This window comes from Paenibacillus cookii (genome assembly GCF_018333375.1).
Taxonomy (GTDB): Bacteria; Bacillota; Bacilli; order Paenibacillales; family Paenibacillaceae; genus Paenibacillus_AQ; species Paenibacillus_AQ cookii.
Genome location: NZ_BORW01000007.1, coordinates 1 through 115,343, shown reverse-complemented (window position 1 = coordinate 115,343; position 115,343 = coordinate 1). Strand labels below are relative to the sequence as shown.

Sequence of the window (115,343 nt, the reverse complement as noted above, 5' to 3'; positions counted from 1 at the left end):
AGCCTTCCGCGGCGTCTATCCGGGACAGGAGCCGGAGATGCTGAAAAAGCACGGATCCCAGGTGCGGGAATGGCTGGACGAGGTGCCCGGGGAAGCCGATATCCGCTCGCTGCTGCAGCGTGCAGGCGGCCCTTCAAGCTTGCAGGAGCTTGGCATAGATGACGGCCTGTTTGCAGATAGCGTGCGCGAAGCCCATCGCCTGCGCGACCGCCATACGCTGCTGCGGGCGCTCAATGAAGCATAGTCCCGCCCGCCCGTTGACAGGGCGCATATCCAAAAGCAAAAGGGACCCGGAACAGGTGCATGTTCGAGGTCCCTTATGGATAGGCGCGATCGCCCGAAACGGCGCGGTTTAATCCGGCTTTACGTCATACAGCACGCGGGCCAGCAGGTCCTGGCTGTAGTTGCCGAAATTTTTGCCGAAAATGGTCAAGCCGCGTTTGTTTTCGGCCTGTTCCGTGACGGCGATCCGGAAGGTCAGCTCGCTTTTGTAGTCGAGGTTGATTTGGTTCAGCGTCACGTCCGATATCCGGCAGCCGTCGATAAAGCTGCCGTCCTGGTTGATGCGGATCAGCTTCAGCATGCCGTATTGGTTCAGATGCGGCGGCCACCAGTCGGGATTGAAGGTGCCGCGGGCATCGCCGAAATCGCCGGGACTGGTCCAACAGCCGATCTCGATGCCGTTGACGTAAAAATAAATGTCCGAAGGATAGTTGTCGCAAAACCCCGGGGCTTCCGAACCGAGCTCCATCGAAAACTGGATTTCCCGGAAGGTTTGGTTCGGCTTCAGGTAGTTCGGAATGCGGTACTCCAGGAAACCCTCGGCCAGCCAAATGATTTCCGCGTCGATCCGCTGCGGGTCGGCAAAATACCGGGGATCGTCGAAATCTCCGACGATGCTGTCTTTGGTTGCGAGTCCGCATGTCGGGGCCGCCTGATAGTTGCTGTAATGCCCGACCTGGATTTCGACCTCGTACAGATTATCCACGTCTTTGCTGCGCAAATCGACCATCAGCTTGTCCTTGTTCAGATAGCAGATTTTCTGGATGCCGTGTTTGCCGACGCTCGTATTGATTTCGATCAGTCCGCTTTCCTCCAGCTTTTTGACGTGCATCGTAATAGCCCCGTTGCTTAAGTTTAACTTCCCCGCCAGATCATTCAGGTTCAGGGCTTGGTTTTTGGCCAGCAGCTCGAGGATCTGGATCCTGATTTCCGAGCTTAACGCTTTGAAAATATCAATGCCGCTCATTAAATCCTTGATATAAATCATTTCATCGAACCCTTCTTCAGTAGGTAATGGATTAATCCCTAATTCTTTTATTTTAAATAATTATAAACTAATATAACGGCTAAAGATAGTGCGCCGTCTATTTTTTTATAAATTACAATCTTTCTAGGAAAAATGATAGATTTTAAGACGGTTCGTTTCATAAAAAGATAAAGTTATATAGGTGAAGTAAAAAGTGTAACAGGAGTATGTAACGTTTTTGTTAATTGGGTCGACATTTTGTTTTAATAAACAATAAAAAGTTTTACAGTTATTTATTTACAACCGAAATTCGATATGATATTTTATACATGTAAGCGAATTCATTATGTTATACATAAAATGATTCACTATAAAGTAAAATAAAGGATTGCGAAACGCCGATCTGCCAGCGCCTTAAAACAGGGTTCATTTGAAAGCGGTTCATGATGAAATGAAATGATGAAGTCAAACCTCGTTCCGAATGAGGCTGAAAGCGCGGGACCTTGCGCCTGCTTGGGCCTGATTCCGGAATGTTATAAGTTTGAACAAGGCTTAAAGCCTATCAATCATTCAGGAGGGTCAAGTATGAAGAGAACATGGCTGATTACGCTTCTGGTGCTTACGATGACAACGATTTTATGGGGCTGCGGCGGCGGCAAGCCGTCGGCTTCGGGAGGGAAAACCTCCGTGCTGGATGGCGGCGCCGGTCAAAGCGCGACGGAATTATCCTATTGGACGTTCGTGGAGCTTCATGGACAGCATTTCGAAAAAATGCTTGAAAAATGGAACAAGGAAAACCCGGAACGCCAGATCAAGCTGAACGTGACGGTCATGCCTTACGACGACATGCACAACAAGCTGTCCATCGCGGTGCAAACCGGCGTCGGGGCTCCCGATATCGCGGATATCGAGCTGGGCAAATTCCCGGACTTCCTGAAAGGCACCCCGCAGCTGGAGCCGCTGAACGACGTGATCGACCCTTACCGGGACACGGTCGTGAAGTCGAGAATCGACCTGTACAGCAAAGACGGCAAAAATTACGGCGTTCCGACCCACGTCGGCGCATCGGTTGCATTTTACAATACGGAAATTTTGAAGGAAGCCGGAGTCGACTACACGAAGATCGTCACCTGGGAAGATTTCAAACAGGCGGGCATCAAGGTGCATGAGAAGACGGGAAAATATATGGGAACGGCGGACACCAGCGCGCTCTGGCAGGTTTCCCAGCTGCTCGCCCAGCAGGGAACCGACCTGACGGACGACCAAGGCAATCCGGTGGTGAATTCGGAGGCGATGGTGAAAGCGCTGAAGCTGCTGAAAGATTTGCAGGACAACAACGTCATTGCGACCATTGCCGGCGGCCAGCCGGACACCGAGGAAGCTTACGGGGAATTCAATTCCGGGAATTACGCAACGGCCTTCATGCCGCTTTGGCAAATGTCGCGATACACGAACTACATGACCGATCTGGCTGGGAAAATCGCGATCGCGCCGATTCCGGTCATGGAAAAAGGAATGCCTCGTTCCGTCGGCGGCGGAGGCACGGGCACGGTCGTTACGAAAACGGCGAAGGACGTGAAGCTGGCCAAAGATTTTCTCGCATTCGCCAAATTGAGCCTGGACGCGAACAAGGAAATTTGGAACACGCTCGGGTTTGACCCGGTCAACATGGACGTTTGGAACATGAAAGACGTCACGCACAATCCGGAGAACAAGTTCGTCAAATATTTCGTCAACAACCCGTTTGACGTGCTGAACGAAATCAAGGACGAAATCCGGCTGATCAAATCGACGCCGGCAAGCCCGACGATCAATAACGTGCTTTGCACGGTGACGCTGAACGAAATCTTCGAGGACGGCAAGGACATCAAGCAGGCGCTTGACGATGCCCAAGCGCAAATCGAACAGGAATTGAAATAAAGCCGTCGTGATGGCAAATCAGGAAAGCTGCCCGGGGACCTGGGCAGCTTTCCTCCAAAAGGGGTCGGAGGCTATGGTAAAAAGATTTTTGTATTCGCAGAAAGTCGCTCCGTATGTCTTTGTTCTGCCGTTCGTTTTGGTTTTTCTCGTATTTTGGATTTACCCGCTTGCGAGTTCGGTAGGCATGAGCTTTCAGAAGGTGACGCTCGGGCAGGAGGCGCAGTGGATCGGTTTCGACAATTATGCGAAGCTGATGGGCGACAAGACGTTTTTTAAAGCGGTAACCAACAGCGCGGTCTACATGGTGCTGACGCTTGTCATTCTCATTCCTTTCCCGATGCTTTTTGCGGTGCTGATCAACAGCAGGCTGATGTGGGGGAGGGAATTTTTCAAATCGTCCTTTTTCTTCCCGGCGCTGACCTCGGTGGTCGTGGCCGGCACGATTTTCCGCCTGATGTTCGGCGAAATGGAAGGCTCCCTGATCAACAGCATCCTCGGCTGGTTCGGCCTGGACCCGGTCAAGTTTCTGAAAGGGCAGGCGACGGGGTATATCGCGTTGGTCGCGCTGGCCACGTGGCGATGGACCGGGGTTAATATCCTCTATTTTTTGTCGGGGCTGAAAAGCATTCCGGACGATTATTATGAGGCGGCTTCGATCGACGGCGCTTCCAGCTGGCAGAAATTCACCAGAATCACGATGCCCTTGCTGAAGCCGACGACGATCTACGTCGTTACGATCAGCATCTACGCGGGACTCGCCATGTTTATCGAAAGCATGATGCTGTGGAACGGCAACAATTCGCCCAAAAACATCGGCCTTACCATCGTCGGATACCTGTACCGCCAGGGCATCGAGAAAAACAACCTTGGTTATGCGGCGGCCGTCGGGGTCGTGCTGCTGGCCATCACCATGATCATCAACCTCGCCCAGCTGGCATTCTCCGGCATGTTCAAGAAGGAGGAGTAGTCCATGAAAAAAGAGCTGGCAGCCAAAATCGCCATTTTCGCGCTGTTTGCGGTCATCTGTCTCCTGATCCTCATTCCGTTTTACGCGGTGACGATCGCTTCCTTTAAACCCGGGGAGGACCTGATCCGGTACGGCCTGAACCTGCGGTTCGACGTATCCGCGATGAGCCTGGACAATTTCGCCTACCTGTTCACCGGCGATCATGCTTATTTCAAGTGGTTTTTCAATTCGCTCCTGCTGACCGTCGTCCAGGTGGCCCTGACGCTGATCGTCAGCGCGACGGTGGCTTACGGGTTCGCGGCGTACGATTTTAAAGGGAAAAACATGTTGTTCGTCTGCGTGCTGCTCATCATGATGGTGCCGTTTGAAATTTTGCTGCTTCCGCTGTACAGGCTGATTTACGACATGGGACTGATGAATTCCTATTCGGCCATCGTTTTGCCGGGCGTTGCGAGCGCGGCCACGATTTTCTTTTTCAGGCAGTACCTCAGCGGCGTTCCCAAGGAAATCATCGCGGCGGGACGGGTCGACGGCGCCACCGAATACGGCATTTACGCCCGCCTGATATTGCCCGTGATGAAGCCGTCCTTTGCGGCGATGGCCATTTTGAACGGAATGAACAGCTGGAACAATTTCCTGTGGCCGTTCATGGTTCTGAGCGATGACAACAAATATACGCTGCCGATCGGATTGAAAACGCTGCTGACGCCTTACGGCAACAACTACGACCTGCTGATCGTCGGCTCGTTTTTTTCGATCATTCCGATCTTTATCCTGTTTGTCGCTTTCCAAAAGTATTTCATCGACGGCATGACGGCCGGGGCGGTAAAAGGCTGATGCACCCGCTGCGGGAACGGCCGCACGCCATTCAAGCCCAAAAGGGGACACGGAGCAAAAATATTGCCCGGTCCCCTTTAGCGTTGTCTTCCGCGAACGCTTGAGCTTAATCCTGTTTTACGTCATACAGCACGCGGGCCAGCAAGTCCTGGCTGTAGTTGCCGAAATGTTTGCCGTAGATGGTCAGGCCCCGCTTGTTTTCGGCATGCTCCGTGACGGCGATCCGGAAGGTCAGCTCGCTTTTGTAGTCGAGGTTGATCTGATCCAGCGTCACGTCCGAAATCCGGCAGCCGTCGATATAACTGCCTTCATGGTTGATGCGGATCAGCTTCAGCATGCCGTATTGGTTCAAATGGGGCGGCCACCAGTCCGGGTTGAACGTGCCCCTTGCATTGCCGAAGTCGCCGGGACTGGTCCAGAAACCGATTTCAACGCCGTTCACGTAAAAATAAATGTCCGACGGGTAGTTGTCGCAAAAACCCGGGGCTTCGGAGCCGAGTTCCATCGAAAACTGAATTTCGCGGAAGGTCTGGTTCGGCTTTAGGTAGTTGGGAATGCGGTATTCGAGAAAGCCTTCGGTCAGCCAGATGATCTCCGCGTCGATCCGCTGCGGATCCGCAAAATACCGGGGATCGTCGAAGTCGCCGATAATGCTGTCTTTGGTGGCGAGGCCGCAGGTCGGCTCCGCCCGGTAGTTGCTGTAGTGCCCGACCTGGATCTCGACTTCGTACAGATTGTCGAAATCCTTGCTGCGCAGGTCGACCATCAGTTTGTCTTTATTAAGGTAACAAATTTTTTGGATGCCGTGTTTGCCTACGCTGGTGTTGATTTCGATGAGCCCGCTTTCTTCCAGCTTTTTGACGTGCATGGTGATGGCCCCGTTGCTCAAATTGAGCTTGCCGGCCAAATCATTGAGGTTAAGCGCCTGGTTTTGGGCGAGCAATTGCAGAATCTGAATTCTGATTTCCGAGCTTAATGCTTTGAAAATATCAATGCCGCTCATTAAATCCTTGATATAAATCATATCATCGAACCCTTCTTCCGGTAGATATGGAAAAAATAAATGATTCATTTCACATCATTATAAACGAACGGAACGGCTAATGATAGTCCGGCGGCCGAACGGCAGATGCGGGTTCCTAACGTTTGTTTTTCCCATTTGTTTTATATAAATATAAAAAATAAGCAAAAACCGGGTGGGATTTCCCTATGAAATCTACGTAATCAGCGCCATATCGCCAATTAATTTTAGTAAAACATAAAATGTTTTAGATTTTTATGTTTACATTTTGCTGATCATATGTTATTTTATATCTGTAAGCGGATTCAATCAAGTTTTCTAAATTAATTCATATATCGTTAAAACGGAAGGTGGTCGAAAGATGTCATCGACAGCACAAAAAGCCCGCATCGTCATAGATAAAGCTTTTAAAATCGCGGAAGTGGATAAACGGATATACGGCTCGTTCATCGAACATTTGGGACGCGCGGTATACGGCGGAATCTATGAGCCTTCGCATGAGACGGCCGACGCCTTCGGCTTCCGCGGCGACGTCAAAGAGCTCGTTCGGGAGCTGGGCGTTCCGATCATCCGGTACCCCGGAGGCAACTTCGTATCGGGATACAATTGGGAGGACGGCGTAGGGCCGGTCGAGTCCCGGCCGAAGCGTTTGGAACTCGCATGGAGAACGGTCGAACCGAATGAAGTGGGGACCAACGAATTCATGCGCTGGGCGAAGGAAGTCGGCTCGGAAGTGATGATGGCCGTCAACCTGGGAACCCGGGGCGTGGACGCGGCCCGCAACCTGTTGGAGTATTGCAACCATCCTTCCGGCAGCTATTACAGCGATCTGCGCCGCAGCCACGGCTTCGAACAGCCGCACAAGGTAAAAACGTGGTGCCTCGGCAACGAAATGGACGGCCCTTGGCAGATCGGGCAGAAGACGCCGGTCGAATACGGGCGGCTGGCCTATGAAACGGCCAAAGCGATGCGCCTCGTCGACCCGGACATCGAACTCGTGTCCTGCGGAAGTTCGAGCACCGCAATGCCGACCTTCCCCGAATGGGAAGCGGTCACGCTGGACCATACGTATGACGTCGTCGATTTCGTATCGCTGCACCAATATTACGGCAACCGGGATAACGACACCGCCAACTTCCTTGCCCGAACGATGGATCTGGAGCACTTCATCCACACCGTCATTTCGACATGCGACTACATAAAAGCGAAGAAGCGCAGCAAAAAGACGATGTATCTCAGCTTCGACGAATGGAACGTTTGGTATCATTCCAACCAGGCGGATACGAAAATCGAGCCTTGGTCGGTCGGACCTCCGCAGCTGGAAGATATCTATAACTTCGAAGACGCGCTTTTGGTCGGAGGTTTCCTGATCTCCTTCCTGCGACATGCCGACCGCGTGAAAATGGCTTGCTTGGCCCAACTGGTCAACGTCATCGCGCCGATCATGACCGAAAACGGCGGCCGTTCCTGGAAGCAGACGATCTTTTACCCGTACCTTCATGCTTCAGTGTATGGACGCGGCACCTCGCTGCTGCCGATCATCGATTCGCCGAAATACGACGCGCAGGACTACACGGACGTGCCGTACCTGGAAAGCGCGGTCGTACACAACGAAGAAGACGAAGAGCTGACCGTTTTTGCGCTGAACCGCCATCTGCAGGAAGCGCTCGACGTTGAAATCGACGTCAGAGGTTTCGAGGGGTACCGGGTCGCGGAACATATCGTTCTGGAGCATGACGACGTGAAAGCCGTCAATACGGCCGACGCCGAAAACGTCAAACCTCATTCACGCGGCAACGCGGAATGCAAGGACGGATTCGTGAACGCCCGTCTTGGCAAGGCTTCCTGGAACGTGATCCGTTTGAAAAAGGCATAATTCAAAGAGATATTTTGGATGGATCCGGGCGGCCTAGGGCTGAGGCGTTTATATGAAGTTTGGAGATTACCTCATATTTTCATAGATTGCAGGTGTGGATCTGCCGTTTCCTTTTTGTCCGTCGGCCAAAGAAACGATCGGGCCGAAAGGAACGGCGGATCTTCAGGATTTTGCCTTGGGGGGTGGGACGAACCGGGCGCCGGCAAGGGACCAGGAACATGAAATTCATGGGTTCGATGCACATCAACATGTACGTACAAGTTGAAGGCGGGTCTTATAAAAAACGCAATGCTTTACAAGTTTTCGAAATGCAGTGAAAGCAAGCTAAACAAAAAAAGAAAAAAATCTCGAAGGAAACGAGAGAATCCATCTTTAGGGGGCGGAAGTTTTGAAGAAAAAAGGCTTTGTGGCTACATTGTTGATGGTATTCGCGGCAAGCATGCTGCTGTCGGCATGCGGCGGGGGCAACGACAGCAAGACGATTACGTTCTGGACGCCGCTGACGGGCGACGACGGGGCTTATATGGATGAAATCGTGAAGCAATATAATGCGACAAATCCTGAAATCAAAGTGAAGCACGTCATCACATCCGATATGTACACGAAAATTTCGACCGTGCTGAACTCGGGCAAAGGCGTTCCGGATTTGGCCATCATCCATGCCGACCGCGTGCCGGGATTCGCGAAGCAGGGCGTGCTTGAGCCGATCGAAAGCGCCATTAAAGGGCAGCCGGAAATCAAGCAGGACAACTATTTGCCGCAAGCGTGGTCGACAGGGAACGTGGGGGGCACGCAGTATACGGTACCGCTCGATATTCACAGCAACGTGATGTACTACAACAAGGATTTGCTTAAAAAATACAATGCCGAGTCCATCCTCGACGACAACGTCGTCACGATCGACGAAATGCTTTCCCTGAAAGGGAAGCTGGCTCCGGACGAATACGTCGTCAACGACGCGCTGCTCGGTTGGGTCATTTTGGCGCAGGTTCAAGACCTGGGCGGAGATATCCAAGAAAACGGCAAACCTGCCGTCAATACGCCGGTGATGAAGCAAGCGTTCGAAAACGTGAAAAAGATTGCCGACGCCGGCCTGATGACGCCGTTCGGCGAAGACGGCTACCTGATGTTCCAATCCGGCAAAGTGCTCTTCTCGACGGACGGAACCTGGAGCTCTACGGCCCATGCCAAAGTCGAAGGCTTGAACTTCGGCGTGACGAACGTCTACTCGCCGACGGCCGACAAGTTTACGAACCGCGCATCCTCCCACTTGTTCGCGATGTTCAAAAACGACAAGCGTACGGATGAAAAAGAAGCAGGAATCGGCGCCTTCCTGGAGTTCGTTCGCGAACACTCCCTGGAATGGGCGAAAGCAGGACAAATCGTAGCAAGTAAGCAAGTCAATGAAAGCCCTGAATACAAGCAATTCATGCAGTCCTTCTTCACTTCGAATGATCAGGAAACGAAATCGCTCTACATCTACACTTACGAATATTACCCATACGTAGCCGAAGCGGTTGACACGTATTGCGCCGATATCGTTCGCGGCAACGTGGATCTGGATGAAACGCTTCAGAAAATGCAGAAATTCGTAGAGGATAAGATTGCGGAAAGCAGCAAACAAAGCACCAAGTAAGCCTTAGCAAAATAGAAAGATAGAAACAATGTGCCGGACAAGTCTGCCTGGCGCATTGTTTCTCCAAAAGGAGAAATTACAAGGCTATGAAAAAGAAATCATTTGCACCGTTTTTCTTTGTCGGCCCTCATCTGATTTTATTTCTGATTTTCATCCTGATCCCGACGATTTACGGGATTTATGCTTCGTTTACGCAGTGGAATCTCATGAACGATCCGGTTTGGATCGGCCTTGAAAACTATAAAACGATTTTGTTCGACACGAGTTCGACGTTTCACACCCAATTTTTCAACGGTTTGAAAAACACGTTGATTTTTGTCGTCATCAGCGTCCCGCTCCTGATCGTCATTCCGCTGATGGTTGCGGTCGCTTTGGAGCATAAGCAGGTGAAGCTGAAGGGCGTCATTCAATCGATCATCTATATTCCGGGTCTGATTTCGATATCCGCGGCCGCCTTGATTTGGCTGCTGATTTTCAATAAACAGCTGGGGATTACCGGCAACGTGCTGAATTCGACGGTTTCCTGGGCGGCAAACCAGCCTTACGCCTGGATCATCATTTTCGTCATTACGGTATGGGGCGGCGTCGGCGGCAACATGATCATTTACCGGGCTTCCATCGCCGGTGTTTCCAAAGAATTGTACGAAGCGGCAGAGATGGATGGAGCCGGATCGATACGGAGATTTTTCAGCATTACCTTGCCTTCCATCAATTTCCCGTTAATCTACACCTTTGTCATGACGACGGCGGGCGCCTTCAACGTGTTCGGACAACCGCTCATGATGACCAAAGGCGGACCTCAGCAAAGCACGCACGTGCTCATGATGTATATCCGCCAGCTTGCTTTCGGCAACGGGGAATCGATTGCCGGAATGGCCTCCGCCATGGCCGTTTTGCTCGGCGTGGTCATTTTGGTCATCTCAGCGCTGCAATATTACGTCATGAACCGGAACACGAAGTAGGTCGTTTAAGCAGATGCTGGATTTAGGAAACGAGAGGTAGGGTTAATCAAAATGTCGAAAAAAGTGAGCATCTCCAAGTATATCGCGTACCTATTCTTAATCGTTCTTTGTGTCATTTGGGTGGTCCCGGTATTGTTCGGGATATCGACATCTTTCCGTTCGCAAACCGAAGTGGTATCTTCGGGTTTCCGTCTTTTCCCGAAAGAATGGACGTTCGAAAACTACGTAGCCATTTTGGACAACACGTCCACGGCGCCGATCGTGCGCTGGCTGTTCAACTCCGTGTTTATCGCGGTGTCGCATACGCTACTTGTCGTCGTCATCATTTCCCTGACGGGTTACGGGTATGCCCGCATGAAATTTAAAGGCAGGGACACGCTGTTTTTCACGCTGCTGGGCATCTCGTTTTTCCCCGGCGTCGTCAACATCATCCCTTCTTATAAAATCATCGATGCCTTCGGCTGGGTAAACACGTCGCTTGCGATGATTATTCCCGGCCTGGCTGGAATGGGGAACATCTTCCTTGTCAGGCAGTTCCTGAAGGGGATCCCGGGCGAACTGGACGAATCCGCGCGCGTCGACGGCGCAGGCGATTTCAGGATTTATTTCTCCATCATCCTGCCGCTCATCAAGCCGGTGCTGATCGTTTGCGGCCTGTTTTCCTTCGTCGGATCGTGGAACGACTTCCTGTGGCCGGTCATCGTGTATACGGATGTCGACAAAATGCCGATTACGGCCGGTTTGCTGCTGCTTCAGGATATTTACGGCAACTACCGCATGATCGGGCAATTGATGGGTTCGGCGATGCTGGCCATCATTCCGACGCTGTTGCTGTTTGCGTTTGCCCAAAAGTACTTCATTCAATCGATCAATTTGAACTCGGGCATCAAAGGATAAAAATACAACATCTCATTGGAGGATTCAGAATATGCATAACGTTATCGTGAGCACGGACATTGCAAAAGGAAAAATCAGCAGACATATTTACGGCCATTTTGCCGAGCATCTCGGCCGATGCATCTACGAAGGCATTTGGGTCGGAGAGGATTCCCCGATTCCGAACACGAAAGGGATCCGCAATGACGTGCTGGAAGCGCTGAAACGCATCAAGGTGCCGGTTCTGCGCTGGCCGGGGGGCTGCTTTGCCGACGAATACCACTGGAAGGACGGCGTCGGCCCGAGAGAAAACCGCAAGCGCATGGTAAACACGCACTGGGGCGGCGTGGTCGAAAACAACCATTTCGGCACGCATGAATTCATGCTGTTGTGCGACCTGCTGGAATGCGAACCGTACATTTGCGGCAACGTCGGCAGCGGGACCGTTCAGGAGATGTCCGAGTGGGTCGAATACATGACGTCGGGCGGCGAATCCCCGATGGCCAACTGGCGCAAGGAAAACGGAAGAGAAGAGCCTTGGAAGCTGAAATATTTCGGCGTCGGCAACGAAAACTGGGGCTGCGGCGGCAACATGCGTCCGGAATATTACGCCGATCTGTACCGCCGTTACCAGACGTACGTCCGCAATTACGGCGACAACAAAATTTACAAAATCGCCGGCGGCGCCAACGTGGACGATTACAACTGGACCGAAGTGCTCATGAAAAACGCGGGCTGGCTCATGGACGGCTTGAGCTTACATTATTACACGATTCCGGGCGACTTCTGGCTCGGCAAAGGATCGGCGCTTGATTTCGAAGAAGGCGAATGGTTCATCACGATGAAAAAGGCCCTTCACATCGACGAACTCATTACGAAGCACAGCACGATCATGGACAAATACGATCCGGAGAAACGCGTGGGCATGATCATCGACGAATGGGGCACCTGGTTCGACGTTGAGCCTGGAACGAATCCGGGATTCCTGTATCAGCAAAACACGATCCGCGACGCGTTGGTGGCGGGCGTGCATTTCAACATTTTCCACAAACACGCCGACCGCGTGCATATGACGAATATTGCCCAGACGGTAAACGTGCTTCAGGCGATGATTTTGACCGAAGGCGAAAAAATGATCCTGACCCCGACGTATCATGTGTTCGATATGTTCAAGGTGCATCAGGACGCCGAGCTGCTGGCCGTGGACGGTTCGATCGGCACGTATGAAATGGGCGGGGAAACCTTGCCGCAGGTGACCGTGTCGGCTTCCAAGGATGCCGAGGGCAAAGTCCATGTCAGCCTGGTCAACATCGACCATCAAAACGAAGCCGTCGTCAGCCTGGAGCTCCGCGGGCTTCAATCTGGAACTCCGCAGGTATCGGGTACGATCCTGACGGCGGACCGCTTGAACGCGCACAACACGTTCGAGCAGCCGAACGTCGTTGCGCCGGCAGCATTCAACGGCGCGGCCGTGGAAGGCGGCAAGCTGAACGTGAAGCTTCCGGCGATGTCGGTGGTCACGCTGGCTATTCAATAATTATTGTTAGCGCCATAACCCTCAATGCCGACAGGCGGGGAAAAAGGAGGCTGAGCCGTCATGGAGCGTCAGGAAGGCTGCAAGGGATGCAGCGCGAGCGTCCAGGTTTCGCCGGAAAAGCTGGAGCGGCTCGTCGAGATTGCGACGCGCGGCAGAGAAACGGCTTCCGAGGAGGTGTACCGGCAGCGGATCGCCCAGTGCGAACGCTGCCCGGGGCTTCAATATGGCACGACATGCCAATATTGCGGGTGCCTCGTTGCCGTAAAAGCCCGGCTGCTGGATTCCTCTTGTCCGTACCCTTTTGCTCCGAAATGGAGCTAGAGGGGGCAAAGCAAGCGCAGAAAAAGGACCGGTCCCCGGTCCGGAAAATCGGTAATACGTTATAAAGGAGAACCTGATATGGAGAGAAACCGAACATACAACAACCCGATCGTTTTGCAGCGTGCCGATCCTTGGGTGTATAAGCATAGCGACGATTACTACTATTTTACGGCCTCCGTTCCGGAGTACGACCGCATCGAAGTCCGCAGATCCAAAACGCTGCAGGGGCTGGCGGAAGCTGAGCCGGTCGTGGCTTGGCGCAAATACGAAACCGGCCCGCTCAGCGCGAACATCTGGGCGCCGGAGATTCATTATATCGACGGAAAATGGTACATCTATTTTGCCGCCGCCCGGACCACCGAAACGAAGGAGGGGCTGTTCGACCACCGGATGTACGTTTTGGAGAACGGGTCGGAGAACCCGCTTGAAGGCGAGTGGGTCGAAAAAGGGCAAGTCCGTACCCAGTGGGAATCCTTCGCGCTGGATGCCACCACGTTCGAACACCGCGGGGTGCGCTATTACGTCTGGGCCCAAAAGGATCCGGAAATCGAAGGCAATTCGAATCTGTACATTTCGGAAATGAGCAACCCATGGACGCTGAAGGGCAAGCAGGTCATGATCTCGACGCCGGAGTATCCGTGGGAAGTGATCGGCTTTAAGGTGAACGAGGGAGCCGCCGTGCTGAAACGCAACGGACGCATCTACATCAGCTACTCCGCCAGCGCCACCGACCATAACTACTGCATGGGGCTTCTGTACGCCGACGAATCGGCGGATCTGCTGGATCCGGCCTCCTGGGTGAAGTCTCCGGAGCCCGTGTTCCAAACGTCGGAAGCGACCGGGCAATACGGGCCGGGGCACAACAGCTTCACCGTCTCCGAGGACGGGGAGGACGTCATCGTCTACCATGCCCGCAATTACAAAGAAATTACGGGAGATCCGCTGTACGATCCGAACCGGCATACGAGAGCCCAGGTATTTACCTGGAACGAGGACGGGACGCCGAATTTCGGCATTCCGGTGCCGGACGGCGCCGAACGCGAAAACGAGGTCAAAGCTTAATAGCAACGAAGTTGCGAGGGTCCGCTGCAATGGCAGCGGGCTCTTTTTGTTCATATCGGAAAGCATGGACGACAGAGCCGCTGCAACCTGATATCGGAAGAAAACTACCTTAATAAAGCCCCGAATTGCGGGGTTATTTTTCGTTAGCTTTCGAATAAACGCTCCTAAACCCGGCGGGCCTTTTGTATACTAGCAGTAGGAAGACTAATTACGTTTTTTCAAGAGAGGAGCCGAAGCGATGGAAACCAGCCGGAAGGCCATCATTTTGATCACGGGGATCATGGCCAGCGGAAAATCGACCGTCGCCCAGCTGTTGGCCGAACGATTGGACAGATCGGTGCACCTGCGCGGGGACGTGTTCCGAAAAATGATCGTAAACGATCGCAGGGAGGTGCGGCCGGATGCCGGCCAAACGGAGCTTGAGCAGCTTTCGCTGCGCTACCGGCTGACCGCGCAGGCCGCCGACGCCTATTTTGCCGCGGGATTCAACGTGGTCGTGCAGGACGTGGTGATCGGCAGGATGCTTCAGGATTTTGTCTCTTATGTACATAGCCGCCCTTTTTACGTCGTCGTGTTAAACCCCGATCCTTCCGTCGTGGCGCAAAGGGAAGCCGGACGGGCCAAAAAAGGCTACGGGGACTGGACGGTGGAGGGGCTGCATGAAGTGCTGCTCGGCGAAACCCCGCGGATCGGCATGTGGCTTGATTCTTCGTCGATGACGGCCGAACAGACGGCCGATGAAATCTTGAAATCCGTGTGGGAGCAAGGAGTTATTTCGTAGACAAAAGCGGAAAGCCCGTTTTTTGGGTATAACGTTATTGGAAGGAAATAGTTGGTCATACTAAGTCATGATGGAGTCGATTGCCATTGAAACATGCAGACATAAGCGACAAACAGGTCCAAATCGGCCTTGCGGGCTGGGGAGACCATGACGGCATTTACCCGCCCGGGACGAAAACGGGAGACAAGCTCAAGGAATACGGCCGCCGTTTTCCGATCGTGGAGCTCGACAGCTCTTTTTACGCGATTCCAACGCCGGAAAGAATGCAAAAATGGAGCGAACAGACGCCGGATTCCTTTGGATTTATCGTCAAAGCCTATCAGGGGATGACGGGACATACCCGCGGCAAAATCCCGTTCCCGGACGCCAGATCGATGTTTGAGGCGTTCCGGGAATCCGCGGAAGCGCTTCAAGCCGAGGGCAAGCTGAGGGCCGTGCTGTTCCAGTATCCGCCCTGGTTCGATTGCGACCGCAAAAACGTGGAAGTGCTGCGCAGAACCCGGCAGTGGATGGACGGGCTGCCGCTTGCGCTGGAGTTCCGCCATCAGAGCTGGTTTGCCGGGGAGATGCGGGAGAAGACGCTCGCCTTTATGCGCGAGGAAGGATGGATTCATTCAGTATGCGACGAACCTCAGGCGGGGGAGGGCTCCATCCCGACGGTCCTTGCGCCGACGCGGGAGGACTTCACGCTCGTCCGCCTGCACGGGAGGAACGCCGAAGGATGGCAATCCGGCGGCCAGCCGAACTGGAGAGAGGTTCGATACTTGTACCGCTATGACGAGCGGGAACTTTCGGAATGGAAAGCGAATATTATGGCGCTGCTCGAATCGACGCAGACGTGCTGGATCGTGTTCAACAACAACTCCGGCGGAGACGCGGCGGACAACGCGATGCAGCTGATGCGTTTATTCGGCTTGGACGTGCCCGCGCTGCCGCCGGATCAGCTTTCGCTTTTTGACGAGGCGTAGAGAACCGATCGTCCCGTACCCGGGCCCGTCAACGGCGCCCATTTTTCCATGGGCGTCATGCATCGATGCCGGTTTTGCATGGGTGCTGTCAATGTTGCCATATCGTTTGACGGGCAAACGGGCGTTTTTGTCCCGATTGATCTGTTTTTTAGATCATAACTATATTAAATGGTTATTTCAGGTATGGAGAGGATTTGTTTATAATAGAAATTGAGCCGCTTACATTTTGCTGAAACGGCTTACAAGAATCATTTTTTCAGATTTCCGTCCAACGTATAGATTGAATGATTCGAACGATTCTCATTCTATATGACTATTAAAAAATCAAGGCGGAGGTATTACTTTAGCGATGATAACCAATAAGAGCGACACACAAACGCAGGGTGCCTGGGAATCTTACTACGGTCCCAATCTGGGTTATGTTCAGGAGCAGTACGAACGTTACGTCAACGATCCCGAATCGGTAGACGAAACGTACCGCAAAGTGTTTGAAACATGGGGCGCGCCTCCGATGGCATCGGCACAGACGGCGCCTGTAAGCACAGTATCTGCCGGCGCGCCGTTTGACCCGAGCATGCTGAAAAAGGGCGTGGATGCCGGCAAGCTGGTATGGAACATCCGGGCATACGGCCACTTGGCGGCCGACATCGATCCGCTCGGCATCATTCCGAAGCCGGATACGCGCGTGCTTGAACCTGAACAATACGGTCTCAGCCAGGCCGATCTCGCGGCTTTTCCCGCATCCCTGATCTGGGACGGGGCGCCGGAGAACGTCAAAACGGGCTGGGAAGCGATCCAGAAACTGCGTCAAACATATACAGGAACGATTGCGTTCGAATTCAGCCACGTGCATGAAACCGAAGAACGCATATGGCTGAACCGCCACGTCGAAAGCGGCATCTTCCCGGCGCCGCTGAGCGAAACGGAGAAAGTGAACCTGCTGGAACGACTGATCGAAGTCGAGCAATTCGAAGAATTTTTGCACCGCACTTTCGTCGGGCAGAAACGTTTCTCGATCGAAGGGAACGACGTGCTGGTTCCGATGCTCGACGAGCTGGTGAAGAGCATGGCCGACGACGGAGCGGAGCATATCCTGATGGGGATGGCCCACCGCGGCCGCTTGAACGTGTTGGCGCACGTGCTCGGCAAGCCTTACGAAAAGATATTTTCCGAATTCCATCACTCGCCGAACAAAAAGCTGTTCCCTTCCGAAGGTTCGATGGGCATTAACTTCGGATGGACCGGCGACGTCAAGTACCACCTGGGAGCCAAACGCGTCCTGAAGGACGGCAGCGTCGTGCAAACCCGCATCACGCTTGCGAACAACCCGAGCCACCTGGAGTTCGTCAATCCGGTCGTCGAAGGTTTCGCGCGCGCGGCTCAAGAAGACCGTTCGAAGCCGGGTTACCCGCAGCAGGACGTCAACAAGGCGGCAACGGTGCTCATTCACGGGGATTCGGCTTTCCCTGGCGAAGGCATCGTGGCGGAAACGCTCAACTTCAACAAGCTTCCGGGCTTCCAGAACGGCGGCACCATCCATATCATTGCGAACAACAACATCGGATTTACGACCGAAAGCCGTGATTCGCGCTCGACCCATTATGCCAGCGACCTGGCCAAAGGGTACGAAATTCCGATCGTCCACGTCAACGCGGATGATCCGGAAGCATGCATCGCAGCGATCCGCCTGGCATGCGAATACCGCAACAAATTCAAGAAGGATTTCCTGATCGACCTGGTGGGCTACCGCCGTTACGGCCACAACGAAACGGACGATCCGGATACGACGCAGCCGCTCATTTACGATAAAGTGAAAAGCCATCCGCGCGTCGCCTCCATCTATGCGGGCTTGCTCGAGAAACAGGGCCTGGTCAGCAAGGAGCAAAACAGCCGCTTGATCCAGGGCGTGCAGAACCGCATGAAGGAAGCGTACGACAAAATCAAGGACCAGGAGCAGGAGCCGGCGACTTCGCATCAGCAGACGCCTGCGGAGGATCGCATCAAAGCGATCAAAACCGGGGTGCCGCTGAAAAAGCTGCGCGAGATCAACGCCGACCTGCTGAAGCGGCCTGAAGGCTTCAACGTTTATCCGAAGCTGCAGCGCATTTTGGAACGCCGCGAAACGGCGCTGAACGACGGGGAAAAGGTGGACTGGAGCTTGGCCGAAACGCTGGCGTTCGCCAGCATCATCGCCGACGGCAAACCGATCCGCATTACGGGACAGGACGCCGAACGCGCAACGTTTGCGCACCGGAATCTCGTGCTTCACGACGTGAAAAACGGATCGACCTACTGCCCGCTGCATGAGCTGCCGCAGGCGAAAGCATCCTTTGCGATTCATAACAGCCCGCTGTCCGAAGCCTCCGTGCTCGGATTCGAATACGGCTATAACGTATATTCCCCGGAAACGCTGGTGATCTGGGAAGCGCAATTCGGCGATTTCGCCAACTGCGCGCAGGTCATTACGGACCAGTTCATTTCGGCCGGACGTTCGAAGTGGGGGCAAAAATCGAGCCTGGTAATGCTTCTGCCTCACGGCTACGAAGGACAGGGGCCTGAGCACTCCAGCGCCCGCCTGGAACGTTTCCTTCAGCTTGGCGGAGAAGAGAATTTTACCGTCGTCAATCTGACGAGCGCGGCTCAATATTTCCACCTGCTCCGCCGTCAGGCGGCCTTGACCGAAAGCGAAGACGCGCGTCCGCTGATCGTGATGTCGCCGAAGAGCCTCATCCGCAACAACCGCGTCGCATCCAGCGGCAAGGAGCTGAGCGAAGGGCATTTCAAACGCGTGCTTGAGCAGGAAGGACTGGGCCAACATCCGGAACGCGTCGAGCGCCTCATTCTTTGCAGCGGCAAAATCGCCGTCGAACTCGAGGAAGCGCTCAGCAAGGAAGAGGGACCGCATGATTGGCTGCATATCGTGCGCGTGGAGCAGCTGTATCCGTTCCCTGAACAAGAAATCCGCGATATTTTCGCAAGATATACGAATGCCAAAGAAATTTTGTGGGTACAGGAAGAACCGGAAAACATGGGAGCATGGCGTTACATCGAACCTCATCTCCGCAAGCTGGCGCCTCAAGGCACGCCTGTGAACTACAACGGCCGTCCTGAACGTTCGAGCACGGCCAGCGGCTTCCAGCAGGTACACAGCTTTGAGCAGCAGCAGATCGTATCTACAGCTTTGAACCAAAAATCTATCAAGCATAACATCGCATTGGGGAGGTAGCAGGCCGTGAGCGAAATTACAGTACCGGCAATGGGTGAATCGATTACCGAGGGAACAATTTACAAGTGGCATGTTCAGGAAGGGGACGCCGTTAACCAGGGGGATGTGCTCCTTGAGCTGGAAACCGACAAGGTCAACCTGGAAATCAGCGCGGAGGAGTCCGGCGTCGTCGAAAAGATTTTGAGAAAAGACGGCGAAACCGTCCAAATCGGCGAAGTGATCGGAAGATTGGCGGCAGGCGGCGAAGCTTCCGCCGCGCCGGCCAAGGAAGAGCCGAAAGCGGAAGAAAAAGCCGCTCCGGCGGCTCCGGCGGCGCCAAGCGTACCGGCCGAGCCTGCGAAGGAAGGGGAAACGTACCTTGCGGCTTCTCCGGCGGCGCGCAAACTGGCCCGCGAGCAAGGCATCGATCTGGAACAGGTGAACCGCGATCCGAAAGGGCGCATCTACCAGGAGAACGTGAGAAACCACGCGGAAGCTCCGGCTCCTCGTCCGGCAGCCGCAGCGCCTGCAGCGCAAACGGCAGCGCCGGCCGTAACCGGCCAGCCCGGAAAACCTGCCGAACGTCAGCGCATGTCCCGCCGCCGGGCAACGATCGCCAAACGTCTGGTGGAAGCACAGCACACGGCCGCTATGCTGACCACCTTCAACGAAGTCGATATGACCGCGATTATGGACATCCGCAAACGCCGCAAAGATGCGTTTAAGGATAAACACGACATCGGACTCGGATTTATGTCCTTCTTCACGAAGGCGGTCGTCGGCGCGCTGAAGCAGTTCCCGCTTCTCAATGCCGAAATCGACGGCGAAGACATCATCGTGAAGAAATACTACGATATCGGCATCGCCGTCGCGGCGAAGGAAGGTCTCGTCGTACCGGTCGTCCGTGATGCGGACCGTCTCAGCTTCGCCGATATCGAGAAGGAAATCGCCTCGCTCGCTTCCAAAGCGCGCAGCAACACGCTGGCATTGTCCGAGCTTCAAGGCGGAACGTTCACGATTACGAACGGCGGCACATTCGGCTCGCTGATGTCCACGCCAATCCTGAACGCGCCGCAGGTAGGCATCCTCGGCATGCACAAAATCCAACTCCGTCCGGTTGCGATCGACGCGGAACGTTCGGAAAACCGCCCGATGATGTATATCGCGCTTTCCTACGACCATCGCATCGTAGACGGCAGCGACGCTGTCCGCTTCCTGGTAACGGTGAAAGAACTGTTGGAGGATCCGGAATCCCTGCTGCTCGAAGGTTAATGATATTCATCACGATTACTAGGAACTTAAAGCCGCCCGAAGGTTACGACCGGGGCGGCTTTTTTGCGCCTATATCCAAAACCAAAAGCCCGCCGTTCTTCCGGAGACCGGAAGGACAGGCGGGCTTTTGCTGACGTATGATGTTATGAGTTCCCGCTCGCTTTGGCTTTGTCATCATCCGAAGCAGGCTCGATCAGTTGATCTGCGGGCGTATTCGGATCATGCCAATTGGCGATCAGCTTGCGAATATATTCGATGTCTTTTTCGTCCGGATCGTAATACCAAAGGGAGTCGCGCATGGCTCCCTTGCCTTTGAGCATGTAATTGCTGATGGCCGGCATGCTGCCCCCTTCATAGAAGGTTTTGGCCAGATCGATCATAAAGGTGGAGGTCATGTTCGTTTTGAAATTGCTTCCCGCGACTTTCATCAAATCCGGCAGTTTCGTAATATTTTTGATTTCAAGCGCTCTTGCCAGAATCGCGTCGATCAGCACGCGGTGCCTCATCGTCCGGTTAAAGTCGGAGTCTTCGCGGTAGCGGGCGTAGCTGAGCGCGTCCTTGCCGTCGTAAATCGGTTTGTTCGGCTCGATCCGGAGCTTTTCGTGGTATTTCTGTTTGTTTTCGATCACTTTGGTGATCGGGAGACGCACGCCCCCAAGCTTGTCGACGACGTCTTTCAGGCCTTGAAAATTAATGGTGGCGTAAAAATCGACGTTGCTTCCCAGCAGGTTTTCCACCGTGTCGACGCTGCGTTTGATCCCGCCGCGGGCATACGCTGCGTTGATTTTGCTTTTTTTGTTTTCCTCGGCGATTTCGGTGTAGGTGTCCCGCGGGATGGAGATGAGCAGGACTTTGCCGTCCTTCGGACGCACGACGGAAAAGATGATCGTATCGGAACGTCCCGGTTCGTTTTTTCGTTCATCGGTGCCAAGGAGCAAAATCGAAAACGGGTTTTGAACCTTTTCCGGTTTTACCTCTTCGTCGATTTTTTCATAGGATTGGTCAAGCGTCTCGGCAACGGTATCTTTCATCAGCGTATCAAAAGCGAGCAGCGCGACTTGTTTCCGGAAGATATATCCGGCTCCTGCCGCGAGCAGCAGGCAGATCAGCGTAACGAGCAGCCACGTTTTTCCTTTTCGCTTTTTTTTCCTTTTCCTGGGGCGGGTAAGCCGCGTCGGCTCTTGATTTTCCATCGGTCACTCCTGTTTCGATTTACAAAATTTTCTTCCGCTTTCCATCATTTTATAGTATTCTCTTAACCAAAATCAACCGAGGGTTCGCGATCGTTCGTCACCAGCGGCGTTTTTTCGTTTTTTGGCAGCAAAAAAGACGGCCGTTGAAGGAGCCGCCGATCGGAAAGCGAATGTTATTTTCAACAAAAAAAATAATATCCGTTAGAATTGGAATTAAGTTATAGCGATGCTGCTATTCTATGAATTTAGGGCAAAATGTTTGTGTTGAAGACGCTCCAGCTTGCGGATGATCTCTTTTTGCCATCTGGCGTCGTCCAGCTGTCTGGCAAGATTCAGCAAATCCAAATAATCGTCAATACGCAGCTCGGCGCATTGGGCCGATGGGTTTACCATGCTCGTCGACTCCTTACCATTGGTGTTGATTGCGATTCTTACATCATTGTATCACACTTCATTCGGGTAGTGATAATCTTTCTCAATGAAAAATAAATTTTTTAATGCGAAGGAGCGTGTGCGCAGTATGGAGAAACCACTCAAATGGCTTGATTGGGCCAAGCAAATTCAGGGCATTGCCCAGACGGGACTCGCCTACGCCAAGGACGTATACGACAGGGAACGGTACGAGCAGCTGCGGGCGCTCAGCCTGGAGATCATGGCGGAATATACGGAAGTGGAAACCGGCAAGCTGGCCGAATTGTTTGCGGGCGAACACGGCTATGCCACCCCGAAGGTGGATATCCGGGGCGTCGTCATTCGAAATGGCGAAATTTTGCTGGTTCGCGAAAAGGAAGACGGGGAGTGGTCGCTGCCGGGCGGATGGGCCGACCTGCTGCTGTCCCCGACCGAAATTGCGGTCAAAGAGGTGCGTGAAGAATCGGGTTACGAGGTGAAGGCGCTGCGCCTGCTCGCCGTGATGGACAACCAGAAGCATAATCCGCCCGCTCCCTATCATGTCTATAAAATGTTTATTCAATGCGAGATTACGGGGGGCCGGGCGCAGGAAGGCGTGGAGACGAGCGGCGTAAGGTTTTTTGGCAGGGAGGAGCTTCCCGAGCTATCGCGCAGCCGCAATACGGAAGCGCAGATCCGCCTGATGTTTGAACTGCTGGAACATCCGGAACGCATCCCGGTGATCGATTAGAAGGGAAAGCAGCGCCTTCACCGTCAAGGGGGTCCTGACTTCCCTAAGCGGTACGAAAACGCGGCTGCGGGAAAAGGTGTATGTTCCATGAGCATGTCTGTTAGAATAAGAAGGAACGCAACAAGCGGCGGCAACGAGCTGAATTTAAGCTGAGAAAGGATGACATCATGCTGACGATTACCGAATATGAGGTGGAGCATATTAATGACCCGTTCCGCATTTTGGAGGGCAAACGTTACGAATACAAGCTGGATCTCGAGGTTCCGGAGGACGACGAGCTTTACTCCGAAAACGGGCTGTACGTCCGGGCCATCTATAACGAGCTGGAAGAGGGCGGAAATCTCGTCAAATACGATTTGTACGAAAAATCGACGGACCGTTATCTCGACTTCGATCTGGAAGAGGACGAGGTTCGGATGATCGAGGCGTTTTGCCGCGAGCATCTGGGGGATGCGGAAGTATGAGACGTACGCCCGTGACGGTCCCTTACGGCTATGAACCTCCCGCAGAGCAAAACAAGGGGACGCTGATTTTTTACGATGCCTTTGAGGACATCACCGTCCAAGGACTGCTTAAAGCGGAGAAAACGGCGGAAGAACGTGCGTTTTCGCGGTTGGTGCTGTATCCGCTGCATGAAGAAACGGCCAAACGCATGCTGAAGGCTGCCGTCAGTGCTTATTACAAACGCGAGCGGCAGCTGGAGAGCTGGAAGGAAGAACATCGTTCCTCCGCCGTGATCGAGGGATTTGAAGCCAAGCGGAAAAAATATACCCCGATGGACACGGCTTTGCGCCATTTGACGGAGAAATACCCGGCTCCGCATTTTTTGTACCTGACGCCGGACATGGCAAACCTGTTTGCGTCCTACGCTTCTTTTAAAGACTGGATCGTCCGGCTGCGGCTCATTTTGTCGGAGCGCCCGGAGCGGGTACACCCGCTGCTTGAAGAATACCAGAACCGCTGGGACGTATCGGGAGAACCCAGGGCAGGGGAATAAGCTATTCATGCAATGTAAACACAGCCGGCATTCGTGCCGGTTTTTTAAATGCAAAGGATGTTTATTGCACCGGGCTCCGAAAAAATACGAGAACGGGCTGAAATCGAGGCCCTGATACCGGGCTATCTTACTTTTTTTGTTGGGGCCGTGCCTCCTTCGGATGGTTGCTCATTCCCGGAAAGCCCGGTAAACTTAATAGTAACGGTTTTGAACTAGATTTCGTTAGGAGTTTTTAAATATATGAGTGTGGAAACGATGACGATGGAGAGGGCGCAGCAGCTGCTGCAAACCTATTACGGGTACCCGGATTTCCGGGAGGGCCAGAAAAAGATCGTCCTCAGTCTGCTGGAAGGAAACGATACGCTGGGCATCATGCCGACGGGCGGGGGCAAATCGATCTGTTACCAGATTCCGGCGCTGATGCTGCCGGGTCTGACGCTGGTCGTTTCGCCGCTGATTTCGCTGATGAAGGACCAGGTGGATGCGTTAACGGCGATGGGCATTCCGGCTGCGTACATCAACAGCACGCTGAGCGGCAAGGAAGTCAACGAGCGGATCCGCGCCGCCAAACGCGGCGATTTGAAACTGCTGTACGTGGCGCCGGAGCGGCTGGAGGTCGAATGGTTCCGCGACGAGATGAACCAGCTTTCCATCTCCTGCGTCGCGGTGGACGAGGCGCATTGCGTGTCCCAGTGGGGGCATGATTTCCGGACGAGCTACCTGGCGGTGGCGCCGTTCGTCGAGAGCCTTCGCGACCGGCCGATCGTCGCCGCCTTTACGGCCACGGCCACGCCGGAGGTCACGGACGATATGGTTCGGCTGCTCCGTTTGGAAAAGCCCGAAGTGTTCGTCACGGGGCTGAGCCGCGATAATTTGGCGATGTCGGTGCTGCGCGGGGAAAACAAGCGCGATTTTGTCATGAAATATGCCGAGGTTCATTCGCATCAGCCGGGAATCATCTATGCCGCCACCCGTAAAGACGTGGACGATTTGTACGAACGTTTGCGCAGCAACGGGCTGGCCGCGGGGAGATACCATGCCGGCATGAGCGACGAGGAGAGGGCGGCAAGCCAGGAGGCTTTCCTGTACGATGATATCCGGGTCATGGTGGCGACCAACGCATTCGGGATGGGGATCGACAAATCGAACGTACGGTACGTCATCCATTACAACATGCCCAAAAACATGGAGGCTTACATCCAGGAAGCGGGCCGCGCGGGCCGCGACGGCGAACCGAGCCAGTGCATTTTGCTGTTCGGCGCCCAGGACATCATCACGCAAAAGTTTCTGATCGAGCAAAATCCGCAGGACCCGGAGCGTAAAGCCAACGATTACCGCAAACTGCAGCAGATGGTAGATTACTGCTATACGACACGCTGCCTGCGCAGCGCCATGCTCGATTATTTCGGGGAAAAGCATGAGGACAAGCCTTGCGGGATCTGCAGCTCCTGTACGGACGAACGCGAGCTGGTCGACATGACGATCGATGCGCAAAAAATATTTTCCTGCATCCACCGCATGCGTGAACGGTTTGGCGTATCCATGGTGGCGGCCGTTTTGAAGGGCTCCCGCAACAAGAAGGTGCTTCAATACCGGTTCGATGAGCTGTCGACCTATGGCGCGATGTCGGACCGGACGGAAAAGGAAATTTCGGAGATCATCAACGTCATGGCCTCGGAAGGGTACTTATCCCTCTCGGAGGGACAATATCCGGTCTTGAAGCTTCAGCCGCTGGCTGCGGAGGTGCTGAAAGGGCAGCGGAAGGTGATGCAGCGCCTGCCGGCCAAGGCGGCTTCCGGAGACGGTACGGGCGGGCGCTCCGGCAGTTCGCGGAGAGACTATTCGCCGTCGGCCGTCAACGAGACGGTGTTCGAACAGCTGCGCCTGATCCGGCGCGAGCTTGCGGAGCGGGAGCGCGTGCCTTCCTATATCATCTTCAACGATGCGACGCTTCGCGAGATGAGCGTGGTATGCCCGCAGACCGAACAAGCCATGCTGAAAGTAAAAGGCGTGGGCGAAGTGAAATACCGCAAATACGGCAAGCCGTTCCTGGATTTTTTCCGGGAGATGGGCGACGACCGTTACGACGGCGATTATGAATAATAGAAGGAATGTGAACCCATGAAAGTCATTTTATCGACCTTAAACGCCAAGTTCATCCACACCTCGCTGGCGATCCGCCTCCTGAAGGCCTACAGCGAGCATGCTTTTGACATTGAGCTGGCGGAATATACGATCAAGGATCCGGTGATGAACATCGTCTCCGACTTGTTCCAGCGGCGCCCCGACGTGATCGGTTTTTCCTGTTACATCTGGAACATCGAAGAGACGCTCCGGGTGATCGACATCGTCAAAAAGGTCATGCCCGCAGTCAAAATCGTCCTCGGCGGTCCTGAAGTGTCTTATGACACGGGGTTTTGGATGGAGCGCGCGAAAGGCGTCGATTTTATCGTCATGGGCGAAGGCGAGGAGACGTTCCATCATCTGCTGCAGGTGATCGAAGGCGACCGGAAATACCATTTTGTGTACGGCATCGCCTACCGGAAAGGGGAAGAGGTGATCATCAATCCGCCCCGCCCGAAAAGCGATTTGAATTCGCTGCCGTCCCCGCACCGTTTTCAGGAGGACATTCCGAACCTCGGCAAACGGATCGTTTATTTCGAAACAAGCCGGGGCTGCCCGTTCCAATGCCAGTTTTGCCTGTCAAGCATCGAAAACGGGGTGCGTTATTACGACATTGAGCGGGTCAAAGCGGATATTACGTATTTGATCGACAAGGGCGCCAAAGTGATCAAGTTTTTGGACCGGACCTTCAACATCAACCACAGCTATGCGATGGAAATGTTCAAGTTCCTGATCGAAAATAACCGCGGCTGCATTTTCCAGTTCGAAATTACGGCCGACATCATGCGTCCCGAGGTGCTGCAATTTTTGGCGGACAACGCGCCGCCCGGCATTTTCCGCTTCGAGATCGGGGTGCAGTCCACCAACGACCCGACCAACGTGCTGGTCAAACGCCGGCAAAACTTCGAGAAGCTGTCCCGGACCGTCAATATCATCAAAAACAGCGGCCGGATCGCGCAGCATCTCGATTTGATCGCAGGCCTGCCGGAGGAAGATTACGACACGTTCCGAAAAACGTTCAACGACGTGTTTGCGCTCAGGCCGGAAGAGCTGCAGCTCGGCTTCCTGAAAATGCTGCGCGGGACCGGCCTCCGGCGCGACGCCGAAAAATACGAATATACTTACATGGATCAGGCGCCTTACGAAATTCTCGGCAGCCATAAGCTTCCGTTCGAAGACATCGTGCGGCTGAAAAGGCTCGAGGACGTGCTCGAGAAATATTGGAACGCGCACCGGATGGATCATACGCTGAACTATTTAATGAAGCATGAATTCGACTCGCCGTTCGATTTCTTTCAGGAATTCGGCGATTATTGGGAAGGGCAGGGATGGCAAAAAATCGGCCACCAGCTGGAGGATCTGTTCACGCGCCTGTCCGCTTTTCTCGCGCACCGGGGCATCCGGCGGATGGACGTGGCGCTGGGCCTGATGAAGCTGGATTATTTCCTGAACCACAAATACAAGCCGCGCAAAATTTGGTGGAGCGAGCCGATCGATAAACAGGAGTGGAGCACGCTGATGCGGCGGGTGCTGGACCATCCCGAAAACGTATCCGGCAGCTTCGCGGGGCTTGGAATCGGCGAAAGGGAGCTGCAAAAGCATGCCGTTCTGGAGGTGCTTCCTTTCAGGCTGGAAGACGTGCTGGCGGGAGGTACGGGCGAAACGCCGGAAGGAACGCCGCTGCGGCAGCTTCTGATGGTGCTGTACCAGCAGGATGACAGCGAGCAGCCGGTCTATTACACGATGGAGCTGGAACCGGCCGGCTCGGCGCAAAGCTGATTCCTTAACGAAAAAAAACGCTCTCGGCCATAAAGTCGAACTTTATGGAACCGAGAGCGTTTTTGCGTGGAAAGGGTTATGCTTCCTCTCCGGAACTCGTTTGCGAAGAAGACGGGGTATGGCGGTCGAGCCAGTCGATGACGTCCGCCGTAACCTCGTCCCGGTTGACTTCGTTCAGCATTTCATGCCGTCCTTCCGGATAGAGCCGGCATTCCACGTCGGCCAAGCCCAGGTTGCGGTAAACCGCTTCGAGGCGGCGGACCCCCCGGCCGTTCAGGCCGACCGGATCTTTTTCCCCGCTGAACAGGTAGACGGGCTTATGCTTCGGAATGCCTCGATACCCTTCCGGTTGCTGGATTTCCTGGAGCAAGCCGAAAAAATCCCGGAAAAATCTTGTCGTGCAAATCGCCCCGCAGTAGGGGTCTTCGATGTAACGGTCGACTTCGGCCGGGTCGCGCGACAACCAATCGAACCGGGTGCGGTTAGGGGCAAAGGCCTTATTGAATCCGCCGAACACGATGGCGTTCATCATCAGGCTGCGATGCGAATCTCCCTGCAGCGCCCGCTGCAGGGAGGCCAGCGTTTTGCCCGCGCGAAGCATGCCGCGCGGACCGTTGGTGCCGGATAAAATGAAACCGTCGTACCCGTCCGATCGCGACATGATGACCTTTTGCACGAGAAAGGATCCCATGCTGTGCCCCATCAGGAACAAGGGGACGCGGGGATGCTGAGCTCGCGCCAGCCGGCCCAGCTGGACGATATCCTGAACCATGAGCTGAAATCCGTTTTCTCCGACGTCTCCCAGCCGCTCGAGCGAACCGGCGGTCAAGCCGTGTCCGCGCTGGTCATGGGCGTATACCGCATATCCTTTGCCGGTCAGCGCCGAAGCGAAGCGGCCGTAACGTTCGGCGGTTTCGCACATGCCGTGGGCGATCTGGACGATGCCGGCGATTTCGGCCTCCGGATCGGGAAGCCACTGATAGACATGAAGCTTCGTTCCATGCGGATCTGTCATCGCAAAGGTCTGCTCAAGCATGCGCCATCCCTCCTCGTTATCCATTAGGAACCCTCAGGCCGGCCGCAGGATCGGCTGCCGAGGTTCGAAAATATATAAAAGCGAATAGATTATTCCGGCAAATAAGAACGAAGCACGGTTGCGTTGCCTTCCAAAGTGTATGCGCCGAGGTTGGCCGGAAGAAGGAAACATTGGCCCGCCTTGATGTCCAGGGAACCGCCGTTCCAGCCCAGCTTGCCGCTGCCGTCGCATACGACCAGGATCGTAAAGCTTTCCGGCGTCGTGTTCAAATTCCAGGAGCCGTCCACGATGCCTTTTTCCACGATAAAATAAGGCGATTTGGCGATTTGCAGCCATTCTCCGGCACCCAGGCCGCCCGTTTTCATCGTCGTTGCGCCGGAGCCTTCGAACGCGGTAACGTTCAGGGAATCCTCGATATGAAGCTCGCGCGGTTTGCCGTCCAGGCCCGGACGGTCATAATCGTAAATGCGGTAGGTCGTATCGGAGTTTTGCTGAATCTCCGCCACGACGACGCCCGCGCAAAGGGCGTGAACCGTACCCGCAGGGATGTAGAACGTGTCGCCGGCTTCGACGGATACTTCGCGCAGCGTATCCATGACGGTTCCGTTTTCCAGCGCCGCTTTCATGCTTTCGCGGGTGACGCCTTCCTTCAGGCCGTAAATGATTTTGGCCCCGGGTTTGGCGTCGAGGACGTACCACATTTCCGTTTTGCCGAGCTCGCCTTTCGGCAGGCCTTCATAGTCGTCCGTCGGGTGAACCTGCACGGACAGGTTGTCGTTGCAGTCGAGGAGCTTGATCAGGAGCGGAAAACGCCCGTTTTTCTCGGAAAAGCCTTTGCTGCCGAACCATTCCTTGCCGAGCTCTTCGCGGATTTGATCGAGTCCTTTTCCGGCCAGTTCGCCGTTGACGACGGTCGTGGTGCCGTTCGGATGATCGGCGATCATCCAGCCTTCGCCGATATGCCCTTCCGGAGGGGTGAGGCCGAAACGTTCAAGGGCGCGGCCGCCCCATACGCGTTCTTTGAATTCGGGTTGGAACAATAATGGATAAGGTTGTGTCATAGCTGCATCTTCCTTTCAAGTCATTAATCTGAACATGATTCGTTGAATCAAACTGCTTGCATTCGGATTCGTCAGATCCGAGATCTATATGTTTCAGGCGCACATGCTTGGATGTGCCACCCGCGGTTTACCGCTTTTTTTCGATCGCGACGACGTACGGCGCGTCGTTTCGCTGAAGCTGCCTGTACATCACCGTCTGGCACGTATCCTGGGGCAGGCTTGAGGCCCAGGCCGTCACCGCTTCCGCTTCGGCAGCCCCGCCGGCATGGCCGGGATACAGCACGGCCGTAATGATCCCTTTGGGGCGGAGCAGCGAAAGCGAGGCTTCCAGCGCTTCAAGCGTGCTTTCCGTTTTCGTTATGATATGTTTGTCGGCATCCGTCGCAGGCAGATAGCCCAGATTAAACATGACGGCGCCGACGCGGCCCCGGCACTCCGGGGGGATGTATGCCGTCATCCGCGCGTGGCTTGCAAGAAACAGGGAAACGGAAGCCATGCCGCCGGCAGGCTCCCGGGACAGCCGTTCCTCGGCAAGGCGAAGCGCCTGCTCTTGAATATCGAAGCCGTACACCCGGCCTTTAGGCCCTGCGGCCTTGGCGAGGAACGCCGTGTCGGCTCCCGTGCCGACCGTGGCGTCGACGGCGATGTCGCCGGGCGCCAGGCGTCCTTCGATTTGCTTATGCGCGAAGCTGAGTACGGATAAAAAACCCATTTACGCGTTCCTCCAATATTTCCCTTGCCATGTATCCCGCGCTTTCAGTTCGGCGTCGATGCCGTTGAGCACTTTCCATTTATTGAGGCTCCACATCGGTCCGATCAGCAGCTTGCGCGGCGCGTCGCCCGTCAGGCGATGGACGATCATGTCCGGCGGCAGCATCTCGAGCGTGTCGACGACAAGCTTGATGTATTCGTCCTCCTCCAGAAAGCGGAGCAAGCCGGCTTCATGCTGGCGTACCATCGGCGTGCCTTTCATGAGATGGAGCAGGTGGATCTTGATCCCCTGCACGCCCATTTTGGATACTTCGTATCCGGTTTCGAGCATCATTTCATGCGTTTCCTGCGGAAGTCCGTAAATGATGTGGGCACAGACCCGGATGCCATGCTTGCGGAGCTTGGCGACGGCATCCACGAAACATTTCGTATCATGGGCGCGGTTGATCAGCTCGGAAGTGGAATCGTGGACCGTTTGCAGCCCCATTTCGACCCAGAGGTAGGTCCGCCGGTTCAGCTCGGCCAAATATTCGACGACATCGTCCGGCAAGCAATCGGGCCTAGTCGCGATCGACAAGCCGACGACGCCGGGCTGCCGCAGGATCGTTTCGTAATATTCCCTCAGCACCTCTAACGGCGCATAGGTATTCGTGTAAGCCTGAAAATATCCGATGTACTTCGCGTTCGGCCATTTCAGGTGCTGTTTGTCCCGGATTTCATTGAATTGGGTGACGAGGTCGTCACGGCGTTTGCCGGCGAAGTCTCCCGATCCGCGCGCGCTGCAGAACGTGCAGCCGCCCCTGGCGATCGTGCCGTCGCGGTTCGGGCAGGTGAAGCCGGCATCGAGCATGACCTTGAACACCTTTTCGTCGAACTCGCGGCGCATTTCGTAATTCCAGGTATGGAACCTTTTATCTCCCCATAGAAGCGGAGGGCTTGCTGCTTTCGAATGCATGTGAAGGTGCTCCTTTTTGGCGTATCAGCAAAGGTTAAAACGTTATGGCTTACTGCTTGCTCTATTGTAGCAAAAAAAATCGGGGAAGGGTATGAGAGGGCGAAACCGAGTCATTTTTATCGGCGGCCGGGCATATGATTTATTGAAAAAACTTACATGAAATGTTATATTAAAAGTGAGAGTCGGCGCGCTCCTGTTTTCGCAAAACCGGCACCGATTCATAAAAGAAACGAATCTCGGCAACCATAATCCGTGAGGTGATCATGATGAGTTATTTAACCGCAGAAGCTTCAGGAAAAGGTAAAATTGCTGTGGAATTGACTCCGGAGGAGGCGCTTGCGTTGACGGGCGTCAAATTTAACGGAAATCCGGAGGTGAAAGCGGAGGCGCATCGAAAAATTCGCAAAGCCTTCGAAAAGACATTTGATTTTCAGTATCAAGATAGGTTAGACTAACAACAAAGAATTCGTTGGACCCCAATTCCAAATAGATTTGGAAAAGGAATTCTGCGCCCCTTGGCATCGATGCCGGGTGGCCGGAATTCTTTTTCTTTTTTTCCGGGGATGCTCTTTACATTTGAGTGTATCTTCGGCACAATATTGCAAGTAAGCTGTCCGCGAATACCTGCGCGGATATTAAAGCGATGAAAGTGGAGGTATGAAATGCGTTTACGCGGCAGAAAAGGAATCCGGGAGAATTTGGAGGCCCAGGCCGGCTTCGTTATTCTTGATCCCCGGTCCCATAAAGGAAAATGGCATACGTTATTCGGCAACGACCGTCCCATTTACGTGGAGCTCGGCATGGGCAAAGGCCAGTTTATCAGCCAGATGAGCTTCCGTTATCCGGACATTAATTTTATAGGCATCGATATGTATGACGAACTGATCCGCCGGGCGAGCGAAAAGGCCCGTTTGGCCTGGTCCGAGCGGAATGTCGAAACGCCCCCGAATTTGCGGCTTGCGCTTGCGAACGTGGAATTTTTGGAGGACGTGTTCGAAGAAGGGGAAATCGAGCGGATTTTTTTGAATTTCAGCGATCCTTGGCCTAAAGCGAGACATGCCCGCCGCCGTTTGACACATCCCCGTTTTTTGGAGAAATATCGCCGCTTGCTGAACGAAAACGGAGAAATTCATCTCAAGACCGACTCGCAGACGCTGTTCGAGTTTTCGTTGAACGCTTTTGCCGATTTCGGCCTGCAAATGACGAACATTTCGCTAAACCTTCACCGCGAAGGTCCCAACGAACAGCATGTCATGACCGAATACGAAACGAAATTCCACGGGCAAGGCGTGAACATCCACCGCTGCGAGGCCATCGTCGGGGAAAAAGCGCTGCAGCGTTACCAGGAACACCGGCTCGACAATTACCGCCTGCAGGACAAGCCTCAAGCGAACAAAAGCGGGCAGGAATAACGAGGGAACTTAGAGCTGCGATGCAGCCCGGTCTTTTATAAGGAAAATAAGCAGGACAAAAAACAATCCCTGCGAACGTGCGCCGGCCGGTTTGGCCGCGGGGCCCGTTTGCGGGGATTTTTTGTAAGCGCAAAAAAAACGGCGCCTTCCTTCTCAGGAGGACACCGTTTTCGAATCCAGCATTTCGATGATGCTATGCGCGCTTTCCATCGGGCGGTACCGGGCAATGCTCTGCAGCTGCTCTTCCCGCCGCCGCCGGATGCCGTCCAAATCGCCGACGAGCTTGTCCATCCATTTTACGATGACGTCCAGGGACGAAATCGGCTCGCCCAGCCCTTGCGCGGTGAAATAATGGCAGTTTTCTTCCTCCTGCCCGGGAAGGGGATGGTGGAACAGCATCGGGATGCCTTTCGCCAAACCTTCCGTGCAGGTCATCCCGCCCGGTTTCGTGACGAGGAGGTCCGACACTTCCATCAGCTTGTCCACTTCGAGCGTAAACCCGATCAAATGGATGTTGGGATGATTGTATTTGGGGTCCTGCTCCAGCTTTTTCAGCTCTTTTTCGTTATTGCCGAGACAGAACAGAATCTGGACCTTGTCCTTCCAGCGGGTCAAAAAATCGTTGATGACCTCGTCGTTCATGATGCCCCAGCCCCCGCCCATCACCATGACCGTAGGCATGTCCTTCAGCCCGAAGCGTTCGCGGATTTCTTCCTTCCCGGGATGCTCCCAGAAGCTGGGATGGACGGGGATGCCGGTGACCTTGATTCTGGAAGGGGGAACCCCTTGGTGGATCATTTTGGCCCGCACCTCCTGGGTGGAAACCAAATAACGGTCGACCTGCGGGGTGATCCATGTGCCGTGCGCGTCATAGTCCGTGATGACGGTACACAGCAATATTTGCTCTCCGAGCCGCTTCAGGCGCGAGATGACGGCGCTCGGGATGGGATGCGTGCAGACGACGATATCCGGCCGCAGCTGGTGGACGACGTTTTTCGTATGCGTGTAAAAAATGCGGTGCAGCGCAAGCGTCGTAAAACGGTTCAATGATTTGTTGTATTGATGGCGGTACATCATGCCGACCAGCTTGGGCTGCGAAAGCACGGTTTTTTTATATGCGGTGATGATCAAAGGCGCAACCTTCGGGTTCAAAAAACTTCCAAGTTCAAGGACTCTCGTCTGAACATTCGGTGAGAGTTTGCGTAGACTGCTTGAGAGTGCGTACGCAGCTCGAGTATGTCCAGCACCGAAGCCTTCAGATAATAACAATACCCTTTTTTTGCTCACTCTCAATTCACCTGTTCCTGCTTGTTTTGGTCTAATTACACCTTATCCGCTTTAGGGCCATAATGCAACCGTCCCCGCGGCAACGGCCGTCCCGATGGTCGCGCCTGCGAGGCAATCGGAGGGATAGTGCAGGCCTAAATACATGCGGGATACGGCGACGGACAGAGCGACCGGTACCAGAACCCAAGCCAAAACGGGGCATGCGGCCACAAAGGGCGTAACCAGCGAGAAAACGGCGGTCGTATGGCCCGACGGAAATGAGTGGTCCGTCAGCGGATTGCGAAACGTGTTCGTCCCCGGCAGCGTCAAATACGGCCGTTGCCTGGGCCATGTTTTTTTCGACACGGCTACGGGAATATGGCTTAGTGCAAGCGCCACGCCGGCCTGCAGTCCGTATGTGCTCCACGGTTTGGGCGCCAAAAGCCACATGGACAGGGAAAACAAGATCGTAAACCAAGCGCCGCCAATATGGGTAATATAATAAAGCCAGCGATTTACCATGCTCCGGTGCAAGCTGCTGTTCACCTTTGTAAATAACTGTTGGTCCAAACGTTTTAATTTCTGAATAAGACGGATCATGGGATACCTCCGGGCGTAGTTTAGCCATAGCGGGCGCTGGTTTGATATTTTTTTCATGAATTTATCATATTTTGAATCCGTCGGCTTTTCAAGAACGATCGCGAAAAGGGGTCATTTTCGGAACAATTAGTCCTGAAAACGACCCCTGAAACGTATATGGGGAGTATGCGGTTGGATCCGAGGGGAGGCCCGGCCCGTTTAACGAAAAGTTTGGATTGCCGAAGACTTAAGGAGGTTTTTGGCAACGGTGAAGTGCGGGAAGAAGCCTTTCGACAGCGGAATCGTCAGCTCGCCATCCAGGGTGATGTCGTAATGGTTCCATTCGTTCGGGGAAATCGCTTGGATATATTTAATGTTGACCAGGAAGCTTTTATGGCACTGAAAGAGACATGGCGTCGATTGGCTGGCGATGTCTTTTAAATTGGACGTGCTGTCGATCTTCTCGTTGTCGGACAAGGTCACCTGAATAACGTTTTTGCCCGTTTTCTCCACGCATTTGATGAGATTTTCGACCAGGATCAGCTTTTTGTTGTCATGCTTGAGCGTAATGTAGTTCAGGCGGTCTTCGTTTTCGGCAATTGCGGCCAATTTGCTTTCCAGAAGGCGGCTAAACGCCAATTTGATCGATGACAACAACGTATTATAGCCGGAAAAATGAAGCCGAAGCGGCTTTTCGTTGGCATAAGAAATCATTTTTTTCATGAATTCCCCGCAATCCTCATCGCCGCACAGGCACAGAATTTCGATGTTGTTTTCCTGTTCGCACAGTTTCGCTAACAAAATCCGCAGATGGCATAGCGTGGACTTGGATAATTCCCATATGAAGATAAAACCGTCGTTTTTACGGGCGAAATCCAGAAACTCCTTGGGATTCTTCAGGTTGTATACCCTATTGTTTTTGAGGTGAGCTGACAATTTGATTTTCAATGAATAGTTCGATGAATAGACGGCTACATCCGGAAAATAGGGCAGCAAATGATTAACCTCCTAATCGTAGTCGTGATCGCAAGGGAACGAAAAGAATATGTTTACCTGAATCACCTATATATGGAATCTATTAATTATTATACTAATTAATGATGAATAAATCAAAAATAGGAATATAAAAGGAAAATGCGACATTGAACTACATGAATTGAGGAGTTTCGTCAGACGATGTACCACATATCCTCAGATATTAGTGTTTTACCCAAAAACTGTTAACTAGAGTCGGAAAATTATTTATCATGAATCATGTAGCTACGTTCCTATTGCCTGGCCGGCAAAAAACAAAGGAGGTTTCATAATATGGTATGTAAATACGATTGCCCAAGCGGAATGTCCGGCGGCACCCCTGTCCCTGGTGACGACAGCGGCTGCGTATCCAGCACGGATTGCGTCAGAACACGTTATATTTACCAGTACTATACCCCTTGCTACCAAAATGGTTCGATTCAGGTTTGGAAATACTGCAACTCCGAATGGGGAAATTGTTGCTAGTCTTGCAGGCCATTCGACAGGTGCCCAAGGTTTTGGGCGCCTGTTTGATCCATGCTCCGGAAAGGGTGACGCGAACATGCAGGAACAAGAATATATGAAATTCCTTAAAAAGCGGACGATGGCGCCGATTCCGATCGGGGAGAACATGCCGACCCCGTTTGCGTTTGACCGAGCCGGGCACGAAGCCGCGATCGATTTCGGGCCGACCGGAACGGTGATCTTTTTTATGAGCAAAACTTGCGAAAAATGCGATTTTTCGCTGTTAAGCCAATATTCCGAAACCTTTCGTTTTAAAACGTACTTATTTGTGGATGCCGACGACGATTTTGCAAGTGAGATTGAAAGAATGTATCCCGGGTTTGAAGTTTTCAAATCGGATCTGACCGTGTTGTTCAAGGAAATCAGAGTCGAAGCGGTTCCGCTGGTATATGCCGTGAATAAGGTAGGCCAAATCGTCGGAGGCGGGCTGTTCAATACTTACGAGAGTCTGACGCGCAAGATTTCGCCGCTGATCGAGGTGTTCGGTTCCGGGAGCATGTTGAATGAAAACATTTCGTGAAGGCCTCGGATTGTTCGCCTTATCTTTTAAGGAAGTGTGGATCGCGGACAAAACCTATTTCTTCTTCAACCTCTTGATGCTGATCGCGATTCCTTTCCAGATGAATGCTTCGATTTATCTCGGCTCCGCGCTGATCAACGACCTCTCTTCCCCGAACTTCGAGTTCGGCGGGGTTCTCCGGCTGATCGTTCTTATCGTCGGCATGGAGCTGGCGGTAACGGTACTGGGCCAGCTTCAGCAGAAGTTCAATTTGGCGTTTACGGAAAAGTTCTCGCTTAGGCAAAAAACGAGATTGCTGGATTATTATTATTCGATCGATCTCGTGGAAAAGGAAAATCCGTCGTTTCACGGCAGGGCGCAATTCAATGAATTCGCGTTGTCCAAAATCGAAAGCAATTACCAATCGTTCCTGTCCTTGGCTTCGCTGCTGGTCAGCATCTCCCTGTCGCTGTATTTGCTGCGAAATCTAAGTCCGGCTGCGATGATCTGTCTATTGGCGGTGTGCGTCGCTAGGGGCATGTTGGAGCTGAAGACGATCCGGAACCGAGTCGAAGTCACGAACGTCCTTCAAACTTCGCACCGTACGTACGGTTATCTGTATCAGTTGTTGAGCAATTTTACGGCGCATAAGGAAATGATGGTTAACCAGGCATACCCGTTCTTTAAAAAGCTTTGGCTTGAAAGGAAACGGGAGGCCTTTGAACTGCAATACGGATTGGAAAAAAAGACAATCGTTTTCGTTACGATAAGCAAGATCCTGTCGGGTTTGTTCAAACTCGGGCTTGCCGTCCTGATCATCTATTACATTTATAATAGAAAATTGACGATCGGCGATTACATGGCCATCACCATGGCCGCGCCGCTGATCGAATCCAATATATTGAACCTGTTTAATCTTGGCGGAAAATTTTACGAGAACACCAGTTATCTCCGGCTGGCCGGGGACATGCTGTCTGCCGGAGGCGGAGACGCCGGTTCCCGGGGCAGCGTCATCGGCGAGATCCAGTCGATCGCGGTCCGGAATCTCTCTTTTCGATATCCGAACCGAACCGAAAATGCCTTAAACGGCATTCGCCTGTCGATCCGCAAAGGCGAAATAATCGCCATCGTAGGCGACAACGCATCCGGCAAAACCACCCTTGTCAAGCTAATATTGGGGTTATATCCGCCGGAGCCCGGCAGCGTATTTTACAATCAAACGGATTTGAACGACATCCATCTGCCATCGGTATGGAACCAGGTCAGCGCGGTGTTTCAGGATTTCTCGAAGTATGAACTCGACATTCGCCACAATATCGCGTTATCCGATCTGAAGGAGATCCATAACGACCAAAGGCTGTACGAACTCGCCGATGCGTTCGGGATCGCGAATATCATGCTTCCGGAGCGGGGCCTCGAAACGCAGCTTGGCTACTTGACGGAGGATTCCATCAATCTCTCGGGAGGCCAGTGGCAAAGAATCGCGCTGGCAAGAGCGCTGTTCAAACAAGCTTCGCTCGTCGTCTTGGACGAGCCTACTTCAGCCATCGATCCCAATAGCGAGCTGGAGCTGCTTAACCGTTTGCTGGACGCGTCCGGCGAAAAGACGCTAATCGTCATTACGCATCGCATCGGCATTGCGGCCAACGTGGACAAGATCGTCGTGATGCAAAACGGCGAAATCAAGGAAGTCGGAAGCCATTCGGATCTCGTCCATGCCCAAGGCTATTATTTCGATATGTGGATGAAACAAAAAGAGCTGTACAACAAGCAGGAAAAGGAGGTCGCTTACCCATGACCGATTTTGCTTCGGTCGTCGACTTTGAAGGCAATGAGATCCGCTTCAACGACGGCCGCCCCCAATTGTTTCTGTTCGTGTCTTTATTCTGCAACCATTGCGTCGAGTTTTTGCCGCAAATCAGCGTTCTCCGCAGCAAAATCCCTGAAATGGGACTCGTGCTGTTCTGCAACGGGGATGAAGAGGAGCATCGGGACCTGAAGGCCTATTTTCATTGGGACTTTCCGATCGTCTATTTGGAGCCGGAAGATGCGACGCTGACGTATGACGTTGAATCTTTCCCCTACATGATTTTGGTCAAAAACCGCCAAAAAGTGCTGGGAGCCTCTTTGACGGAGTGGGAGAAATACGAGGACCGGCTCGTTTCGGAGTGTTTGGTATGATCCTGTCTTCGATCGGCCAGTGCCTTTTGGTATTCGTATTTTGCATATCCGCCATTTCCAAAAGCCTGGATGTCGGCGAATTCAAGATCAGCATCCGGCAATTCGGCATCCTAACCAACGACCGGGCGATCGCCGCGGCCGCTTACTTGTTTATTTTGGGCGAGTTTGCGGCATCCGTATTGATCGTGTTTGCTTTCGGCCGGGTCATTACGCTTGTCCTGACCATGGCGCTCATGACGACGTTTGTCGCCGCGCTGCTCAAAGTATCGTTCGAAAAAAAGACGGTGCACTGCAACTGTTTCGGACAGAGCCGCAAACCGACGAACAAGCTTTACGCCATCGGGCGCAATGTCGTCATCATCGCGCTCATCCTGTTTTGCTGGACGTTTCAGGCGAGCCCGCGCTTTTCTCTATCGGAAAACGTCATGATGTATGCCGTTTTGGCGAATGGCTCGCTGTTCGCGGTCCTGATCAAGCAGTATTGGTACAAAAGGGGGAAGGGGATTCATGCTTGAAACGCTCCCATATGCGCTGAGCCTTGTCTCCTTGGGGCTGGCCGTTCTTTTGATAGGGTACGTCAGGCGGGCCGCCGCCCTTGAAAAGCTGCTGAAAACCGGGGAGATGCTTTACAGGAACCAGGTGCCGGCAGCGGATTTGGAAACGGCATTCGACATTATTTTTATCGACGCCGAATCCGAACCCGAATTTTTGCGCAACCGGGCCGCTTACGATTCCGGCAGAACGGCCGTCGTGTGCTATCATGCCCCCGAATACCGCATGAATCTGTTTCGAAAAAAATTACCGGGCCATATGATCGTTTGCGGGGATGCAGGCAAAGAACTGGCGCAGGCGCTGGACGTCAAAAAGTATCCTAGCCTGCTCAGGCTGAATTATTCCAAGGCATCGGTCAAAAAAATCATGTAAGGAGTGCGTTTCGTGAAACTTTCCTGTTTTATCGTCGATTATTGCGAAATGGTGCAGTCGGAACAAGGCATGAAGCTTAACCATTCTGCACCCGTCCCGTCCGTTCTCGTTGAAACCCTTCCTTACGTTTCGAATCTGCGGGTCGTCGTGCATCTTCAGGATTTGACCGTTAACGAACCGCTTGAAATCGAGCTGCAGCTGTACGACGATCAAGGGCAACTCGTCGCCTTTACGGAGAAGAACCGGATCGTGGCCGGCAAGACGGAATTAAAGACCCATTGCACGCTTCAAACGGTCCACTGCAAAGAGGGAGAATTTTCAATCGTTTTGTTTAATCATGGACAACCTGTCTATAAATATACATATGCATTGGAATGCGAAGACAAAAATTTGCATTTTTCGAAACTTCCGTCACTGCATCGATCGTGAGCGTTGTGGGACCATGAAGGGGAGCTCGGGTTTTGAAATCTCGCCGCCCCTTATTCAAGGGTCCCTTTTGTTTGCGTTTTTTCCGCTGTCATGCGCTCGTTTTCCAATTTTTGACTTCGTCTGAAGAAGCGATTAAAATGATTCAAGTACCCAAAAGTGGGTTAAAGAGGTAGTGGGTGCCTTTTTTTTTATCATAAACTTTTGTTAAAAGTTCAAAAATAAGCAAAAACTAAGATAATTCATGATAAAGGGAGGTAAGTTGGGCAAATACATCTTGATTGACAATGTTTTTTGGCTTAAGCTCTTAAATGGCAATTTGACAATGAGCTGTCATATGGCCGACAATCAGTATACGTTTTTTGTTTTCGGATTTTGAAAATAACGGATGCCAGTACAAATATAAAAATGGCCGTTTAAAGCATCGAGAATAAAAAAAGGGGTACAACTCAACAAGGATATGGGGGGTCAAGAGAGTGTTTGAAAAGATTATGATCGTTCTCCAAGTGTTTTTCGGGCTTGTGGGACTGTATCAGCTGGTCCTTTCCTTTTTCGGATGGTATCGCAAAAAAGAATCCAAATCGCATTCTCCGCAAAAAACTTTCGCTGTCATCGTCGCAGCGCACAATGAAGAAGAAGTGATCGGCGCATTGTTAGAAAATTTACAGAAGATGCGCTATCCGAGAGAAATGTACGATATTTTCGTGATTTGCGATAACTGTACCGACAATACGGTAGCAATCACCAACAGCTTTGAGGGCGTAACCGCCTGCGTCAGAAATAACCCGGACAAACGGGGCAAGGGCTATGCTCTCGAGTGGATGCTCGACAAGCTGTGGAAAATGCCGAAGTCGTATGACGCAGTTGTCGTTTTTGATGCCGACAATCTCGTCGACGTCGATTTCCTGCAATACATGAACGATGACTTGTGCAACGGCAAGCAGGTCATTCAAGGATACTTGGATACGAAAAACCCTAACGATTCCTGGATCAGTGCGTCGAACGCGATCAACTACTGGTTCTGTAACCGTTTATGGCAGCTTCCGAGATACAATCTTGGCCTCTCCAACTTCCTTGGCGGCACCGGGATGTGCTTCGAAAGCAAGCTTCTGAAGGAAATGGGCTGGGGCGCGACCAGCCTGGTCGAGGACTTGGAATTTACGGTACGCTGCATTCAGCGCAACGTCTATCCGAAAATCAATTTCGACGCACGGGTGTACGACGAAAAGCCGTTGACGTTCAAAGCGTCGGCCAGACAGCGCCTGCGCTGGATGCAAGGCCACTTCGAGGTTACGCGGAAGTATATGTTCCCGCTGCTCAAACAGGGCATCAAGGAGCGCAGCTTGACGAAAATCGATGCGGCTTTGTACGTATTCAACTCTTACAACTTCCTGATCGGGTTCCTGCTGACGATCATTTATTACATCAATTACATGCTTCCGACGGATCTGAACCTGATCTCGATTTACGGATACCTGCCTCTTTGGGTGTCGATTCCGTTCTCGATCTACGGGATCATGCAATGTCCGCTGGCCATGTATCTGGAAAAGGTGCCGTGGAAAACGTACCTCAGACTCGTGTTTTATCCGATTTTCCTGATCTCCTGGTGGCCGATCACGTTCTGGGCGTTCTTCACGCAAAACAACAAGCAGTGGAGCCATACGAAGCATACTCGCGTGGTTCGTCTGGAAGAAGTGCAAAGCAAGCAGGGATAAGGATGATTTATTGTTGACAAAGGCTTGTCCTCTGTGGTACATTACTCAAGTACGTTAAAACAAAATGGATTTGCAAGCAGAGGCACCAGCTTCTCACCTGGCCGACGAAGGTTGGCGGGTCATGATCCGATGATTTATGAATGCAAAATTTCATGAAGAATTGATCATAGGGATGCTGGTCGTAGACACCGGTATCCCTTTTATTTTTGCTTTTGCAAAAGCATCACCATTCGAATTTGGAGGTGGACGGTTATTAGTAAGGATCATATGATTAATGAGGAAATTCGGGCGAAAGAGGTTCGTCTGGTCGGAGCTGACGGGGAACAGATCGGCATCAAGCCGATTCGGGAAGCTCTCCAGATGGCGGCGGATTTGAATCTGGATCTGGTGAACGTGGCGCCGCAGGCCAAGCCTCCGGTGTGCCGCATCATGGATTACGGCAAGTTCCGTTATGAGCAGCAAAAGAAAGAAAAAGAAGCCCGTAAGAATCAGAAAATCGTGGATATCAAAGAAGTATGGTTCCGAGCTAACATTGAGGAGCATGATTTCCAAACCAAGCTTCGCAATGTCGTCAAGTTTTTGAAAGAAGGCGACAAAGTGAAATGCTCCGTCCGTTTCCGCGGACGCGAGATCACTCACGCCAACATCGGCCAAAAGATTCTGGAACGCGTCAAAACGGAGGTTGCCGAACTTTCCGTCGTCGAACGCCAACCGAAATTGGAAGGCCGCAGTATGATTATGATTCTGGCTCCAAAAGCCCAATAGTCCTGAGGAGGAAGTACTATGCCTAAAATGAAAACACACAGCAGCTTGAAAGGCCGCTTCAAAGTAACTGGTTCCGGTAAAGTAACTCGTTACAAAGCTTACAAAAACCACTTGCTGTCCCACAAGTCCAAACGCGCTAAACGCGTGCTCGCCGGCAACCCGGTGATGGCTTCTGGAGACGTAAGACGTTTGAAGCAAGGCTTGGCTAACTTGAAATAGTTATAACACAATTTTGGGAGGTTTATTATTATGGCAAGAGTAAAAGGCGGATTCGTTGTTCGTCGTAGACATAAAAAAGTATTGAAACTTGCAAAAGGTTATTTCGGTTCCAAACACCGCATCTTTAAAACAGCTAACGAACAAGTGATGAAGTCTTTGGTATATGCATACCGTGACCGTCGCGCAACCAAGCGCAACATGCGCAGACTGTGGATCGTCCGGATCAATGCGGCTGCACGCATGAACGGCTTGTCCTACAACAAACTGATGCATGGTTTGAAATTGGCAGGCGTGGACATCAACCGCAAAATGCTGGCTGATCTCGCCGTGAACGACATCAACGCATTCAACTCGATCGCAACCGTTGCGAAAGAAAAAATCAACGCGTAATTGTCTAACATTAAATGGAAAAACCGCCGTAAGGCGGTTTTTTTTATGCTTCGAAACGGGCCGTTATGGGGCATAACTTCTATTTGTGTCAGAAAACATGACGTTGATTTAGAGATCAAATGAATTAAAGCCAAGGAATTACCGCTTATCGCTTATATATAACATGTATTTCGGGATAAATATGACATGTGTTGTTATATTCAAAACTCCTAAAGCGCTTTCTTTTACTTTTATTCAAAAAAAGTTTTGGATTCCGACGCAAATTTGCTGGATTTTGAGGATACGAGATTGTATAATCTGAATGTAAAATGTCCACGTTTGAAACAAGCTCTCTATTTCTAATTGATAGGTGGTAAATTAATTGGTAGAAGGGATCTTGCGCAAATGATAGGACAAAAAAATTTTTAGGGGGACATACAGCAATGAAGAAAATGTTCAAGTTGTCGCTGATCATGCTGCTCGCATTTTCAGTGGTACTCGCTGGCTGCGGCAAAAAGAAAGAAGAGACAGGCGCAACCGGCAGCGAGCCTGCAGGCGACGCGAAGTCGAGCATCAAAGTCGGCCTGGTTACCGACGTGGGCGGGGTAAACGACAAATCGTTTAACGAATCCGCTTGGGAAGCTCTCGATGCTTTGAAAAAAGACAAAGGCATCGAAGCTCAGTACTTGCAAAGTAAATCCAAAGAAGATTACGTGACGAATCTGAATAAATACGTTAAAGGCAAATACGATCTGACTTGGGGCATCGGTTTCGACCTCGGCCAAGACATGAAAACCGTGGCGGACCAAAACCCTGACGCGCATTTGGCAATCATTGATGCTACTGTCGATTCCCCTAACGTTCGTTCCATCACGTTTGCCGAAAACGAAGGCGCATTCCTCGTGGGCGTCGTTGCAGGCAAAATGACGAAAACAGGCAAAGTCGGCTTCGTAGGCGGCTCCGAAATTCCTGTCATCAAACGTTTTGAAGCTGGTTTCAAAGCCGGCGTCAAAGCTGCGAACCCTAATGTCGAAGTCAAAATCAACTATACAGGCGCTTTCGACAAACCTGACCAAGGTAAAGCAGCGGCAGCAACGATGTACAACGACGGCGTAGACATTATTTTCCATGCATCCGGCGCTACGGGTACCGGCGTGTTCAACGAAGCGATCGCCCGCAACAAAGCCGGCGGCAGCAAAGTTTGGGTCATCGGCGTCGACAAAGACCAATCCCTTGAATTCGGAGATGACGTAACGTTGACTTCGATGGTTAAAGGCGTAACGACGGCTGTCGACAAAGTCACAAGAGAAGTGATCGACGGTCAATTTAAAGGCGGCTCCGAGGTTCTCGGCTTGAAAGAAAACGGCGTAGGTCTTGCGGACACTTCCAGCAAAAACGTTCCTGCAGACGTACTGAAAGCCGTTGACGAGTTCAAAGAGAAAATCATCAGCGGGGAAATCAAAGTCCCTGAAGAATAATACTGCCTGAGCTTATCATCTAACGGATCCAAAGTTGCGAAACGACAAGGCTGGTTGTATAACTGGCCTTTTCTTTGCTTTTTGCCTGAAACCAAATCATGATAAAGGGTGATCTCATGGGTGCAGCGACCCCTGTCGTTGAGTTGAAGCAAATAACCAAACGCTTTCCCGGCATAGTTGCCAACGACTCTATCAGCTTAAAGCTGCATAAGGGAGAAATTCATGCATTGCTCGGCGAAAATGGCGCGGGCAAGTCCACGCTCATGAATATCGTTTTCGGATTGTACCAGCCGGACGAAGGAAGCATCGAAGTAAACGGCAAACCAGTCATTATCGATAGCCCGAACAAAGCGATCGAACTCGGGATCGGGATGGTGCATCAGCACTTTAAGCTCGTCCAGCCGTTTACCGTAACCGAAAATATCGTGCTGGGCATGGAACCGAAAAAAATGGGGATCCAGCTGGACTACAAAACTTCGGTCGCCAAGATCCAGAAGCTGTCGGATCAATACGGGCTGAAGGTAAATCCGCATGCCAAAATCCAAGATATTTCCGTCGGGATGCAGCAGCGCGTCGAAATTTTGAAGACGCTTTACCGCGGTGCGGATATCCTTATTTTTGACGAGCCTACCGCCGTTTTAACCCCGCAAGAGATCAACGATCTGATGGGGATCATGAAACGTCTCGTCGAAGAGGGAAAATCGATTATTCTCATTACGCATAAATTGAAAGAAATCATGCAGATTTCCGATAATGTGACCATTATTCGACGCGGCAAGGTCATTGATACCGTCAAAACCTCGGAGACGAATCCGAATGAGCTGGCGGAGAAAATGGTCGGACGGAGCGTTTCTTTTAAAGTGGACAAAAAGCCGGCTTCGCCGAAGCAAAACGTTCTCGAAGTGCAAAATTTGACGATGAAAAACAAAGAGGGCGTTTCCGTGCTGAACGGCTTGAATTTGAACGTTCGTGCGGGTGAAATCCTCGGGATTGCCGGCGTCGACGGCAACGGACAAAGCGAGCTGATCGAAGCGATCACCGGGCTGTGCCAGGTCGACAGCGGCATCATTATGCTCAACGGCAAGGACATCACGAACAAAAGTCCGCGCTTCATTACGGAAAGCGGCGTGTCCCATATTCCGGAGGACCGCCATAAACACGGGCTTGTCCTTGATTTTTCGATGAGCGAAAACATGGTGTTGGAGACGTATTACAAGCCGCCGTATAACAAAGCGGGCTTTTTGAGCAAAAAGGAAATCGACAAGCAGGCGAAACGGCTGATCGAGGCGTTTGACGTCAGAACGCCGAGCATCGAGACGAAAGCCCGTTCCTTGTCGGGCGGTAACCAGCAAAAAGCGATTATAGCCCGGGAAATAGACAAAAATCCGGACCTGCTGATTGCTGCCCAGCCGACCCGCGGTCTGGACGTGGGCGCGATCGAATTCGTGCAAAAGCAGCTGGTTGCCCAGCGCGACCAAGGCAAAGCCGTATTGTTGATCTCTTTCGAGCTGGATGAAATCATGAACGTTTCCGACCGGATTGCCGTCATCTACGAAGGGCAAATCGTGGGCGAGGTATTGCCTGAGGAAACCAACGATCAGGAGCTGGGTCTCATGATGGCGGGCAGCAAGAAATCGGGGGGTAAAGCATGATGAGCAAATTGTTTAAGATTTTTTCCGTGAACAGCCTCCTGGTGCCGCTTGTAGCCGTCGTTATGGGCCTTATCGTCGGGGCGATCATTATGCTGATCGGCGGTTATGATCCGCTGCTCGCATACGGTTCCCTGTTTAAGACCGTTTTTGGCAACGTTTATGATTTCGGGGAAACGATCCGCGAAATCACGCCGTTGATCATGACGGGGCTTGCCGTCGCGTTTGCATTCCGGGCAGGCCTGTTTAATATCGGCGCCGAAGGGCAATACATCGTCGGCATGACGGCTGCCACGGCGGTAGGCATTAAGCTGTCGGGTTTGCCGATCGTCGTGCATGCGCTTGTAGCCATCATTGCAGGCGGCCTTGCCGGCGGCATTTGGGCCGGCATTACCGGCTACTTGAAAGCGAAACGCGGCGTCAACGAGGTTATTATTTCCATCATGCTGAACTGGACGGCGCTGTACTTCAGCAACTACATCGTGCGTAACTTCCTTCTCGAAAAAGGCCAGCAACGATCCGAGGAAATTAAGGATACCGCATCCATTTCCATCGGCTGGTTGTCTACGGCTTTCGACAATGCGCGCATGCATTGGGGCACGATCATCGCCATTTTGGCAGCCGTATTCTTTTTTATCTATATGTGGAAAAGCAAGCAAGGATACGAGCTCCGGGCCGTCGGCCATAACGGGCATGCTGCCCAATATGCGGGCATGAGCGTAAAAAAGAATATCGTCAAAGCGATGTTTATCAGCGGCGTGTTTGCCGGTTTGGGCGGAGCGTTCCAGGTATTGGGCGTATTCCACTATCAAGCGATTTTCACCGGATCCCCGGGAATCGGTTTTGACGGCATTGCCGTCGCATTGATCGGATTAAACCATCCATTCGGCATTTTGTTGTCCGCATCGTTGTTCGGCATATTGACATATGGTTCGGCAGGCATGAGCTTCGGGGCGGAAGTGCCGCCGGAAATCATCCGGATCGTCATCGGTTCGATCATATTCTTTATTGCCGCACAGGGCATCGTGCGCTGGGTTCTTAAGCCCTTCTATCTTAAGCGCAAGAAAGAGAAGGTGTTGTAAATGGATTGGATGACAACAATTGGCCAGCTGATTAATACGACGCTTGTTTTTTCTACCGCGCTCATTTTTGCCGCATTGGGAGGCATCTTCTCTGAACGTTCCGGCGTCATCAACATCGGGATTGAAGGCTTTATGACCTTTGGCGCGTTTGCCGCCGGCGTGGCGTCGTTTTATGCCGAGGATGCCGGCATGGGCGCAGCTTCGCCGTATATCGGCATTTTGGCCGCGCTGGTCATGGGTGGCATCGCTTCCTTGATTCATGCCGTCGCTTCGATCACGTTTAAGGCGGATCAGGTCATCAGCGGCGTCGTCATTAACTTTTTGGCTGCAGGAAGCACGCTGTACATGGTGAAGCTCTTGTTTGAAGGGGCAGGCGAAACGACGCTGCTCAAGGAAGGGCTTGCGAAGGTGCCGATTCCGCTGCTGTCGGATATTCCGATTATCGGGGAAGGGCTGTTCAACAACTATATCACGACCTATTTGGCAATCATTTTGGTGCTGGTCGTATTTTACGTGCTGTACAAAACATCGTTCGGCCTGCGTCTCCGCGCCGTCGGCGAACATCCGAGCGCCGCGGACACCGTTGGCGTCAAAGTGCTGCGGATGCGCTACATCGGCGTGATCGTCAGCGGCGTTTTGGCGGCGCTCGGCGGGGCGACCGTTACGTTGACGACGACCAATACGTTTTCGCATAATACGATTTCCGGCCAAGGTTTTATCGCGATCGCCGCGATGATCTTCGGGAAGTGGAATCCGCTGGGCGCTTTTGGGGCCGCCGTGTTTTTTGGCTTTTCGCAAGCGATCGGGAACTACTTCCAGCTGTTTGCTTGGTCGAAGGAAATTCCTCAGGAATTTATCTACATGCTTCCTTACGTGTTGACGGTTATCGTGCTAGTCGCCGCGGTCGGAAGATCTTCCGCTCCGGCTTCGCTCGGGGAACCGTACGATCCGGGGAAACGGTAAAACGTTATATGCAAGTGAAACCAAAAGGCTGCATTCCAATGGAATGCGGCCTTTTTGCGCCGGAATTTCCGGCGGAATAGGCACCAAACTTGACGGTATACCGGGCTATGGAACAAGCGGAGGGGGGGCAGGCGGAATAGACTGCCATTGAACACATTTGGAGGAGGGATCTTATGCAGCAGACTGTTACCCGTAAACAAGCGCAAAAGCTGATCGGTCAACATATAGTGGCTGTCAAAAAAGACGGCAACTTGGTTACAGGCAAGCTTCTTCGGATATCAGGAAACCGTCTGATTCTCGGGCGGAGCAAAGGTAAAAAAGTGCAAACAAAGGCGATCATTCCGCTTGTATTGTTCGATCTTTTGGCCATCGGTACGGCTCCTTATGCAGGATATTACGGCGGAGGGTATGGATACGGACCTTACGGGGTTCCGGGATACGGATACGGACCTTATCCGGGAGGTTACCCGGCAGGATATCCTGGAGCGTTCGGATTTTTCTAAAAGAGAAACAAGAAAATAGTGCACTAAAAAAAGTGCAAACATGATTTGAACGACCGCAGGGTTCTGTTTGATAGGATCTTAGATCGGTCAAAGCTTCTTTTCAAGTTCATGGCATTGGTTCAGCGTGTGATAACGCACCGTAACATAACCTAGCTTTCGGTAAAAAGATAAGCCGCTGGCGTTACCAGCATCGACCATCACTTTCGACCGGGTGCACCCGCGTGACGCCGCAAATTTTTCGGCATGCACCATCAGCATATTGCCCCATCTTTTGCGCTGCGATTCGGGTGTGACGGCCAGCATATCGATGTAAAGCAGATTGCCGTGCAATATGAAATGGACGAATCCAAGCGGATCATCCTCATAGCGTTGGCAGGCGATTAGGGTAATGCCGCGGCTGAGTCTTTTTGGGATTTCTTTGCGGACGGTTTCGATCTGGGACGGCGATAAATGCGAGATGGGGACAAGCTGGGAATCGATTAACCGCATAATGAACGCATCGTCTTGTTTCGGTCTCCGATAGCGGATCATCATGTCTGACCTCCCTTCAAACTGGGCTTCTTCGAAGATGAATTTATGTCATCATATGAGTGAAGCCGACATCCGGTGTACGCTCCTTCCCGGGGGCGATTTTTCATTTTTTTAGAAATATGGGTATTGACTTTTAAGTTCGTGGGATCATATAATGTGTCTAAACATTTTAACGAACATAAAGCAACGGCAATGAAGAGGACGAAGTTTAAAGGGCTCTTTTGCTCAGAGAGTGTGAGGAATTGCTGCAACCTCCACCAAAATCCCTTTTATACGAGCTCACCTCGGAGCTGTTCTCCTGAAACGCGTTAAAGCCTATTAGGGAGAATCGTAGGGTCCACGTTACGGACTTAAGGTATGGGAACGGCTGGTGATGCTTAAGTTATGGCCCCGATCCCGTTACCTGGTGAGGCTGACATCGCGAGATGTTTGGCAAATATGGGTGGTACCACGGAAGCGCAACCTTTCGTCCCTCACGCAGATGGAATTCTGTGTGGAGGGCGGAAGGTTTTTTTGTTTTTCGGATATCGGAATGAAATGAGCACCCAAGCAATGGCAGCCCGAAGATCCTAAGGCAAACCTCCCGGCACGCATAACCTTTCTTTCGTGAAAGTACGTCGAACAGACGTTTTTCTTAGATGCGAATCAATTTCATAAGGTTCAAAAGGCAGCAATGAAACGATGTGTAGTCCAGTCAACGTTTTGAATCTATAGATCGTCGCCATTGAACTGCCGAGGATGTTTTGAAATTGACTCATGTCACATGTATGTAAATTTTGAGGAGGAGGATGACTGATGAGCGCGCAAATTCCTGAAGTGCGGTCTACAGAACAATTACGTGAGAAATGGATGAAGTCGGAAGTCATTACCGGCTCGGAAATATTGCTTCGCAGCCTTTTGCTTGAAGGCGTCGAGTGTGTTTTCGGATATCCAGGCGGGGCAGTGCTTTACATTTACGATGCGATGTATGGATACGAGGATTTCAAACATGTGCTGACTCGTCATGAGCAGGGAGCGATCCACGCGGCTGACGGTTATGCAAGGGCCAGCGGCAAGGTCGGCGTATGTATCGCAACGTCCGGACCGGGGGCGACGAATCTGGTCACAGGAATTGCCACCGCTTATATGGATTCCGTTCCTCTGGTTGTCATTACCGGCAACGTGGCAACGTCCTTGATCGGAACCGATGCCTTCCAGGAAGCGGACATTACCGGCATCACGATGCCGATCACGAAGCACAGTTACCTGGTCAGGGACGTCAAGGATCTGCCGCGGATTATCCACGAAGCCTTCCACATCGCTTCGACGGGACGCAAAGGTCCGGTCCTGATCGACATTCCGAAGGATGTTTCAGCAGCGCTGACTTTGTTTGAGCCCAGCAGTAACGCGGTAAATCTTCGCGGTTACAACCCGCGGATGGTGCCGAACAAACTTCAGCTGGACAAATTGGTGCAGGCGATTGCCGAAGCGGAGCGTCCGCTGATCCTTGCAGGAGGCGGCGTCATTTACTCCGGAGGCCATGAAGCGCTGTACGAATTCGTCAAACGGACCGAAATTCCGATCACGACGACCCTTCTGGGACTCGGCGCTTTCCCGAGCGGCCATGAGCTTTGGACCGGGATGCCGGGCATGCACGGAACGTACACGTCGAACATGGCGATCCAAAAGTCGGATTTGCTGATCAACATCGGGGCGCGTTTCGATGACCGGGTAACGGGCAACCTGAACGGGTTCGCTCCGAACGCCAAAATCGTGCACATCGACATCGACCCGGCGGAAATCGGGAAAAACGTTCCAACGGACATTCCGATCGTCGGCGACGTCAAAACCGTTCTGGAAATGCTCAATTCGGAAGTGAAACGCGCGGACAAAGCGGACGAATGGAGAGCGTGGATCCGGGAGTCCAAAGCGGAGAAGCCTTTCAGCTATCAGGATTCCGACACGGTGCTGAAACCGCAGTGGGTCATCGAAATGCTGAACGAAACGACAAAAGGCGAAGCGATCGTGACGACCGACGTCGGCCAGCACCAAATGTGGGCGGCCCAATATTACAAATTCAGCCAGCCGCGTTCGATGATCACCTCCGGCGGCCTCGGAACGATGGGCTTCGGATTGCCTTCGGCGATCGGCGCCCAAATGGCCCAGCCGGACCGCCTGGTCATCTCGATCAACGGAGACGGCGGCATGCAGATGTGCTCCCAGGAGCTGGCAATCTGCGCGATCAACAACATTCCGGTCAAAATCGTGATCATCAACAACCAGGTGCTCGGCATGGTTCGCCAGTGGCAGGAATTGATATACGACAACCGCTACAGCCATATCGATCTGGAAGGAAGCCCGGATTTCGTCAAACTGGCTGAAGCATACGGCGTGAAGGGACTCCGGGCGACGAACAAGGAAGAAGCCCGCCAAGCTTGGGCGGAAGCGCTTGAAACGCCGGGACCCGTCGTTGTCGAGTTTGTGGTCAGCAAGGGTGAAAACGTGTATCCGATGGTAACTCAAGGCTCGACCATTGATCAAATGCTGATGGGAGATGCATAAATATGAGTACGAGACATACCATTGCCGTTCTAGTCAATGACCAGCCGGGCGTATTGCAAAGAGTTTCCGGACTTTTCGGCAGACGCGGATTCAATATCGAAAGCATCACGGTGGGGCAATCGGAAGAACCGGGGCTCTCCCGCATGGTCATCGTAACGATTGGCGACGAACATACCTTGGAGCAGATCGAAAAGCAGCTTTACAAGCTGATCGACGTCATCAAAGTGATCAACCTGAGCTCCAATCCGATGGTTGCAAGGGAACTTGCCCTGATCAAGGTAAACGCCGAACCGTCGGAACGCCCTGAAATCATGGGCGTGGTCGAAACCTTCCGGGCTTCGGTCGTCGATATCGGCAGCCATAATTTGATGGTGCAGGTGGTGGGGGACACCACCAAAATCGACGCGATGATCGAGCTGTTGAAGCCTTACGGCATCCGCGAGCTTTCCCGCACGGGTGTCACCGCGATGATTCGCGGAAACGTATAATTATTCACGATTACCATATGCATACCGCCCGCCGGAGAGCGGGGGTTTGAAGGGATCATGCCTGGCGGCAATACGGCGGAGGTCTCTTGAAACACCCGCTCTTCATAAGGGTTCTTTTAAAAACAAAGGAGGATTTATACAATGGCAGTGACGACTTATTATGAACAGGATGCAGAACTCAGCGTATTGAAAGGGAAAACGGTTGCCGTCATCGGGTACGGAAGCCAAGGCCATGCCCAAGCGCAAAACCTCCGCGACAGCGGCGTGAAAGTCATTATCGGACTTCGTGAAGGCAAATCCTTCGATAAAGCGAAAAACGACGGCTTTGAAGTATATTCCGTTGCCGAAGCGACAAGCAAAGCGGACATCGTGCAAATCCTGATGCCGGACGAAACGCAAGCCTCGGTTTACAAAAACGACATCGAACCAAACCTGAAAAAAGGCGCAGCCTTGATGTTCTCCCACGGCTTTAACGTTCACTTCGGACAAATCGTGGCTCCTAAAGACGCGGACGTGCTTTTGGTCGCTCCTAAATCGCCGGGCCACATGGTTCGCCGCACGTACGTCGAAGGTTTCGGCGTGCCTGGCCTGATCGCCATCGAACAAGACGCTACCGGACAAGCCAAGCAAATCGGCCTTGCTTATGCCAAAGGCATCGGCTGTACCCGCGCAGGGGTTATCGAAACTTCGTTCCGCGAAGAAACCGAAACCGACCTGTTCGGCGAGCAAGCCGTACTTTGCGGCGGCGTAACCGCCCTGATCAAAGCCGGCTTCGAAACGCTGGTGGAAGCAGGTTATGCTCCTGAAATGGCATACTTCGAATGCTTGCATGAAATGAAGCTGATCGTCGACATGATCTATGAAGGCGGCATGGCCAACATGCGCGATTCCATCTCCAATACCGCCGAATACGGCGATTACGTGACCGGACCTCGCATCGTGACCGATGAAACGAAAAAAGCGATGAAAGAAGTGCTCGCGGACATCCAGCAAGGCAAATTCGCCCGCGACTTCATCCTGGAGAACCAATCCAACCGCGCATTCCTCAATGCGACCCGCCGCAACGAAGCGAACCATCCGATCGAGATCGTCGGTTCCCAGCTGCGCGAAATGATGCATTGGATCAAGAAATAATTGAACTTATACCTATCATCAGCTTATTCCCGGAAGGGGAAAGTGCACCTTGCGATCATAAAAAAAGCAGACCGCCAAACGGCGGACTGCTTTTTTTGCTGATTACAGGGTTCTTCAAAGGCCGGCTTACCACGCGTATGCTTCCGGAGCTTCGCCGCCCGGTCCCGGGAAAATTTCATCCAGGCGCTTCAAGACCGCTTCGTCCAGCTTCAAGTCGATTACGCGCAGCGAGCTTTCGAGCTGCTCCAGCGTCCGCGGCCCGATAATCGGCGCGGTGACGGCCGGATGGGTAAGCAGCCAAGCCAACGCGACGTTGTCCTGAGGTTCGCCGATTTCGCTGCACAGCTCGGCAAAAGCTTCCAACTGCGCGCGGTGTTTTTCGATTTTGTTCGGATTGCCGCCGCTGCGAGTGCCCTCCAGCTTTTTCAGCGCATTGCGTCCCAGTATGCCGCCGTCGAGCGGGCTCCAGGGGATGACTCCGAGCCCCATCGCTTTGGCTGCGGGCAGCACCTCAAGCTCCGGCAGGCGGCAGTTCAAATTATATTTATGCTGCTCGGCCACAAGGCCGAGGAAGTGGCGGCTTTGCGCTTTGCCCTGCGCCTCGGCAATTTGCCAGCCGGCAAAGTTGCTGGAACCGACGTATCCGATTTTCCCTTGCGATACGGCAAGCTCGAATGCGCCCCAGAGTTCGTCCCAAGATACGTTGCGGTCGATATGATGCATTTGGTACAGCTCGATATGGTCGGTCTGCAGACGTTTCAGCGAACCTTCCAGATGCCTGCGGATTTTGTATGCGGACAAGCCTTCCGTTCCGTTCGGCCCGTCGGCGGGATCATGCATATTGCCGTGAACCTTCGTCGCCAGGACGACCTTTTCGCGGCGTCCGCCTCCTTGCGCAAACCAGCGGCCGATGATCGTTTCCGTGAGTCCGGCGTTTTGCCCCCAGCCGTAAATGTTCGCCGTATCAAAAAACTGGATTCCCGCATCGAGGGCGGCATCCATGATGCGGAACGCCTCTTTTTCGTCCGTCGCCGGTCCGAAATTCATCGTCCCAAGGCATAAGCGGCTGACCTTCAGCCCTGATTTGCCGAGATAGGTATATTGCAACATCGTTCAACTCCTTCAGCGTGAATTTGGGTCTATACGATACCATTGTAGCCCGATCGCGCAGGAATAGGAATGTCGGAAATTACGATGGATGGCGAATCGGTTGCTCATGCAGCAGCTTATAGGAAAATACTATAAAGGTGATAGATTCTATATCTTGGTCAATGCCCTGCGGAATATGATACAACAGTAGATAAGAATAGTGATCAGTGAGTGAAGGAACCAGAAGGAGTGACGGAAACCATGCCAGAAGTGAAGAAAATTGCCGTGATCAGCGGGGACGGAATCGGACCGGAGGTCGTAGCCGAAGCCGAGAAGGTGCTTAAACGTACGGAAGAGCTGTTTGGTTATTCGTTTGAAACGGAACACGCTCTGTTCGGCGGGATTGCGATTGACGAGAAAGGAACGCCTCTTCCGGAGGAAACGCTGGCGGTGTGCAAAAATGCCGATGCGGTGCTTCTCGGCGCCGTGGGCGGACCGAAATGGGACAGCAACCCGAAGGAACTGCGGCCGGAAACGGGTTTGCTCGGAATCCGCAAAGCGCTCGGATTGTTCTCCAATCTTCGTCCGGCGGTTGTGTTCGATTGCCTGAAGGATGCCTCGACGCTGAAACCGGAAGTGCTTGAAGGCACGGATTTGATGGTCGTTCGCGAATTGACCGGCGGGATTTATTTCGGAGATAAATTCAGACGCCAAGGCGAACACGGGGAAGAAGCGGTCGATACCTGCGTATACAACGTGGCCGAAGTGGAGCGCATCGTTCGCCAAGCCTTCGAAATCGCCCAGAAACGCCGCAAAAAGCTCGCTTCCGTCGACAAAGCCAACGTCCTGGAAACTTCTCGCCTGTGGCGGGAAGTCGTCATCCGCGTTGCGGCGGATTACCCGGACGTGGAGCTGGAACACGTGCTCGTCGACAACTGCGCGATGCAGCTGCTCCGCCGTCCGGCAAGCTTCGACGTCATCGTGACGGAGAACATGTTCGGCGATATTTTGAGCGATGAGGCAGCGATGCTTACGGGCTCCATCGGCATGCTGGCTTCCGCATCGATGGGCGAAGGGGCGTTCGGTTTGTACGAACCGGTGCACGGTTCCGCGCCGGACATCGCCGGCCAGAATCTGGCGAACCCGATCGCGACGATTTTGTCCTTGGCGATGATGCTTCGCCTGACCTTCGGTTATGCCGACGCGGCGGACGCCATCGAAGCAGCGGTAGCGAAGGTTCTGAACGACGGCCATCGCACAAGCGACATTGCCGTGGACAAGAGCAAAGCCATCGGTACCCGCGAGATGGGCGATCTGATCGTGGCAGCGATGAAGAAATAATTGAAAGCTCAACCGGGCAGCAACAAACCAAACGGGCGTCGCCTTTATGAGGCGGTGCCCGTTTTGCCGTATATCGGGAAACCCTTAAGAGCACCCTTAAAAACAAGTGAGAAAAATAAGGTGCAGATAAAGACATATATAATAGGAAGCTTTTGTTCACGAAATCGTTCTGTTTATAATTATTACAAATAAATAACGAATATAATCTTGACTTTGAAATGGGCTGATGATAACATTTTAAATGTAGGTTCCGCCGGGATCGCACATACTTTGAAACAAGAAAAACATATGTTTTTCTTTCATATAGAACAGGGGAGAGCTTTCGCCATCCGGCTGTTCTATAGATATCATAAAGGAGGATTTTTAAACATGGCAGAACGTTTAGTAGGTAAACCAGCTCCAGATTTCACGATGGAAACCGTACTTGGTGACGGCTCCGATTTCAGTAAAGTAAGCCTGTCCGACTACCGCGGCAAATGGCTCGTATTTTTCTTCTATCCTTTGGACTTCACTTTCGTGTGCCCAACGGAAATCACGGCTCTGAGCGAAGCCGCTTCCCAATTCAGAGCGCTTGACGCTGAAATCCTCGGCGTAAGCACGGACTCGATCCACAGCCACAAAGCTTGGATCAACACGCCAACGGACGCTAACGGTCTCGGCAAAATCAACTTCCCGCTGGCTTCGGACATCACAAGATCCGTTTCGAAAGACTACGGCGTATACATCGAAGAAGAAGGCGTAGCGCTGCGCGGCCTCTTCATCATCAACCCTGAAGGCGAACTGAAATATCAAGTGGTGAACCACAACGATATCGGCCGCAGCGTTGAAGAAACATTGCGCGTATTGCAAGCTCTGCAATCCGGCGGACTGTGCGCAATGAACTGGAAACCAGGCGACAAAAACCTTGTTGTCTAATTCAGTTTTAACATAAGACAAGCCCCCTTTGCCAAGCCTAAGGATGAACCTTATGCCGGCAACGGGGGCTTTTTATACCTGTCGGCGAAAAACGGCGCCTGTGCGTCAAAAGCACGAGATCCGGCGCGGCCTAGGCCTTTATTCCGATTTTTGCCTTAAATCCGGCCTGGGGTTGCAGGATTTTTATCCGGCCGCATCGAACTGAAAAAAAGGAATCGACATAAATAAAAGCGAATACATTAATGAGGAATGCGGTGGAATCAAGAGGAGGGTGAACTGGCATGAGTTATTGCTGCGGAGCGAGTATGGTTGGAACGAAGGGAACGTTGAAGCATTACCGCACCCAAGTCCATAATGTTCCCCTGCTGTTCTGTCCCGTGTGCCACCGGGTTGAAGTTCATTATAAAGTCGAAAACGAATATGAAATTTTAGCTGAATATGCGCATGGAGACGGGACGGCGGAGATCGATTTTCAGGATTACGTCGTGGAGGACGATGAGGCCATCTTCGAAAACGTCGTCAACTGCGAAAAGGAGGATCCGAAAGACATCGTACAAAGCCAGATCGATATGGCACTGGACCTGCTGACCATCGCCAAACAGATGAAGGACGAGAAATGGGAGGGCGAATTAAAGAGACGATTGGCCGTGATGAGCCAGCGAAGATTGCGGCTGCAGCATAAGGCATAAAAACACGATACGCAGAAAGTCTATTACAGAAGCAGAAATGCCTGATTGGATAGATAAAGAAAAGCATCGGTACATGCGCTTCATGTATTTGATGCTTTAATTTTGTGCCGAAATGGGTAAATTTAACGGTATCTTCGATTTTTCGACAGTTTTTCCGATTGAGTTTTCGGCTTACCTTGTCTATGATAAAACTATCATTTTAGATTGTAGAATTTACCAAGTTTACTGAGAAGCTGAAGGATTTCTGTAATCGCAAGGAGAAACATTGATAATGTGGACCGTCATCTAAGAAAGTCACGTCGATCGACGTTTTCTTTTTGTTTGTCGTGTAGGTGAAGAATAGGAAATGGGGGAGGCCATCCTTCATTTCTGAAAGGGGGAGTATCGTGTTGGGCGATATCCAAGAGACGCTGTTACAGTCCCTTGAGGCTTTTCAATCTACGCAGCTGGTAAAAAACAAGTATGAAAACATTCTGGAGCATCTCGACAGCGGCGTCATGCTGTTTGACAGCGAGGGTGTACTGACGTTTATCAATGTCCAAATGGCAAGACTGCTCGAAGTTTCCCGCAAATCATTAACGGGGTGCACGATCGTACAGATTTTGCGCCATCCGCAGCTGAGCCGCTACAAGAAAAAGAAAATTTTGCGGATTTATCGCGAAACCCTGATTCATCGCAAAAAATACCACGAGTTAACGGACGAGTCCGGGCGGCAGTGGCTGCTTACGGTAACCGACGGCGACCAAATGGACGGCGACTACTTGTTCAGCGTCAAGGACGTATCGGATTTCAAACAGATCGAGCAGACCGCCTACCGCAACGACAAATTGGCCATGCTGGGCAAAATTTCCGCCTCCATTGCCCATGAAATCCGGAATCCGCTGACTGCCATTCGCGGTTTCATTCAGCTTTTGCGTCCCCATCTCATTAAACTGGGTAAAGACGAATACGCCCGCATTATTTTGACCGAAATCGATCGGGCCAATGATATCATATACGAGTTCCTGAATTCATCCAAGCCGTCTGCTCCGCAAACCACCGTTATTCCGGTCTCCTCGCTCCTGAAGGAGGTCGTGCTGCTGACCGAAAGCGAAGCGCTGATGAAAGGCTGTCAGGTCATCCTGCACGAGGACAAGCAGCCTCTGCACATCTCGGTAGACGTCAAGCAGATTAAACAGGTGATTTTGAACATCGTCAAAAATGCGATGGACGCCATCGAACATTTAAGCGGCGAAAACGGAGGGCTTATTGAAATCCAAACGAACCGGGACAATAAGAACGTACATATTTGCATATCCGATAACGGCAAGGGGATGGACCATAACACGCTTTCCCATCTTTTCGATCCATTTTTTACGACCAAGGAAAGCGGGACGGGCCTCGGCTTGTCCGTCAGTTACCGGATCATCAAAAACCATAAAGGTTATATCGCCGTCAACAGCACCGTCGGCCAAGGCACGGAATTCGTCATTTCGCTGCCGATCGTGGAAGTGGTATAACCGGTATGCCAAAATAAGCCTGGTCCTTCACGCAAGACGGTTGAGGGAGCGGGCTTTTTTTCGGGCGAACATGTAATTCTGCCGGCCGGCTGCTGCACGGAAAATAAGAATAAGGCCCGCCTTCCTAAGAAGACGGGAGCAGCTTGACTTAAAGCGGTTCGATGCTATTTCAAGGCTTGGAGGGCCGCCTCCGTAACATGGATAAACCTCTCGCCCCGGGCGATCACGTGGATGCGCATCTCGGGAAAATGGTCGTATACATAATCCACGAAATATCCCGGACGCTCCGCATTCCCTGCAAAAATGTCGTAATGCATGGGGATCGTCATCCCGATGCCGGCCGTTTTCGCCAGCTCGGCTGCTTCACGGTAGTCCATGTTGCCAACAATGCCGCGGCTGTTCCGGAATGTGTCCCGGCCATTGATCGGCAGCAGCCCGAGGTCGATGGATTCCTTGCGCAGCCGGTCCGCCAGGCCTTCGTAGACCACCGTATCCCCGGCATGGTAGACCGTAACGCCATTCAGCTTGATGAGGTAACCGACGTAACGGTGATAACCTTGCTCGTCCGTTTCCAGTTCTTCGTGCGCAGCCGGGATCGGCTGGATGATCGTTTCATCGCCGAATTCTTTTTCGGTATCCGCGATGAGGAAGCGCTCGCGAGGCACGCCTTGCTTTTTCATGTCCTCCCAGCAGCATGCCGGAGCCATAAAAAAGGTGTCCCTGCCGGTTCGCACCATGGCGGCAATCGCGTCCAGATCCAAATGATCCATGTGCTCATGCGTAATCAGGCAGTAGTCGGCATTCGTAATATGTTCCGGGTCGATCGGAGCCGGATAAATGCGGTCCGGGTTATGGGTGACATACGGATCGATATAAATGACGGTTGTTCCGCCTTTGAGGATAAAACTGGCTTGTCCAAGCGGCCAAACCGCGACCATGCCGTAAGGCACGACGGTATTTTCGATTTCCTGGATCAGCAGCTGGCCTTTTGGTGATTGCAGCGACGGGCTCATGTCCATCTCTCCTTTCCACACATCAAACTTATCATCCTTTGGGGAACCGATGCAATTCCCTTTATATGAAGAATTCAGATTTTAATCTCTTCCCAAAACCGTCTTAACCAGGTGATCCGCCCGGCGGGTCGTTTCCGGCAAACGGTAGCGGGGAGAAAGCTTTAAAATCCACTCGCGGGCGGATGCGAGCGATATGCGATGCCCGACGGACACGAAAATAGGTTTAACCCCTTCCTGGGTTCTCAGCACGCTTCCGATTTCCTCGCCATGATCCACTAAGGAAGAATAGGATCCCCGTTTCAAATCCGGTTCCGCATACTCGCCAATAAGCCTCGTTTTGCCGCATCCGATCGTAGGGAGTTCCAAAAGGACGCCCAAATGGCTGGCTAATCCAAACCGTCTCGGATGGGCGACGCCCTGGCCATCGCAGACGACCAGCTGGGGCGTCATCTTTATTTTCTCAAACGCTTTGATGACCGGGGGAAGCTCCCGAAATGAAAACAAGCCCGGGATATAAGGAAAAGCGGCGGTGTCCTCGACGGTGGCCGATTCGACGAGCTCGAGCGAGCCTGCATCCAAAATCACCACGGCCGCGACAAGATTGCCGCTATGCTTGCTGTAGGCGACGTCCACCCCGGCGACATATTCAACCGATGAAAAAGAGTCTTCCTGAATCACTTTTTGCGCCAGATCCCGCTGCAGCGCAGCGGCTTCGGATTCGTCCAATTGCCATGAGTGCCGCATCCGTAGTTCCATAAACTTGCCTCCATTTGTTTGCATGAAAAATAATAAAACCAACTTGGAAATCATTTGTATACAGGTGTGGAATCATTGTATCCGCATGGGACCGTTTTTGTAAACCGCGATGGATTCCCGCCATGATTGGAAAACGGCCCGTCTTCCGAGTTGCTTTGGACAAACGTGGAATAATATATATGATTATCGTCCGAAAACTTCATGACAAAGGAAGATGACAGATGGATGGATATTCCTGTTCCGAAACCATGCAGGTTTCGATTGAGTGGATCGGGGAGACGGATGCGGCAAGGGCGGATGTGGACGCGTTTATCGTATTGGTTTCGCCGCAAGGCGCCCAGGACGGCAGCATGCGTCAGGCATGGAACTCGCTGCTGCTGCCGCTGATGGAACGGCATTTGTTCCAGGGAGCGCCCTTTCAGACCTATGCCGTGCCGCTGCAGGGCCGGGGAGAATCCCGGACGGTCATTTTCGTCGGAGCCGGCGAGCGGCCGCTGACGTCGGAGGAGTTAAGGGTGGCGGCGGCCCAAGCGGCAAAGGCGGCATTAAAAATGAGGGTCAAAACGCTGGCCTGGGAGTTGAGCGCGCCTCTGGTCGCTTTTACGGCGGAGCAAAACGCCGCGGCCGCGGCTCAGGCGCTGACCGAGGGGATGATTCTCGGAGCGTATCGCCAGCGGCAATATAAGCAAAACGCCTCCGATTATACCGGAATCGAGCAGCTTTTATTTTTGCGCAAAGGATCGGTTTCGGCGGCTGAAAAGGCGGAATGGGAGCAAGGCATCCGGCGGGGGGTGGCTTATGCCGAATCGACTTGCCTCGCCAGGGATTTGACCAATCTGCCCGGGAATATGCTCGTGCCGGAGGGGTTGGCTGAAGCCGCGTTAAACGTTGCCGCCAAACACGGCTTCGAGTCTTCCGTCCTGGACGAACGGCAGCTGGCGGAGCTGGGGATGGGCGGACTGCTTGCCGTCGGGCAGGGCAGCGTGCATCCGCCGCGGCTCATTATGATCAGGTACCAGGGCAGGGACAAATGGGACGACGTGATCGGGCTGGTGGGCAAAGGCATCACGTTTGATACCGGCGGCATTTCGCTGAAAAGGCGGGCCGGGATGGAGGAAATGATCAGCGATATGGGCGGGGCTGCCGCGGTTCTGGGCGTCATGAACGCGCTCGGGACGTTAAGGCCCGCGGTCAACGTCGTGATGGTGATTCCCGCAGCCGAAAATATGCCGGGCGGAGGCGCCTTTAAACCGGGGGACGTCATCCGGAGCTACAGCGGCCGGACGATCGAAGTTTTAAACACCGATGCGGAAGGCCGCGTCGTGCTGGCGGACGGGATGGCTTACGCACGGGAGTTGGGGGCTTCGAAACTCATCGATGTCGCCACGCTCACGGGGGCCGTGTTGACCGCTTTGGGGGACGTGGCGACCGGAGCCGTCGCCAATGACGACACGATGCTCGAGGAGTTCATCCTCGCTTCCAAACGTGCCGGAGAAAAGGTATGGCCGCTGCCTGCGTACAAGGAATTTTGGGATATGCTGAAAAGCGACGTGGCCGACATCAAAAACAGCACGGGCTCCAGGGGCGCGGCGATTACGGCCGGACTGTTCGTCGGGACTTTTGCCGAGGGGCTGCCTTGGATCCATTTGGACATCGCCGGAACGGCTTTTCTCGCCAAAGAGCGGGGCGTGAACCCGAAAGGGGCGACGGGGGCGATGGTTCGTAGCATGACCGAATGGATATTGGCGCAGGAGGCCAAAGAAAAATAACCATGAAGGCAAAAGCAGCTTTCGGAGTCGTCCGCACGGCTTCCGCGGCTGCTTTTTTATTGCGATTCGCAACGGATTGCAGGTGAGTAGCCCGTATTTTTGGTATTTTGCGTAAAAGCGTCCACGCTTTAATGAGAAAATGTCATATTCATCTTTACTTTTCGGCTGCCGTTCAAGTATGATGAAATAATAAATTTTACGCCGGAAGGAGAAGTTTTGGTTGAAGACGAACCCTTGCAAAATTGTGGATTGTACGATTCGTGACGGTGGACTGGTGAATAATTGGGATTTTAGCGTTGAATTTGTGCAAAATCTGTACGCCGGGCTGAATGAGGCGGGCGTTGATTATATGGAAATCGGCTATAAAAACTCCCCCAAACTGCTGAAGGGCGCCGATCAGGCGGGCCCATGGCGTTTTTTGAACGATGATTTCCTGCGCGAGGTCATTCCCCAAAAAGGAAAAACGAAATTATCCGCGCTGGTGGATATCGGGCGGGTGGACGTGGACGACATTCTTCCGCGCTCCGAAAGCATGCTCGACCTGATCCGCGTCGCCTGCTACATCAAGGACGTGGATAAAGCGCTCGATCTCATCCAAACTTTCCATGACCGCGGATACGAAACGACGTTAAATATCATGGCATTGTCCAACGTCATGGAAAACGAGCTGGCCGAAGCTTTTGAGATGATCAAGGACAGCGCGGTGGACGTGGTGTACATCGTCGATTCCTACGGCAGCCTGGATCATAAGGACGTCAAATATTTGGTGGAAAAGTTCAAAACGAACCTGCCGAACAAACGTCTCGGCGTGCACACGCACAACAACATGCAGCTGGCGTTCTCCAATACGCTGATTGCCGCCGAGCTGGGCGTTGAACTGCTTGATGCATCCGTGTACGGCATGGGACGCGCGGCGGGCAACTGCCCGACGGAGCTGCTCGTGACGCATTTGAAAAACACGCATTATAATCTTCGTCCGGTCCTGGATATTATCGAACGCTACATGATCCCTCTGCGCGAAAAAGAGGAGTGGGGCTATCTGATTCCGTACATGATCACGGGCACGCTCGACGAGCATCCGCGATCGGCCATGGCGCAGCGCGCTTCGAAAGACAAGGACAAATACGTGGAGTTCTACGATAAGTTGACGACGCCCGAAGTCAATTTTGATAGCAAATAAAGCCGGAATACGATAAAAAGCTTGACCGCATCCGCTGCGGCCAAGCTTTTTTGATTGAGGAACGAGAGTTTTCGCTTAGGGCGGGCTATCTGATCGGAACGTATTCCCGTTCGCCCGTTTCGTGATTGTAATACACCTGATATTTGATTCCGTCCCGCGGGTCCACGAATATTTCGGAGGTCGGCGTAAATTTGCCGCTGAGAAGGTCGCTCCGGCTGGACTGTTCGTTTTTTCTGCGGTAACGGCGGTCGAAGAAGCGCCAACTGAGCCAAAGCAGGACAAGAAAGACGACGATTTGCAATCCGTAAATCATGACGACGGCCACGATCGCACCCATGTGGATCCCGGCTAACCGATCGGCCTAGTTTTTACGACGGTGCCGTAGGCGACGATTTCGCTCATGTTGTTGCCGATGTCACCGCTGTCGAAACGCATCATGATAATGGCGTTGCCGCCCATGGCATGGGCATTTTGCACCAGCCGGTCGATCGCCTGACGGCGCGCGTCTTCAATCATTTGCGTATATTGCTTGACTTCGCCGCCGACTAGCCCTTTCAGGGAAGCCATAATATCGCCGCCGATTCCCCGCGCCCGCACCACCACGCCAAACGTCGTTCCAAGCACTTCGATGACTTCATGGTTATGTATATTTTCCGTAGTCGTAATGATCATTTCGCATTCACTCCTTCATCGTTATAATTCATATTACGGATAAAACGCAAAAAAGATTCAGACCGAAGACCGCATTTTCTGTCGAAGATTGCCAAAGCGCGTAAAATATTATCTGGTATCAGCAGGAATAAGGTCAGATACGTGGAATTATTTAACACGAATCCATCTTCATATCTTTATTACCCGGGGGTCAGATGGCTTTATGCGTCCAAGAAGAGTTGAGGAAATAAGAACGGTGAAAACGGCCCTGTGGGGAATATTGATGTTTGCCGCCGTCCTGCTTGCGGAATCGTTGTATCCGCTGCCGGGATTGGATCCCCGCGTATTTCAAACGGCATATATTTTGCTGGGCAGCTGCTGCACAGCCGCAAGCTTTGCCATCTTTTCGCAGGGATGGCTTTTGTTCTCCCATAAATTGTCGCGGTACCGGCTGTATACGGCGGCTTTATTCTTATGCGTGGCCGTGCTGGACCTGCTGCAAATGCTGAGCCTGATGGGCATGCCGCTGATCGGCTCCGCCATGAACGACAACGACGCCCTTTGGTTGTCTTTGATTTCCAGGCTGCTGCTCACGGCAGGCATATTTTGCATTTATTCGTTAAAAGATTTTATGGTCAACGTCGCTCATAAAAGCTTCGTGCTTACCGTCACCATGGTCGCTACGGCCGCCGCGGCGGCGGCGTTCATCGCGTGGGGCCGCATGCTGCCGCCGCTGCTCGTCGACGGGGGAATGGGCCCGGCGGTCAAGTACGCCGTGTTTTTTACCGCGCTGACGGCGCTGGGCGGCATCGCTTCAATCGTTTACCGAGGCAGAAAAGAGCGGGCCCCTTCGCTGCTGATCATCATCCGGGCGCTGATTTACACCGCGATCGGCCAAGGGATGATTTTGTCCGCAGGCAGCATGTACGAAATCAATTATTTGCTGGGAAGCTTGGGGGGCGCGGTGTCTTATTACCTGATGCTAAAAGGCGTATACCGGCTGACGATCGAAGACCCTTTCCGCGAACAGCAGCGAATGGAAGCCAAAATGAATTATTTGGCTTTTCATGACGATCTGACGGGGCTCCCGAACAAGCGGAGGTTAACCGAACGTCTGGACAAGGTGATGAAGGCCAGGGACAACGGTACGACCGGAGTCGTCGTGTTTAACATTAACCGTTTCAAAAACATCAACGATTCGCTGGGGCACCAGGCGGGTGACCGGCTGCTGCAGCAGGTGGGCGACCGTTTGAAGCGGAATACCCTTCCGAAGGAGGAGGTATTCAGCATGGGCGGAGACGAGTTTGCGTTGATCATGCCGGAGCTTGGCGACGTGGAATCCGCAATCAAGCGAATCCGAGGTTTGATGCAGCTGTTTGAGGAGCCGCTGACGATCGATGACGGCGATTATCATATTACGTTATGCGCGGGATTGGCCTTATATCCGGAGGACGGGGATACGGCGGAGCAGCTGATTCAGAACGCGGACACGGCGGTGCACCACGCGAAGGATTACGGGATCGATGTACGGCATTTCGTGCCGTCCATGCAGCGGAAGGCGAAGGAAAGATTGAAGCTTGAAAACGATTTGCGCAAGGCGCTGGAACGCCGCGAGTTTTACCTCGAGTACCAGCCGCTCGTCTCCTTGGAAAACTGCGAGATCGTCGGCATGGAGGCTTTGCTGCGGTGGAGGCATCCGAAACGCGGCAACGTTTCGCCGCAGGAATTCATTCCGCTGGCCGAAGAAAGCGGCCTGATCGTTCAACTTGGCGAGTGGGTTCTCCGGACCGCCTGCAAACAAAACAAAACGTGGCAGGATGCGGGCTACAAGCCGATTTGCGTGTCGATCAACCTGTCCATGCGCCAATTCCTTCAGCCGCATCTGGCGGATCGGATCGGACAGATTTTGCAGGAAATCGGCCTGGAACCCAAATACGTCGAGCTGGAAATTACGGAAAGCATGACCTTTGATAAAGAGACGGCTTTTGAACAGCTGCGGAGGCTGAAGGAGCTCGGCGTGTTCATCAGCATCGACGATTTCGGGACGGGCTACAGCTCCTTGCATTATTTAAAAAGCATGCCGATCGACCGGCTGAAAATCGACCGTTCTTTTGTCAACGAGGTGATGAGCGATCATAACGACGCGGCGATCGTGTCCACCATTACCTCCATGGCCCATCATTTGCAGCTGAAAGTGACGGCCGAAGGCGTGGAGAACGAGGAACAGCTTCATTTCCTAAGAGAGCAGCGCTGCCACGAAGGGCAGGGGTACTACTTCAGCAAGCCGGTGCCGCCGGCGGATTTCGAGAAGACGTTTTTGCTTCATTAGCACATACATAACATGTTTTGAACAAAAAAAGAGTTGCATATCCCGCGGACTCATGGTATATTATTTCTTGTCTTCAATATCTGAAGACGTGAGTAACCGCGGGACGTAGCTCAGCTTGGTAGAGCACCTGGTTTGGGACCAGGGGGTCGCATGTTCGAATCGTGTCGTCCCGATATTCATTTTCGCGGGTGTAGTTCAATGGTAGAACTCCAGCCTTCCAAGCTGGTAGCGTGGGTTCGATTCCCATCACCCGCTCCAAATTCAGAAAAAACCAAAACACCAATAGGTGTTTTTTTATTTGGAACGGTTGTGGGGAAGAGAACCCACGCGCGTGGGTGCGACCGTCCGTGCAGGCTTCTTGGGAATGACCCGATCAGGACGCGCGTCAACATCTACCTCTGGGTGCGAGCCGAAGGCTCGCTATTTCGATCGGGATGTTGAGTATTCCCATCACCCGCTCCATAAAACATAAGACGACGCCGAAGGCGTTTTTTTTTGTTATATGGAGGTTTGTGGGGAAGGGAACCCACGCCAAAAAGCCGACGGATATTAAATCCGCCGGCTTTTTTTATACCATCACCCTCGTATGGCCGAGAAAATGCATCGCCGCCGAAAAGCCCGCCCCGATCATCGTCGCCCGGCTGCCCAGCGCGGAAAAAGCGATTTCGAGCTGCTGCTTGTGGTAGGGCAGCGTCCGTTTGGCCACGACCTGCTGCATCGGCTCCTCCAGCCATTCCCGGGCTTCGGACAACGCCCCGCCGAGCACGATCAGCTCCGGGTTGAAGCCGTTGATCAGGTTCGTCAGGCCGATGCCCAAATAGTTGCCCATGACGCGGAACTGGCTGCGCGCAGCTTCATCGCCTTCGGCGGCATGGCGGACAAGCTCCCGGGTCTGATAGGCGGGGAGCTCGCTCGCCGCCAGGTCGTACGCCTTCTCCGAAGCGTACAGCTCCCAGCATCCGCGGCTGCCGCAGCTGCAGGGCATGCCTTCCGCTTCGATGCTCATATGCCCGGTTTCGCCGGCATATCCTCTTGAACCTTTGTACAGCTCCCCGCTGATGATGATTCCGGAACCGATCCCCGAACCGGCGCTGATATACAGCAAATGCCGCACATCCTGGCCCCGGCCGAAATGAAGCTCGCCGAGCGCTCCGCTGTTGGCTTCGTTGTCGATGATGACGGGAATGGCAAAATGCTCTTCAAGCATGCTGCGCAGATGGACCATCTCCCATCCCAGGTTGGGCGCAAACAGGACGACGCCGTCCTCGTCGACCATGCCGGGAACGCCGACGCCGATGCCGACCATGCCGTAGTGGGTCGGAGGAGCCTCGTCAATCAGCCCGGCAATCATCGTTTTCATTTGTTCGAACGTATAGGCCAAATCGTGCCGGCGAAGGGGGACTTCCGTCTCCGACAGCACGCTCCCGTTCAAATCGCATAAGACCGCGGTCATCTGCTTCACGCGCAGCTCCATGCCGATCACGCACCCGGCCATCGCGTTAAAATGCAAAATGAGGGGTTTGCGTCCGCCGCTGGATTCGCCCGGCCCGGCTTCAAGCACCAGCTGCTCCTGCTGCAGCTCGGCCACCAAGTTCGATACGGTCGCTTTGTTCAGTCCCGTAATTTCCGAAATCCGCGCGCGCGACAGCTCGGGATGCTTCCGGATCGTATGCAGGATCAGCGACTTGTTTATTTTTTTGACGAGCGCCTGGTCGCCGGTCACGTTCATGTCAAAAACACATCCTTCAAGGAACCTTTCGATGTTTCGAAATACAACAATGTATGCGATTCATACCTAGAATCAGGCTTGCATTTCATCCGCAAAACGGCATCTCCGCCTGTCAAGACGGGGAGTCGTTTACGCCTGTATCCCCCTAGTCTAGTGTCTTCCTGGGCAAATTGCAATAGGATAAAAAAACTTAGTTTAACCAATATACAAAGTCGAAACTTTGTGTTAGGATGGTGTTGTAAAGGCTTTCGTCGATAAAAAATAGCAGAATAAATCATACGGTATCCAAGGAGGAACATGCGCAATGGCATATTTTGAAAACGTCGGAAAAATCAATTACGAGGGCAGCCGCTCGACCAACCCGTTTGCGTTCAAGTATTACAATCCGGAGGAAAAGGTTGCCGGCAAAACGATGGAAGAGCATCTGCGCTTCGCCATGGCTTATTGGCATACGTTGACCGCGGGCGGAACCGACCCGTTCGGCAGCGAAACCGCCGTCCGCGGCTGGGATCACCTCAGCGGCATGGACAAAGCGAAAGCCCGCGTGGAAGCCGCCTTTGAATTCATGGATAAAATGAACCTGCAGTACTTCTGCTTCCATGACGTCGACATCGCGCCGGAAGGCAGCGGCTTGAAGGAGTTTTTCAGCAACATCGACACGATCGTGGATTTGATCGAACAAGGCATGAAATCGTCCGGCAAAAAGCTGCTGTGGAACACGGCGAACATGTTCACGAATCCGCGTTACATGCACGGCGCAGGTTCGACCTGCAATGCCGACGTATATGCGTATGCTGCGGCCCAAATCAAAAAAGGCCTTGAGGTCGGCAAACGCCTCGGCGCCGAAAACTACGTGTTCTGGGGCGGCCGCGAAGGTTACGAAACGCTGCTGAACACCGACATGCAGCTGGAAATGGACAACATGGCCCGCCTGTTCTCCATGGCGGTGGATTACGCGAAGGAAATCGGCTTCGACGCCCAGTTCCTGATCGAACCGAAACCGAAAGAACCTACGAAACACCAATATGATTTCGATGCGGCGACCACGATTGCGTTCCTGCAAAAATACGGTCTCGACAAACATTTCAAACTGAACCTGGAAGCGAACCACGCGACGCTGGCCGGCCATACGTTCGAGCATGAGCTGCGCGTGGCGCGGATCAACGGCATGCTCGGCTCGCTGGACGCCAACCAAGGCGACATGCTGCTCGGTTGGGACACCGACGAATTCCCGGTCAACATCTACGACGCGACGCTGACCTTGTACGAAGTGCTCAAGAACGACGGCCTCGGCAAAGGCGGCATCAACTTCGACGCGAAAGTGCGCCGTCCGTCCTTTGAGCCGGAAGATCTGTTCCTGGCCCACATCGCGGGCATGGATACGTATGCCAAAGGGCTGAAAGTAGCAGCCAAACTGATCGAAGACCGCGTGTTCGACGACTTCATCGAAAAACGCTACAGCAGCTTCAAAGAAGGCGTCGGCGCCGAGATCGTTTCCGGCAAAGCGACGCTGGCATCCCTGTCCGAATATGCGCTGAACAACGAGCAGCCACGCAAAAACGAGTCCGGACGCCAGGAAATGCTGAAGTCCTTGCTGAATCAATACATTTTGGCGGAATAAACGGTACGCGAGCAATCATGCATGCGGCGGAGGTTGCCTGAAGAAGCATTCTTCGGCAGCCTCTTTTTTTATTTTTCATACAAGACTTTAGCCTTAAGGAGGCGCTATTGATGAAGTATGTAATCGGTATCGATATCGGAACCAGCGCGGTCAAATCCGTGCTTGTGTCGGAGGAAGGCCGGGTCGTTTGCGAACATGCGGAAAGTTATCCGCTGCATCGCCCGAATCCGGGCTGGAGCGAGCAAAATCCCGAGGACTGGGCGGAGCGCACCATCGCGAGCCTGCGCAAATTGATGGAGAAATCGCAGGTTGCGCCGTCCGACGTGGAGGGCATCAGTTTTTCGGGACAGATGCACGGACTGGTGCTGGTGGATGCGGAAGGCAAGCCGCTTCGTCCGGCCATCTTGTGGAATGACACGCGGACGACGCCGCAATGCCGCCGGATCGAGCAGACCCTTGGAACCCGGCTGCTGGACATCGCCCGCAACCGGGCTTTGGAAGGTTTTACGCTTCCGAAATTATTGTGGGTGCAGGAACATGAACCGGAAATTCTGTCCCGAGCGTCGCTTTTCCTGCTGCCGAAGGATTACGTCAGATATCGCCTGACGGGCGGCTTTGCGATGGATTATTCGGACGCGGCCGGCACGCTGCTGCTGGACGTGGCAGGCAAAACATGGAGCGCGGACATCGCACAAGCGTTTGATCTGCCCCTGTCGCTTTGTCCGAAGCTGGCGGAATCCTCCGAGCTGACGGGCACGCTGCTGCCGGACGTGGCGGAAGCTGCGGGGCTGCTGCCGGCGACCAAAGTGTTTGCGGGCGGGGCGGACAATGCGTGCGGAGCGATCGGCGCCGGCATTTTGGGCGAAGGCAAAACGATGTGCAGCATCGGCACGTCGGGCGTGGTTCTTTCCTATGAAAGCCGCAAGGACGTGAATCCGCAAGGCAAAATGCATTTTTTCAACCACGGGGAAGAGGACGCTTTTTACGTCATGGGCGTTACTTTGGCGGCGGGGCATAGCCTCTCCTGGTTCAAACAAACGTTTGCGAAAGAGTCCTCCTTCGACGAGCTGCTGGAGGGGATCGAAGACGTTCCGGCGGGAAGCGGCGGACTGCTGTTTACGCCATATATTTCCGGGGAACGCACGCCCCATCCGGATGCGGACATCCGCGGCAGCTTCATCGGGATGGATTCGGGCCATACGCTGAAGCATTTTGCGCGTGCCGTCCTGGAAGGCATCACGTTTTCGCTGCGCGAGTCGATCGACCTCATCCGCGAGTCCGGCAGAGAGATTGCCGAGGTGACCGCGATCGGCGGCGGGGCCCAAAACGAAACATGGCTGCAGATGCAGGCCGATATTTTTAATGCCGACATCGTGAAGCTGGAAAGCGAGCAGGGACCTGCCATGGGCGCCGCGATGCTGGCCGCGTACGGCTGCGGATGGTTTCCGTCCCTTGAAGCGTGCGCGAAACAGTTCATCCGTCCGGCTGAAGTCTTTTCCCCGAATCCCGAGCAGGTGAAGCGGTATGACGGTTTGTTTTCGGTATACCGGGACGTCTACGGCCAAACCCGGGAATTGAACGAAAGGCTTGCGGCCTACCGCCAATAGGATATAAAGTTTAAAAGAGAGAGGGACTATCATCCGCCGGGATGGGGTCCGGCAAAGACAGCCGTGGGGGAATAGACATGTGGCACCGGTTCGTAACGTTATTAAACGACATCAAAATTCGGAATAAACTGCTGCTGTCTTTCCTGCTTGCGGCGCTGCTGCCCGTTTTGCTGGTCGGGGGATACCTCACGGCGGAAATGAGGCAAATGGCGTTCAATAACGCGATGGAGCAGGCTTCGACGAACGTCGACCGGATCAAAAAAAGAACGGAGGAGGTCATCCGCGTCTCGCTGGACATCTCTTACCGGCTATCCAATGACGCCAGGCTCAAAAAGCTGGCCAACCGGCATTATGAAAGCGTATACGACGTGGTCGAGGCCTACAGGGACTATCCCGACATGCGGGAATACTTAAGGCTCTACAAAGAAATTTCGAACATCAGGCTGTATACCGACAACGCCACGCTGCTGAACAACTGGGAGCTCATCAACGCCTCGGACGATATTAAGGCCAGCGACTGGTACCGGCATGCGCTTGATCATGAAAGCCTGGTCAGCTGGCGGTATATCGAGGATGAACGCGACCATAAAAAATATTTAAGCCTGGTGCGGACGATCGAGCTCGAAAGCCTGAAAAAATACGGCGTGCTGGTGCTGAACGTCAATGCCAACATGCTGAATTCGATTTTGAGCCAGGAAACGTTCGACACGATGATCGTGGACGATCAGGACAACATCGTTGCGGCGAACCGCGGCGACTGGAAAAACAAGAAGCTGACCGACCTGTCGCTGGATCGGAACATGTTGACGCAGCGCAGCGGCACGTTCGAGGCGACGCTTAACGGCATTCCTTCGAAAGTGCTGATCGATGAGGTCAAACCGGCTTCCAGCGAAAACGGGATCCGGATCATTTCCGTGTTTTCGATCGGCAGCATCGTGAAGGAACCGAACAAAATCATCAGGCTCGCGCTGACGGTCATCGTCATCAGCATCGTTCTGGCCTTCCTGCTGATCTACAGCGTGTCCTCCCTGTTCTCCCGGCGGATGCTGCGGCTCAGCAGGCATATTACCCGGGTCGGGCTCGGGGATTTCGATACGACGCTGCAAATCGACGGCAAGGATGAAATCGGACTGTTGTCCAGGCAGTTCAATTCCATGGTGCGCAACATTCACGACCTGATGGAAGAAGTGACGCAGTCCAATGAACGGAACCGGCTGCTGGAGCAAAAACAGAGCGAAATCCGCTTTAAAATGCTGGCAAGCCAAATTAATCCCCATTTTCTGTTCAATGCGCTGGAATCGATCCGGATGGAGGCCCATATGAAAGGCCAGACGGAAATTGCCAGAATCGTACGGCTGCTCGGCAAAATGATGCGCAACAACCTCGAGGCCGGCAACAGCAAAATCCCGCTGAAGCAGGAGCTGGAGATGGTCAGCTGTTATCTGGAAATCCAGCGGTTCCGGTATGAGGACCGGCTGCGTTACGAGTTTCACGTCGATCCGGCATTGGAAGCGCTGTACATGCCTCCGCTCATTATCCAGCCTCTCGTCGAAAACGCCGTCGTGCATGGCCTCGACAACAACGCGGAAGGGGCATCCGTCAAAGTCGCGATTTTGCGCGAAGGAAATGCGGCCATGTTCACGATTACGGATAATGGCATCGGCATCCCGGAAGAGAGGATGGATAAAATCATGCAGACGCTGGAAGACGCGGAGGAAAGGGAAGGCGAGCGGATCGGGCTGCGAAACGTGCATGTCAGGTTGAAGCTGACGTACGGGGAGTCCTGCGGATTGTCCATTCGAAGCAAGCCCGGCTGCGGTACGGCCATTTCCTTTGCCATTCCGCTCGAGGGGGGAATGATAGATGCTTAAAGTGATGATCGTCGACGACGAACCGAAGCTCCGCGAAGGCCTGCGAATGCTGATTCCTTGGGAAGAACATGGATATCAGGTGGCGGATACGGCGGCGAACGGGCAGGAGGCGCTCGAAAAATACGAGGTCCATCAGCCGGAGCTGATTCTGGCGGACATCCGGATGCCCGGCATGGACGGATTGGAGCTCATTTCGGAGCTGCGGGGCCGGGGGGCGGAAAGCCATGTGCTGATTTTGAGCGGTTATGCCGATTTCGAATACGCGAAGCGGGCGATTTCGTACCGCGTCGACGGATATCTGCTTAAACCGGTGGATGAGGAAGAATTGGTTTCTTATCTCGGGCAGATCCGGGAGGCGATCGAAAAAGAGCGGCAGTACAGCCTGCGGACCCGGGAGGAACCGGCCCGCGGCAGGGAGGCGGTGCTGAAGGAGCTGCTGCTGCCGGATCCATCCGAACTCGGCGGCGAACGGCTGAAACGGCTGGCCGCTTCGCTTCAACTCCCGGAAGGGCCGTGCGAAGTCGTCTTGCTGCGGCTCGGACCGGCGCCGTCCGTGACGGAGGAGGTTTACTCCCGTGTCCGCCAGGCATTGGAGGAGGCCGTCCGGCAAAGCGGAGCGGGCCTATGTTTTCATCTTCCCCCGCATTTGGGAATCCTTCTTACGAAACCGCCGGCAAGCCGGGAGGATGACCGGGAGCTGCATCGGATGATTGCGGAGCGGGTATCCGCGGAGGGCCTGACGTTCAGCGCGGCGGCCGGAGGAAAGGCCGCGGGGCCGGAAGAAGCGTATATATCCTTGTCGGCGGCAATCGAGGCGTTGAAGTTCAACTTCGAAGGGGACACGCTGATTCGGGAGGAAGCGGCGGCAGGCTGGAGCGGCTTTCAGGCCGAAGAGCTGCCGGACTTCGATCCGGACGAGGCCGAGCACCGGCTGCTGCTTGTTTTGGAAACCGGAAATACCGCCAAGCTGGAGCCGCTTGTCGAAGCGATCTGCCGCCGCATGGCAGCGGACGGGATGGATGAGCTGAAGCTGAAGGAGAACCTGATCCGGCTAGCCGGGAGCGTGCTGGCGCGGCTGGAGTCGTCCCACCCGGACATGCGCGCCTTTTGGACGGAGCACGGGGTCCCGGTCGGCGCGTTTTATGCATGCGGCCGGATCGGCGAGCTGATGGCTTCGGCGCACGCGTATTTGCGGGAAATTTCCGAACGGATGCGCAGCGAAAGCCGCGGGAACGAAATCCAAAGAATGATCGAACTGATCGAACGGCGCTACAACGAGAACTTGAAGCTCGAAACGCTGGCGGAGCTGTTTAATTACAACAGCGCTTACCTCGGAAAAATGTTCAAAAATACGACGGGCGAATATTTTAACACGTTTTTGGATAAGGTCCGCGTCGAAAAAGCCAAGGCTTTCCTGGACCAGGGCATGAAGGTGTACGAGGTCGCCGAAAAAGTGGGTTACATGAATCCGGATTATTTTAATATGAAATTCCGCAAATATGTCGGGGTGTCTCCAACCTCTTACCGCAAGGGAAAATGACGGTAAGGGGTTTTTTCTTGCCGCAAAATGGGCGGGGAGGCAGGGATATGGCGGCATGTCTAATTTTCACAGGATTTTATCTCTAATTTTTCGGGTACTGCAATCGCTTACAGAGAATTAAAATGGGGGTATAGAGAGGAGGGCATTTTCATTGAGAGCGGCAGCCAACATACCAGACGGCACTCCGAATCGCGGGAAAAGGACCGAAAGCAAGGCGGCATCCCGAAAACGTTTTTGGAAAACGTTCCGAAACCAGAAGTATTTATATCTGATGTCGATCCCGTTCGTCATTTGGGTGTTCGTGTTCAGCTATCTCCCGTTATGGGGATGGACGATGGCCTTTCAGAAATATAAGCCGGCCCGAAGCTTTTTCGAGCAGGAATGGGTGGGCTTCGAGCATTTCAAGGCGCTTTTCCACGACGAACAGTTTCTGCTGTCCTTGCGCAATACGCTGGCGATGAGCACCATGGGCCTGATTGCCGGATTCGTGTTTCCGATCCTGTTCGCCATTTTGCTGAACGAGGTTCGCCTCAGCTTCTTCAAACGTTTTGCCCAAACGATTTCGTACCTGCCCCATTTCGTGTCTTGGGTCGTGGCCGCCGGGATCGTCACCAAAATGCTGTCGACCGATAACGGTCTGGTCAACGACGTGCTGCTGGGCCTCGGCCTCATACATGAACCGATCCAGTTTATGGCCAAAGGCCATCTGTTCTGGGGCATCGTGACGTTGTCGGACGTGTGGAAGGAAACCGGCTGGAATGCCATTATTTATCTGGCGGCCATCGCGGGCATCGGGCCTGAGCTGTATGAAGCCGCCCGGGTGGATGGGGCAAGCCGTTTTCGCCAGATATGGCATATCACGCTGCCGGGCATCCGGCCGACGATCATCGTTTTGCTCATTATGTCCGTCGGCAATTTGCTGAACATCGGCTTCGAGAAGCAGTTCCTGCTCGGCAACAACCTGGTGACGGATTATTCGCAGGTGCTTGATCTGTACTCGCTGAAATACGGGCTCGGCATGGGCCGTTATTCCTTCGGCACGGCGATCAACATTTTCAACTCGGTCATCAGCGTCGCGCTTTTGTTTACCATTAACGGCATCTTTAAGCGCACGACCAAAGAAAGCTTGTTATAGGGCACCAGGCGATTTGTCCATACATACGGCTGCCTGGCGTGCCGACATTTTTGGAAAGGGGGAACGAGGGTCGTGGGGAATGCAGCTTTTGCGCGCGGCAAATCGTGGTCCGACCGGATTTTTGACACGGTGGTTTACGTGATCGTGCTGTTTGTCGTCGTGGTCACCGTCTATCCGTTCCTGAACGTGCTCGCCATCTCGCTGAACGATTCCATCGACAGCGTGCGCGGCGGAATTACCGTTTTTCCCCGGAAGTTTACTTGGGACAATTACATTAAAATATTTACGTTCAGCGGGTTGGTTACGGGCTTCAAAATTTCGGCGCTGCGTACCGTGCTCGGGACCGTGCTCGGGCTGCTCAGCGCATCGATGCTTGCTTTTACGATCAGCCGCGCGGATTTTCAGGGACGCAAATTCGTGTCCACGTTTCTCGCGTTGACGATGTACGTGTCCGGGGGATTGATCCCGACGTACATGCTGATGAAGGATCTGGGGCTGATGAACACGTTTGCCGTCTATATTTTGCCGGGTGTCGTAAGCGCTTTTAACGTGTTTGTCATCCGTTCCTTCATCGACGGCATCCCGTATGCGCTGCAGGAATCGGCCAAACTTGACGGAGCGAACGACTTTACGATTTACTGGCGGGTCATTTTGCCGCTTACCAAACCGGCCTTGGCGACGATCTCGTTATTTCTGGCGGTGGGGCAGTGGAACGCCTGGTTCGATACGTACCTGTATAATGGATCCAACGAATCGCTGACGACGCTCCAATACGAGCTGATGAAGGTGCTGCAGAGCACGACGGCGGGCAGCGGCGGGGATTACCGGACGAACGTGGTGGCGACCGCGGTCAACCAAGTGTCTCCGGAGTCGATCAAAATGGCCATCACCATCATCGTCACCGTACCGATTTTATTGGTGTATCCGTTCCTGCAAAAGTATTTCGTCAAAGGCATGACGCTCGGCGCGGTCAAAAGCTGACCGGTGCTATCCGAAGCGGTATGATCAGGGGCGCTTGCCGGCTCCCTTGTTATACGCATAGATTCTCGCTTGAAAATCCATTCGAATCCATCAGGAGGGGTGTTTCAGTATGGAAAGCAAAAGAAAGAGAAAGACAAAAGCTTCCGCCCTGCTGCTCGTATCCGCCTTGTTCGTCGGCCTGCTGGCCGGCTGCGGGGGAAGCGGCGGCAACGGCGCAGCGTCCAAGGAGAACGGCTCCGGCAAGGAAGCCGCGGCGGGCAACGATAATTCGCCGATCACGTTTTCCCTCTTCAGCGCCGACCCGAGTCCGAACTGGACGGGGATGAAGGACGAAATCGGGAAAGCGATCACCGAAAAAACAGGCGTGACGCTGGACGCGGAATTCGCGGTCGGCGATCCGCAGCAAAAGGTGGCCCTGATCGCTTCCAGCGGCGAATATCCCGATCTCATCAGCGCGAAAAACGATATCAGCAAACTTGTCGACGCCGGCGCGATGCTGGATCTGACCGATCTGATCGACAAGTACGCGCCGAACATTAAAAAGGTGCTCGGGGACTCGATAAAACGCGCGCGCTACAGCGACGAAGACCACGCGATTTACGCCATCCCGACTTATGCGGGGGTAGGCCAGGAGTACTTCCAGGCCGGAGGCGGCTTCGAACTCCAGCACCGCGCGGTCGCTGAAGCGGGATATCCGGAGATCCGGACGGTCAAGGATTATGAGAACGTTATCAAAAATTATATCGAAAAACACCCGACGGACGAAAACGGCAACAAAAATATCGGCCTGACGTTAAACGCCGACGATTGGTACATGTACATCACGGTCACGAATCCGGCCTTTTACACGACGGGCTCGCCGGACGACGGGGAATACGCGATCGACGTGGATACGCAGAAGGTCACGTACCATTTCCGCCGTCCCGCCGAAAAAGAATACTTCCGTTGGCTCAATCATATGAACGATATCGGGCTGCTTGATCCGGAGAGTTTCGTTCAAAAATACGACCAATACAAAGCAAAAATCGCGACCGGGCGCGTCATCGGCCTGATCGATCAGGACTGGGCTTACGGTGACGCCGAAAAGGCGCTGAAAGCGGCGGGCAAATTCGACCAAGGTTACGGGCACTACCCGGTTACGTTAACCGAAGAATACAAGGAAACGTCGTTCTGGCCGACAGGCTTCATGGCGGGTTACGGCATCGGCATCAGCAAAGACTGCAAAGATCCGGTCCGGGCGATCAAATTCCTCGATTACCTCGCTTCCGACGAAGGGCAAGTTCTGCTGAACTGGGGGATCGAAGGAAAACACTACAAAGTCGAAAACGGCAAACGCGTCATTCCGAAGGAAATCAGCGACCGAAAGGTCAACGATGCGACCAACTTCACGAAGGAAACCGGCATCGGCCTGTATAACACGCTTGGCGTTCATTACGGCGACGGCGTGAAGGATCCGTCCGGAAACTATTACACGACCAATTTCCCAGAGCAAATTCAGAACTCATACAACGAAGTCGAAAAGAAAACGCTGGCCGCCTACAATGTCAAGTCGTGGAGAGAGCTGTTCCCGAAAGAAGAAGAGTTTAAAGTCAGACCTTGGGGCGCGGCATGGAATATCGCCATTCCGGGCGACAGCGAAATCGTCGTGTTGGACAACAAGCTGAAGGATATTACGTGGAAACGGATTCCGGAAGCGATTTTGGCCAAACCTGCCGATTTCGACAAGGTATGGGACGCGTACATGAAGGACCTCGAAAAGGCGGGCGTCGAAAAAGCCGAAACGCTGCGCGAGGAGCTCGTGAAACAACGCGTGAAGCTGTGGAACGAATAAGGCGGCTTGCGAAGCCGTGAATGGCTGCAAAAAAAGAATGGCGGGAAGTTTTGGCCGGTCAAGGCCGGGGCTTCCCGCCGTTAACTGAGGTGAGCTGAACAGATGAAATTTAGCGACGGCAATTGGTTGACTCTGCCCGGCTTCGAGATCATGAACCCGGTTCAGGCCTACAATCCGAAAACCAACGAGAGAACGATAAGCGTATACGCTTCGCCCCGGGATTTGACGCCCCGATGGGCGATGCTCGACGTTCCCATGCTGACGGTGAGCCTTTCTTCCCCGATGGAGGACGTCATTCGCGTGTCCGTTCATCATCATAAAGGCGGCGCTCCGCTGAAGCCCGAATTCCCGATTCATGAAACGGAGGAGCATGCCGTACGAACGGGATTAAGCGACGAAGAGCTTTGGCTGCAAAGCGGGCGGCTCAAAGCGAGCATCCGCCGCAGCGGCGGCTGGGAGATGTCCTTTTACCAGGACGGCAAGCGGATCACCGGCAGCGGGCTGAAGGCGCTCGCCTACATTACGCGCTCGGACGGCCAGACCTTCATGCGCGAACAACTCGATTTGGGCGTAGGCGAACATATTTATGGACTCGGGGAACGGTTCACCCCGTTCGTCAAAAACGGGCAATCGCTCGATATTTGGAACCGCGACGGCGGCACGGGCACGGAGCAGGCCTACAAAAACATTCCGTTTTATCTCTCGAGCAAAGGATACGGCGTATTCGTCAACAATCCGGGCCTCGTTTCTTTCGAGGTGGGCTCGGAGAAGGTTTCGAAGGTGCAGTTCAGCGTCGAAGGGGAGAAGCTGGAGTATTTGATCGTCGGCGGTAAAACGCTGCGCCATGTGCTGCAAAATTACACGGCTTTGACCGGCAAGCCGGCGCTGCCTCCGGCCTGGACCTTCGGCTTGTGGCTGACCACTTCTTTTACGACCGATTACGACGAACAGACGGTCATGCGTTTTGTCGACGGCATGAAGGAACGCGACCTTCCGCTGCATGTGTTCCATTTCGACTGCTTCTGGATGAAGCCGCTCCATTGGACGGATTTCGAATGGGACGAGGCCGTATTCCCGGATCCGAAGGGATTGCTGGAACGATTGAAAGCCAAAGGGCTGAAAATTTGCGTCTGGATCAACCCGTATATCAGCGAGCAGTCGCGATTGTTCGACGAAGGGGCGAGTCGCGGTTACTTCCTGAAAAAACGGGACGGCGGCGTATGGCAGTGGGACCGCTGGCAGCCGGGCATGGCGATCGTCGATTTCACCAATCCGGAAGCCTGCCGCTGGTACGGCGATTATCTGCGCGAGCTTATCGATATGGGCGTGGATTCGTTCAAGACGGACTTCGGCGAGCGGATTCCGACCGACGCGGTTTATTTCGACGGCTCCGACCCGCACCGGATGCACAACTATTACACCCAGCTCTATAACCGGACGGTGTTTGAGGTGCTGGAGGAAATGCTCGGCAAAGGGGAAGCCGCTTTGTTCGCCCGGTCGGCGACGGCCGGCGGCCAGCAGTTCCCGGTCCACTGGGGCGGGGATTGCACGGCCAACTACGATTCGATGGCGGAAAGCCTGCGCGGAGGCCTGTCCCTGGGCCTGTCCGGCTTCGGTTTCTGGAGCCACGACATCGGCGGCTTCGAAAGCACGGCGCCGGCGGACGTCTATATGCGCTGGGCGGCGTTCGGACTGCTGTCGAGCCACAGCCGCCTTCACGGCAACCAATCGTACCGCGTGCCGTGGTTGTTCGGGGAAGAAGCCGTCGAGGTGATGCGCTTCTTCACGAAGCTCAAATGCCGCCTGATGCCGTACCTGTTCGGCGCCGCCGTGGACGCTTCGGTCCTGGGGCTGCCGTTGATGCGGGCGATGGTGCTCGAGTTCCCGGAAGATCCGGGATGCCGTACGCTCGACCGGCAGTACATGCTGGGCGATTCGCTGTTGGTCGCGCCGGTCTTCAGCGAAGACGGGCAGGTTGAATTGTATTTGCCGCCGGGGCCGTGGACGTCCTTCCTGACGGGAGAGAAGGTGCAGGGCGGCCGGTGGGTCACCGAGCAGCACGGTTTTATGAGCCTGCCGCTATACGTGCGTCCGGGCAGCATCATTCCGGTCGGGGCCGTGGACGACAAACCGGATTATGATTTTGCGGACGGCGTGGAGCTTCATATTTTTGCTCCGGAAGAAGGCAAGGAGATGCGGGTAACCGTTCCGAACCTGAAAGGGAAGCCTGCGCTGCAGGCCCAGGCGGTTTTTGCCGGGGGCGAACTTTCCGTTTGCGTCGAGGCATCCGGAGCCGCGAATTGGAAGGCCGTTTTGCCGGGCGTGAGCCGGGTGGCGAGCGTCAAAGGCGGCACGGCGGCGAACACGGAACGAGGAATCGTCGTGACGCCGGACGCCGGCGCCTTGGAGCTGACGATCGGTTTTTGAACCGGGAAGCTGAAAGCCCGCAAAGATTTTAGCGTCCGGATTTTTGCATCATCCTTGCGTGCAATATTTTGCTGAAAATGCATTCGGAGGAAGGAACCATCCGCACGTCCATGGAAAGCTCATGGCAAGAAAGATGAGTTGACATGGGTCTGGGAAGGGGAAAAGTCGCATGAGCCAAAACGAAAAGGAATTATGGTACGGGAGGCCGGCCCGGGAATGGACCGAAGCGCTGCCGGTCGGGAACGGCCGGCTGGGAGGCATGGTATTCGGAGGAGACCGGGAAGAGCGGATTCAGCTGAACGAAGACACGCTTTGGTCCGGCTTCCCGCGGGATACGTTAAATTACGAGGCGCTCCGTCATCTGAACCCGGCCAAGGCGCTGGCCGCCGAAGGGAGATACAAGGAAGCCGAAGCGCTGATCGAAGGGGGCATGATCGGGCGGCGGAGCGAATCCTATCAGCCGCTTGGCGATCTTCATATCGCCATCCGCGCGCAAGGCGAGATCCGAAACTACCGCCGGGCGCTTCATTTGGAGGAGGCGGTGGCGGAAGTCAGCTATGAGGCAGACGGCGTCAACATCTTCCGGGAGGTGCTCGCCAGCCATGCGGATGACGTCATCGCCGTGCGAATCCATGCCGAAAACGCGGACGGAAGCGGCGAAGCGCTGCTGCCCGATATGGAGGTCCGGTTATCTTCGCCGCATCCGTTCCGGATCGAGGGGGATGGGGAGCTGGTCCTGACAGGCCGCGGCCCGTCCCATGTCGCGGAAAATTACCGCGGCGACCATCCCAACCCGGTCCTTTATGAGGAGGGGCTGGGGATCGGCTTCGCGGTCGTGCTGACAGCCAACACCCGCGGCGGCGAAGCGAAAACCGAACACGGGCGCCTCGTCATCCGCCGGGCGAACTCGGTTTTGCTGCTGCTTACGGCAGCCACGGATTTCGCGGGATACGACGCGATGCCGGGACGGGACGGGGGTTCGCCGGTTGAGAAATGCTCGCGGATTTTGCGGGATGCCCCGAAGGCATACGAAACGGTTCGCCAGCGCCACGTGCAGGATTACCGTGCGCTGTTTGACCGCTGCGATCTGCATATCGGCGCGGAGGCACCGGGGACGAAAGAGTCTGCGAACCTCCCCGCCGATGAGCGGCTGACAGCCTACCAAAGCGGTGCGTCCGATCCGCAGCTCGAAAGCCTGCTCTTCCATTACGGGCGGTACCTGATGATCGCCGGCTCCCGGCCCGGCACCCAGGCCCTGAACCTGCAGGGCATCTGGAATCCGCATCTTCAGCCGCCGTGGAACAGCAACTATACGACCAATATCAATACGGAAATGAACTATTGGCCGGCGGAAACATGCAGCTTGGGAGAGTGCCACGAGCCGCTTTTCGACCTCATCCGCGAACTGAGCGTCAGCGGCGGGCGCACGGCTGCGGTTCATTACGGATGCCGCGGGTGGACGGCGCATCATAACACCGATTTGTGGCGGATGTCGACGCCATCGGCCGGCAGCGCCAAGTGGGCGTTTTGGCCGATGGCCGGCGCATGGCTGTCGAGGCATTTGTGGGAGCGGTATGCTTTCCGGCCGGATCCGGAGTTTCTGAGGGAAACGGCGTATCCGATCCTGAAAGGAGCCGCGCTGTTTTGCCTGGACTGGCTGGTGCAGCTCCCGGACGGCACATGGACGACGCCGCTGTCGACGTCGCCGGAGAACGAGTTTCGGACGGCGGACGGGACGCCGTGCAGCGTGGCACCGGGTTCCGCCATGGACATGGCGCTGATCGACGAGTTGTTCGGCCACTGCATCCAGGCGTCGACGATTTTGGACGCGGATCCCGAGTTCCGCGGCGAGCTGGCGGCACGGCGGGAACGGCTTGCCCATCCGGGCATCGCGCCCGACGGGCGGCTCAGGGAATGGAGCGGGGATTTTGCCGAGCATGAACCGGGACACCGCCATGTTTCCCATGTATACGGCTTGTACCCGGGAAGCGCCATCCATTCGCGAAAGTCGCCGGAGCTTGCCGAAGCGGCCTCCTTGACGCTGGAGGCGAGGCTTGCGGCCGGCAGCGGCCATACCGGCTGGAGCGCGGCCTGGATGATCAATTTGTTCGCCCGGCTGGGCGACGGGGAGCGGGCTTACCGCAGCATCCGCCGGGTGTTGAGCGATTCGACCCTCCCGAACTTGTTCGGCAACCATCCCCCGTTCCAAATCGACGGCAACTTCGGCTACACGGCGGGGGTAGCGGAGATGCTCCTCCAAAGCCATGCCGAAGGTCTCGAGCTGCTTCCGGCGCTGCCGGAAGCCTGGAGCCGCGGAAAGGTTCGGGGACTTGCCGCCCGCGGCGGGTTTACCGTCGACATGGAATGGGCCGAAGGGAGGCTGACCCGGGCGCGAATCACGTCCGCGCATGGACGCGCCTGCCGGATTTTGAACGGGGATGCATTCGTCGTCCGGCGCCAAGACGGGACTTCCGTGTCAGCCGCGGAAGGATTTGCGACACAGCCGGGAGAGACGTATACGATAACACCGATGATGGAGGAGAAATGACATGAGCATATTTCAATTTCCGTCCGATTTCCGCTGGGGGGCCGCGACGGCCGCTTACCAGATCGAAGGGGCCTACGCCGAGGACGGGCGCGGGCTTTCGATCTGGGGTACGTTTTCGCATACGCCGGGAAAGGTGAAAAACGGGGACAACGGGGACGTTGCCTGCGACAGCTACCACCGTTATAAGGAAGACATCGCCTACATGAAGGAGCTTGGCATTACGACGTACCGCTTCTCCGTGTCCTGGCCGCGCATTTACCCGCAAGGACGGGGCGAGGTCAACCTGGCCGGGCTCGATTTCTATCACCGCTTCGTCGACGAGCTGCTGAAGAACGGCATCGAACCGTTTTGCACGCTTTACCACTGGGATCTCCCGCAAGCGCTTCAGGACGAAGGCGGATGGAACAACCGCGATACGGCGATCGCTTTTAAACAGTATGCCGAAACGATGTTCAAGGAATTTTCCGGGAAAATCAAAAAATGGATCACGCTGAACGAGCCGTGGTGCAGCTCCTTCCTCTCGAACTATCTGGGCGTGCATGCGCCGGGCTACCGGGATTTGCAGCTGGCCGTCAACGTGGCCCACAATTTGCTCCGGGCGCACGGCGAGGCCGTCCGCAGCTACCGCGAACATGGCTATGACGGGGAAATCGGCATCGCCCCGAACATTACGTGGGCTTATCCGTATACGAGCAGCGAGCAGGACAAGGAAGTCTGCCAGCGCGCGATCGAATGGACGTGGGACTGGTTCCTCGATCCGATCTATTTCGGCCGTTATCCAGAACGGCTGCTGAAGGTTTTCGAAAAAGGGGGAGCAAAACCGGACGTGCAGCCGGGCGACATGGAAACGATCCGCCAGCCGGTCGATTTCATCGGCGGGAACTATTACACCGCAAGCGTGCGTCGTTACGCGCCGGGCAATAACCTGTTCGACGACGAGGAGCTGAACATGGGCTACGACCGGACGGATATCGGCTGGCCGCTGGATTCGGTCGGCTTGTACGATTCGCTGCGGTACACCCATCAAAAATACGGCAACGTTCCGATCTATATCACGGAAAACGGCGCCTGCATCAACGACGAGCCGGTGGACGGAAAAGTAAACGATATCCGCCGCATCCGGTACCTGCGCCAGCATATCATTTCCATGCACCGCGCCATCAGCGACGGCGTGCCCGTGAAAGGGTACATGGAATGGTCGCTGCTCGATAACTTCGAATGGGCGGAAGGTTACGGCATGCGCTTCGGATTGATCCATGTCGATTACCGAACGTTGAAACGCACGCCGAAGGAAAGTTTCTACTGGTACCAGAAGCTGGCGAAAAACAATTTTTTGGTCACGGAATAAGCAGCGATGCGATAAGGGGAGGCGGCCGATGTGATCCATCCAAAACTGCCGAAAATTTGGTACGGCGGAGATTATAATCCGGAGCAGTGGGGGCCGGAAGAGTGGAAAGAAGACCACCGGATGTTCAAGCTCGCCGGGATCGACGTCGCGACGATCAACGTGTTTTCCTGGGCGCTGAATCAGCCGGATGAACATACGTACGATTTTGCCTGGCTGGACGAAACGATGGACCGCCTCCATGCGGACGGCATCGGCGTCGTGCTTGCGACAAGCACGGCGGCGCATCCGGCCTGGATGGCGAAACGTTACCCCGACGTCAGGCGGGTCGATTTTTACGGAAGGAAGCGAAAGTTCGGCGGGCGCCACAATTCCTGCCCGAACAGTCCGACGTACCGCGAATATTCCGGGCGGATCGCCGGCAAGCTGGCGGAGCGCTACAAAGATCATCCCGCGCTTTTGCTCTGGCACGTATCGAACGAATACGGGGGTTACTGCTACTGCGAACGATGCGAGGCGGCATTCCGCGAATGGCTGCAAAACCGCTACGGAACGCTCGATGCCGTCAATCGCGCATGGAATACGCGCTTTTGGGGACATACCTTTTACGATTGGGACGAAATCGTGCTGCCCAGCGGCCTCAGTGAAGAAGGGGAGGGCAACGTCAGCGCGTTCCAAGGCATTTCGCTTGATTTTCGCCGGTTTATGTCGGACAGCCTGCTGGCCTGCTACAAAATCGAAGCGGACGCGATCCGCGAGCACAGCAAGGACGTGCCGATTACGACCAACCTGATGGGCACGTACCCGGAGCTGAACTATTTCGATTGGGCCAAAGAGATGGACGTCATCTCCTGGGACAACTACCCGTCGCTTACGACGCCCGTCAGCGAGACGGCGATGGTCCACGATTTGATGCGCGGGCTGAAAGACGGGATGCCGTTCCTGTTGATGGAGCAGACGCCGAGCCAGCAAAACTGGCAGGCTTACAACTCGCTGAAAAGACCCGGCGTCATGCGGCTGTGGAGCTATCAGGCGGTCGCCCGCGGCGCGGATACGGTCATGTTTTTCCAAATGCGGCGTTCGATCGGGGCCTGCGAAAAGTTTCACGGCGCGGTCATCGAACATGCGGGGCATGAGCATACGCGCGTGTTCCGCGAGGTGGCCGCGCTTGGCGAAGAGTTGAAACGGCTGGGGGACACGCTGCTGGACGCCCGCAGCGACGCGAAAGTGGCGATTTTGTACGACTGGGAAAACCGCTGGGCGATCGAGCTTTCGAGCGGCCCGACGGTGGAGCTGCAGTACGTCGCCGAGGTGCATAAATATTACGACGCCCTCTTCAAGCTGGGCATTCAGGCGGACATGATCGGCGTGGAGGCCGATTACGGCCGGTACGACATCGTCATCGGGCCGGTCATGTACATGGTCAGACCGGGGGTCGCCAAAAAGCTGGAGGCCTTTACGGCGGCAGGCGGCACGTTCGTGACGACGTTTTTCAGCGGCATCGTCAATGAGAACGACCGCGTCACCACCGGGGGATATCCGGGCGAGCTTCGTCCGCTGCTCGGCATCTGGGCGGAGGAGATCGACGCGCTCCCGCGGGGGCAGTACAATCAGATCGTCATGAAGAAGACCTTCGGCGAACTGGAGGGCTCCTACGACTGCGAAATGCTGTTCGATCTGATCCACGCGGAAGGGGCCGACGTGCTGGCGGAATACGGCTCGGATTTTTATCAGGGCATGCCGGCATTGACCGTCAACGCCTTCGGCAAAGGCAAGGCGTATTATGTAGCCACGAGCGCGGCTCCGGCGTTTTTGCGTCCGTTCCTTGCCAAGCTGTGCGCGGATCAAGGCGTCAAACCTCTGGTCGAGCGGCTCCCCGAAGGGGTGGAAGCCGCAAGGCGCGTGAAGGAAGGCCGGTCATTCCTCTTCCTGCTGAACCATAACGCGGAGCGGGCGGCCGTCGACGTCGGCAGCGGCAAGCGGCGGGATCTGCTTTCCGGGCAAACGCTGACGGGAACCGTGGAGCTGCCGGGGCGCGGGGTCATGATCTTGGAAGAGGTTTAAGCTGCATCATCGATAGAACAGCCTATTCCTGGCGGTCAGGGGCGGGCTGTTCTTTATTCGTTAGGAAACCGATCACGGCGCAAGAGGCACATAGTCCGGCCGAAGCGGACCCGAGCGTCTGTCATGGAAGCGAGGGCAGCAACGATAAGGATTCGCAGAGCCGGGATGGTCCACACGCTTATGGGGTGTGCGTTCTTTCTTTGGCCGAAAGCCAAACATCAATAGGATAATAACGTAAGTGCTCATCAATAGGATAATAACGTAAGTGCTCAAGGAAATCCTATGGCAAATCGATTATGTATCCGCGGAGTATATCCGCAGATGTACGCGCCCGTTTTTCCGGGCTTTCCTTCCCCGGCTAAATTTGATACAATGGCATGGAGCATTTCATCCTAACGAAACGAGGTAACCACAATACCAATGGATACATATGGCTATTCTCTTTAATCTGCATGACGACATGAATATGTTGCACAGGCAGTTTTCTCGCGCCAAGCGCAGGGAAGAGAGTGGTTATGTCTATTTTTGTGGACTCGTGGGCCTTGTTACGGATGCAGAGTGCTTTTTTTCTGCGTTTTTGAAGGCATATATGGAGAATCGTTCCGGATGGCAGTCCATTCCGGGTCATTTGGCTCCGTATGCCCGCGCATGAGCGAATAGGCATCATCATATTTTCGAATCCCTGCCGTAGGCGTGCTGCCTGCGGTTTTTTCATTTGATTTTAAAAGGGTGATGCATAGATGATGAATTTGATCAAAGCGAAACAGTTGGCCAAGGAGTTTAAAGGAAAGACGATTTTTGAAAACGTGGATTTCGAAATTTTCGAAGGGGAGCGGCTGGCGTTGTTCGGCGCCAACGGAGCCGGCAAAACGACGCTGCTCAACATCCTGACGGGACGGCTGGCCCCGGACCGGGGCAGCGTGGAGCGCGGGCTGCCTCTCGAGCAGTGGGGAATGATGGAGCAGAGCTCGGAATCGCTGATGTCCTTGAAAACGCTGGATGCGGCGGGATGCGACAGCGGCGAGGTCTGGCACGCGAAACAAAGCTTGAAGCAGCTTGAGCAGCGGCTCGCGGACCCTTCCGCTTCGGAAGACGGCACCGTGCTTGAAGCTTACGGGCAAACGCTGGAGCGTTATGAGCAGCTCGGCGGGTTCCAGTGGGAAATCGAGCTCGAGAGAGTGCTTACCATGCTGAACATCGGACCGGAGCTATGGGAGCTGCCTTTCGCGGACCTGAGCGGCGGCCAGAAAACGCGGGTCCGGCTGGCGGCGCTGCTGGCCAAACGCCCGGCGTTCCTCCTGCTTGACGAACCGACCAACCACCTTGACGGGGAAAGCATGGCCTGGCTCGAACATTGGCTTAACCAATTTGAAGGCACCGTGCTGATCGTCTCCCATGACCGGACGTTTCTGGACCATGTGGCGACGGGAATCTGCGAACTGACCGCGACAGGCGCGAAAAAATACAAGGGCGGCTATTCCGACTACAAACGGGAAAAGGAGCGGGAGCTGAGGGAGCAGGAGGCGCTGTACAAAAAGCAAAAGCAGGCGAAGGAAGCGCTGGAAGAGTCGATCCGCCGTTACCAGGAATGGTTTCACCATGCCGAAAAATCGGCCGACAAAAATACCGAAACCAAGGCCGCTACTCCTTATTACAAAGCGAAAGCGAAGAAAAATATTTCCAGGTACCATGCGAAGCAAAAAGAACTGGAGCGCCTGGAAAAGGACAGCGTGCAAAAGCCGAGGGACACGCCGAAGGTCCACATGCAGCTTGGGGACGGAGGGTTTGCCGCCCGCTACCTGCTGCGGCTGGAAGGCGTAACCTTCGCTTATGACCGTGAACCGCTCTTCCGGGGGCTGGACCTGGATCTGTCCCGCGGCGACCGGATGGCGGTAAGAGGCCCGAACGGCAGCGGCAAATCGACGCTGCTGAAGCTGGTGCTCGGCGAGCTTGAACCGGATCAGGGCAAAATATGGATGCACCCGGCGGTCCGCATCGGTTATTTTTCGCAGGAGCTGGAAGGCTTGAATGAAGAGGAAACGCTGCTGGACAGCTTGCTGCGACTGCCGGACATGACGGAAACGCATGCGCGCACGATTCTGGGCTGCTTTCTGTTTTCGCGGGAAGACGTGTTCAAAAAAATCGGCAATCTGAGCATGGGCGAAAAATGCCGGGCGGCGTTCGTGCAGCTGTATTTCAGCGGCGCCAACCTGCTTGTGCTGGATGAGCCGACGAACTACCTGGACATCCAGACGCGCGAGGTGGTGGAAGAGGCGCTGGCTTCGTATCCCGGAGCCTTGCTCGCCGTGTCCCATGACCGGATGCTGGTCCGCAAGCTGGCGAACCGCCTGCTGACGTTATCCCCGGATCGCGAACCGGAGCTTTTCGAAGGCACGGTGGAGGAAGAAGAGGAGCGCAAGGCAAGGCATGGGGGAGCTTTAAAGGAAGATCCGGAGCGGGAAAACCGGAGGCTCGCGCTTGAATGGGAAATCGCCAGGCTGCTCGAGATCGAAGAGGCGGAGGGCGCCGAGGAGCGCATCCGGCAAATTCGTTCGCTGCGGAAGGAACTGGAGAGCCTTTAATTCCGGCGCGAAGGGGGCGGTGACTTGCCACCGCCGCCCTTTTTGCTTATAATAGTGGACTATAGTGTGCAAGATGTAATCAACGTCATATATTGATGTTCAACAACAAATCAAATGCCATGATGGAGACAAGTACGCAGTGCCGCTTTACAGGGAGGAGACGCCGTAGATTGAGAGCGTTTCTACAGGACAGGGCTGCCGAAATTCCCTCCGGAGCAGTTCCCTGAACTTCTTGTCCGGCCCGGCCGGCACGGGGCAGTAGGGGGTACCGGCTTTCGTGCCGTTAAAGACGAATCAGAGTGAGAACAGGCATGTCCGTGCGCGGGCAATAGGCGGTTCTAACAAGGGTGGTACCACGGTCTTTTCGTCCCTTTTCGGGAGAAAAGGCCTTTTTTGTTTTCTGAAAACAAAGCTGCAAAGGGGAAGGTCCGGTGTTCCTCTCATTTGCGGGGAGGCTTGCCGAATCGCCCCTTAAGGCGAGAGCGGTACGTTTATTTTGAGAAGGAGGCAGGAAAAAGATGAAGGAGAAACTCGAAGCGCTGCGGCAGGAAGCCCTGGACCAGCTGCAGGGAGTAGAGGACGTGCAGCAGCTGAATGACCTGCGCGTCAAATATTTGGGCAAAAAAGGCGCCCTGACGGAAATTTTGCGGGGCATGGGCGCGCTTAGCGCGGAAGAACGTCCGGTCATCGGCCAGGTGGCCAACGACGTGCGCGGCGCGATCGAAGCGGTCATCGAATCGAAGCAGGAAGCATTCCAAAAAGCCGAAACCGAAAAGCGCCTGCAGGCGGAAAAAGTCGACGTGACGCTGCCTGGACGCAAAATGAAGCAGGGCGGCGTTCATCCGCTGAACCGGGTCATCCAGGAAATCGAAGAAATTTTCATCGGCATGGGATATGAAATCGCCGAAGGTCCGGAAGTGGAGACCGATTATTACAACTTCGAAGCGCTGAATCTGCCGAAAAACCACCCGGCGCGCGATATGCAGGATACGTTCTACATCACGGAAGACATTTTGATGCGGACGCAAACGTCGCCGGTCCAAGTGCGGACGATGGAAAAAAAGCAGGGGCACGTGCCGGTCAAAGTCATCTGCCCGGGCAAAGTGTACCGCCGCGATGACGATGACGCGACGCACTCCTTCCAGTTCAACCAGATCGAAGGGCTGGTCATCGGCGAAAACATCCGGATGAGCGACCTGAAAGGCACGCTGCTCCAGTTCGTGCAAAAAATGTTCGGGCCTGAAACCCAAATCCGTTTGCGTCCAAGCTTCTTCCCGTTCACCGAGCCAAGCGCCGAAGTGGACGTGACCTGCGCAAGATGCGGAGGCAGCGGCTGCCGCGTATGCAAGCAGACCGGCTGGCTGGAAATCTTGGGCTGCGGCATGGTGCACCCGGAGGTGCTCCGCAAAGGCGGCTACGACCCTGAAGTATACAGCGGATTCGCTTTCGGCATGGGGCCGGACCGGATCGCGATGCTCAAGTACGGCATTGACGACATTCGTCATTTCTATAACGGGGATATGGCATTTTTGAAACAGTTCGCCCGCCGGTAAGGGCGAATGCGAACGGACATGAAATCAGGAAAGAAGGAAGGGACCCGGGATGAAGGTATCAACAGAATGGTTGGCGGACTATGTTTCGCTTGAAAACGTGGCGGCCGAAGAGCTTGCCGAACAAATCACGCGCGCGGGGATCGAAATCGACGAAATCGAACACCGCAACAAAGGCGTTTCCAAGGTCGTTGTCGGCTACGTAAAAAGCAAGGAAAAACATCCGGATGCGGATAAGCTGAACGTCTGCATCGTCGATGCCGGACAAGAAGAAGACCTGCAGATCGTATGCGGCGCGAAAAACGTCGCGGCAGGGCAAAAGGTGCCGGTGGCGCTCGTCGGAGCAAAGCTTCCCGGCGGGCTGGAAATCAAAAAGGCCAAGCTGCGCGGCGTCGCGTCGCAAGGGATGATCTGCTCGGCAAAAGAGCTCGGCATGAACGATAAGCTTCTGCCGAAGGAGCAGCAGGAAGGCATCCTTGTGCTGCAGGAGAACGTGCAGGTCGGCACGCCGATCGGACCGGTATTGGGGCTGGACGACCAGGTGCTGGAATTCGATCTGACGCCGAACCGTTCCGACTGCCTCAGCATGATCGGCGCGGCTTACGAAGTCGGAGCCATTCTCGGCCGGGACGTGAAGCTGCCGAAGCCGGAAAAGGAATTGATGGAAGTCAGCGATGCGGCAGCCGACCATATTTCCGTCAACATCAGCGCTCCGGAGCAATGCAGCCATTATGCGGCCAGATACATCACGGGCGTCAAAATCGGGCCTTCCCCGCAGTGGATGCAAAACCGGCTGATGGCAGCGGGTGTGCGCCCGATCAACAACATCGTCGATATCACGAACTATGTCATGCTCGAATACGGCCAGCCGCTGCATGCGTTTGACGCCGATCAGCTGGAGAACGGCGCGATCGACGTCCGCCTTGCCAAGGAAGGCGAAACGCTGGTCACGCTGGACGGGCAGGAACGCAAGCTGGAGCCGCATATGCTGCTCATTACCGACGGCGTAAAACCGGTCGCGCTTGCCGGCGTCATGGGCGGGCTGAATTCCGAAGTGACCGACGGTACGGTGAACATCCTGCTGGAATCCGCCAAGTTCGACGGCGGTGCCGTGCGGAAAACGTCCAGACAGCTGGGGCTCCGCTCCGAAGCGAGCCTGCGGTTCGAGAAGGAAGTGGATCCGGGAGCGGTCATTCCCGCGCTGAACCGGGCTGCGGAGCTGATTTGCCGTTATGCGTCCGGAGCCGTTCATAAAGGCATCGTGGAAGCCGGATCGGCGCAAACCGAAGAGAAGGTGATCGTGCTTTCGTTCGACAAGCTGAACCGTTTCCTCGGGACGGACCTGTCGATGCTGGAGGTCAAAACGATTTTCAATCGCCTCCATTTCAGCTGCGCGGACACCGCGCAGGGCGTGCTTGAAGTTAAAGTGCCGACGCGGCGCGGAGACATTACGCTGGACGTGGATTTGATCGAAGAGATCGCCCGCCTGTACGGCTACGACAACATCCCGACGACGGCGATCGAAGGCCAAACGACGCCGGGCGCTTACACGAAGGCGCAGGCGATTCGCCGCGATATCCGCAAGCTGTTTACGCATGGCGGATGGCAGGAGGTCATTACGTATTCCTTCACGCATCCGGAGACGACCCGCTTGTTCCCAGCCTTGACCGAGGGCAGCCATGCCGTCAAGCTGCTGATGCCGATGAGCGAGGAGCGCAGCGTCCTCCGCACCAGCGTCATTCCGAACCTGCTCGACGTTGCCGCGTATAACGCCAACCGCAAGCAAAACGACCTTGCCGTATTCGAAATCGGGAACGTGTTCTATACGCACGAGGAACAGGTGACGGTCCAGCCGAAGGAGCTGCCGGTGCTGTCGCTGATGTTGTGCGGAAACCGCGTGGATAAGCAGTGGAATCAGGCTCCGGAGAGCGTGGACTTTTTCGACCTGAAAGGCGCGCTGGAAACGCTGTTCGAATTCCTCGGCTTGGAGGACGTCATCCGTTACGTGGCGAACCAGCCGGAGGGATACCATCCGGGCCGTTCCGCTTCCGTCTATTTGCAGCACGGCGGAGAGCAGGTGCTGATCGGCACGCTCGGCCAAGTGCATCCGCAGCTTCAGCAGGAGCGCGGCCTCGGCGACGTATACGCCGCGGAGATTTTGCTTCAGCCGCTGTATGATCACACCAGCGAAGAGATCCGGTACCGCGAGCTCCCTCGCTTCCCGGCGTCGGAACGCGATATCGCCGTCGTGGTCGACCAAGGCGTGGAAGCGGGCGCCATGATCAGCGCGATCCGCGAAGCCGCGGGAGAATTGCTGCAGTCCGTGCAGGTATTCGATGTGTATACGGGCAGCAAGCTCGGCGAAGGCAAAAAAAGCGTCGCGATTTCGACGGTATACCGCCACAACGAACGTACGCTTACGGATGAAGAGGTATCCGCAGCGCATGCAGCCGTAGTCACCCGGCTTGAGCAAACTTTTCATGCAGAATTGAGAAAATAGCAGGAATTGAACAAAGCCGCATCGAATCCATGTACATAACGATTCGATGTGGCTTTTTTTGCGAAAAGAACAGACATCTCAGACCAACACACATATGAAGGAGGGCGCAAGCAGTGACTACACCAGATCGTACACGCGTCACCGTAGAGATCTACGGGACTTCTTATAAATTGGTGGGCAGCAGTGCCGACTATATGAAAAAGATCGCCGCTTACGTCGATGAGCGGATGAACGCCATTTCCAAAAACCACGCCCGGCTCGATACGATGAAGCTTGCCGTGCTGACAGCCGTACATATGGCCGAGGAAGCCCTTCAGGTGAACGAGCTTCAAAACGAGGTCAAAATGCTGACCGGCGAAAGAAGCGAGCTGCGGAGCGAGCTGGCGAAGCTCCATACGCTCCGCGCGGAGCAGCAGGAGCTTTACGAAAAGCTTAGGGAAGAACATCATGCAAGCGTCAAGGAAAAGGAGGAGCTTCGCAAGCAGTGGGAAACCGAGCAGGCGGAGCTGAAGAAGCAGCTGGAAGACACGAAAACCTCGCTTGGCGCGGAACTGCAGAAAACCCGGGCTTCGCTCGGCAAAGAGCTGGAGGAAGCGCGCGCTTTGCTCAAGAAGGAAACGGAAATGAAGGAAACGCTGCAGCGGAAGGAGAAGCAGGCGGCCGAGCAGTACCAAAGAGACCGGCAATCGCTCGAAGCGCGGCATAAAACGGCGGTCCAGGAGCTTGAGAAGAGGCATGCCGCGGCGCTTCAAGCGGCGCAGCAGAAACAGCAGGAGCTGCTCAAAACCGCCGAAGACAAACATCTGGCCGCATTGAAGGAAGCCCGCGACAAGCATGAGGCTTCCCTGCGCGAGGCGGAGCAAAAACATCAGGCGGCCATCGATGGCTTAAACAAGCAATTGAGCGAGCTTCGGGAAGGAAACGCCCAGCTGCAAGGGAAGCTCCGCAGTCTGCAAGAGGAGCTGCAGCAATCGAAAAACGCGTATGCCAAGCTGCAGGAGCAGCACCAGGCTGCGCTGAAGAAGGAAGAAGTCTCCCAGACCGAGCTGAAGACGCTCAGGGAGCAGCAGGTTCGGCTGAACGGTCAGATCAACCGTCTCAAAGAAGAAGCGGCGCTTTCGGAAGAGGAGCATCGCCGGATGCAAAAACTTCTTGAAGAATACGGCGCATCCGCCCAGAAGCAGAAAGCGGAGCTTGAGAAGCTGGCTGCCGAGGCAGCCTCTTGGCGCAGCCAAGCCGACAAGCAAAAAGAAGAAATCGGCGATTTGGAACTCCGTCTGCTGGAGGCGGGAGAGCAGAACGATACGCTGGAAGCGGGCATGAAATCGCTCCATGACGAACTGAGCGTTCTGAAGGAGCAGCTCGCGGAGGAAATCCGGAAGGCGGAATCGGCAGAGCGGAACTACGAGGAGCAGCAGGCCCGGCTGGAACAGCAGCAGCGGCAGATCGAATACCAGAACCAAAAGCTCGAGGACCTGGACGAAACGCTGCAGCTGCAGGAACTGTCGATCGAGGAGCAGCAGGAGCTTCTTGCGGCCAAGGAGCTGCAGCTCCGTGAACGGCAGGAGCAGCTGGATTCGAGCCATGGGCTGATCGAGAAGCTTCAGCAGTCGCTGAGCGAGCAAAACGGCGTTCGGCAGCAGCTTGAGCGGAATCTTCAAGAAAGCGAAGCCCGGTACGGGGAGCTTCAGCAGTCGCTGAAGGAGAAGGAAGATCAATACATCGAACTTCAACGGACGCTGGAAGAAAGCGAAGGTCGATATAAGCAGCTTCAGGAGACGCTGGCGGAGAACGAAGCCCGGTACGAACAGCTTCTGCAGACGTTGAAGGAGAAGGAAGAACAACATCGTGATCTTCAACGGAAGCTCGAAGAGGGTCAAACCGAAAGCGATCAGCTTCTGCAGATGCTGGAAGAAAGCGAAGGTCGATATAAGCAGCTTCAGGAGACGCTGGCGGAGAACGAAGCCCGGTATGGTCAGCTTCGGCAGACTTTGAAGGAGAAGGAAGAACAATATCAGAATCTCCAACGGAAGCTCGAAGAGAACCAGTCCGAAAAGGATCGGATTCTGCAGACGCTGGAGGAGAAGGAAGCGCAACAACTTCAGCTTCGGCAGACGCTGGAGGAGAAGGAAGTCCTGCATGAGCAGATTCAGCGGGCTTTAGACGAGAGCCAAGCCCAATCCGGGCGGCTCCAGCAGTCGCTTGAGGCAAGCCAAGCCGAGCGGGCCAACCTGCAGGCGGCATTGGAAGAACATGAAACGCGGCATGCCGCATTGGAGCAGACCGCGGCGCAGCAAGAAGCGTTGCTTGAACAGCTCCGGCAGTCGATCGAAGATAAAGAAGAGCAGTACCGGAAGCTGCAGCGCCAGCATGGCGAAACGCTGCAGCAGCACGAGGTGCTCAGGGACCAATACGACCAGCGCCTTCGCGAACTGGATGAGCTGCTGAACCAACTGGCCGACCTGGGCGAGCAGTGCGAGCGGCTGCAGAGCGAGCTTGAGGATCGCGAGGCGGCCTACCGGGATGCGGAACGCCAGGCCAACGATTTCAGGCAGAAACAGGGCGACATGGAACGGCTCTATCAGGAGCACTTGAAGCAGTACGAAAACCTGAAGCAGCAGTATCAGGGCCTGCAAAAACAACATGAGGAACTGCAGCAAAAGGTTGCCGAAACGAAGCGGCAGCAGGAAGACACCGAAATCGAATACCTGCTGGTGCTGGAGGAAAAGGATGAGGCCGTCCGCAAGGTGGAAGAGCTGACGCGGATGCTGGACGACGCGGCCGACAGGGAAAACGAGCAGCGCGAACTGCTTCGCAGCAGCGAGCTGGCGATTCAGTCCTACCAGGAGAAGCTGGAAGAGATGATGAGTCGCGAGGAGCATTGGAACAGCAAAGAGCAGGAACTGAAAGCCGAACTTGCGGAATGGCAGCGCCAGATCGCCGCAGGGGAAGAACGGCTGGACCGCTTGCAGGACGAAAAGGAGCGCGCCGCCGCCGAGCTGCGCGAAGTCGGCGAAAGCTTTGAGCTCGTAGCCCATCAATATCGGCTCCTTCAAGCGGAGCTTGAACTCCAGAAGGAAAAAACGGAGGAACTGCAAAAAGAACACAGCTTGCTTCAGGATGAATATGCCAAGCTGCAAACGGAATATAACGAATGGATCGAATTGATCGAACAGGACCAAAGCTGATTGTTGCGATTTAAAAAGACGCAAATCCCCCTACAAACCGGGCAAGCAGGAACATCATCGTTGAAGTTCCTCCCTGCAGTTTTCGTAGGGGGATTTGCTTGAAGCCGTCGAACCGCCCAAGTCCCGCGAAACCAAACCTTTAAAGGCAGCGTTGGTTTTACGGGACCGTTTTGCGGCGTCTCCCGGCGCCTGGTTATTCGTCGACGACCACCTTGGCGATCATCGCGGTATGGCCGGCACCGCAAAATACCGAGCAGGTCATTTCGAACGTGCCGGTTTTTTGGGGCGTCACGACCTGGGATTTATGTTTATTGTCGAGCTGGAGTTCGAGACCCGGGATCAATACGCCGTGGGTGCCTTCCTCATTCTCGAACGTGATTTTGACGGGAACCCCTTTTTTGAGATGATATTCCTGTTTATCGAACGCATAATTGGTCGCTTTGATGACCAGTTCTTCGCTCGGGGCGACGCCCGTTTCGGCGACACCGCTGTCTTGCGACGAAGCATTTTTGTTCTTCTCCCCGCAAGCGGCAAGGACCAGGAGAAGCGTGCAGGAAAGAACCAAAGCAATGGCCTTTTTCAAGATGGACCCTCCTCAAAGCATTAAATTTGAAGTAACGATTCTAGTAGTCATCATACCCCAAAAATGGAAGCGCGGAGCCATCGGCATTTGAATAATTGGTGAACTCGGCGCCGGTTGCCGCCCGTATCGAACGAATATCAGCCTGATTTTCAATATTTTTACAATTAAAGATGTATTTTGGCCTGACGGTAAGCTATAATGATAATCACGATTTCATTTGTTATTCCTTGCAAGATTTATTCTTTCCTAAAGAGTAGGGGATTGACTTTTTCATGGATGGGAACAATGTTCTTTTGGAGGATCGGTGGCACCGAAAAATATTAAATGCTTACTGGATTGTCATGGGGATGTTTCTCTTGGCGCAGGCCGTTTTTTTGCTGTTCGGCGGAATCCCGCAGGGCGTGGCTGAGAAAGGCGGCATGTTCTGGCCCCGGCTTTTGTGCTCCAACGGGCTAACCTTATTGCTGCTGGGGATGACGGAAACGTGGCTGCGGCGCTGGACGAAACATCATAAAAAAGCCATAGTGGCATGCGGGTTTTTGATCTCGTACCTGTTTTATTTCATTATGGAGCCGGCCGCGGACGGTTCTCAGGTGGCGCTTTTGCTCCCGGTGTTGATTTCGATCGTGTATTTCGACCGGAGAATGATGTACGGCTTCGGCATGTTTACGATACTGATGTACGTTCCGATCTATTTTTTGCTGGAACGCCCGCTGTACGAGAAACCGATCCCGGAATTCATCCAGGTCGAAAGCGTGTTTGTGGTCTGCCTGATTTTCGGGAGAACCATTTTGATCCGGGTCAAGGAATTTTTCGCCTATTTGAAAACGGTAATGAAATCGGAACAGCAGCTGCTGGTCGAAAAAACCATTTCGGACAAGCTGCTCAAAATGGATGCGTTGACGGGACTTTACAATCATAAAACGTTTCATGAATACCTTGACGCTTTGCTGGAGCATTCGGAGAAATATCATTTGCCGCTGCAGCTGGCGATTATCGATATCGACGGTTTCAAAAAGGTCAACGATTCGTACGGACATTGGGTCGGCGATCTGGTGCTGAAGCAAGTGGCGTCGACGATCACTTCCATCATGACGCCGAATGACTTCGCGGCCCGTTACGGCGGGGAAGAGTTTGCGGTCATTTTTGCGGATAAAACGCTGGCGGAGGCGGAGCGCATTACGGAAGAGCTGCGAAAAGAGATCGCCGTCGTCGAGCTTTCCAACATGAAAGGCACTCCGGTCACCGTCAGCATCGGACTTTGCAATTACCAGCCGGGGGACGACAAGGAAACGTTGTTCCGCAAGGCCGACAGCGCTCTTTATCAAGCCAAGCGGACAGGTAAAAACAAAGTGGTGACGGTTTCCGATGCGATTCCGGCCGACTCGCCCCAAGGCAAGGTCGCTTCCATCTGAGCTTAGGGCCGGGCGAGACGAAAACACCCCTGTTCCATGGAACGGGGTGTTTTCGCTTGAGCGTTATTTACGGTCTTTGGCTGCGTTGAAGGCAGAAACCGGAATAAACAGGTCGATAATCCCGATCACGAGAGCGGCAAGAATCGCCCCAAGGATGGTGACGCTGACGCCGCCAACGATGAATTGGGCGATGTAAATGACCAGCGCGCTGACGATAAAACCGACAATGCCCCGACCGAACGGCGTGACTCGTTTACCGAAGATTCCTTCAATGACCCAGCCAAGCAATGCGATGACCAGGGCCAACAGCAGGGCGCTCCAGAATCCACCCACGGAAAATTGCGGAACGATCCAGCCGACAATCATAAGCACAATCGCAGAAACGATAAATCGCACGACATGACCCAGAAAATGCATGCAATTGGCCTCCTTTGCGTAAAAGATACGTAATATGAATCCATTTCATAATGCGTCCTGTTTACGTTCATTAGGAAATGGGTTCTGTATGCATCGTTTATTGTATTCAATTTATAAAATGTTATGTACCGGGCTTGGCCGGATTTATTGGAAATCCGGAATCACGCGTTTGACTTGCAAATAGCGAAGGCGCAGCCGTTTCGTATATAATAAGAGCGATATGGGGATTGCAGAATCGAGGCGGATGGAGAAGCTATCGTTTCTGCCCATCCCGATGCATGAGAGGAGCAGTGAAATTTCTTGGACGATAAAATTTTGCATACATTGGAATACCGCAAGATTTTAAATACATGCGCCGGCTATACCCAGACCTCCATGGGCAAACAAATCACGGAAAACGTAAGGCCGGATACCGACCTTGAATCCGTCAAAAGGCTGCTGCAGGCCACGGATGAGGCGTACACCGTGGAACGGCTGAAAGGAACGCCGACCTTTGGCGGAATCAGCGACGTATCGGCGGCCCTGAAACGGGCCAAAATCGGCGGCACGCTGAATCCCCACGAGCTTCTGGCGATCAGCAACACGACATACGGGGCAAGACGCATCAAACGTTTTATTTCCCAAATGAATGAAGACGAGCCGCTTCCGCTGCTTGCGGGCATCAGCGAAAACATTTCGGAGCAAAAAGCGCTGGAAGACGCCATCAAAGCGTGCATATCGGATGAGGCGGAGGTGCTGGATACGGCGAGTCCCGAGCTGGCCCAGATCCGGCGCGAGCTGCGTTCCGGCGAAGTGCGCATCCGCGAGAAGCTGGATAACATGATCCGCTCCTCGTCCGTCGCGAAAATGCTGCAGGATCAGCTGGTTACGATCCGCGGCGACCGGTTCGTCATCCCCGTAAAAGCGGAATACCGCTCGTATTTCGGCGGGATCGTGCATGACCAATCCGGTTCGGGCGCGACCTTGTTCATCGAACCGGAATCGATCGTGGCGATGAACAACAAACTTCGCGAGACCCGGATGAAGGAAGAACGGGAAATCGAAATTATTTTGCAGAAGCTGACGGCCAAAGTCGGGGAGGAAGCGGATTTGCTGCTGTTCGACCTGGATTTGGTCGGCCAGCTTGACTTTATTTTTGCGAAGGGCCGTCTGGCCCATGCCATGAAAGCTTCCAAGCCGATCATGAACGACCGGGGGTTCCTGAAGCTTCGCAAAGGGCGCCATCCGCTGATCGATATGGAAAAGGTCGTCCCGATCGACGTCGAGCTGGGGAACTCTTACACCTCGATCATCGTGACGGGACCGAATACCGGGGGCAAAACGGTCACGCTGAAAACGATCGGCTTGCTCAGCCTGATGGCGATGTCGGGGATGTTCGTGCCTGCCGAGGAAGGCAGCCAGCTTTGCGTCTTCGACGCCATTTACGCCGATATCGGGGATGAACAGAGCATCGAACAGAGCCTGAGTACCTTCTCAAGCCATATGACGAACATCATCCGTATTCTGAAAAACATGACGCCAAAAAGCCTGGTGCTGCTGGATGAGGTCGGCGCGGGCACCGACCCGGCGGAAGGTTCCGCGCTGGCGATCGCGATATTGGAGCACATTCACCGGACCGGCTGCCGCATGGTGGCAACGACGCATTACAGCGAGCTGAAGGCCTACGCCTATGAACGGAAATCCGTCATTAATGCCAGCATGGAATTCGACGTCAATACGCTCAGCCCGACCTACCGTTTGCTCGTAGGCGTGCCGGGACGAAGCAACGCGTTTGCGATCGCGGAACGGCTCGGGCTGCCGAACCCGATCCTCGATTTTGCGCGCGGCCAAGTCAATGAAGAGGATCAGCGCGTGGAGCATATGATCGCTTCCCTCGAGGAAAACCGCCTTGGCGCGGAAGTGGAGCGGGAGCAAGCCGAAAAGCTGCGCCAGGAGATGGAGCAGCTGCGCACCCGGCATCAGCAGGAGCTGGAGAAGCTCGAGCAGCAGCGCGACCGCTACATCGAAAAAGCGCAGGCCGAGGCGAAAGAGGTCATTGCCAAAGCGAAACGCGAAGCCGAGGAGATCATCGGAGAGCTTCGGCAGCTCGCGAAAGAAGAAGGCGCTTCGGTCAAAGAGCATAAGCTGATCGCCGCGCGGAAAAGGCTTGAGGATGCCGAACCGCAGCAGCGCAAAAAATCGGGAGCTCGAAACCAGCCGAAAGCTCCGCGGAAAATCGAAGCGGGCGACGAGGTGATGGTGTACAGCCTGAATCAGAAAGGCCATGTCGTCGAGCTGGCCGGATCGAAGGAAGCCGTCGTGCAGCTCGGCATCATGAAGATGAAAGTCAGTCTGGACGACCTGGAGCTGGTTCAGACGCATGAAGCGGCAGCCAAGCAGGTTCAGCGCCAGGCAACGACCGTCAAACGGACCCGGGACGAGAATGTCCGGAGCGAGCTGGATTTGCGCGGCGCCAATCTCGAAGAGGCGTTGATCGAAGTCGACCGCTTCATCGACGAAGCTTTCCTGGGCAATTTGGGGCAGGTTTACCTGATCCATGGAAAAGGCACCGGCATCTTGCGGAAAGGGATTACGGATTATCTGCGCAGGCATAAACACGTCAAAAGCTTCCGTCTGGGCAACTATGGCGAAGGCGGAACCGGCGTGACGGTAGCGGAGCTGAAGTAAACGGCCGGCTGCTGCCGGCTGCGGCTGCGGGCAGATATGAAGGAGGCAGGACGATGAAAAACTGGGTAGATCAGATGCTTTCCCATCCGCTTGGGATTCTGATCGGTTATTTTTCGGTAGCCATATTGGGTTTGATCGTATTTTTGTACCTGTTCGAGCTGGTGGCCAAGTATAATTGCTGGAACGAGATCAGCCGCGGCAATGTCGCGGCATCTCTGGCGACCGGCGGAAAAATTTTCGCCATCGGCAACGTGTTGAGGTACAGCATCGAGGCGAAAACCTCCATATACGATACGATGAAGTGGGCGTTTTTTGGTTTTGTTTTGCTGTTTGCGGCATATTTGCTGTTCGAGTTTTTGACTCCGGTGTTTTCGGTCGACGAGGAAATCCGGAATGATAACCGCGCGGTAGGGATCATTTCCCTGCTGATCTCGGTATCCTTGTCTTACGTGATCGGCGCTTGCATTTATTAGGGGGATAACATGAAGAACCTGATAAGAATTTTATTCGTGGCCGCTTTAATCTTTTTTATCGTTGGCATCTATTATTTAATGAATCATTGAGGAGATGAATGGCAATGGAAACGACCGTTTGCCCTTGGTGCCAGACGGAGATCGTCTGGGACGAAGAAATTGGACCGGAAGATACCTGTCCGCACTGCCAGAACGAATTGAAAGGGTACCGTACGCTGAACATCCAGCTCGGCGACGAGGAAGAAGAACCCGAAGAGCAGGTGGATTGGGAAGACGAAGCCGATGAGGAGGACGCTGCGGCGTTTTGGGGGCAAGAGGATATGCGTCACAGTCTCCCTCCTTCCATCCGTACGCTGGATAAATTCGAAGAAAGCCACGACCTGATGAATTACGAGGAGACCGTGGAAAAGATGTTGGATGAACAGGAAGAAGTGCCCGAATGTCCGAAATGCCGCGATTACATGATTTTGGCCGGCACGCAGGAGGTGACGGGAGACGGCTTTAAGCCCGCGCAATATAGCGCCCTGAAATCCCCGGTCATTCAGCCTCCTTTCCGGGTCAATATGTATATCTGCACCGGCTGCTTCCATGTCGAAACCAATTTGACCGAGGAAGACCGGCTGCGCATGGTGGATCATTTAAGCCGGGAAAAGGCCTGATCTGCAGCATCCGAATGGTCTGCAGCATCCGAATGGTTTGAAATTTTCAAAATGATATCCCTCCCTTTGGGGCATGTTAAGACCGAGCATGTCCGGCGATCCAAAGGGGGGACTTATGAAAACGACGGCACATTTGAACCGCCAATCGCTGCTTTTGCTGGCCGTGAACGGGTTGATCGTGTTGGCCGGAGCACTTTCCGGCACGTTTTTGAATGTATACTTATGGAAAAGCAAGCAGGATTACGCGATGATCGGCTGGTTTACCGTCGCCCAGCAGGTGGCTGTCGGGCTTACCTTCTGGCTGGGCGGCAAATGGGTGAAAGAATACAACAAGATGAATGCCCTGCGTGCAGGCATCGTTCTTTCGGGTTTGTTTTATCTTTTCGTTTTATGGGCAGGCCCTCACGCCGTCCGGTGGATTTGGCCGCTGGGGCTGCTGCTCGGCATTGCGATGGGACTTTTCTGGCTTTCGTTTAACGTGGTGTATTTCGAAGTGACCGACCGGGCCAACCGCGATTTGTTCAACGGCTGGGTCGGGCTGCTCGGATCGGTGACCGGCATCGTCGGCCCTTGGTTCTCGGGGCTGCTGATTACATGGCTCAAAGGCGACCGCGGATACCGGGTCGTATTTACCATTTCGCTGGCGATTTACGGTCTCTGCGTCGTCTTAAGCTTTTTTCTGAAAAAGCGGAAAAACGGCAGCGGCTATCATTGGATGGAACCGATCGCGCAGCTGCGGAGCAAAGGAAATCCGTGGCGTCTGATGGCCCCCGGACTGATCGCGCAAGGGGTGCGCGAAGGCGTGTTCGCCTTTTTGATCGGCCTGCTCGTTTTCGTGGCGACGAAACAGGAGTCCAAGCTGGGACAGTTTACCCTCATCACGTCCGCCATCTCGCTCCTGACATACTGGCTTGCCGGAAAATGGTTCAAGCCCAGGTTCCGGAGCGCCGGGATGCTTGTCGGAGCGCTGCTGCTGTGGATCGTCATCGTCCCGCTGCTCTGGAAAACCGGCTACGGCACGCTGCTCGTGTTCGGGATCGGAACGTCCGTGTTTATGCCGCTGTACATTTTGCCGATGATATCGTCGGGGTTTGACCTGATGGGCACAAGCGACGAAACGGTGGAGAAACGGGTCGAGCTGGTCGTTCTGCGCGAGCTGAGCCTGATGGCCGGCCGGCTGTTGGGGACGTTTATTTTTATCGCCGTATTGATGGTGAGCAAGACGCCGCTGACCATTACGGTGCTGATGCTGGTCCTCGGCGCATCGCCGATCGCCAGCTGGATATTCGTCCGCAAGCTGCTGAAGGCGGAGAAGTCGGCCGTAACCAACAAATAGCACATCCATTTGCCAACCCCCCCCCCCCGGGTAACGCTTAACCAGCGTCCCGGGTTTTTTTTGTGCCTGTTCGGGATGATCCCCGCACAGTTGCCTGAATCGGTTGCGAATTCCGGCCCCATTTGTTGCCCCATTTGTTGGGGCTATTTTTATTTTTAAATTTAAGGTTGCTGTAAGGTTGGGATTAAAACGCTGTAAGGTTCGGGCTTTAAGATTAGGTTTGTGATCAACTCAACTCCTACTTCCTGTAGCGCATCTCGCATAGGGAACCCAAAATATGTAGGCCAAAAAATGATTCATATAAGGAGAACACCAATGAAAACGATACTCCAAGCTAAACACGTCAACAAAACCTTTGGTACAAAAGGAAACCAATATACGGCGCTGCAAAACATCGACCTGAGCATCGAAGAAGGCGAATTCGTCGGCATCATGGGCCCTTCGGGCGCCGGCAAATCGACCTTGCTGAACATTTTCTCCACGATCGATACCCCGACGTCCGGGGAAATCACGATCGACGGGCAAAACATCGTCACCATGAACGAAGAGAAGCTTTCCGATTTCCGCCGGAATAAACTCGGGTTTATTTTTCAGGATTACAACCTGCTCGATACGCTGACGGTCAAGGAAAACATTTTGCTTCCGCTGGCCCTGTCCAAGGTACCTGCGGCAGAGATCGAAAAGCGGGTGGAGGCCATCGCCGATACGTTCGGCATCCGCCAGATCCTCGACAAGTACCCGTACCATATTTCGGGCGGCCAAAAGCAGCGGGCGGCGGCATCGCGGGCGATCGTGGCGAATCCGAGCCTCATTTTGGCGGACGAACCGACCGGGGCGCTTGATTCGAAATCGGCGACCAGTCTGCTCGAAAGCTTAAGCAAGCTTAACCAGGGGAACCAAGCAACCATCCTGATGGTAACGCATGACGCTTATGCCGCGAGTTTCTGCAAGCGGGTCATTTTCATCAACGACGGACGGCTGTTCCGGGAGCTTCATAAGGACGGATTAACGCGGAAGGAGTTTTTCGGACGGATTCTCGAGGTGCTGGCTTCGCTCGGAGGTGAACATCATGACGCTGTTTAGGATCGCCGGGAAAAACATCCGGAAAAATTTCACCGACTATTTTCTTTATTTCGCATCGATGATTTTCAGCATCGTCATTTATTTTACTTTCGTGTCTTTGAAATACGACAATACCATTCAGTCGGCATCGGACGGATCGCAGAAAATCAGCTCGGCTTTCAGCGGGGCGGCGGTCGTGCTGATCGTGTTCGTGGCCATTTTCATCTGGTATTCGAATTCGTTTTTTACCCGCAAGCGCAAAAAAGAGGTCGGGCTGTATTCCTTGCTTGGCGTGCGCAAAAAACAGATCGGGCGGATGCTTTTTTACGAGAATTTCCTGATGGGCATTCTGGCCCTGATCGTCGGAATCTCGCTTGGATCGGTGCTCAGCCGGTTTTTCGTCATGATATTGATGAAGGTGATGGGTTATTCCGTTGTGGCGAATTTCTCCATTTCCCCGGCTGCAATCTTGAATACGTTCCTGGTGTTCATGATTATCACGCTGATCACGTCGGTCCAAGGCTATCGCCTGATCTATCGTTTCAAGCTGATCGAGCTGTTCAAGGCAGATCAAGAGCACGAAAAGGAACCGAAGTCTTCCGTCCTGATCGCTTTGCTGTCCGTGATCCTGATCGGTTTCGGCTACTGGCTCGCGCTGCAAAACCTGGTCACGTCAAAAGCTTGGGCAACGCTTGGTTTTATGCTGACGCCGCTGGTCATTTTGATCACCGTCATTTTGGGCACGTATCTGCTGTTTAACACGTTGACCGTCTCGCTGCTGAAGCTGTCGCGCAAAAACAAAAAAAGCTACTGGAAGGGCCTGAATTTGATCGGCACGTCCCAGCTTTTGTACCGGATGAAAGGGAATGCCCGCACGCTGACCGTCATTGCGGTGCTGAGCGCGACGACGCTGACGGCGGTGGGAACGGCGTACAGCTTGTACTACAACAACCGATTGAACGCGGAGATGGCGAATCCGAACAGCTTTACGTTTATCGGCGTGGACGGAAAAACAACCGCCAAGGCCGATCAGGCGATCGGGCAGGCTCCGGGGCATAAAGTGCTCTACCACGAGTCCGTTCCTGTTCTTGAAGTGGATGCCGATATCTCCGGCCTGAAGCAAAACGCAGGTTCGATGGAGCAAACGTACAGCGTGATTGCCAGCCGAGATTTTAACCGTTTGGCGAAACTGCAAGGCCGGGACGACTTCGTCAGCCTTGAAGGAAGCGAAGCCGCGGTGCTGGATCCGGCGTACATGGAGGGCATTTCCCCGGACTACGTGGGTTCGACGGTCAAGCTGCAGGGAAAAGGCATCAACGAAGCCATCCGGTTCAAAGCGCTCAAAGAATACACCGTGTTGAACCTTGGAACGGTCTACTCGACCATCGTCGTCGGCGACGAGATGTTTGCGGCCCTTCAGCCGAAGGCCCAAACGACTACGATTGAAGCTTACGGCATTTCGCGCCAGGACAAGGCGAAGGAACTGACGAAGCAGCTTCAAAGCATCTTGCCGGAGAAAGCGGAGCTTTCGAGCTTTTACGACCAATATGCGCGAGGGATGGAATCCAGCGGCTTGCTGATGTTTATGGGCGGATTTCTCGGTTTGGTTTTCCTGGCCGCGACAGGCAGCATCATTTATTTCAAACAGCTGACGGAAGCCAGCAGCGATAAAGCCCGTTATTTGATTTTGCATAAAATCGGCGTCAAAAAGAGGGAAATCCGCAAATCCGTCGCCAAACAGGTACTGTTCATTTTTGCCCTGCCGCTTGCTTTCGGCATCGCCCACTGCGCCGTCGCGTTGATGGCCTTATCGAAGCTGATGATGACCAGCCTGGTCGTTCCGGTCGTCAGCTGCATGGGAATCTATGTCTGCATCTACCTGATCTATTATTTCTTAACAGTGCATGCTTACTGCAAAATCGTTACCAATACAAAATAAGGAGTGAACGGGAATGAAAAAAGGGATTATCGCTTTGGCCGTCGTTTTGATCGTTCTGGTCGGGTTCATCGTATTCATCCAAAACGTGAATATCAACCGCCTGGGCGCGCACCAATATTACGTTCAGGTGAACCAAGAAGGAAAGAAAGTGGAAGATAAGTCGGACAGTGGACAAAAGTATGTTTCTTACGAATACACCCTGGAGGGGTTTGATGCTAACGGGAAGGAAAAAAGCCTGGCCTTTACCGCATTCAAAGAACTGCGCAAAGAAGCGTACCTGCGAATCTATGTGAAGGGGGATGAAGTCAGCTCCTACCAGGAGGTGCAGGCCTCGGAGCTGCCCGAGGGGGCAAAACGAAAGCTGGAAACAGCCGGGAAATAGGGACCTGCGCCGCCTTAAAGCTCATATATATCAATCTTATTTTTGGATCAAGGGAGAGAAAACGATGAAAAAAACTGCCTTTAAAACCGTATCCCAAAAAACGCTGGCTTATTCGCTCGCATTTACGCTTGCAGCTTGCCCGCTGGCCAGCGCCGGTCATGTTCTGGCCGCGCCGGCAGCGGCATCCGCGGATTCCGTAGAGGCTGCGCAGGCGCATGCCCAAGCCCAAGTGGCGTACCGGATTGACGCTAGGCTCGACGAAAAAAACATGCGCATCCAAGGGAGAGAAACGGTCACGTACCGGAACACGTCCAAAGATACGCTGCGGAAGATCGTCTTCCATACGTTTGCCGATGCCAACCGGTCCAAAGCGACCCAAACTTCGATGTTTGAGCAAAACAACGAGGAGATCCGAAAGGAAAATCCACAGAAGAAGCCGGAAGATTTTCTTGGAGGCATCGACATCTTGAGTGCGTCGGCGGGCGGGGAAGCATTGGCCTACCAAAACAGCAATCAGGCTCTGACCGTTGAATTGAAGCAGGAGCTAAAGCCAGGGGAAGCGGTAACGGTAGAAATCGGCTTTGAGGTGAAAATTCCTTTCGGCATGCAGCGCCTGTCCTATTACAAGGATATCGTCAACGGCGCACATTGGTTCCCGGTCATGTCGGTCTACGACAAGGAGAAGCATGAGTGGGATCAAACGCCGTACAGCAAAATCTTCGAAACCGATTATTACGACTCCTCGGATTTCGAAGTTCATTTAAACGTGCCGGATTCCTACCGGCTGCTGATGCCGGGTACGATCTCCACGCAGGCGGACCCGCAGGAGCCCGGCCGGCAAATCGTGTCTGCCGTGGCGAACAACACCCGGGAATTCGTCTTTTTTGCCAGCCCGAATTATAAGGTGGAGAGCATAACGCGTGACGGCTTGACCATTGAATATTATTATTTCGACAATATGCCGGACAAGAAACAAATCGTCGATGAATACATCGACACCGCTTTTAAGGCGATTCAATTTTTTAGTGAAAAATACGGGAAATATCCTTATCCTGAGTTCCGGATCGCGGAGTCGTACGTAGAGGGGGTGGCGGTCGAGTTTGCCCGGGTCATCCAAATGGGGCAAATCCGGCCGAATAGCGACCCGGCCCATGATTACGTGTTCGTGCACGAAATCGCCCACCAATGGTTTCATGCCCTGATCGGCAACAACTCGGAGAAAGAATCGTTTTTGGATGAAGGATTTGCCGATTTTTCGAAGGTTTATTTTGCGGAAAAACAAGGGGACGACTTAAACGGGTTCAAATCGATCCAAATCGACGATTTGTCTTCCATAGATAAGCCGATCGCCGGAACCAATACGGAAGTAGGAGACTTGCAGAGTCCAACCTTTTACAATAAAGGACGCCAGGCCATTTACCAGCTGTACCGGAACGTGGGCGAAGAGAAATTCGACATGTTCATGAAAGAATATTTCAAACGGTACGAGTTCAAAAACGCGACGATCGAAGGGCTTTTGCAGACGATCCAGGATACGCTCGGCGATGAGTCGCGAAAGGAAATGGACAAGATCCTGCATGATCCGCATTTTGCCCTAAAGCCCGAATACCGATTGTCTGAGGCGGAAGAAGCCGCTTTTTGGCATGAACAGTTTAAAACTTCGTACCGTTCTTCCTTGTCCCAAATTCCGAATCTGCCGGCGGAAACGATGAGCCGCATCATGGATAAGGCGCTGCAGGGCGAACCGTTGACGATCGTGGTGAGCGATCAGGCCGGCAGCCAAGCGAAAAAACAGCAGCAAACGATCTTGGCGCAGCTTGAAGGGACGCTTGGGATCATGGGCATTCCATACGAGGTCGTTTCCGACCGGCAAACACTTAAGAAAAAGCTGAAAAAAGAGCTGCCAAGCAGCAATATCATTGCCATCGGCAGCGCGAAAACGAACGGACTCATCCAGGCGCTTAAACCCGGCATCATGCAGAAATCGAAGGCCATCGGCTTCGACTGGAAAGGCAAGATGAACCAAAAGGCATCTTCAGGCGCTTATGTCATTAAACATCCATACAATCAAAACCGCCTGCTGCTGCATTTTTTCTGGAACGGTGACGCCCTGAACAGCGACGCGGTCGAGCCGTTTGCGGAGCAAATGCTTGAGAGCACTCAACTTTAGCACCGACTTTTATCAGTATTACGTTTTGAACAAAACAGGCCAAATCGCAACAGACAAAAAGATCGCTAACCCGATCGCGAAATTTTTCGGAGAAGAATAAGATCAAGCAAGCCGCTAGCCAAAACGCCGGTTTCAAGTTATGGTTATAGTAATTGGCAGGGCGGGGAAGATGATACTGCAAGGCCGCGGGGAGCGGCCTCGCGGTTTTTTTGTTCCGCATGGTTAGAATAGGAGGTCGAACGGAATTGTCGCTAAGCCAAAAAATACTGATCGTGGACGATGAAGAAGATATTTTGAAGCTCCTGAAAACGGTTTTGATCAAGGAAGGATTCGAGCACGTACATACCGCCGCTACGGCGAACGAAGGCTGGCGCAAGTTTCAGGACAAGCAGCCCGATCTCGTTATTTTGGATATCATGCTCCCGGACGGCGAAGGGTATGACGTCTGCAAACAAATCCGGAGCGTTTCGAACGTGCCGATTTTCTTTTTGTCGGCCAAAACCGAGGAAATCGATAAAATACTCGGATTTGCCATCGGCGGCGACGACTATATCACCAAGCCGTTCAGCCCGAAGGAAGTGGCTTACCGGATCAAAGCCCGTTTTAGAAGAGCGGAGGCCGTGCCGGAAGAGGAGAAAAAGGACCGCATCCTGAAAGCAGGTCCGTTCGAGCTCAACGAACAAACATTCGAACTGAAAAAAAACGGCGAAATCATCGAGCTCAAACCGAAGGAGCTTGGGCTGTTTACCCATCTGCTCAAGCACCCGAACCGGATCATCAGCAAAGAAAGCCTGTACGACCAAGTATGGGGAGAGGAATCCTTCGGATACGACAATACGGTCATGGTCCATGTCCGGCGGCTGAGGGAAAAAATCGAGGATGATCCTTCGAATCCGCAGTTTTTGGTGACGGTGAAGGGGCTCGGGTACAAGCTCGCCCTGGAGGAAACGAAACGATGAAATGGAGGCTGACCGGCAGGTACTTGGCATCCGTCGTCCTGATCGTCGTCATCGTCATTATCATCAACTTCCTGATTTTGGCCGGGTTGTATATATACCATAACGTATCCCCCAAATCCCCGCTCAAATACGGAGAAGATTCGGCCGAGGGCATCACGCGCTCATTCGCCCAAGAGATCGTCGTTTCCGGATCGGGGATGGCCATCACCGAGCAGGGAAAGAAAACGCTGGAGGGCCATGGCGCCTGGATTCAAATTTTGGACGATAACGGCAGGCAGGTTTATGGCTATCTCGTACCGTCCGGGGCCAAAACCAAATATACGCCGCTGGATATCGTCCAGACTTACAAGTATATGGAAAAAGAGCTGATGTCGACGGTTTTTATCGGGGAAAAGGCGATCGACGGCAAACGCTACAGCTATTTGATCGGCTTTCAAAATCCTTATCTGGAACGAAACATATTTACCTACGATATCCGGTCCGTGGGGCGCTTCCTGCAGATCGGAATCCTGACCGTGCTATGCGTCGACGGCTTCATCGCGCTTTGCATCGCTTACCTGTTCGGCAAAAGGTTAACCCGGCCGCTTCACGCCCTGATTGACGGGATTAAGCAGCTGGCCCATAAAAACTACCGGATCCGGTATGAAGCCAAAGGCATCTACAAGGACGTGTTTTATAACGTAAACGTGTTAAGCGAGGAACTGCGCGCAAGCGAAGCGGAACGAAAAAAGCTGGACCGGATGAAAGAGGAATGGATCGCGAACATTACGCATGACATCAAAACGCCGCTCGCATCGATTCAGGGATACGCGGAGATGATGAGGGACAAGGATTACGAGTTTACGGTCGAAGAGATGCGCGAGTATGCGGAAGTGATCGAGCGGAAATCGCTGTACCTCAAAGACGTCATCGAGGATTTGAACCTGTCGACCCGCCTGAAAAACAAAAACATATCCCTCAACCTAAAACAGGCGAATCTCGTAAGCCTTGTCCGGAATACCGTCATCGACATGCTGAACGATGCGCGCTACGGGAGCCGAAACATCGATTTTCGGTACAGCGACGAGATGGTCATCATGGATGTGGACGAAATTTTGATCCGACGGGCCGTGAGCAATTTGATTTATAATGCGGTCGTTCATAATGCGGAGGATACGGCCGTTCAAGTCAGCGTAGAGAAACACGGCGGAACGGTCTCCATCGTCGTGGAGGATCAGGGCAAAGGAATCCGGGAGGAAGAACTGGAGCGCGTGTTCGACCGGTATTATCGCGGGACCAATACGGGCGAGCTGCACAAGGGTTCGGGCCTGGGCCTGGCCATCGCGCACGATATCGTCCAGGCGCACGGAGGCAAAATCGATGTGGACAGCGAGCTTGGCCGGGGAACCCGCATCGAAATTAGGTTGGGAATGGCAAAAGCAGGCGATGTCAACAGATGACGTTGGCCTGCTTTTCCATGTCAACGAATCGTCAACGAGTCGGACGGCGAAGGTTTGCTGCTCCGCTGGAGGGAAAACATGTTCAGTTCCGGGCGCGGCCGGCCTGTGAGCTCGTCCCCCAGCAAATCCGCGGCGATCATGCAGTAGACCGTGCCGTTGCCGCCGTACGCTTCGATAAAATAACAATTCGGGTAATCCGGGTGCGGGCCGACCATCGGCATTCCGTCATGGGTCGTCCCGAAAATCGAAGCCCACGCGCAATCCGCTTCAAGGCGGGCGTAAGCGGGAAATAACTTGCGGATTTCTTCGATCAGAACCTTCGTCCGGTGCAGGAGGCGGGCTTCGCGTTTCTCCGGGGCCGGTGGGGACTCGTCCAGTCCGCCCGCCACGATGCGGTTGTCCGGGGTCGTCCGCATATAGAGATAAGGCCTTGCCGTTTCCCAAATCAAACAGCGTTCATGCCAATCGGACAAATCGCCGACGGGTTTGGTCAATACGGCGTAAGAAACGTTGATGACGGCGTTTTTATCCTTTTTCAATTCCTGTGTTTCGTACCCCATCGAAAAAATGACTTTGTTGGCGCGGATTTTCTTGCCGTTCGCATAACAAGTGACCCCGTGCTCGGCGAATTCGAAGTGAACCGCTTCGGTCTGTTCGTAGATGCCGGCTCCTTGCTCCGCCGCCGCTTTAACCAAAGCGTGAACCAGGCGGTAAGGATTGACTTCCGCGTCGCCGTCCTTGTAAAGCGCGGCCGGTTTCGTGAAAGGCATGCGTTTTCCGATCTCTTGTTTATCCCAGTACTGCACTTGGAAACCGTGTTTTCTAAGCGTTCGATACTCCTCCCGGAGCATTTCCACGTCGTCTTCGCTGCTGGCAAAATACAGGCTGCTGCGGGGGACGAACTCCAGTCCCGGCGAAAGCTTGGCGCAAATCTCCCGGATTTGTCGGATGCTTTGTTCGCACTTTTTATAGAAAGCGACGCCGATCTCCTCGCCGAAGGTGTGGATCATGGACGTCAGGGATTTGTCGTTCGAACTTTGAAGCAAACCGGTGTTGGCCGCCGTGCTGCCGCCCCCGATGTTTCTTTTGTCGATGAGTACGATGTTCTGGTGGCGCGCCGCGAGTTGATAGGCCATCATCGCGCCGCTCATCCCGCCGCCGACGATGAGGAAATCGCAATCCACGTCTTGATCCAGCACGGGATATTCGGGTGCGGGCTTCAGCGTATGGGGCCACGCCGGATTTCCGCTGTTCAAGATCATCGTTTTTCGCTCCTTTCCCTTTAGATACCAGCCTCGTTTGCTCCCCATTCAGTATTTCTCGATCTCATGCCGTTTATCGGCTGCACATAGAAAAAAATGACCGGGATATAATAAGCACGAGTTAAATATCCCCAGAGGAGGCAAAAACGTTATGCAATCCGGTCAAATGCAGCCGATCACCGGCAAAGAACTGGAGTATATCGTCGATTCGATATCCAATGAAGATTTGCTGATCAAGCAGTGCGCCGCGACGTGCGCCACGACCCAAAACCCGACGATTCAGCAGGCTCTGCAGCAGTATATCCGCTCGATGGACCATCATCTGGACCTGCTCGTCCAAGCGCTGCAGCAGCATCAGCCGCTTGCGCCGACGCAGCCGCAGCAATAAATTCCAAAGGAGGCACGCATAGATGTACTATCAACAATCCGGCAATTCCGCCTTTATGCAGGATGAGGACCTGCTCTACACCATCCTCGCAGACCTGAAACGGACGGTAAGGGAATATACGACGGCGACGACGGAGTCCTCCTGCCCGGCCGTTCGGAACCTGTTCACGCAGCTGACCAACGATACGCTCCGCATGCAAGGCGAACTTTATAACCTGATGAAGCAGCTCAACATGTACTCGACTTCCTCCAAGGCCCTGCGCCAGGATCTCGACAAGCAGGTTCAGAGTGCGCGGAACACGCAGCAAAAAACCCGGCAATTCGTGCAGCAAAAAACGTCCAACATGGGGCAATACGCGCAGGCCGCGCAAATCCAGCCTCCGCAGCAAAACGCTCAAAATCCTTACTACATGTAAAACATAACCTGCTTCCCGCCTGCTCAAACATGGGATGGAAAAGGGCGGGGCAAGGGGCATGGCACAATTTTACCGTCTCAAATTCGGCCCACGCCGCGGAGACGGTTTTTCTTTGCATGCACCCTAAAGTATTGTAATATTAGTATTAATCCTGAATTTCGAAAGTACTGCTCTTTGAAAATATGAAAAAGTGCTCAAATCTTTGGTAGAATGGTGTTTGTCGAGAACACATCACCCAAAGAGAGGAGCACCCTTAAGGTGAAGTCTACCACACCCG

96 protein-coding genes and 2 tRNA genes (1 of these 98 running past the window's edge) are annotated in these 115,343 nt (G+C 53.9%); 77 read left to right on the top strand and 21 right to left on the bottom strand.

All coding sequences use genetic code 11. The annotated features are described in order from the left end of the window. Positions 1-244, top strand: the end of a protein-coding gene (locus KI367_RS09385) for a sn-glycerol-1-phosphate dehydrogenase (RefSeq protein ID WP_212949170.1). 881 nt of this gene lie to the left of the window's left edge; only the last 244 of its 1,125 coding nucleotides appear in the window; the start codon falls outside the window, past its left edge; the stop codon is at positions 242-244. 108 nt (positions 245-352) lie between these two features. On the opposite strand, the gene KI367_RS09380 is transcribed toward KI367_RS09385, so the two are convergent. After that, a complete protein-coding gene (locus KI367_RS09380) occupies positions 353-1,270 on the bottom strand; it encodes an ArsR/SmtB family transcription factor (RefSeq protein WP_036708405.1) in 918 nt (305 codons plus the stop codon). A gap of 564 nt (positions 1,271-1,834) precedes the next feature. Between KI367_RS09380 and KI367_RS09375 the strand changes: the two genes are divergently transcribed. From KI367_RS09375 to KI367_RS09365, 3 genes are all read left to right on the top strand, one after another. Further along, a complete protein-coding gene (locus KI367_RS09375; protein WP_212949168.1) occupies positions 1,835-3,169 on the top strand; it encodes an ABC transporter substrate-binding protein in 1,335 nt (444 codons plus the stop codon). A 73-nt stretch (positions 3,170-3,242) separates the two neighbouring features. Continuing rightward, a complete protein-coding gene (locus KI367_RS09370; RefSeq protein ID WP_036708409.1) occupies positions 3,243-4,136 on the top strand; it encodes a carbohydrate ABC transporter permease in 894 nt (297 codons plus the stop codon). A gap of 3 nt (positions 4,137-4,139) precedes the next feature. Continuing rightward, positions 4,140-4,973, top strand: coding sequence for a carbohydrate ABC transporter permease (locus KI367_RS09365; RefSeq protein WP_212949166.1), 834 nt, complete (start codon positions 4,140-4,142; stop codon positions 4,971-4,973). 106 nt (positions 4,974-5,079) lie between these two features. Here the strand turns inward: KI367_RS09365 and KI367_RS09360 are convergent, their stop codons facing one another. Continuing rightward, the gene (locus KI367_RS09360) at positions 5,080-5,997 is read right to left on the bottom strand and encodes an ArsR/SmtB family transcription factor (RefSeq protein ID WP_081992209.1); all 918 of its coding nucleotides are present in this window, start codon (positions 5,995-5,997) and stop codon (positions 5,080-5,082) included. 358 nt (positions 5,998-6,355) lie between these two features. On the opposite strand from KI367_RS09360, the gene arfA reads away from it, so the two are divergent. The 11 genes from arfA to odhB all read left to right on the top strand — a co-directional run bounded on the left by arfA (position 6,356) and on the right by odhB (position 20,490). Beyond that, entirely contained in the window at positions 6,356-7,870 is a 1,515-nt protein-coding gene (gene arfA / locus KI367_RS09355; protein WP_212949164.1) for an arabinosylfuranosidase ArfA, read from the top strand. A 421-nt stretch (positions 7,871-8,291) separates the two neighbouring features. Beyond that, positions 8,292-9,506 carry an extracellular solute-binding protein gene (locus KI367_RS09350; RefSeq protein WP_212949327.1) on the top strand — a complete coding sequence of 405 codons (1,215 nt, stop codon included), beginning with the start codon at positions 8,292-8,294 and terminating at the stop codon, positions 9,504-9,506. 86 nt (positions 9,507-9,592) lie between these two features. Continuing rightward, entirely contained in the window at positions 9,593-10,468 is an 876-nt protein-coding gene (locus tag KI367_RS09345) for a carbohydrate ABC transporter permease (protein ID WP_212949163.1), read from the top strand. A gap of 51 nt (positions 10,469-10,519) precedes the next feature. Beyond that, positions 10,520-11,365 carry a carbohydrate ABC transporter permease gene (locus tag KI367_RS09340; RefSeq protein WP_212949161.1) on the top strand — a complete coding sequence of 282 codons (846 nt, stop codon included), beginning with the start codon at positions 10,520-10,522 and terminating at the stop codon, positions 11,363-11,365. A gap of 31 nt (positions 11,366-11,396) precedes the next feature. Next, entirely contained in the window at positions 11,397-12,881 is a 1,485-nt protein-coding gene (locus KI367_RS09335; RefSeq protein WP_212949159.1) for an alpha-N-arabinofuranosidase, read from the top strand. A 60-nt stretch (positions 12,882-12,941) separates the two neighbouring features. Beyond that, the gene (locus KI367_RS09330; protein ID WP_212949157.1) at positions 12,942-13,202 is read left to right on the top strand and encodes a DUF6171 family protein; all 261 of its coding nucleotides are present in this window, start codon (positions 12,942-12,944) and stop codon (positions 13,200-13,202) included. A 78-nt stretch (positions 13,203-13,280) separates the two neighbouring features. Further along, positions 13,281-14,264, top strand: coding sequence for a glycoside hydrolase family 43 protein (locus KI367_RS09325; RefSeq protein WP_212949155.1), 984 nt, complete (start codon positions 13,281-13,283; stop codon positions 14,262-14,264). 238 nt (positions 14,265-14,502) lie between these two features. After that, entirely contained in the window at positions 14,503-15,045 is a 543-nt protein-coding gene (locus tag KI367_RS09320) for an AAA family ATPase (protein ID WP_036708424.1), read from the top strand. Between the two features lie 80 nt (positions 15,046-15,125). After that, positions 15,126-16,013, top strand: coding sequence for a DUF72 domain-containing protein (locus tag KI367_RS09315; protein ID WP_373316219.1), 888 nt, complete (start codon positions 15,126-15,128; stop codon positions 16,011-16,013). Positions 16,014-16,362: 349 nt separating this feature from the next. Next, complete coding sequence (locus tag KI367_RS09310; RefSeq protein WP_212949152.1) at positions 16,363-19,239, top strand: 2-oxoglutarate dehydrogenase E1 component; 2,877 nt, start codon at positions 16,363-16,365, stop codon at positions 19,237-19,239. 6 nt (positions 19,240-19,245) lie between these two features. Beyond that, positions 19,246-20,490 (top strand): 2-oxoglutarate dehydrogenase complex dihydrolipoyllysine-residue succinyltransferase, encoded by a 1,245-nt coding sequence (odhB, locus tag KI367_RS09305; protein WP_212949150.1) that lies wholly within the window; start codon positions 19,246-19,248, stop codon positions 20,488-20,490. A gap of 143 nt (positions 20,491-20,633) precedes the next feature. Here the strand turns inward: odhB and KI367_RS09300 are convergent, their stop codons facing one another. Further along, complete coding sequence (locus tag KI367_RS09300; RefSeq protein WP_036708428.1) at positions 20,634-21,683, bottom strand: LCP family protein; 1,050 nt, start codon at positions 21,681-21,683, stop codon at positions 20,634-20,636. Between the two features lie 237 nt (positions 21,684-21,920). Then, positions 21,921-22,076, bottom strand: coding sequence for a hypothetical protein (locus tag KI367_RS09295; RefSeq protein ID WP_212949148.1), 156 nt, complete (start codon positions 22,074-22,076; stop codon positions 21,921-21,923). 127 nt (positions 22,077-22,203) lie between these two features. Between KI367_RS09295 and KI367_RS09290 the strand changes: the two genes are divergently transcribed. The 5 genes from KI367_RS09290 to KI367_RS09270 all read left to right on the top strand — a co-directional run bounded on the left by KI367_RS09290 (position 22,204) and on the right by KI367_RS09270 (position 27,724). Next, entirely contained in the window at positions 22,204-22,824 is a 621-nt protein-coding gene (locus KI367_RS09290; protein ID WP_212949146.1) for an NUDIX hydrolase, read from the top strand. A gap of 167 nt (positions 22,825-22,991) precedes the next feature. Beyond that, positions 22,992-23,288, top strand: a complete 297-nt coding sequence (locus KI367_RS09285; RefSeq protein WP_036708431.1) for a DUF6509 family protein — start codon at positions 22,992-22,994, stop codon at positions 23,286-23,288. Next, complete coding sequence (locus tag KI367_RS09280; RefSeq protein ID WP_212949144.1) at positions 23,285-23,821, top strand: hypothetical protein; 537 nt, start codon at positions 23,285-23,287, stop codon at positions 23,819-23,821. The genes KI367_RS09285 and KI367_RS09280 overlap by 4 nt, the downstream gene beginning before the upstream one ends. Positions 23,822-24,061: 240 nt before the next feature. Then, positions 24,062-25,924: a DNA helicase RecQ gene (recQ, locus tag KI367_RS09275; protein WP_212949142.1), complete on the top strand. Its 1,863-nt coding sequence runs from the start codon at positions 24,062-24,064 to the stop codon at positions 25,922-25,924. A gap of 18 nt (positions 25,925-25,942) precedes the next feature. Next, entirely contained in the window at positions 25,943-27,724 is a 1,782-nt protein-coding gene (locus tag KI367_RS09270) for a B12-binding domain-containing radical SAM protein (RefSeq protein WP_212949140.1), read from the top strand. Positions 27,725-27,800: 76 nt separating this feature from the next. Here KI367_RS09270 and KI367_RS09265 read toward each other — a convergent pair whose 3' ends face one another. From KI367_RS09265 to mnmL, 4 genes are all read right to left on the bottom strand, one after another. Continuing rightward, complete coding sequence (locus KI367_RS09265; RefSeq protein WP_212949138.1) at positions 27,801-28,760, bottom strand: alpha/beta hydrolase; 960 nt, start codon at positions 28,758-28,760, stop codon at positions 27,801-27,803. An 89-nt stretch (positions 28,761-28,849) separates the two neighbouring features. Beyond that, positions 28,850-29,821 (bottom strand): type I phosphomannose isomerase catalytic subunit, encoded by a 972-nt coding sequence (locus tag KI367_RS09260; protein WP_212949136.1) that lies wholly within the window; start codon positions 29,819-29,821, stop codon positions 28,850-28,852. A 127-nt stretch (positions 29,822-29,948) separates the two neighbouring features. Next, the gene (gene mnmM, locus KI367_RS09255) at positions 29,949-30,533 is read right to left on the bottom strand and encodes a tRNA 5-(aminomethyl)-2-thiouridylate-methyltransferase MnmM (RefSeq protein WP_212949134.1); all 585 of its coding nucleotides are present in this window, start codon (positions 30,531-30,533) and stop codon (positions 29,949-29,951) included. Further along, entirely contained in the window at positions 30,534-31,487 is a 954-nt protein-coding gene (gene mnmL, locus KI367_RS09250; RefSeq protein ID WP_212949132.1) for a tRNA modification radical SAM protein MnmL/YtqA, read from the bottom strand. 266 nt (positions 31,488-31,753) lie between these two features. Here mnmL and KI367_RS09245 point away from each other — a divergent pair, with 266 nt between their 5' ends. Together KI367_RS09245 and trmB are read left to right on the top strand one after the other, a co-directional pair. After that, a complete protein-coding gene (locus tag KI367_RS09245) occupies positions 31,754-31,942 on the top strand; it encodes a hypothetical protein (RefSeq protein WP_036708437.1) in 189 nt (62 codons plus the stop codon). Positions 31,943-32,149: 207 nt separating this feature from the next. Continuing rightward, the gene (gene trmB / locus KI367_RS09240) at positions 32,150-32,899 is read left to right on the top strand and encodes a tRNA (guanosine(46)-N7)-methyltransferase TrmB (RefSeq protein ID WP_036708440.1); all 750 of its coding nucleotides are present in this window, start codon (positions 32,150-32,152) and stop codon (positions 32,897-32,899) included. 153 nt (positions 32,900-33,052) lie between these two features. On the opposite strand, the gene KI367_RS09235 is transcribed toward trmB, so the two are convergent. The 3 genes from KI367_RS09235 to KI367_RS09225 form a co-directional block, all read right to left on the bottom strand. Next, complete coding sequence (locus KI367_RS09235) at positions 33,053-34,186, bottom strand: UDP-N-acetylglucosamine--LPS N-acetylglucosamine transferase (protein ID WP_036708443.1); 1,134 nt, start codon at positions 34,184-34,186, stop codon at positions 33,053-33,055. A gap of 51 nt (positions 34,187-34,237) precedes the next feature. Next, positions 34,238-34,765, bottom strand: coding sequence for a phosphatase PAP2 family protein (locus KI367_RS09230; protein WP_036708445.1), 528 nt, complete (start codon positions 34,763-34,765; stop codon positions 34,238-34,240). Positions 34,766-34,963: 198 nt separating this feature from the next. After that, on the bottom strand, positions 34,964-35,740 hold the full coding sequence (locus tag KI367_RS09225) for a LytTR family DNA-binding domain-containing protein (protein WP_212949130.1): 777 nt from the start codon (positions 35,738-35,740) through the stop codon (positions 34,964-34,966). A gap of 580 nt (positions 35,741-36,320) precedes the next feature. Here KI367_RS09225 and KI367_RS09220 point away from each other — a divergent pair. From KI367_RS09220 to KI367_RS09150, 15 genes are all read left to right on the top strand, one after another. Further along, positions 36,321-36,803 carry a hypothetical protein gene (locus tag KI367_RS09220; RefSeq protein WP_212949128.1) on the top strand — a complete coding sequence of 161 codons (483 nt, stop codon included), beginning with the start codon at positions 36,321-36,323 and terminating at the stop codon, positions 36,801-36,803. Continuing rightward, a complete protein-coding gene (locus KI367_RS09215; protein WP_212949126.1) occupies positions 36,787-38,580 on the top strand; it encodes an ATP-binding cassette domain-containing protein in 1,794 nt (597 codons plus the stop codon). Before KI367_RS09220 ends, KI367_RS09215 begins: the two co-directional genes overlap by 17 nt. After that, positions 38,577-38,963, top strand: a complete 387-nt coding sequence (locus KI367_RS09210; RefSeq protein WP_212949124.1) for a thioredoxin domain-containing protein — start codon at positions 38,577-38,579, stop codon at positions 38,961-38,963. The genes KI367_RS09215 and KI367_RS09210 overlap by 4 nt, the downstream gene beginning before the upstream one ends. Next, on the top strand, positions 38,960-39,478 hold the full coding sequence (locus KI367_RS09205) for a MauE/DoxX family redox-associated membrane protein (protein ID WP_212949123.1): 519 nt from the start codon (positions 38,960-38,962) through the stop codon (positions 39,476-39,478). Before KI367_RS09210 ends, KI367_RS09205 begins: the two co-directional genes overlap by 4 nt. After that, entirely contained in the window at positions 39,471-39,887 is a 417-nt protein-coding gene (locus KI367_RS09200) for a hypothetical protein (protein WP_036708462.1), read from the top strand. The genes KI367_RS09205 and KI367_RS09200 overlap by 8 nt, the downstream gene beginning before the upstream one ends. A gap of 12 nt (positions 39,888-39,899) precedes the next feature. After that, the gene (locus tag KI367_RS09195) at positions 39,900-40,316 is read left to right on the top strand and encodes a hypothetical protein (RefSeq protein ID WP_036708465.1); all 417 of its coding nucleotides are present in this window, start codon (positions 39,900-39,902) and stop codon (positions 40,314-40,316) included. A 473-nt stretch (positions 40,317-40,789) separates the two neighbouring features. Then, positions 40,790-42,028 carry a glycosyltransferase family 2 protein gene (locus KI367_RS09190; protein ID WP_036708467.1) on the top strand — a complete coding sequence of 413 codons (1,239 nt, stop codon included), beginning with the start codon at positions 40,790-40,792 and terminating at the stop codon, positions 42,026-42,028. 267 nt (positions 42,029-42,295) lie between these two features. After that, on the top strand, positions 42,296-42,793 hold the full coding sequence (gene infC / locus KI367_RS09185; RefSeq protein WP_036708471.1) for a translation initiation factor IF-3: 498 nt from the start codon (positions 42,296-42,298) through the stop codon (positions 42,791-42,793). Positions 42,794-42,811: 18 nt separating this feature from the next. Then, positions 42,812-43,012, top strand: coding sequence for a 50S ribosomal protein L35 (gene rpmI, locus KI367_RS09180; protein ID WP_212949121.1), 201 nt, complete (start codon positions 42,812-42,814; stop codon positions 43,010-43,012). A gap of 30 nt (positions 43,013-43,042) precedes the next feature. After that, positions 43,043-43,402, top strand: coding sequence for a 50S ribosomal protein L20 (gene rplT, locus KI367_RS09175; RefSeq protein ID WP_036708477.1), 360 nt, complete (start codon positions 43,043-43,045; stop codon positions 43,400-43,402). A 422-nt stretch (positions 43,403-43,824) separates the two neighbouring features. Continuing rightward, a complete protein-coding gene (locus KI367_RS09170; protein ID WP_036708481.1) occupies positions 43,825-44,859 on the top strand; it encodes a BMP family ABC transporter substrate-binding protein in 1,035 nt (344 codons plus the stop codon). A gap of 116 nt (positions 44,860-44,975) precedes the next feature. Further along, positions 44,976-46,511 (top strand): ABC transporter ATP-binding protein, encoded by a 1,536-nt coding sequence (locus KI367_RS09165; protein ID WP_036708484.1) that lies wholly within the window; start codon positions 44,976-44,978, stop codon positions 46,509-46,511. Beyond that, positions 46,511-47,590, top strand: a complete 1,080-nt coding sequence (locus KI367_RS09160; protein WP_036708616.1) for an ABC transporter permease — start codon at positions 46,511-46,513, stop codon at positions 47,588-47,590. The genes KI367_RS09165 and KI367_RS09160 overlap by 1 nt, the downstream gene beginning before the upstream one ends. After that, a complete protein-coding gene (locus KI367_RS09155; RefSeq protein ID WP_212949119.1) occupies positions 47,591-48,553 on the top strand; it encodes an ABC transporter permease in 963 nt (320 codons plus the stop codon). 173 nt (positions 48,554-48,726) lie between these two features. Further along, a complete protein-coding gene (locus KI367_RS09150) occupies positions 48,727-49,056 on the top strand; it encodes a hypothetical protein (RefSeq protein WP_212949117.1) in 330 nt (109 codons plus the stop codon). Positions 49,057-49,143: 87 nt separating this feature from the next. Here KI367_RS09150 and KI367_RS09145 read toward each other — a convergent pair whose 3' ends face one another. Beyond that, positions 49,144-49,590 carry a GNAT family N-acetyltransferase gene (locus KI367_RS09145; protein ID WP_306433227.1) on the bottom strand — a complete coding sequence of 149 codons (447 nt, stop codon included), beginning with the start codon at positions 49,588-49,590 and terminating at the stop codon, positions 49,144-49,146. Between the two features lie 792 nt (positions 49,591-50,382). Between KI367_RS09145 and ilvB the strand changes: the two genes are divergently transcribed. From ilvB to ilvC, 3 genes are all read left to right on the top strand, one after another. Next, positions 50,383-52,128, top strand: coding sequence for a biosynthetic-type acetolactate synthase large subunit (ilvB, locus tag KI367_RS09140; RefSeq protein ID WP_036708491.1), 1,746 nt, complete (start codon positions 50,383-50,385; stop codon positions 52,126-52,128). A 2-nt stretch (positions 52,129-52,130) separates the two neighbouring features. Next, positions 52,131-52,616: an acetolactate synthase small subunit gene (ilvN, locus tag KI367_RS09135; protein ID WP_036708494.1), complete on the top strand. Its 486-nt coding sequence runs from the start codon at positions 52,131-52,133 to the stop codon at positions 52,614-52,616. A 141-nt stretch (positions 52,617-52,757) separates the two neighbouring features. Then, a complete protein-coding gene (ilvC, locus tag KI367_RS09130; protein WP_036708497.1) occupies positions 52,758-53,750 on the top strand; it encodes a ketol-acid reductoisomerase in 993 nt (330 codons plus the stop codon). Positions 53,751-53,876: 126 nt separating this feature from the next. Here the strand turns inward: ilvC and KI367_RS09125 are convergent, their stop codons facing one another. Beyond that, a complete protein-coding gene (locus tag KI367_RS09125) occupies positions 53,877-54,857 on the bottom strand; it encodes an aldo/keto reductase (protein WP_212949325.1) in 981 nt (326 codons plus the stop codon). Positions 54,858-55,100: 243 nt separating this feature from the next. Here KI367_RS09125 and leuB point away from each other — a divergent pair, with 243 nt between their 5' ends. From leuB to KI367_RS09105, 4 genes are all read left to right on the top strand, one after another. After that, the gene (leuB, locus tag KI367_RS09120) at positions 55,101-56,180 is read left to right on the top strand and encodes a 3-isopropylmalate dehydrogenase (protein WP_212949115.1); all 1,080 of its coding nucleotides are present in this window, start codon (positions 55,101-55,103) and stop codon (positions 56,178-56,180) included. A gap of 369 nt (positions 56,181-56,549) precedes the next feature. Continuing rightward, the gene (locus KI367_RS09115; RefSeq protein ID WP_036708501.1) at positions 56,550-57,095 is read left to right on the top strand and encodes a peroxiredoxin; all 546 of its coding nucleotides are present in this window, start codon (positions 56,550-56,552) and stop codon (positions 57,093-57,095) included. 281 nt (positions 57,096-57,376) lie between these two features. Further along, positions 57,377-57,784 (top strand): hypothetical protein, encoded by a 408-nt coding sequence (locus KI367_RS09110; protein ID WP_036708505.1) that lies wholly within the window; start codon positions 57,377-57,379, stop codon positions 57,782-57,784. A 386-nt stretch (positions 57,785-58,170) separates the two neighbouring features. Then, positions 58,171-59,283, top strand: a complete 1,113-nt coding sequence (locus tag KI367_RS09105; protein ID WP_036708508.1) for an ATP-binding protein — start codon at positions 58,171-58,173, stop codon at positions 59,281-59,283. A 164-nt stretch (positions 59,284-59,447) separates the two neighbouring features. Here the strand turns inward: KI367_RS09105 and KI367_RS09100 are convergent, their stop codons facing one another. Further along, positions 59,448-60,296: an MBL fold metallo-hydrolase gene (locus KI367_RS09100; RefSeq protein ID WP_212949113.1), complete on the bottom strand. Its 849-nt coding sequence runs from the start codon at positions 60,294-60,296 to the stop codon at positions 59,448-59,450. Between the two features lie 81 nt (positions 60,297-60,377). Further along, positions 60,378-61,052 carry a deoxyribonuclease V gene (nfi, locus tag KI367_RS09095; protein WP_212949111.1) on the bottom strand — a complete coding sequence of 225 codons (675 nt, stop codon included), beginning with the start codon at positions 61,050-61,052 and terminating at the stop codon, positions 60,378-60,380. A 221-nt stretch (positions 61,053-61,273) separates the two neighbouring features. Between nfi and KI367_RS09090 the strand changes: the two genes are divergently transcribed. Together KI367_RS09090 and KI367_RS09085 are read left to right on the top strand one after the other, a co-directional pair. Continuing rightward, positions 61,274-62,821, top strand: coding sequence for a leucyl aminopeptidase (locus KI367_RS09090; RefSeq protein WP_246536804.1), 1,548 nt, complete (start codon positions 61,274-61,276; stop codon positions 62,819-62,821). 220 nt (positions 62,822-63,041) lie between these two features. Further along, the gene (locus KI367_RS09085; RefSeq protein WP_036708511.1) at positions 63,042-64,001 is read left to right on the top strand and encodes an aldolase catalytic domain-containing protein; all 960 of its coding nucleotides are present in this window, start codon (positions 63,042-63,044) and stop codon (positions 63,999-64,001) included. Positions 64,002-64,086: 85 nt separating this feature from the next. On the opposite strand, the gene KI367_RS09080 is transcribed toward KI367_RS09085, so the two are convergent. Further along, on the bottom strand, positions 64,087-64,338 hold the full coding sequence (locus KI367_RS09080; RefSeq protein ID WP_036708513.1) for a hypothetical protein: 252 nt from the start codon (positions 64,336-64,338) through the stop codon (positions 64,087-64,089). A gap of 11 nt (positions 64,339-64,349) precedes the next feature. Next, positions 64,350-64,673 carry a YbjQ family protein gene (locus tag KI367_RS09075; protein ID WP_036708518.1) on the bottom strand — a complete coding sequence of 108 codons (324 nt, stop codon included), beginning with the start codon at positions 64,671-64,673 and terminating at the stop codon, positions 64,350-64,352. A 235-nt stretch (positions 64,674-64,908) separates the two neighbouring features. Between KI367_RS09075 and KI367_RS09070 the strand changes: the two genes are divergently transcribed. The 3 genes from KI367_RS09070 to KI367_RS09060 all read left to right on the top strand — a co-directional run bounded on the left by KI367_RS09070 (position 64,909) and on the right by KI367_RS09060 (position 67,239). Further along, positions 64,909-66,981: a putative bifunctional diguanylate cyclase/phosphodiesterase gene (locus tag KI367_RS09070; RefSeq protein WP_246536801.1), complete on the top strand. Its 2,073-nt coding sequence runs from the start codon at positions 64,909-64,911 to the stop codon at positions 66,979-66,981. A 99-nt stretch (positions 66,982-67,080) separates the two neighbouring features. After that, positions 67,081-67,154, top strand: a tRNA-Pro gene (locus KI367_RS09065). An 11-nt stretch (positions 67,155-67,165) separates the two neighbouring features. Further along, a tRNA-Gly gene (locus tag KI367_RS09060) sits at positions 67,166-67,239 on the top strand. Positions 67,240-67,549: 310 nt separating this feature from the next. Here the strand turns inward: KI367_RS09060 and KI367_RS09055 are convergent. Further along, positions 67,550-68,710, bottom strand: a complete 1,161-nt coding sequence (locus tag KI367_RS09055) for an ROK family transcriptional regulator (protein WP_212949109.1) — start codon at positions 68,708-68,710, stop codon at positions 67,550-67,552. A gap of 304 nt (positions 68,711-69,014) precedes the next feature. Here KI367_RS09055 and xylA point away from each other — a divergent pair, with 304 nt between their 5' ends. From xylA to KI367_RS08980, 15 genes are all read left to right on the top strand, one after another. Further along, a complete protein-coding gene (xylA, locus tag KI367_RS09050; protein WP_212949107.1) occupies positions 69,015-70,331 on the top strand; it encodes a xylose isomerase in 1,317 nt (438 codons plus the stop codon). A gap of 110 nt (positions 70,332-70,441) precedes the next feature. Beyond that, a complete protein-coding gene (gene xylB / locus KI367_RS09045; RefSeq protein WP_212949105.1) occupies positions 70,442-71,938 on the top strand; it encodes a xylulokinase in 1,497 nt (498 codons plus the stop codon). 77 nt (positions 71,939-72,015) lie between these two features. Continuing rightward, positions 72,016-73,809, top strand: coding sequence for a cache domain-containing sensor histidine kinase (locus KI367_RS09040; RefSeq protein ID WP_212949104.1), 1,794 nt, complete (start codon positions 72,016-72,018; stop codon positions 73,807-73,809). After that, a complete protein-coding gene (locus KI367_RS09035) occupies positions 73,802-75,349 on the top strand; it encodes a response regulator transcription factor (RefSeq protein ID WP_212949101.1) in 1,548 nt (515 codons plus the stop codon). The genes KI367_RS09040 and KI367_RS09035 overlap by 8 nt, the downstream gene beginning before the upstream one ends. 151 nt (positions 75,350-75,500) lie before the next feature. Continuing rightward, positions 75,501-76,484, top strand: coding sequence for an ABC transporter permease (locus tag KI367_RS09030; RefSeq protein ID WP_373316218.1), 984 nt, complete (start codon positions 75,501-75,503; stop codon positions 76,482-76,484). Positions 76,485-76,556: 72 nt separating this feature from the next. Continuing rightward, positions 76,557-77,465, top strand: coding sequence for a carbohydrate ABC transporter permease (locus KI367_RS09025; protein WP_212949099.1), 909 nt, complete (start codon positions 76,557-76,559; stop codon positions 77,463-77,465). A gap of 109 nt (positions 77,466-77,574) precedes the next feature. Next, complete coding sequence (locus KI367_RS09020; RefSeq protein WP_212949097.1) at positions 77,575-79,296, top strand: ABC transporter substrate-binding protein; 1,722 nt, start codon at positions 77,575-77,577, stop codon at positions 79,294-79,296. Positions 79,297-79,398: 102 nt separating this feature from the next. After that, the gene (yicI, locus tag KI367_RS09015; protein WP_212949096.1) at positions 79,399-81,723 is read left to right on the top strand and encodes an alpha-xylosidase; all 2,325 of its coding nucleotides are present in this window, start codon (positions 79,399-79,401) and stop codon (positions 81,721-81,723) included. A 169-nt stretch (positions 81,724-81,892) separates the two neighbouring features. Next, positions 81,893-84,271 (top strand): glycoside hydrolase family 95 protein, encoded by a 2,379-nt coding sequence (locus tag KI367_RS09010; protein WP_212949094.1) that lies wholly within the window; start codon positions 81,893-81,895, stop codon positions 84,269-84,271. A 1-nt stretch (position 84,272) separates the two neighbouring features. Further along, entirely contained in the window at positions 84,273-85,619 is a 1,347-nt protein-coding gene (locus tag KI367_RS09005) for a GH1 family beta-glucosidase (RefSeq protein WP_212949092.1), read from the top strand. 30 nt (positions 85,620-85,649) lie between these two features. Continuing rightward, a complete protein-coding gene (locus KI367_RS09000; protein WP_212949090.1) occupies positions 85,650-87,680 on the top strand; it encodes a beta-galactosidase in 2,031 nt (676 codons plus the stop codon). Positions 87,681-88,420: 740 nt separating this feature from the next. Beyond that, on the top strand, positions 88,421-90,262 hold the full coding sequence (abc-f, locus tag KI367_RS08995) for a ribosomal protection-like ABC-F family protein (protein WP_212949087.1): 1,842 nt from the start codon (positions 88,421-88,423) through the stop codon (positions 90,260-90,262). A 518-nt stretch (positions 90,263-90,780) separates the two neighbouring features. Beyond that, positions 90,781-91,815: a phenylalanine--tRNA ligase subunit alpha gene (gene pheS / locus KI367_RS08990; protein ID WP_212949085.1), complete on the top strand. Its 1,035-nt coding sequence runs from the start codon at positions 90,781-90,783 to the stop codon at positions 91,813-91,815. Between the two features lie 49 nt (positions 91,816-91,864). Then, positions 91,865-94,312: a phenylalanine--tRNA ligase subunit beta gene (pheT, locus tag KI367_RS08985; protein ID WP_036708539.1), complete on the top strand. Its 2,448-nt coding sequence runs from the start codon at positions 91,865-91,867 to the stop codon at positions 94,310-94,312. Between the two features lie 113 nt (positions 94,313-94,425). Next, entirely contained in the window at positions 94,426-97,500 is a 3,075-nt protein-coding gene (locus KI367_RS08980; RefSeq protein ID WP_212949083.1) for a hypothetical protein, read from the top strand. A gap of 193 nt (positions 97,501-97,693) precedes the next feature. Here KI367_RS08980 and KI367_RS08975 read toward each other — a convergent pair whose 3' ends face one another. Continuing rightward, complete coding sequence (locus KI367_RS08975; RefSeq protein WP_036708543.1) at positions 97,694-98,083, bottom strand: cytochrome c oxidase subunit II; 390 nt, start codon at positions 98,081-98,083, stop codon at positions 97,694-97,696. 272 nt (positions 98,084-98,355) lie between these two features. On the opposite strand from KI367_RS08975, the gene KI367_RS08970 reads away from it, so the two are divergent. Continuing rightward, the gene (locus KI367_RS08970; RefSeq protein ID WP_212949081.1) at positions 98,356-99,498 is read left to right on the top strand and encodes a GGDEF domain-containing protein; all 1,143 of its coding nucleotides are present in this window, start codon (positions 98,356-98,358) and stop codon (positions 99,496-99,498) included. Positions 99,499-99,561: 63 nt separating this feature from the next. Here the strand turns inward: KI367_RS08970 and KI367_RS08965 are convergent, their stop codons facing one another. Then, positions 99,562-99,915, bottom strand: a complete 354-nt coding sequence (locus KI367_RS08965; RefSeq protein WP_081992225.1) for a phage holin family protein — start codon at positions 99,913-99,915, stop codon at positions 99,562-99,564. A 300-nt stretch (positions 99,916-100,215) separates the two neighbouring features. Here KI367_RS08965 and KI367_RS08960 point away from each other — a divergent pair, with 300 nt between their 5' ends. From KI367_RS08960 to KI367_RS08915, 10 genes are all read left to right on the top strand, one after another. Further along, the gene (locus KI367_RS08960; RefSeq protein ID WP_212949079.1) at positions 100,216-102,582 is read left to right on the top strand and encodes an endonuclease MutS2; all 2,367 of its coding nucleotides are present in this window, start codon (positions 100,216-100,218) and stop codon (positions 102,580-102,582) included. Between the two features lie 53 nt (positions 102,583-102,635). After that, positions 102,636-103,055: a DUF350 domain-containing protein gene (locus tag KI367_RS08955; protein ID WP_212949077.1), complete on the top strand. Its 420-nt coding sequence runs from the start codon at positions 102,636-102,638 to the stop codon at positions 103,053-103,055. A gap of 104 nt (positions 103,056-103,159) precedes the next feature. Further along, complete coding sequence (locus tag KI367_RS08950; protein ID WP_036708554.1) at positions 103,160-103,714, top strand: hypothetical protein; 555 nt, start codon at positions 103,160-103,162, stop codon at positions 103,712-103,714. 115 nt (positions 103,715-103,829) lie between these two features. Then, positions 103,830-105,050, top strand: coding sequence for an MFS transporter (locus tag KI367_RS08945; protein WP_212949075.1), 1,221 nt, complete (start codon positions 103,830-103,832; stop codon positions 105,048-105,050). A 315-nt stretch (positions 105,051-105,365) separates the two neighbouring features. Then, positions 105,366-106,133, top strand: a complete 768-nt coding sequence (locus KI367_RS08940; RefSeq protein ID WP_212949072.1) for an ABC transporter ATP-binding protein — start codon at positions 105,366-105,368, stop codon at positions 106,131-106,133. Continuing rightward, the gene (locus KI367_RS08935; protein ID WP_212949070.1) at positions 106,120-108,051 is read left to right on the top strand and encodes an ABC transporter permease; all 1,932 of its coding nucleotides are present in this window, start codon (positions 106,120-106,122) and stop codon (positions 108,049-108,051) included. The genes KI367_RS08940 and KI367_RS08935 overlap by 14 nt, the downstream gene beginning before the upstream one ends. 13 nt (positions 108,052-108,064) lie before the next feature. Beyond that, positions 108,065-108,433, top strand: a complete 369-nt coding sequence (locus KI367_RS08930) for a YxeA family protein (protein WP_212949068.1) — start codon at positions 108,065-108,067, stop codon at positions 108,431-108,433. A gap of 64 nt (positions 108,434-108,497) precedes the next feature. Further along, complete coding sequence (locus KI367_RS08925; protein ID WP_246536798.1) at positions 108,498-110,603, top strand: M1 family metallopeptidase; 2,106 nt, start codon at positions 108,498-108,500, stop codon at positions 110,601-110,603. A gap of 245 nt (positions 110,604-110,848) precedes the next feature. Beyond that, positions 110,849-111,562 (top strand): response regulator transcription factor, encoded by a 714-nt coding sequence (locus KI367_RS08920; protein WP_036708563.1) that lies wholly within the window; start codon positions 110,849-110,851, stop codon positions 111,560-111,562. Continuing rightward, positions 111,559-113,001 carry a sensor histidine kinase gene (locus KI367_RS08915; RefSeq protein WP_212949066.1) on the top strand — a complete coding sequence of 481 codons (1,443 nt, stop codon included), beginning with the start codon at positions 111,559-111,561 and terminating at the stop codon, positions 112,999-113,001. The genes KI367_RS08920 and KI367_RS08915 overlap by 4 nt, the downstream gene beginning before the upstream one ends. A gap of 20 nt (positions 113,002-113,021) precedes the next feature. Here KI367_RS08915 and KI367_RS08910 read toward each other — a convergent pair whose 3' ends face one another. Then, positions 113,022-114,263, bottom strand: a complete 1,242-nt coding sequence (locus KI367_RS08910) for an NAD(P)/FAD-dependent oxidoreductase (protein ID WP_212949064.1) — start codon at positions 114,261-114,263, stop codon at positions 113,022-113,024. Positions 114,264-114,414: 151 nt separating this feature from the next. Between KI367_RS08910 and KI367_RS08905 the strand changes: the two genes are divergently transcribed. Together KI367_RS08905 and KI367_RS08900 are read left to right on the top strand one after the other, a co-directional pair. Continuing rightward, positions 114,415-114,651 carry a hypothetical protein gene (locus tag KI367_RS08905; RefSeq protein ID WP_212949062.1) on the top strand — a complete coding sequence of 79 codons (237 nt, stop codon included), beginning with the start codon at positions 114,415-114,417 and terminating at the stop codon, positions 114,649-114,651. A 22-nt stretch (positions 114,652-114,673) separates the two neighbouring features. Continuing rightward, positions 114,674-115,066 (top strand): spore coat protein, encoded by a 393-nt coding sequence (locus KI367_RS08900; protein ID WP_036708583.1) that lies wholly within the window; start codon positions 114,674-114,676, stop codon positions 115,064-115,066. The last annotated feature ends 277 nt before the right edge of the window (positions 115,067-115,343 follow it).

What these genes read in the sequence shown, in the direction of transcription:
- KI367_RS09380 (WP_036708405.1), bottom strand. Translation starts at nt 1,270, where the DNA reads ATGATTTATATCAAGGATTTAATGAGCGGCATTGATATTTTCAAAGCG.
- KI367_RS09375 (WP_212949168.1), top strand. Translation starts at nt 1,835, where the DNA reads ATGAAGAGAACATGGCTGATTACGCTTCTGGTGCTTACGATGACAACG.
- KI367_RS09370 (WP_036708409.1), top strand. Translation starts at nt 3,243, where the DNA reads ATGGTAAAAAGATTTTTGTATTCGCAGAAAGTCGCTCCGTATGTCTTT.
- KI367_RS09365 (WP_212949166.1), top strand. Translation starts at nt 4,140, where the DNA reads ATGAAAAAAGAGCTGGCAGCCAAAATCGCCATTTTCGCGCTGTTTGCG.
- KI367_RS09360 (WP_081992209.1), bottom strand. Translation starts at nt 5,997, where the DNA reads ATGATTTATATCAAGGATTTAATGAGCGGCATTGATATTTTCAAAGCA.
- arfA (WP_212949164.1), top strand. Translation starts at nt 6,356, where the DNA reads ATGTCATCGACAGCACAAAAAGCCCGCATCGTCATAGATAAAGCTTTT.
- KI367_RS09350 (WP_212949327.1), top strand. Translation starts at nt 8,292, where the DNA reads ATGGTATTCGCGGCAAGCATGCTGCTGTCGGCATGCGGCGGGGGCAAC.
- KI367_RS09345 (WP_212949163.1), top strand. Translation starts at nt 9,593, where the DNA reads ATGAAAAAGAAATCATTTGCACCGTTTTTCTTTGTCGGCCCTCATCTG.
- KI367_RS09340 (WP_212949161.1), top strand. Translation starts at nt 10,520, where the DNA reads ATGTCGAAAAAAGTGAGCATCTCCAAGTATATCGCGTACCTATTCTTA.
- KI367_RS09335 (WP_212949159.1), top strand. Translation starts at nt 11,397, where the DNA reads ATGCATAACGTTATCGTGAGCACGGACATTGCAAAAGGAAAAATCAGC.
- KI367_RS09330 (WP_212949157.1), top strand. Translation starts at nt 12,942, where the DNA reads ATGGAGCGTCAGGAAGGCTGCAAGGGATGCAGCGCGAGCGTCCAGGTT.
- KI367_RS09325 (WP_212949155.1), top strand. Translation starts at nt 13,281, where the DNA reads ATGGAGAGAAACCGAACATACAACAACCCGATCGTTTTGCAGCGTGCC.
- KI367_RS09320 (WP_036708424.1), top strand. Translation starts at nt 14,503, where the DNA reads ATGGAAACCAGCCGGAAGGCCATCATTTTGATCACGGGGATCATGGCC.
- KI367_RS09310 (WP_212949152.1), top strand. Translation starts at nt 16,363, where the DNA reads ATGATAACCAATAAGAGCGACACACAAACGCAGGGTGCCTGGGAATCT.
- KI367_RS09300 (WP_036708428.1), bottom strand. Translation starts at nt 21,683, where the DNA reads ATGGAAAATCAAGAGCCGACGCGGCTTACCCGCCCCAGGAAAAGGAAA.
- KI367_RS09295 (WP_212949148.1), bottom strand. Translation starts at nt 22,076, where the DNA reads ATGGTAAACCCATCGGCCCAATGCGCCGAGCTGCGTATTGACGATTAT.
- KI367_RS09290 (WP_212949146.1), top strand. Translation starts at nt 22,204, where the DNA reads ATGGAGAAACCACTCAAATGGCTTGATTGGGCCAAGCAAATTCAGGGC.
- KI367_RS09285 (WP_036708431.1), top strand. Translation starts at nt 22,992, where the DNA reads ATGCTGACGATTACCGAATATGAGGTGGAGCATATTAATGACCCGTTC.
- KI367_RS09280 (WP_212949144.1), top strand. Translation starts at nt 23,285, where the DNA reads ATGAGACGTACGCCCGTGACGGTCCCTTACGGCTATGAACCTCCCGCA.
- recQ (WP_212949142.1), top strand. Translation starts at nt 24,062, where the DNA reads ATGAGTGTGGAAACGATGACGATGGAGAGGGCGCAGCAGCTGCTGCAA.
- KI367_RS09270 (WP_212949140.1), top strand. Translation starts at nt 25,943, where the DNA reads ATGAAAGTCATTTTATCGACCTTAAACGCCAAGTTCATCCACACCTCG.
- KI367_RS09265 (WP_212949138.1), bottom strand. Translation starts at nt 28,760, where the DNA reads ATGCTTGAGCAGACCTTTGCGATGACAGATCCGCATGGAACGAAGCTT.
- KI367_RS09260 (WP_212949136.1), bottom strand. Translation starts at nt 29,821, where the DNA reads ATGACACAACCTTATCCATTATTGTTCCAACCCGAATTCAAAGAACGC.
- mnmM (WP_212949134.1), bottom strand. Translation starts at nt 30,533, where the DNA reads ATGGGTTTTTTATCCGTACTCAGCTTCGCGCATAAGCAAATCGAAGGA.
- mnmL (WP_212949132.1), bottom strand. Translation starts at nt 31,487, where the DNA reads ATGCATTCGAAAGCAGCAAGCCCTCCGCTTCTATGGGGAGATAAAAGG.
- KI367_RS09245 (WP_036708437.1), top strand. Translation starts at nt 31,754, where the DNA reads ATGAGTTATTTAACCGCAGAAGCTTCAGGAAAAGGTAAAATTGCTGTG.
- trmB (WP_036708440.1), top strand. Translation starts at nt 32,150, where the DNA reads ATGCGTTTACGCGGCAGAAAAGGAATCCGGGAGAATTTGGAGGCCCAG.
- KI367_RS09230 (WP_036708445.1), bottom strand. Translation starts at nt 34,765, where the DNA reads ATGATCCGTCTTATTCAGAAATTAAAACGTTTGGACCAACAGTTATTT.
- KI367_RS09220 (WP_212949128.1), top strand. Translation starts at nt 36,321, where the DNA reads ATGCAGGAACAAGAATATATGAAATTCCTTAAAAAGCGGACGATGGCG.
- KI367_RS09215 (WP_212949126.1), top strand. Translation starts at nt 36,787, where the DNA reads ATGAAAACATTTCGTGAAGGCCTCGGATTGTTCGCCTTATCTTTTAAG.
- KI367_RS09210 (WP_212949124.1), top strand. Translation starts at nt 38,577, where the DNA reads ATGACCGATTTTGCTTCGGTCGTCGACTTTGAAGGCAATGAGATCCGC.
- KI367_RS09205 (WP_212949123.1), top strand. Translation starts at nt 38,960, where the DNA reads ATGATCCTGTCTTCGATCGGCCAGTGCCTTTTGGTATTCGTATTTTGC.
- KI367_RS09200 (WP_036708462.1), top strand. Translation starts at nt 39,471, where the DNA reads ATGCTTGAAACGCTCCCATATGCGCTGAGCCTTGTCTCCTTGGGGCTG.
- infC (WP_036708471.1), top strand. Translation starts at nt 42,296, where the DNA reads ATGATTAATGAGGAAATTCGGGCGAAAGAGGTTCGTCTGGTCGGAGCT.
- rpmI (WP_212949121.1), top strand. Translation starts at nt 42,812, where the DNA reads ATGCCTAAAATGAAAACACACAGCAGCTTGAAAGGCCGCTTCAAAGTA.
- rplT (WP_036708477.1), top strand. Translation starts at nt 43,043, where the DNA reads ATGGCAAGAGTAAAAGGCGGATTCGTTGTTCGTCGTAGACATAAAAAA.
- KI367_RS09170 (WP_036708481.1), top strand. Translation starts at nt 43,825, where the DNA reads ATGAAGAAAATGTTCAAGTTGTCGCTGATCATGCTGCTCGCATTTTCA.
- KI367_RS09165 (WP_036708484.1), top strand. Translation starts at nt 44,976, where the DNA reads ATGGGTGCAGCGACCCCTGTCGTTGAGTTGAAGCAAATAACCAAACGC.
- KI367_RS09160 (WP_036708616.1), top strand. Translation starts at nt 46,511, where the DNA reads ATGAGCAAATTGTTTAAGATTTTTTCCGTGAACAGCCTCCTGGTGCCG.
- KI367_RS09155 (WP_212949119.1), top strand. Translation starts at nt 47,591, where the DNA reads ATGGATTGGATGACAACAATTGGCCAGCTGATTAATACGACGCTTGTT.
- KI367_RS09150 (WP_212949117.1), top strand. Translation starts at nt 48,727, where the DNA reads ATGCAGCAGACTGTTACCCGTAAACAAGCGCAAAAGCTGATCGGTCAA.
- KI367_RS09145 (WP_306433227.1), bottom strand. Translation starts at nt 49,590, where the DNA reads ATGATGATCCGCTATCGGAGACCGAAACAAGACGATGCGTTCATTATG.
- ilvB (WP_036708491.1), top strand. Translation starts at nt 50,383, where the DNA reads ATGAGCGCGCAAATTCCTGAAGTGCGGTCTACAGAACAATTACGTGAG.
- ilvN (WP_036708494.1), top strand. Translation starts at nt 52,131, where the DNA reads ATGAGTACGAGACATACCATTGCCGTTCTAGTCAATGACCAGCCGGGC.
- ilvC (WP_036708497.1), top strand. Translation starts at nt 52,758, where the DNA reads ATGGCAGTGACGACTTATTATGAACAGGATGCAGAACTCAGCGTATTG.
- leuB (WP_212949115.1), top strand. Translation starts at nt 55,101, where the DNA reads ATGCCAGAAGTGAAGAAAATTGCCGTGATCAGCGGGGACGGAATCGGA.
- KI367_RS09115 (WP_036708501.1), top strand. Translation starts at nt 56,550, where the DNA reads ATGGCAGAACGTTTAGTAGGTAAACCAGCTCCAGATTTCACGATGGAA.
- KI367_RS09110 (WP_036708505.1), top strand. Translation starts at nt 57,377, where the DNA reads ATGAGTTATTGCTGCGGAGCGAGTATGGTTGGAACGAAGGGAACGTTG.
- KI367_RS09100 (WP_212949113.1), bottom strand. Translation starts at nt 60,296, where the DNA reads ATGAGCCCGTCGCTGCAATCACCAAAAGGCCAGCTGCTGATCCAGGAA.
- nfi (WP_212949111.1), bottom strand. Translation starts at nt 61,052, where the DNA reads ATGGAACTACGGATGCGGCACTCATGGCAATTGGACGAATCCGAAGCC.
- KI367_RS09090 (WP_246536804.1), top strand. Translation starts at nt 61,274, where the DNA reads ATGGATGGATATTCCTGTTCCGAAACCATGCAGGTTTCGATTGAGTGG.
- KI367_RS09080 (WP_036708513.1), bottom strand. Translation starts at nt 64,338, where the DNA reads ATGGGTGCGATCGTGGCCGTCGTCATGATTTACGGATTGCAAATCGTC.
- KI367_RS09075 (WP_036708518.1), bottom strand. Translation starts at nt 64,673, where the DNA reads ATGATCATTACGACTACGGAAAATATACATAACCATGAAGTCATCGAA.
- KI367_RS09055 (WP_212949109.1), bottom strand. Translation starts at nt 68,710, where the DNA reads ATGAACGTGACCGGCGACCAGGCGCTCGTCAAAAAAATAAACAAGTCG.
- xylA (WP_212949107.1), top strand. Translation starts at nt 69,015, where the DNA reads ATGGCATATTTTGAAAACGTCGGAAAAATCAATTACGAGGGCAGCCGC.
- xylB (WP_212949105.1), top strand. Translation starts at nt 70,442, where the DNA reads ATGAAGTATGTAATCGGTATCGATATCGGAACCAGCGCGGTCAAATCC.
- KI367_RS09040 (WP_212949104.1), top strand. Translation starts at nt 72,016, where the DNA reads ATGTGGCACCGGTTCGTAACGTTATTAAACGACATCAAAATTCGGAAT.
- KI367_RS09035 (WP_212949101.1), top strand. Translation starts at nt 73,802, where the DNA reads ATGCTTAAAGTGATGATCGTCGACGACGAACCGAAGCTCCGCGAAGGC.
- KI367_RS09020 (WP_212949097.1), top strand. Translation starts at nt 77,575, where the DNA reads ATGGAAAGCAAAAGAAAGAGAAAGACAAAAGCTTCCGCCCTGCTGCTC.
- yicI (WP_212949096.1), top strand. Translation starts at nt 79,399, where the DNA reads ATGAAATTTAGCGACGGCAATTGGTTGACTCTGCCCGGCTTCGAGATC.
- KI367_RS09010 (WP_212949094.1), top strand. Translation starts at nt 81,893, where the DNA reads ATGAGCCAAAACGAAAAGGAATTATGGTACGGGAGGCCGGCCCGGGAA.
- KI367_RS09005 (WP_212949092.1), top strand. Translation starts at nt 84,273, where the DNA reads ATGAGCATATTTCAATTTCCGTCCGATTTCCGCTGGGGGGCCGCGACG.
- abc-f (WP_212949087.1), top strand. Translation starts at nt 88,421, where the DNA reads ATGATGAATTTGATCAAAGCGAAACAGTTGGCCAAGGAGTTTAAAGGA.
- pheS (WP_212949085.1), top strand. Translation starts at nt 90,781, where the DNA reads ATGAAGGAGAAACTCGAAGCGCTGCGGCAGGAAGCCCTGGACCAGCTG.
- pheT (WP_036708539.1), top strand. Translation starts at nt 91,865, where the DNA reads ATGAAGGTATCAACAGAATGGTTGGCGGACTATGTTTCGCTTGAAAAC.
- KI367_RS08970 (WP_212949081.1), top strand. Translation starts at nt 98,356, where the DNA reads ATGGATGGGAACAATGTTCTTTTGGAGGATCGGTGGCACCGAAAAATA.
- KI367_RS08965 (WP_081992225.1), bottom strand. Translation starts at nt 99,915, where the DNA reads ATGCATTTTCTGGGTCATGTCGTGCGATTTATCGTTTCTGCGATTGTG.
- KI367_RS08955 (WP_212949077.1), top strand. Translation starts at nt 102,636, where the DNA reads ATGAAAAACTGGGTAGATCAGATGCTTTCCCATCCGCTTGGGATTCTG.
- KI367_RS08950 (WP_036708554.1), top strand. Translation starts at nt 103,160, where the DNA reads ATGGAAACGACCGTTTGCCCTTGGTGCCAGACGGAGATCGTCTGGGAC.
- KI367_RS08945 (WP_212949075.1), top strand. Translation starts at nt 103,830, where the DNA reads ATGAAAACGACGGCACATTTGAACCGCCAATCGCTGCTTTTGCTGGCC.
- KI367_RS08940 (WP_212949072.1), top strand. Translation starts at nt 105,366, where the DNA reads ATGAAAACGATACTCCAAGCTAAACACGTCAACAAAACCTTTGGTACA.
- KI367_RS08935 (WP_212949070.1), top strand. Translation starts at nt 106,120, where the DNA reads ATGACGCTGTTTAGGATCGCCGGGAAAAACATCCGGAAAAATTTCACC.
- KI367_RS08930 (WP_212949068.1), top strand. Translation starts at nt 108,065, where the DNA reads ATGAAAAAAGGGATTATCGCTTTGGCCGTCGTTTTGATCGTTCTGGTC.
- KI367_RS08925 (WP_246536798.1), top strand. Translation starts at nt 108,498, where the DNA reads ATGAAAAAAACTGCCTTTAAAACCGTATCCCAAAAAACGCTGGCTTAT.
- KI367_RS08915 (WP_212949066.1), top strand. Translation starts at nt 111,559, where the DNA reads ATGAAATGGAGGCTGACCGGCAGGTACTTGGCATCCGTCGTCCTGATC.
- KI367_RS08910 (WP_212949064.1), bottom strand. Translation starts at nt 114,263, where the DNA reads ATGATCTTGAACAGCGGAAATCCGGCGTGGCCCCATACGCTGAAGCCC.
- KI367_RS08905 (WP_212949062.1), top strand. Translation starts at nt 114,415, where the DNA reads ATGCAATCCGGTCAAATGCAGCCGATCACCGGCAAAGAACTGGAGTAT.
- KI367_RS08900 (WP_036708583.1), top strand. Translation starts at nt 114,674, where the DNA reads ATGTACTATCAACAATCCGGCAATTCCGCCTTTATGCAGGATGAGGAC.